Genomic DNA, 115343 nt, shown 5'->3' with positions numbered 1-115343 from the left:
GGATGTCTCCGCGATCAACCGCTGTTCGTCCGGGTGCGCGCTCCACACGTGCAGGCGGTTCTCCGCCCCGGACGCGGCGAGGGATTCGACGAGCCGCTTCGGATCGTGCGAGTGCTCGGTCATCGCCGTGAACACCGACTCGGCCACTTCGGCGAAGAACGCATCCTGCACGAGACGATCCGGATACCGGGCGTAGGCATCGCTCAGGAGGGCCTGTGCGGCGTTCTCGCTCGTCAGCTGAGTGCCGTCGGTGACCGTGATCGGCCCGGTCATGTCGAGGAGGTGCGCGAGCACATGCGGGTCGATGGCGACGACCCCGTCGATGGGCGTCCCGTAGACCTGCTCGCCCATGGCGGCCGCCAGCTCACCCGTGCGACTGAAGTCGACCGTGAGGTTGGTGTCCTGGATGTAGGTGCCGAGGTTGTCGGTGTACACGTTCTGCTCGAACGGCGTGAGGGGCAGGATGGGCGTCTTCGGGAGGTGCATGAACTCGTCGCTCGACGCAGTGCGGACGAGGCTCATCGTGCCGTTCTCGGTGTGGACGAGTGCCGTCGCGCCCGCGATGCCGCCGGTTGTCCGCACCTCGGCGTTGTTCTGGATGAGGACCAGGTAGTTGCGGGGGCCGGCGGCACCGAGCATGTCGGGGAGGAGCGCCGTGGCGCGGGACGCGGTGGCGAGCATCTCCGCCGCCTGCCCGACCGTGCGCTGCAGCTTCTGGACGGCGCCGGCGACGAGCGGGATCGTGCCGTCGGCGTTGATGGCCTGCACGTCGTCGTCGACCGCTGTCGCCGCAGCACTCGCTTTCGCGACCCCTGGCGCAGCGGCCTGCAGGGGCGCGATGTCGATGGACCCGTTCCCGGGGACGAGCGAGGCGACATTCACCTGCTCCGCCACATCGATAACCAGCGGGACGACGTCGGTGGCCAGACGGTCGGTCGCCGCTGCTGCTTCGCGCACGGCGGTGAGATTCTGGCCGAGGAACGGGACGAATTCCACGACCCGCCAGACGGGGTCGCTCGTGAGGGAGACGGCTTTCGCCGTGTGGGCGACGAGGTCCGACTGGCGATCCTTCGCAGCGGCGGCATCCCCCGCGAGGACGGAGCGCTGCACGACTGAGGCATCGGTCTGCGCCGCTTCGAGCGCGTTCTTCGCCAGGACGGCCCGAACGCCGATCCACGCCCCGGCAGCGACGACGACGACAAGCACCGCGATGACGATCCACACGATGCGGCGACGTCGCCCGCTCCGCACACGGGCAGCATCGGGGCTCGGAATGGGGTCAGACACGGGCTCACCGGAGACCGGATTCGTTGCGGTCACTGGGCCTCTTTCGTCGACGGTAGGCACAGCCTAACCGTCACCTGTGCGGCAGCCCAGCCATCTGAGACACCCCTTTCGGGGGCGATCCGACGCGGCCGGCACACAGCCCGAGTGCCGTAGTCTGACCGAGACGCCCCGGTCGGAGCGATGATCAGGAGGGCGACGGATGACCCGGAAGTGGCGCATCATCACGTGGTCCGTCCTCGTCGCGTGCTTCATCGTGATGCTGCTGATCGCGTTCTGGCCGACGCCGGTCGACGCTGAGGGCGGCCCGGGGCTGCGCGAATGGCTCGCGTGGGCGCACCACTACGGCCTTCCGCGCTGGTTCGACTACGCGTTTGTGGAATCGGCGGCGAACGTCGTCTTCTTCATCCCGCTCGGTGCCCTCATCACCGTGGAACTCCCCCGACGGCTCTGGTGGGTCGGACCGGCGACGGGGGCGGTGTTCTCGATGATCATCGAAACCGTGCAGATCTGGATGCCTGACCGGGTCTCCAGCATCGCCGACGTCATCGCGAACACGAGCGGGGCGATCCTGGGTTCACTTGCGGTCGTGCTCGTGCGTCGTGGTGTTGATCGTCGGTCGGCGGTGGCGTCGGCAGCGGCCGTTGGAGCTGCCTCAGGCGCGGCGGCCGACACCTCGACGACCGCGGACTACGGACGCCCGAGACCCCGGTAGGTCCAGCCGGCCTCACGCCACGCGGTGGCGTCGAGGCAGTTGCGGCCATCGACGATGACCTTCGCTGCGACGAGCGGGGCGAGCTGCTCCGGCGTGAGCGCACGGAACTCCTTCCACTCCGTCACCACAACGACGAGGTCTGCGTCGGCCACGGCCTCCTCCGCGGACGCCGCGAAGTGCAGCTGCGGGTGCAGGCGCTTCGCGTTCGCGTTCGCCTCCGGGTCGTACGCGAGCACCCGGGCGCCCAGGCCGTTGAGCAGCACGGCGACGTCGAGGGCCGGCGAGTCTCGGACGTCGTCGCTGTCCGGCTTGAATGCGAGGCCGAGGACCGCGACGCGCTTCTGGTACGCACTCCCGCCGAGCTCCTCGACGGCGATGTCGACCACGCGCTGACGACGACGCAGGTTGATCGAGTCGACCTCCTTGAGGAAGGCGACCGATTCACCGCGGCCGAGCTCCTCGGCCCTGGCTGCGAACGCCCGGATGTCCTTCGGGAGGCAACCGCCGCCGAAGCCGACGCCCGCGTTCAGGAACCGACGGCCGATGCGGGCGTCGTAGCCGATCGCATCGGCGAGTTCCGTGACGTCTGCGCCGGTGACCTCGGAGATCTCCGCCATCGCGTTGATGAACGAGATCTTCGTGGCGAGGAAGGCGTTCGCAGCGACCTTGACGAGCTCGGCGGTCGCGAACCCGGTCGCGACGAGCGGGGTGCCTGTGGTGAGCGCAGCCGCGTAGACCTCATCGAGCGCGGTGCGCACGGCCTCTGCATCCGCTGCTGCCGGGGGCAGGCCGTAGACCAGACGATCAGGTGCAACGGTGTCCTGCACGGCGAAGCCCTCCCGGAGGAACTCCGGGTTCCAGGCGAGGATGGCGCCGGTCGGGGCGACGATCTCGGCAAGGCGTTCTGCGGTGCCCACCGGCACAGTCGACTTGCCGACGACGATGTCGCCGACCGACAGGTACGGGAGCAGTCCGTCGACGGCGGCATCCACGTAGCGCAGGTCTGCTGCGGTCGAACCGGCCTTCTGCGGCGTCCCGACGGCGATGAAGTGCACGGCTGCCCCAGCGGCATCGGCGGTGTCCGTGCTGAAGCGCAAGCGACCCGACTCCACACCGGCCAGCAGCAGCTCGGGCAGGCCCGGCTCGAAGAACGGGGCACGACCGGCGGACAGCGCCTCGATCTTCGCCTGGTCGACATCGATTCCGACGACGTCGTGGCCGAGCGAGGCCATCGCAGCCGCGTGAACAGCACCCAGGTAACCACAGCCGATGACAGAGAGCTTCATAGTTGCGATCTTATCGAGTGCAGGTTACGGCCTCATACACGGTGAATAACACGTAGAGGACGAACGCGGGCCCGCTGATCGAGACGCCGACACCTCGCTGCGTCAGGTCAGAGCGAACCGAGCCGGCCACCCGATTCCTGCAGGTAGCAGACCCCGCACAGCGACTCGTAGGTCACCTCGACGCCATCGATGGCGACCTGGTCGCCGTCGAACACGAACTCGTCCCCGAACCGGCGGCCGTTGAAGATGGCCTTGCGCCCGCATCGGCAAATCGTCTTGAGCTCCTCGAGGCTGTGCGCCAGTTCGAGCAGGCGCCGACTGCCGGGGAAGGCCGCCGTCTGGAAGTCCGTCCGAATGCCGTATGCCAGAACCGGAATACCTTCCAGGAGGGCGATGCGCAGCAGGTCGTCGACCTGGAACCGGGACAGGAACTGGGCCTCGTCCAACAGCAGGCAGCTGATGTCCTCACCGGTCTCGGCGACCGTGCGCGAACGATGCGTCGCGAACACCTCGTACGCACTGTCGTCCGGCCCGAGCAGGAAGTCTGCGTCACGGGTGACCCCGAGACGACTCACGATGGCGCTGTCGCCCTTCGTGTCGACGGCAGGCTTCGCGAGCAGCACACGATGACCGCGCTCCTCATAGTTGAACGCCGCCTGCAGGAGTGCGGTGCTCTTGCCCGAGTTCATCGCGCCGTATCGGAAGTACAGTTTTGCCACCCGTGCAGTCTATTCCCACTGCCGCATCCGGCTGTCGTCCGGCTGCCGCCGCACAAACGGGAACGAGCCCACCCGGCAACCGGATGGGCTCGTCCACAACGTGTGAACCGTGCGACTAGAGGGAGATGTCGAGCGTCCCCGCCGTGCGCTCGAGGACCTCGTTGGCCTTCGACGGCGTCTCATTGAGCGTCGAACCGTACGTCGGGATCATCTCGCGCAGTTTCGGCTCCCAACCGGCGATGCGGTCGGGGAAGCACTTCCGGAGGATGCCCAGCATGATCGGAACGGCGGTGGACGCACCGGGCGACGCACCGAGGAGACCCGCGATCGACCCGTCCGCTGCACTGATGACCTCCGTGCCGAACTGGAGGATGCCGCCCTTGTCCTTGTCCTTCTTCATGACCTGAGCGCGCTGACCGGCCTCGATGAGGTACCAGTCCTTGTCCTTCGCCGTCGGCATGAACTCGCGCAGCGCATCGAGCTTCTGCTTCCGCGACTGCATGAGCTGACCGACGAGGTAGCTGATGAGGCTCGGGTTGTCCTTCGCGACCGACAGCATCGGGATGAGGTTCCCCGGGCGGACCTGCGTGACGATGTCGCCGAGCGAGCCCTTCTTCATGAACTTGGGGCTGAACGTCGCGTACGGGCCGAAGAGGAGACTCGCCTGACCGTCGACCACACGCGTGTCGAGGTGCGGGACCGACATGGGCGGTGCGCCGACGGACGCCTGGCTGTAGACCTTCGCGCGGTGCTTCGCAACGACCTCCGGGTTGTCAGTACGGAGGAACTGACCGCCGATGGGGAAGACGCCGTAGCCCTTGATCTCGGGGATCCCGGACTTCTGCAGGAGCTTGAGCGCCCAACCGCCTGCACCGACGAACACGAACTTCGCCTTGACCTCGAACGGCGTGCGTCCGAGAGTGTGGCGTCCGCGGAGGCGCCACGTGCCATCGCTCAGCTGCTTGAGGTGACGGATCTCCCGGTTGAGGTTGAGCGTCGCCTGCGGTGCGGCTTCCTTGAACAGTTTGTGGGTCAGCGACCCGAAGTCGACGTCCGTGCCTGCCGTGATGCGGGTGGCGGCGATGCGCTCCCCCACCTCGCGACGGTTGATGAGCAGCGGGGCCCACTCGGCGATGACCGCCGGGTCCTCCGTGAACTCGATGCCGGCGAACAACGGCTGATCCTTGAGCGCCTCATACCGCTTCCGCAAGTACTCGACGTCCTTCTCGCCGCGCACGAACGTCATGTGCGGGGTGGAGTTGATGAACGTGGCCGGCTCGCCGAGCACGCCTTCGTCGACGAGATAGGACCAGAACTGACGCGACAACTGGAACTGCTCGTTGATGCTGATCGCCTTGGCCGGATCGACCGATCCGTCCTTGCTCTGCGGCATGTAGTTGAGCTCGCAGAGGGCGGCGTGGCCGGTGCCGGCGTTGTTCCAGGGGTTCGAGCTCTCGAGCGCCACATCGCTCAGTCGCTCGTACACCTCGACCTTCCAATCGGGTTGCACCTGGTGGATCAGGGCGGCGAGCGTGGCGCTCATGATGCCGCCACCGATCAGGGCTACGTCGACAGTTTCAGTCACCCACCGAGTCTATCCCTCCCGTATTCGGGAATTATTCGCCGCCGGCCGCATAGCGCACCCCACCAGCACAATTTCCGGAAAAGAGATACGCTCTGGCGTGCTCAATCTGCAGAATGTCACCTATCTCGTCCGCGACATCGACCATGCGCTGCGATTCTTCACGGATGCACTCGGATTCGTCGTTCGCCAAGACGAAACGTTCGAATCCGGATGGCGCCGGGTCGTTGTCGGACCCGACGGCGGCGGTACCGGATTTGTCCTCGCACTGGCCGTCGATGACGATGCCCCAGTCGGACGACAGGCCGCAGGCGACGTCGCGTTCTTCCTGGAAACCGACGATTTCGCAGGTCAACATCGTCGGATGGTCGAAGCTGGTGTGCATTTCCGCGAAGATCCGAGGCACGAGGCGTACGGAACAGTCGCGGTCTTCGAGGATCTGTACGGCATGCCTTGGGACCTCATCGAACCGCCGAAGCGCTGAGGCGACCACCTCGGCGCCAATCCGAGATGAGAACGGCGGCGCAGCCCCGAAGGGACTGCGCCGCCGAATCAGTCGTGCTGGGCGGGCCTGATCAGGCCTGGGCCGCGACGAGGTCCGCTGCGACGAGCTCCGCGATCTGCACCGCGTTGAGCGCTGCACCCTTGCGGAGGTTGTCGTTCGAGATGAACAGCGCGAGGCCCTTGCCTGCCGGAGCGCTCTGGTCGGCACGGATGCGACCGACGAACGACGGGTCCTTGCCAGCCGCCTGCAGCGGCGTCGGGACGTCGGACAGTTCCACGCCCGGAGCATCGCGAAGGATCTCGATGGCACGCTCAGGCGTGATGTCGTGCGAGAACTCCGCGTTGATCGCGAGCGAGTGACCGGTCAGGACCGGGACGCGTACACACGTGCCGGACACGAGCAGCTCGGGCAGTTCGAGGATCTTGCGGCTCTCATTGCGGAGCTTCTTCTCCTCATCGGTCTCACCCAGACCGTCTTCGACGATCGAACCGGCGAGCGGGATGACATCGAACGCGATGGGGGCGACGTACTTCACCGGAGCGGGGAACTCGATCGCGGAACCGTCGTGCACCAGCCGAGTGAGGTCGCCCTGCGCGACGGCAGCCTCGACCTGGCCGATGAGTTCCTCCGCGCCGGCCAGACCGGAACCGGAGACGGCCTGGTACGTGTTCACGATGAGGCGGCTGAGGCCGGCCTCTGCATCGAGGACCTTGAGCACCGGCATCGCAGCCATCGTGGTGCAGTTCGGGTTCGCGATGATGCCCTTCACGGCCTCCTTGATCGCGTGCGGGTTGACCTCGCTCACCACGAGCGGGACCTCGGGGTCCATGCGCCAAGCACTCGAGTTGTCGATGACGAGCGCGCCGGCTGCGGCGAAGCGAGGAGCCTGGGCGCGCGATCCGGTCGCACCGGCAGAGAACAGGGCGATGTCGAGGCCGGTCGGATCCGCCGTCTCGACGTCCTCGACGACGATGTCCTCACCGCGGAACGGCAGCGTCGTGCCTGCGGAGCGGGCCGTCGCGAAGAACCGGATCTCGCTGATCGGGAACTGACGCTCCTCCAGCAGCTTGCGCATGACCTTGCCGACCTGGCCGGTCGCGCCAACAACACCTACACGTACACCGTTGCTCATTCGATTCCTCTGTTCGGGGATGCTACGAACCATCTTGCATCATGACTTGGCGCGCTCTCCCCTTCGGAGAGGCGACTCGACACGGTTGGCGCTTTTCCGTCGTTCCTCGGCTGGACCCCGAGCTTGCGCCATCGGTCGCGCCCTCGCTCGTGCGCCAGCCGGACGCCGTTCGAGCGTAACTCCTTCAATCTGAAGCCGGCCAGCCGAAGAGCCCTGGAATTCCAGGGTTCTTCAGAAACCGATGTCCGTATCGAAGGAGTTATGCTCGATGCCGCTTCCGCTGAAGCCGGGAACGGGACTGGCCGAGCGAGGCGGGACCGACCCGGCGAAGCGGGACATGCCCTGCGAGGCAGGGCTGCCCTGCGAGGCTGGACGGACCCGGCGCCCCAGGACGGACCCGGCGAAGCGGGACTAGCGGCCGGTGCCGCCGTGCACGACCGCCTCGTCGTCGCCGTCGAGACCGAACGCCGTGTGCACGACGTTCGCGGCCTTCGTCAGCGTGTCCGCGCGGGTCACGACCGAGATGCGGATCTCACTCGTGGAAATCATCTCGATGTTGATGCCGGCGACGCTGAGCGCCTCGAACAGCTTCGCGGAGACGCCCGTGTTGGTGCGCATGCCGGCGCCGACGAGCGCGAGCTTGCCGATCTGGTCGTCGTGCTGGATCGCCGAGAAGCCGACACGCTCCTGCTCGGCCGCGAGGGCGCGCAGGACCTGCTGCGCCTCCGACTTCGGGAGGGTGAAGGAGATGTCGGTGACGCCATCGACCGCCGTCGACACGTTCTGCACGATCATGTCGACGTTGCCGCCGGACTTCGCGACGATCGTGAAGATCTCCGCAGCCTTGCCCGGGACGTCCGGGACGCCGACGACGGTGATCTTGGCTTCGCTGAGGTCGGTTGCGACACCTGCGACGATGGGCTGCTCCATGGCTGCGTCACCCTCTCCTGGGTTGTTGAGAACGAGGGTTCCCTCGTTGTTGTTGAACGATGAACGCACGTGCAGGGTCACACCGTGACGGCGTGCGTACTCCACGGCACGGATGTAGAGGACCTTCGCGCCGGAGGCTGCGAGTTCCAGCATCTCCTCACTGGAGATCCGGTCGATCTTCTTCGCCTTGGGGACCTGGCGGGGATCACTCGTGAAGATGCCGTCGACATCGGTGAAGATCTCGCAGACGTCGGCGCCGAGCGCTGCGGCGAGCGCGACGGCGGTCGTGTCGGAGCCGCCGCGGCCGAGGGTCGTGATGTCGCGGGTATCGCGGTTGAAGCCCTGGAAGCCGGCGACGATGACGATGGCACCGTCATCGAGCGCCTCACGCAGGCGGACGGGCGTGACATCGACGATGCGCGCCGCGCCGTGCTGCGCATCGGTGATCATGCCGGCCTGGCTGCCCGTGAACGAGCGGGCCACGTAGCCCATGCTGCTGATCGCCATCGCGAGGAGCGCCATCGAGATCCGCTCGCCACTGGAGAGCAGCATGTCGAGCTCACGCGGGGCGGGGATGGGGGTGACCTCGTGGGCGAGGTCGAGCAGTTCATCCGTGGTGTCGCCCATCGCCGACACGGCGACGACAACTTCGTTGCCGGCCTTCCGCGTCTCCACGATGCGTTTGGCGACACGCTTGATACTCTCGGCGTCTGCGACGGAGGACCCGCCGAACTTCTGCACGATCAAAGCCATCGTCGTACTCCTGGGGTTGTGCGGGCACGATCGGCCCGACTCCACATCCTACCCATCCCGTATGCCGCCCCCGGAATCCGAACGATCTCCTCACGCTGCGGCCTCCTCCGCCTCCCGTTGCGGCCTCCTGTGCCTCCCGTTGCGGCCTCCTCCGCCTCACGCCGCGGCCTCCTCCCCTCTCCCCGTGCCGCACTCCGCCCCCCACCGCACGTGCACTGCGCTTCCACAATTCAGGAACTCTTGCCGAATTCAGGACGATTCGGCGGTGAATTGGGCGAAATCGTCCTGAATTCCGTGAGAGTTCCTGAATTGTGAAAACCGTTCTGCGGGGAGGTGCGGAGGTGAATGTGGGAGAGTTGCGGGATGCAGCAGGATGACGCCAGGGTGCTCGCGAACGTCCGACGCCTGTGGCAGGGACTCGCGTCGCCCACGGCCCGATTCGCGGCCGGACGCGTCGCCGTCGTGGTCAATGCCGGATCGATGGCCTGCCCTCCCGGGTGGATCGGCGTGGTCGAGATCGACGGCAGTGCACTCGCGATCGTGCCGGACGACGACACCGCGAAACGCCTCGCCATCGACGAGGAGTCCCCACGGACCGTCGGCACGATCGAGTTCCTGCGCTCGCGCATCGCGATCGCCGAGGTGCTCGGACCGGCGACGCTCGACTATCTCCTGCCTGGGCGGTTCCGGCCGGCGGAGGACGTCGATGTCGTCGTCAGCAAGGCGAACGACCCGGCGATCGAGGCGCTCCTGTCCAAGGTGGAGGACGACGAAGCCTCGGAGAGCGGGATCTTCGGCATCACCTCGCCGCTGTTCTCGATCCGCGAGCGCGGGCGGGTCCTCGCAGTGGCCGGGTACCGTTCGTGGCCGTTGGGCGTCGCCCACATGACGGCGCTGACCGCTCCCGATGCGCGCGGCACCGGTCTCGCCACGGCGCTCGCATCGACCGCGGTGGAACACGCACTCGATGCCGGCCTCCTGCCGCAATGGCGCGCCGGCGACAACAACCCCGGGTCGCGCGCGATCGCGAGGAAGCTCGGCTTCTCGGCGGTCGGCCGCCAGCTGAGCGCGCGCCCGGCCGTCGCGGAATGGCCGGCGCCCTCCGCGGAGTGAGCGGGGCGTTCACAACTCAGGAGCGCCCCGGCGCGTCGCGGCCGGGATGCGGCGAGCGCGGGTCGACACTCCGGGGCGCTCCTGAATTGCGTACAGACCTGCCGGTGCAGGGACGCTAGCGGGATGCGGGCCAGCGGTCTGGGAGCAGACCCCGCGGGCCGGGCACGCAGCGGTAGAGCAGGCCGGCGGGGTCGGACGATGCGGATGACGCCGGCACAGGAGCGGACGATGCGGACGACGAAGCCGACGTGACAGGCTCGGGATCCGGACGGGCCGTTGTGATGTAGAGGGTCGCGAGATCGGGGCCGCCGAACGCGACACTCGTCACGAGCGGCGTCGGCAGCTCGATCGTCGCGAGCACCGTGCCGTCCAGCGCGAACCGACGCACCACACCGCCACCCCAGAACGCGACCCACAGCGCGCCGTCGGCGTCGAGCGTCATGCCGTCGGGCACACCCTCGAACGCGGAGACGTCGATGCCGCCGGTCCGTTCGAGCAACTCCCCGGTCTCCGGATCGACCGACCACAGCGCGATGCTCCGCGTCATCGAATCGATGTACGCCAACAGATCCGGACGCGGCCAGACGAGCCCGTTCGGACAGCCGATGCCCGTCATCACCGGAACGGCCGGCACAGGACCGTCGAACCGGTACAGCACGCCGTCGTGCGGCTGGGCGCCGGCGTCATGCCAGCGCATCGTCCCGGCGAACACCCGACCGGACGGGTCGACCGAGGCGTCGTTCATTCGCCGGCCGGGCTCATCGGCCTCGATCGGGCACACCACAACGCCACCGATCACCTGGGGTGCAGAACTGTGCGCGCCGCCATCGGCTGCGACAGCAGCGGCATCGGCATCAGCCGCCGCCGCAATCTCAGGAGCCGCAAGATCGAGCACCTCAAGACCCGCGGTCGTCGCGAGGAGGAGGCGCCCGTCGTCGGCGAGCATCACCGTGCCGGCGTGACGTGCGAGGAGCCGGGAGACGGTCTCTCCATCCGTCCGGAGCTCGTGCAGCACGGAGCCGGTGATGTCGACCCACCAGAGCGAGCGGCGCTCGGCATCCCACCGCGGGGACTCCCCCAGCTGCGATGCGACGGCCGAAGCCGGCTCCACCGAAACGTCCGGTGCACCATCCACCGAGATGCCGGGTGCAGCTTCGACCGCACCCTCGCCCCCGGAAACCGTCTCTGGCACTCCTGCCGATGCGACCTCGTCCACCACCACTCGCCTCACTTCCACGACAGCGCTGCTGCGCGCATCGATTCTGGCAGGTCCTGATAGGTCACGGGGCGCAGGAACCGATCGATCGCATGCGCTCCGACCGAGGTCGTCCCCGGCGCGCTCGTCGCCGGGAACGGACCGCCGTGGGTCGTCGCCCGCCCGACTCTGACACCGGTCGGGAAGCCGCCGAACAGCACCCGTCCGGCTCGCAACCGCAGCCGACGCAGGAGGGCGTGCAATGCGTCCTCGTCGCCGGCCGCAGCGTGGATCGTGGCGGTCAGGCCGCCGGGGATCACACCCGTGAGGTCGATGAGGTCCTCGATGCTGTCGCAGTACACAACAACGACCGCCGGCCCGAACAGCTCGTCCGTGATGGACGGATCGGCGCGGAGGTCGGCGCTCGTGACGGTCGCGAGGGCCGCCGGCACTGCTGCTGCGACGTCGGTCTCGTCGGTCGGCCCGTCGAGCAGGACGTCGACCCCTGGAAGTCGGCGGAGGCGATCGATGCCGGTCACGAGCGCGTGCAGGATGCCCGGTGTCAGCAGCGGCGCGCTGTCGGCCGCGGCGAGCACTGAGGCGAGCGATGCGACGGTGAGACGGGAGGCTGCATCGTCGACGAGGACGAGCAGGCCGGGCTTGGTGCAGAACTGCCCGCTGCCGCCCGTGACCGACTGCGCCAGCCCGGTGACAAACGGGGAGGCGCCGGACGCAGCACCGCCCCCGGCCTCCCCCGCCGCTCCCGGCAGCAGGTACAGCGCGTTGATGCCGCCGAGCTCTGCGAACACCGGGATCGGCACGGCGCGGGCCGCTGCTGCCTCGACGAGCGCCAGCCCACCACGAGTCGATCCGGTGAATGCGACTGCAGCGATGCCGTCGGCGGCGACGAGCGCCTGCCCGATCTCGCTCCCACGGCCGTGCAGGAGCGAGAACCAGCCCGCCGGCCATCCGCCGTCCGCGAGGACCCGGGCGAGGATCTCGGCGAGCAGATCGCTCGTCTCCGGATACGCCGGGTGCCCCTTCGCCACGACCGGGCAGCCCGCGGCCAGCGCAGCAGCGGTGTCACCGCCGAGCACGCCGAACGCGAACGGGAAGTTGCTCGCCCCGAAGACGGCGACGGGCCCGAGCGGGACGTGGCCGAGCGCGAGGGCCGGTGCGAACGCCGCACCGCCCGGCTCTCCTGCCGGGTCTTCCTCCACCGCGCGGCCGGAGCGGGCGGTGGCCTCCGCAGCGAGGAGCTCCAGCTGACCGGTCATCCGCCCCAGCTCGGAGTTGAGCCGAGCCGGCGGAAGCCCGGTCTCGATGCCGGCGATGGCGACGAGCTCGGCCCGTCGCCCCTCCAGCGCCACCGCGAGTGCGCGGACGAGGACGACCGGGTCGAGCTCCCCCGGTTCGGTCTGCAGCGCGAAGAACGCATCGGCCGCAGCCGAAGCGGCAGCGTCGGCTTCACTCGCGAGCGCGTCGGCGAAGACAGCCGGACGCTCCGTTCCGAGGGCGACGTCCCGGCTGTGGAACTCGGTCCCAGGGGCAGCGAGCGCCACCCGGCCCGCAACGATCCCGGCGGATGCGTCGCCCGCTCCGATCCCACCCGTCACGAGCCGGCCCGCACGGCGAGTGCGGCATCGGCACGCTCGAGCATCGCCAGCCCGAGCGCGGCACGCCGGACCCGCTCACGCGCGGTCGCGTCGAGGACCCCGGCGAGGTGTCCGCCGCTCGGGTACAGCCCCGGCGAGTTGCGCACGGCGAACTTCAGGTGGACGGGCGCGGCGACGCGCACGATCTCGGGGATCTCGTAGTACCGCATCACGCCGCCGAAGTCGTCCGAGGACTCGATGTAGAGATCCAGCGGGATCGACACCGCGGCACGGATGGCTGCGAGCGTCGGGAGGCTGAGGTCCACGGCCACGTTGAGGCTCGACGCCCCGAGCTGCTCCAGGAGTTGCGCGCCGGCCGGGTTCGACACCGGGAGCGATGCCGACACCTTGAGCACGAGGTCGCTCGGCAGGTCGCCGTTCGCCTTGAGCTTGCCGAGGACCGCGAGCTGGCCGAGGTCGGAGACGAGGACGGACCGGAGCCCGAGCTCGCAGCCGCGCACGACCTCTTCGACGCCGTACGCTAGCTGGTCCGCGCCGCGCAACGATCCCGAGACGACGGCGCCCCCGGGGCTCGACGCCTGAGCGCCCGTGTCCCAGCCGGCACGCGGACCGACGAAGAGGCAGACCTCGATGTCGTGGGCGCGGCCCAATTCGACCATGCGCTCGATCTCGGCGTCCGTGAGCATCCAGATGCCGCTGCCCTGGCTGACCCGGTGCACGGCGACGCCCCGTGCAGCCGCCTCCTCGATGACGGCTTCCATCGCATCAGGCCCCTCGACGGAGGGGATCTCGACGTGGAAGGAGCTGCCGTCCGCGAACCGGAGCGCGCTCGTGGGGAGCGAGTAGTCGTCTCCCCCGGGCAGTCCGAGGGACTCCAGATAGTGTTGTGCCTTCATCGGGTTGACTCCTCGTCGGTTGTCGTGCGCGCGTTCGGCACGTGGATGTCGTCAGGTGCTGATGTCTCGGGTGTTGTCGGTGACGGTGTCGTCGGTGTCGTCGGTGCCGGTGTCGCCTGCTCGGGTGTTGCCGGCTCTGCTGCGGCCGATGTCGCGGCCACGGGTGTCGGATCGGGTCTGGTGGGTCCTCCATCCGGCGGCACTCTGGCGTGCTGCGGATCGTCGTCCACCCGATCTTGGAACGGCTGCATGAACTGCAACCTGGGAACCTGGTTCGCGAGCACTCCGCCATCGACCACGATCGAGGTTCCCGTGACGTATGAACCGGCGGCCGATGCGAGGAACACGACCGGCCCGACCATCTCCTCCGGCCGCGCGAAGCGGTTCTGTAGCGGGATGTGCTCACGGTAGGACCGCTCGAACGCGGGCCAGTCCAGCGGGAAGTCCGCGGCGAGGCCGGTGTCGACCATCCCGGGGCAGACAGTGTTCACGGTGATCCCGTGCACCCCGAGTTCGACGGCGAGGCTGCGCGCCATGAGTTCGAGGCCGCCCTTCGCCGCGTTGTAGTGGGCGAGGCCGGGTTCCGCCTGGAGGCCGTTCTTCGAGGAGATCATGATGATCCTCCCCTGCACGCCGCTGTGGATCATCCGCTCCGCAACCCGCTGGCTGAGCAGGAAGGGGGCGTCCAGATCGACCGTCATCGTGGCTCGCCATGCGGCGTAATCGATGCGGTTGAAGTGATCCATCGTGGCGTGGCCGGCGTTGTTGACGAGGATGTCGATCCCTCCGGCGTCGTCCCAGATGCGGTCGATGAAGCCGGGCAGCGATGCAGCGTCCGTCAGGTCCTGCGCGTACCAGCGCACCCGCCGGCCGGTTGCGGCGAGCGCCGCTTCCAGCTCAGGCGTCGGATGCACGCCGGGCCGCTCGGCCAGGGCGAGGTCCGCTCCGGCTCTCGCCAGACCGAGCGCGAGCGCACGACCGATGCCGCCTGCCGCACCCGTGATGAGCGCCGTCCGGCCGCGGAGGTCGAAGGCTTGCAGACCGTCACTCGGGAACGCCGTGGCCTCGCCGGTCTCGGCGGATCGTTCCGTACTCATTTCGGTGCTCCCATCCGCTGTGAGATCGCCTCGGCCGCCGCGATGACGGCCTCGCCGACCCGGAACACCCGCTCGACGGACAGGCTCACCTTGAGCCCCGTCACGCTGATGCCGCCGGCGCACGCCCCCGTGTGGTCGATGAGCGGTGCCCCGATGCACAGCACGCCTTCCGCGTCCTCCTCGTCATCGACGGAGAAGCCGCGTTCGCGGACCTTCGCGACATCGACGAGGAGGGCGTCGATCGAGGTGATCGTGTACGCCGTGCGCTTCGGGAGGCCCGTCTGCTCGGCGAGGTCGACGACCTCCTCGTCCGTGTACCGGCCGAGGATCGCCTTCCCGATGCCGGTGCAGTGCAGTCGTTCCCGCCCGCCCATGTTGAGGTCGAAGCGGATCGAGTTCGGTCCGTCGACCTGCCCGAGAACCACCGCGATGCCCTGCGACATCGTGGCGACGCGCGAGGACAGCTTGGTGATCTTCGTGAGGCGTTCGAGGTGCGGCATCGCCGCGTCGAGCATCGATACCCGGCTGACGGCACGGTGGCCGAGGCGCGCGAGCCCGAGTCCGAGGGTGTACCGGCGTTGGAACCCTTCGCCGGCCGAGCTCACGAGGTTGCGCTCCTCGAGCGTCTGCAGGATCGCGAACGCCGTGCTCTTGGAGGCGCCGAGCGCGCGGGCGACATCGCTCACGCTCATCGAGGCGTCCGCCGAAGCGAGCACGTCGAGGGCGTCGATCGCCCGCGAGATGCTGCGCAGCGTGTAGCGCCCGCCCTGATCCGGGGCGGCTGCCCCCACGCTTGCGGCGACGGCTGCGCCCCTGGAATCGTCCGTGGTGGTCACGGGACCTACTTTCCCGTGCCGGCGGTCAGACCTACAGCGATCTGTCGTTGGAAGATCAGGTACACGATGATGCAGGGGATCGCGCTCAGCAACGAGCCCGCCATCACCTGGCTGACATCGAACACCCTGGTGTCCTGCGCCCCCGCCATCACGACGCTGAGAGTACGCGCTCCCGGCGTCGGAAGGAACAGGAGTGCGATGAGCAGGTCGTTCCACACACCGATGAACGCGAGCACACCGACCGTCACCATCGCGGGACGCGCGAGCGGCAGGAAGATGCTCCAGAACGCCCTGGGGTAGGACGCGCCGTCGATGATCGCTGCCTCCACGAGCTCGTCCGGGATGGCCCGGAAGAAGTTCGTGAGGATGAACGTCGCGAACGGGATCTGCGTCGCCCCGTAGAGGATGCCGACCGCGGGGATGTTCCCGATGAGGCCCCGGTTGGAGAAGTTGAAGTACTCCGTGATGATGAACGTCTGCCCCGGCACGAGCATCAGGACGATGATCGTCGCCATGATCGGCTGCGATCCCTTGAACCGCAGCTTCGCGAATCCGAAGGCCGCGAGCGTCCCGACGCCGAGGATCACGACGATCGCGATGACGCTGACCTGCAGGGAGATGAGGCCGGCCTGCGGCAGTTTGCCGTTGAGGACGGCCGCCCAGGACTCGAAGGTCAGCGCGTTGGTGCCGTCCTGCTTGGTGAGCGATTTGAACACCATAAAGCCGACGGGAGCGATCGTGCTCGCGGCGAGCGCCACGAGGACGATGCGCACGAGTCCGGTGGACAGGATCGCCTTGAGGCGGTCGCCGAAGCGTCTGGTGCGCTTGCGCGGGGTGCCTGCCGGCCCGGCCGACCCGGCCGACCTGCTGGACCGTGATCCAGCGGACGGTGTCGCCTGGGCGGAGCCCGATCGGGCTGGCGGTGCTGCGAGGGTGCTCTGGTGATCAGTCATCATCGGCTTTCACTCCGGCGCGCAGGCGCATCACGGCGAATACGAGGGACACGAGGAACAGCAGGATGCCGAACGCGGCGCCCTGCGAGAAGTGCCCCAGGCTGAAGGACCTCGTGTAGAGGGCGTACTCGAGCGTCGTCGTCGCGACGCCGGGCCCGCCGGAGGTCATCGTGTAGATGAGGGCGAAGATCTGTGTGATCGCCGCAGCCATCGTCATGATGAGGGCGAGTTCGATGTACCGGCGCACCTGCGGGATGACGATGTTGGTGAACATCTTGATCCCGTGGGCGCCGTCGAGCCGCGCCGCCTCCGTGACCGACTGGTCGGCCGTCGTCATGCCGGTGAAGAGCAGGACGACGTTGATGCCGAAGTACGACCAGTTGAAGACGAGGATGATGCTGACGAGCGCCGAGGTCTCACCGCCCAGCCAGTCCTGGCTGAAGAGGCCGAGCCCGACCGCAGAGAGCAGCGCATTGATCGGTCCTCGGCCGGACAGCAGGTAGGCAAAGGTGATGCCGATGACCACCCAGGAAAGCGCGATCGGGAGGAAGTAGATCCCCCGGAACCACGCCCTGCCCCACGTGCTGTTCGCCAGCAGGTTCGCCACGATGACGGACAGCGCGACGCCGAACGGCACCGAGATCACCACGCACAGGCTGTTGAACGCGATGCGCCCGAAGTCCGGCGAGAGGAAGATCCCGTTGATGTAGTTGTCGAGTCCGACCCAGTTGGCGCTGCGGCCGTTCCAGTCGGTGAAGCTGTAGTACAGGCCCTGGATGCTGGGCAGGACGATGAGCAGCGCCACGAGCACCACGGCGGGGAGGACGAAGAGTCGTCCCCACAGCTGCCGTTGGCGGATCATGGCCTGCGGGCGAATCTTCCCGGAGCCGCGGCCGGAGGGCCAACGGCCGCCCGGGGCGCCGACTGGCGACCGCCGCCGTGCCACGGAGGGCCCGGCCGTCGCACGGCGGAGGTCGGTCGTCATGTCCCGTCGCCTACTTTCCGGAGAGGTTGTAGGTGACCCGGTCGCTCTTGCTGACCGCGGCCGTCGCCTGGTCGACCTTCTTCAGGGCCTCCGATGCGGTCAGCTGGCCGGCCATCACCTGATTGAGCGATGAGCGGAGCGCGGTCGTGACGGATGCGTCCAGGAAGTTGTCCATCATCGGGACGACCTTCCACTTCTCGGTCACCGAGTTCGCGAGGACCTCCTGGTTGACCGGGCTGTCGGACTCGATGCCCGTGCGGGCAGGGACACCGCCGGCCGCTGCGATGATCTTCTGGCCGGCCTCAGAGATGGAGTAGGCGGTGAAGGCGGCCGCGGTGGTGGCGTTCTTGGAATCCTTGGAGACGGACAGGCCGGAGTCCTGCAGACGCACGAGGACGTCCATCGGCTTGTCGCTGAACGGGGTCGGCGCCGCGTGGACCTTGTCGCCCAGGCCGTCGGACGCCCAGCTCGCGTCCCAGCTGCCGGTCATGTACATGGCCGTCTTGCCGCCGAGGAAGTCGGTGCGGACGTCACGCCAGGTCAGGACGTCCGGGTTCGTGAAGCCCTTCGTCTGCAGCTCGCCCCACTTCGTCACCTGGTCGACGAGCTTCGGGGAGTCGTACTTCTGCGTGCCGTCGATGAGGCCGTCCCAACCGGACAGGCCGATCGTCGCACCCGACATGTAACTGAAGTCCTGGTACGCGTCGAAACCGCCGGCACCAGTGTCGCTGCCGTAGCCGATGCAGAGGAAACCGGCCGCCGTGATCTTCTTGCAGGCGTCGTCCACCTCGGCCCAGTCGGTCGGGAACTTCGTCACGCCCGCCTTGTCGAGGATCTCCTGGTTGTACAGCGTGTAGTACATGTTGGAGACGAGTGGGACGCCGTACACGGGGTTGTCGAGATTCGACTTCTCGGCGAAGAACTGGCCCTGGACCGCTTCGAACTCCGAGCGGTCGATGTACGTGCTGAGGTCCAGCGAGTAGTCCGAGAACTGGTGCTGGTAGCCGCCGGGGAACATCTGGAAGATGTCCGGGCCCTGACCGGAGGTGAGGGCTGCGCGGAGGAGGGCGAAGTACTGGTCGCCCGGCTCCTCGATGACCTTGACGGTCGCGCCGGCGTTCTCCTTCTCGAAGCCCTCGATGAGCTTCGTCATGCTGAGCTGGACCTTGCCATAGCTCCAGAGGGTGACCTCTCCGGCGACCTTGCCGGAGTCGGTGGATGCGGGCTCCGAGGAGGAGCAGCCTGCGAGCAGCAGACCGGAAACGGCGACGACTGCGAGTGCAGCACCGATTCTGAACGTCATTGTGGTTCCTCTCGTTGGTGTGGCGCCCTTCGACAAGCTCAGGGACCGGGCGGGGTGGAGATCCGGTCACTGAGCGGGGATCCGGTCACTGAGCGGGAGGACCGGTCACTGAGCTTGTCGAAGTGCGATGGGGTCGTGCGGGGGTGCCCTTCGACAAGCTCAGGGACCGGGTTGGGGGGTGCGGGTCACTGAGCTTGTCGAAGTGCGGTTGCGGGTACTGCTGACTCGTTCCGTGGGGTCGGTTCAGGCCAGTGGTGCTTCCCGGGAGGGATCGACGCCGATCCCCCCGGTGAAGAATCGGGGGTTGGGGACGTGGACCCAGGCGCCGTTCTGGGCGATCGACAGCTCGGAGAGCATCCCGGGCAGGGTCATGTCGAGTGCGGCGTAGACATCGATCTCCGGCGTGGTGCCCGCGAGGATCGATTCGATGAAGTCGCGCACCGGCCAGGCATCGGATCCCCAGTGGGTGTCCTTGGATCCCGGCTGGTTGTAGCGGCTCGGCAGGTAGAGGTCCGCGAACTTCTCGAGCGGCTCCCACACGCCGTTCGGGGATGTTCCGTTGAGGTAGACGACGGCTTCGGAGTTGGGCGTCCTGGCTGCTTCGTAGGCGCCGCCCGTCCCCTGCACGGCGTAGTACGCGTAGAGCTCCGGCCGGTTGGAGAGCAGGTCAAAGCGGAGCCGGAGCAGTCGTCCCTTGAGGGTGCGGGCGAGCAGGATCGTGGTGTCCTGGAGTTCGTGCTCCGGGTCCGTGTGGCGGCCCGTGCCGACGCAGCTGACCGAGACGACCCGGTCGTCGAACCACTGAAGGAGCGGGCCGAGGCTGTGGGTGGGGTAGGTGATCCCGTCGCGGCCGACCTGCCAGTAGTATCGCCAGGTCTTCTCGCCGGTGGGGGTCGTGTGCCACGTCTTCATCTCGTGGAGGTACTCGCCCTCCCCGTAGTACAGGTCGCCGAGCGCGCCCTCCCTGACCATTTCGCGGACGATGAGGTTCTCGCGGATGTAGCCGTAGTTCTCGGACATCATGTACTGCGCCTTCGAGCCGCGGACGGCTGCGACGAGCGCGTTGGCCTGCTCCATGCTGACGGCGGCCGGGACCTCGCTCAGCACGTGGATGTCGCGGGCGAGCGCTGCGACGGCCTGCGGCGTGTGGTGCTGCTGCGGCGAGGCGAGGATCACCAGGTCGACCCGGTCGAGCAGTTCTTCGAAGCTCTCGCAGATGAACTCGACCTCGTTGGCGGCCGCGAACGCCTCACGGGCGGACGGGATCGGGTCGTACACGGCGACGAGTTCGGCGCGGTGGGCCTCCTCACGGAGACCGGCGATGAAGCCGCCTCCACGGACGGCTCCGGCGATGCCGACTCTGAGCTTGGGGTGCTCGGTCACGGTGGGGTCCTTTCGGGTGGGCGTGGTGCGGGGGTTGGTGCGGGGCGGTCGAGCGGTGGATCAGCGCTTGGGGGCGAAGAGCGTGGGGAACAACGCGGACCAGGCGCTGCGCTCCTCGTCGGAACGGTAGGTGGGGACGAACCCGAGGCGGAGGTAGGTGACGACGGCCGGGGCTCGGAAGTCGTCCGTTTCTAGGACGGTGGTCGAGAGTCCCCGGTCGCCGAACCCCTGCATGCACCGGACGGTGAGCGCTGCGCCGACCCGGCGTCCGCGCGCCCGGTTGAGGACGCCGACGTAGTGCACGTATCCGGCGTCCGGGTAAGTGTCCGGCATGATCCGCTCGGAGGCGACGCCCAGCACACCCTGCTCGTCCTCGACGACCCAGGTGACCGGGACGTCCGATGCGTCGGAGAATTCGGCGCGCACCCGAGCCGTGTCCCATTCCTCTTCGAAGCTCTCGGCGAGCACCGCGGCGATGGCTGCCTCATCGGCCTCAGTCGCCGCACGCAGCACCAGGCCGTCGGCGAGCGGCGCCTGGACCACCGCGGAAAGCGGCCCTGGGTGGGTCATGAACAGCTGCGTCACTGGTGCCTCCTTTGGCTCGACCGGATGTGTTCGGTCGGTTGAGTGTATGGAGGGTTTCGGAAAAAGAAAACGGTGTTCTGCCTTCACGAACAGTTCTGGCATCGTGTGCAGCATCGTTCGGCCTACGCGAACACATTTCGTCGATTCGGAACTGCTGTTTAGTCTCTGACTGTGCCGACGACGTCTCCCCAGCAACCCGCATCCCCGCCCCGCTACGCACTCCCCGGTTGGACCGGGCGCCTCGGCGTGGCCAGAAGCGACATAACCGCGCCCGTCGGGATCCGCATGCGCAACTGGGGCTACGGCGACGCCGACCTCAGCACGGGCGTGCACGATGCGCTCACGCTGACCGTGCTGGCGCTGGATGCAGCGGGGGCACGTGAGTCCGCAGGGACAAGCGATTCCGCGGGGGCAAGCGATTCCGCGGGGGCAAGCGATTCCGCGGGGTCGGGCGATGCTGTGCCGGATGTCTCCCTCGTCATCACGGCCGATCTCGGCTGGTGGCGCACGATGGAGGACGAGCGGCAGGTGCGCGGGGCCGTCCTCGCGGCGACGGGCCTCGCATCGGATCGGGTCCTGCTGCACCTCACCCACACCCACGCAGGGCCCTCGATCTGCCGCGAGGACGCGGACCTGCCGGGCGGCGGATTCGTCCCCGGCTACCTCGACGCCCTCGCGGACGCCGCAGCCGACGCGGCCGTCCGGGCCATCGCCGATCTGCAGGACGCCGACCTCGTGTGGAGCACCGGCACCCACACCCTCGCGGCCGTGCGTGATCTGCTCCACGACGGCCAGGCGCTCCTCGGCTTCGACCCGGAACAGGCGCCTGACCAGACCCTCGTGGTCGGCCGGGCGAGCCGCGCCGACGGCACCGTGCTGGCCACCATCGTGAACTACGCGTGCCACCCCACCACCCTCGGGTACGCCAACAGCCACCTCTCCCCCGATTACGTCGGTCCGATGCGAGCCGTCGTCGAGGCCGCGACCGATGCACCGTGCCTGTTCCTGCAGGGAGCCAGCGGCGAACTCGGGCCCCGCCAGCAGTACAGCGGCGAGCTCGATCTCGCGGACCGGCACGGCGCATCGCTCGGCCACGCGGTGCTCGGGGTCCTGCTCACGATGCCGCAGCCCGGCACGGCGCTCGTCCTCGACGACGTCATCCAGTCCGGCGCCCCGCTCGCGATCTGGGATCCGACGCCGACCACCTGGGACCGCACGAGCGGACTGATCCACCGCGAGGTGCCGGTCGCCGTGAAATCGCTTCCACCGATCGAGGAGCTGGAACGCGAGTGGGCGGACATCGATCCGCGGAGTCGGGCCGAACGGCTGCGGCGCGCGACGAGGCTGCGCCGCACCTACACCGACATGGATCGGCCGGTGCATCCGCTGTGGGCCTGGCGTTTCGGCGATGCCGTCTTCGTGGCGCACCCCGGTGAGGCGTACTCGGCGCTGCAGTCGAGTCTGCGGGCGCGCTTCCCATCCGCCACCATTGTGGTGATGAACCTCACGAACGGGCCGGGCTGGGTCTACCTGCCGCCGGAGCACGCCTACCGAGAAGACCGGTATCAGGCGTGGCAGACGGTGCTGGAAGCCGGCTCCCTGGAGCGACTCATCGCGGCGGCCGGCGAGGCCGTCATCGACCTCGGGTTCGTCCCGGCCGGAGAGGATTCCCTGTGACCGACGTGGACGATGCGAACGGAGCCGCGGCGTCCACCGGGCTGCGATCGAGCGCCTGGTTCGACGGCGACGACGAGGTCGCGCTCGCGCACCGCGTCGCCGTGCGGATGGGCGGCGGTGAGATCGAGCAGGGTCAGCGGCGTCCCATCGTCGCCGTCATCGACACGTCCAGCGATGCGAACCCGTGCAACCTGCCGCTCCGCGAGCTCGCGGAGCACGTCCGCCGCGGCGTTTCGGAAGCCGGCGGGACAGCGATGGTCATGCCGGCGATGTCGCTCGGCGAAGACCTCATGAAGCCGAGCGCGATGCTCTACCGCAATCTCCTCTCGATGGAGGTCGAGGAGTTGCTGCGCGCCAATCCGATCGACGGAGTCGTCCTCCTCACCAACTGCGACAAGACGACTCCCGGTGCGCTGATGGGTGCGATCAGCTCCGATCTGCCGACCATCCAGATCGTCGGCGGCAACCGGCCTGCACCGATCTTCGACGGGCGGGAACTCGGCACGGGGACCGACCTCTGGCGCGAGATGGACCGCTATCGCAGCGGCGAGATCGACAACGCAGAATGGCGCCGGTTCGAGGCGTGCTACGCCTGCGGAACCGGCTCCTGCAACACCGCAGGCACCGCATCGTCGATGGCGATGGTGGTCGAAGCGCTCGGCTTCACCCTGCCTGGCGCGTCGACCGTGCAGGCCGGGCAGGGCCCCAGCCGGGACCTCTCCTACGAGACGGGCAAGCGCATCGTCGGGATGATCGATGAGGGCCTCACACCGTCTCGGATCCTGTCGCCGGCGTCGTTCCGGAACGCGGCACGCATCCTGCAGTCGGTCGGCGGATCCACCAACGCGGTCATCCACCTGGCGGCGATCGCCGGGCGGGCCGGGATCGAGTTCGGGCCGGCCGAGGTCCAGGCTGCCGGAGCCGAGGTGCCGGTCATCGCCGATGTGCAGCCGTGCGGCAGCGGGCTCATGCGCGAGCTCGATCGGGCCGGCGGCGTCCCATCGCTCGTGTTCGAGCTGGGCGAGGTCATCGAAGGCGAACCGCTCACCTGCACCGGGCGTCCGCTGTCGGCTGCCGCCCGCGCCCCGCTCGCGGACAACGAACGCACGAGGGCGATCCGTGAGGTCTCCGACCCCGTCGTCGCGGGGCCGGCGATCCGCGCAGTGTCGGGAACGCTCGCTCCGGGGACCGCCGTGTTGAAAGCTGCGGCGTCCGATCCTCGGTTGTGGAAGCATCGTGGCCCCGCGCTCGTGTTCCACGGCTACGAGGAGATGCGGGAGCGCACGCAGGACCTCGACCTCGACGTCACGGCCGACCACATCCTGGTGCTGAGCGGGTGCGGGCCGGTCGGTGTGCCCGGCATGCCGGAGTGGGGCATGATCCCGATCCCGCGCCGACTCCTGGAGCAGGGCGTGACCGACATGGTGCGGATCAGCGATGCGCGGATGAGCGGGACGAGCTTCGGGACCGTGTTCCTGCACGTCTCACCGGAGGGCGCCGTCGGCGGGCCGATCGCGCTCGTGCGTGATGGCGACATGATCAGCGTCGACGTGGAGGCCGGGATCCTGGACCTGGAGGTGTCGCCGGAAGAGCTCGAACGACGCCGCGCCGAGTGGACGCCGCCCGTGTCAGAGCACGTGCGCGGGTGGCCGATGCTCTACCAGCGTCATGTGGAGCAGGCCGACCGGGGCGCCGACCTCGACTTCCTGACGGCGCCGACCCCGGCACATCGGCGTCGCATCGATCCCGTCGTCGGTCGTTCCTGACCCGTCCGTCCCTGACCCGTCCATCCCCGACCCGTTCGTCCCTGACCCGTTCGTCCCTGACCCGTTCGTCCCCGACTCGTTCGTCCCTGACCCGTTCGCAATTCAGGAGAGCCCTCGGCGTGTCGCCCCAAGACGCGTCGAAGGGTCGCAACACGCCGGGGCCCGTCCTGAGTTGTGAACGAGTGCAGAGTGCGGACGCACCCGACCGTGGGGTCAGCCGTGGACGACGGTGCGGCCCTCGAAGGCGCGACCGAGGGTGACCTCGTCGGCGTACTCGAGGTCGCCACCGACGGGCAGCCCGGATGCGAGACGGGTCACGCGGATCTCGAGGGTGATGAGCAGGCGGCTGAGGTACGTCGCCGTCGCCTCGCCCTCCAGGTTCGGGTCGGTCGCGATGATGACCTCCTGCACCGTCCCGTCGGCGAGCCGCTGCATCAGCTGGCGGATGCGGAGATCGTCAGGACCGACGCCGTCGATCGGGCTGATCGCGCCACCGAGGACGTGGTACAGCCCCCGGAATTCGCGGGTCCGCTCGATCGCGACGACGTCCTTCGGCTCCTCGACGACACAGATCAGCGTCGCGTTCCGGCGCGGATCGCGGCACACCACGCAGAGGTTCTCCTCGGTGATGTTGCCGCAGATCTCACAGAACCGGACCTTCTCGCGAACCACGCTCAACAGCTCCGCGAGCTTGGACACGTCGAACGTCTCCGTCTGCAGGATATGGAACGCAATTCGTTGCGCGGACTTCGGTCCGATGCCGGGGAGCCGGCCGAATTCGTCGATCAGGTCTTGGACGATGCCTTCGTACATGGTGGTGTCTACCGCTCAGTTGGTCGGGTGCGCGGCTGGTGCGGCTGCTCCTCGATGAAGGTGGCCCCGAGGAGTTCCCGGACGACGCTCTCGCCGTACCGGTTGTCGCCCGCGGGGTGAGATGCCGATGGCGCGACCGGCGCGCGGCGCGGCGGCTGGGTTGGCGCTGGGGCTGGGGCTGCCGACGACTGCGCCGCATCCGCCTGCTGGGTGGTCCCTGCCGCTGCAGCCGAGGACGATGCGAGCTGCGGCTCTGCCGGGCCGGAGGGAGCCCATCCGTCGTTCGTCGGTGCGGTGGCTGGCGCCTGCGCTGCTCCCTGGGGCGCGCGCTGGGCGGGGCCTGCGGATGGTTCGAACACGGGGTCCGGGTACGGCGGCTCGTCGTCCGGGGGTGGCGCGTCGTCGTCCGACGGCTCAGAGGCCGGGATCGGGACGACGTCCCAGGTGACCGTGCGGGAACCGAGCGCGTCGGCGTTGCTCGGTCCTCGCGCCGGCGCGGGGGCCGATGCCGGAGCGGTGCGTGTGGGAGCCGCATTGCGCTGCGGAGCTTGGGCCGCCGGTGCCGATGCGGCCGGACGGGTCGACGCAGCGGACGGAGCAGTGGCGGGAGCAACGACCGGAGCCGATGCGGGAGCCTGGGCCACCGGCGGCGCCTGAACGGACGATTGCGTCGGCGCGGATTCGGAGGCGTTCGGCGTCGCGGCCGGCGCGGTAGCGATGGCTGAAGCAGGTGCCTCGGCGACCGGAGCGACGGGCGCGACCGGAGCCGACGCCTGCGGGACAGCCGGAGCCGGGGCGACGGGCGCGGAGGACCCGCCGGGACCGGACGGCCCGGATGGTCCGGATGGTCCGGAGGAGCCGCTCGGGCCGGAGGGGCCGTCATCGCCGCCCGCGACCTTGGCGATGTACTTCACCCGCACGCCGAGGACATCGAAGACCGCGGTGCGCAGCACCTCCGCGACACCGGTGCCCGGCGCGTGACGGGCCTTGAAGTCGTTGACGTCGCGGGTGCTCGCGAACGTGAGGGTCAGCACCTCGTCCTCGGTGAACCCGACGGGCTGTGTGTTGATGACGACCATCCACGCCTTGCGATCGGCCTTCTCGACCTTCGCGACGACCTCAGGCCACGCATCCTTCACGAGCTGGAGCGTGACGGGGCCGACGCGCGGGGCGCGGACCGGCTCCGAGGCAGGTGGGGTTGTGGGGGCGTGCCCTTCGACACGCTCAGGGACCGGAGCGGCGGCGGCCGATGCTTGCGCTGCTTGCCCTTCGACAGGCTCAGGGACCGGGGGTGATACGGCAGGCGACGAAGTCGGCGCGGATGACGCAGCAGCAGGCGCAGAAGCAGCAGGTGCGTGTGCGACCGGCACTCCCCCATCGACACCGATGCGACGCTCCAGCCGCTCGACCCTGACCAACGCGCCCCGCGCGGAGTCGTCTGCGCCCGGCACGAGGATCCGCGCCATCATGAGCTCCAGGTGCAGACGCGGGGACGTCGCACCCGTCATCTGCGTGAGTGCCGCGTTGACGACATCGGCGGTCCTGGAGAGCTCCGCGATGCCGAACGCGCGCGCCTGGCCGAGCATCTTGTCCAGCTCGTCCTGCGGGAGCCCGCGCAGCACGGCAGCGGCGTTCTCCCCGGTGGCGGCGACGACGATGAGGTCACGGAGGCGTTCGAGGAGGTCGTCGACGAAGCGGCGCGGGTCCTGGCCGGTCTGGATGACGCGATCGACCGTGCCGAAGGCCGCCGAGGAATCGCGGGCCGCGAGGGCGTCGATCACCTCGTCGAGCAGTGCCGTGTGGGTGTAGCCGAGGAGTGCGACGGCCCGCTCGTAGTCGACGGAGTCGCCCTCCGAACCCGCCATCAGCTGATCGAGCAGCGACAGCGTGTCACGCGCCGAACCGCCGCCTGCGCGCACAACGAGCGGCAGGACGCCAGCCTCGACCGTGACGCTCTCGCTCGTGCAGAGCTGCTGGACGTAGTCGAGCATCTGTGCCGGCGGGATGAGGCGGAAGGGATAGTGGTGCGTCCGTGACCGGATGGTGCCGATGACCTTGTCCGGCTCCGTGGTCGCGAAGATGAACTTCACGTGCTCCGGCGGCTCCTCCACGATCTTCAGCAGCGCGTTGAAGCCCTGCGGCGTGACCATGTGCGCCTCGTCGAGGATGAAGATCTTGTAGCGGTCGCGGGCTGGCGCGAAGATGGCGCGTTCCCGGAGGTCGCGGGCGTCATCGACACCGTTGTGGCTGGCGGCGTCGATCTCGACGACGTCGAGCGATCCGGCGCCGTCGCGGGACAGGTCTACACAGCTGTCGCACACACCGCATGGCGTGTCCGTCGGGCCCTCAGCACAGTTGAGGCAGCGCGCCAGGATGCGTGCGGACGTCGTCTTGCCGCAGCCGCGAGGGCCGCTGAAGAGGTACGCGTGATTGACGCGATTGGTGCGCAGCGCCGTCATGAGGGGATCGGTCACCTGCGACTGACCGATCATCTCGGCGAACGTCTCGGGCCGATACCGGCGATACAGAGCTGTGACCACGACTCAATGGTAGCCGTCCCCTCCGACACGCACCTCCGGCCCCTGGATTCTCCGCGAGGGGAGGCACTTCGTCACTCCGACGCGCGCGGAACGACGATACGCCTCGCCTCGCGGGAAATCGGTGAGCGGATGCGGGGCGCCCGCGAGCGCGACGACGCGACTGTGCCGCGACTAGGGCGCGAGCGACGGGACCGGCAACCGGAAGGTGTGCTCGAGCGCCGACCGGGCGGCGTGGAAGCCCGGCATGCCGTGGACGCCCATGCCGGGGGCCGCGGAGCTCGAGCACAGGTAGATGCCGGCGGCCGGTGTGCGCCAGGGGTCCGGGCCGATGACGGGACGCCGCAGCATCTGCGCCAGGGACGGCTCGCCACCCGAGATGTCGCCGCCGATGTCGTTCGGGTTCTCGCGTTCCACCTCCGCCGCCGACCGACTGGCGGACGCGATGATCGTGTCCCGGAATCCGGGAGCGAACCGCTCGATCTGCGCGATGATCGCCTCCGACATGTCGACGGTCGACCCCTTCGGCACGTGGCAGTACGCCCACACGGTGTGCTTGCCGGCCGGCGCGCGCGACGCATCGAACACCGACGGCTGCGCGAGCAGCACGTACGGCCGCTCGGCATGACGCCCCGCGACGACCTCGTTCTCGGCGAAGGCGACCTCCGCAGCCGTGCCGCCGAGATGCACGGTCGGCGCCTGGAGCAGTTCGTCGTTCGTCCACGGCACGGGTGCCGAGACCGCGAAATCGACCTTGAACACGGCGTTCCCGTATCGGAACCGACGCAGCGTCTCCGCGTACCGATCAGGCAATCGGGTCCCGACCGCGCGCACCAGATCCCGGGGAGACGTGTCGAACAGCACGGCGGCCGCGATGGGGAGCTCCCCGAGCGATTCGACCCGATGCCCCGTCACCACACGTCCGCCGTGCGCTTCGAGATCACGGACCATCGCATCGGCCAACGATTGCGCCCCGCCGACCGGCATCGGCCACCCGCCGGCGTGTGCAGTGGTGGCGAGGACGAGGCCGGCCGCCGCAGCGGGGAGCCCGGGAAGACGCGTGATCGTGTGCGCCATCACGCCGGCGAGCATGCCCGGCGCGACCGTTCCGGAGAAGCGTGAGACCCAGGCCGGCGATGCGGTCAGGAGGGAACGCAGGCCGAACGGGATCGCTTCGAAGAGTCGCTTCGGGACCGGGAGCATGGGGGTGAACGTGAAGTCTGAGATCGCGTCGATGCTGTCGACGAGCGGCCGGAACAGACGGTCCCAGTGGGCGCCGTCGACCCCGAGCGATGCCACGGTGCGATCGAGGTCGCGATACGCAATGCCGGCCCGACCTCGATCCTGCGGGTGCGCGTACGAGGCGACGGGGGTGACGTAGTCGACGCGTTCGAGGGCGTGCCAAGCGCGGAAGAACGGTGAGGTGAGCACCATCGGATGGATGGCGGAACACACGTCGTGCAGGAACCCCGGCTCCGTGAGTTCCAGGGTCCGGATGCCGCCGCCGATCGTGTCTGCGGCCTCGTGCACCTCGACGTCGAGTCCGGCTCGCGCCAGTGTCACGGCAGCAGCAAGGCCGTTCGGACCACTTCCCACGACCACGGCATCGACCACGTCCCCACCCTATCCGCACGCTCGCATCCGCCCCGCCCGACCCGCCAGCCCGCTGCCCGCGAACTGTCAGTCGTGGCTGCTCTGACGGCCTGAAAACCGCCACAACTGACAGCTCGCGAGCTGTCAGTAGTGGCTGCTCTGACGAGCTGGAAACCGCCACAAGTGACAGCTCGCGAGCTGTCGGTCGTGGCTGGTCTGGCGGGCTGGGAACCGCCACGAGTGACAGTTCGCGGGCAGAGACGGGGCGGATGGGCGACACGACAAAGCGGCCCCGACCGCGAGGTCGGGGCCGCTTCGAACGAGCAGCTGATCAGGGAATGATCAGGCGATCGTCGATCCACGCTGGCGGCGGACCAGCAGCAGGACGGCGACGAGCGCGATACCGAGTGCAACAGCACCGACGGCAGCCCAGATCACAATGACGGGGGTAGCGAAACCGGTGTCGGCGAGGCCGCTGCCGGAACCGGCTGCACCACCGGCGCTGCCGGATCCGCCCGAGCCGTTGCCGGAACCACCGTCGGCCGGGGTGACCGAGAGGCTCGCCGTTCCGACGTTGCCGGAGGTCTGACCGGTTGCGGTGAGCGTGTAGGTGCCGGTCGCGTCAGCGGGGAGCGTCACGCTCACCGAGACGGAGCCGCCACCTGTAGCGCTCTTCGTGATGGAGACGGAGGCTGCCTTGAAGACGGCCAGCGTGGCGGTTCCTGAACCGGTGACAGTGAAGGACACCGTCTCGCCCGGGGTGAAGGAGCCGTCCGCGAAGCCGACCGACGTGGTGCCACCGGGAACCGGTGCACCGCCGACGGAGACGTTTCCGGCCGGCACGTAGCCGGCGGCGTTCGCGGTGAGTGGAGCGATGAAGAGGCCGGCGACGACAAGCGCCAAGACAGCCAGAATTTTTTTCAACATAAGAGGATCCCCAAAAGCTGTAGTAATGCATGGGCCGTTCGGAGCCCGCCGTTCCGCCTGAGGTGAGCGGATGTGTCACTCACTTTAGGGGGTAGTCACAGCGAATTTCCACCGGTTTTGTTTCGCTCGTGTGAACTCCTGGTGTTGAATCGACGCCGAGAACCTCTGATCCATGCGGATTTCCAAGGGTTGCGATGTCGATCTGCGTAGTTTGCCCTGGTTTAATCTCCACCTCGAAATGGGTGACGGGGTACCCCCCATCCGATGCCGTCTGCGGGGCGAGAGGCGCGCCATCTCGCGTCGCGCTCTGGTAGATCGACCCCTGCGGCGCGTACACGCTGACGGTCACGCGGATGTCTCCGGGGGTGACTCCGTAGGTGCCGCCTCCCGTGACGTATGTGCTCAAGGACTGCGCCGCATCGGCCGGGGCTGTATTGCGCAATGTGACGTTCAGACCGATGAGCGGACGGCCGTCCTCGCGGCATTGCTGCTGCCCGATCGAGTAGTCAGCGTGGAGGTAGTAACCCATCTTGCTGCCGGTCGCGTCGTTGACGTAGACGCCGAATCGGGTGGCGTCCGCGTTGCTCGCGGGGAGGTCGCCTGTGAGGGTCGTGCCGCCCAGCAAGCCTTGTTCGGCGATGTCGGCGCTCCACACCAGGACGCGATGCTCCGAGCCGGCCTTCGTCAGCGCCGCGAGCAGCGCCTCCGGCTTGAAATCACCGGACGCCACCCGGTTGAACACGGCTTCGGCGGCCGCGGCGAAGTAGACGTTCTGCGCTGCGGGGTCGGGGAATCGCGCGTAGACGTCGCTCAGGAGCGTGGATACGGCGTTGTCGGCGTTCAGCACCGTGCCGTCCTCGAGTGTGACCGGTCCGGTCGCGCCGAGGAGGTACCCGAGTGCGACGGGGTCGATCGACAGGACGCCGTTGACCTCGGTGCCGAAGCGCTGGTGCCACATCTCGCGGGCGAGCTCTGCACTCAGCGGGAACCGGGGCGTGAGGTTGACGTCCTGCAGGTATTTCCCGGTGATGTCGCCGTAGATGCCGCGCGTCTCGAGCGGCAGCGGCAGCACCGGTTCGGGGAATTCCTTGAAGTCCGATGTCGACGCCTGCTGCAGCATCGAGACCTTGCCCTTGTCGGTCCCGATGAGCGCGACGGCGCCCGGGTTGCCGCCGGTGGCACGGGGTTCGGCGTTGTTCTGGAAGAGCACGAGGTAGTTCCGGGGACCATCGGCGCCGAGCATGATCGGCAGGAGGTCCGCCGCGCGACGGGCAGCATCCACGGTCGCCGATGCCTCGGCGACCACGGGCCGCATCTGCTCGACCGCGTGCGCGACCACACCGAGGGTCTGCGCCGTGTCGAGCTCTTTGAGGCGACTGTTGGCGCTTTCGAGCACGTCGTCCGCGACGCGGATCTCCGGCTGCGCGTCGATGAGGGGCTGGACGTCGATGACGCCGCCGACGGGCTTGAACTGCGCCGGCGTCAGCTTCCCGGCGAGATGCACGAGCGGGGTGACCGCACCGGTCGCGATCTGGTCGGTCGATGCGGCGATGCCGCGCACGGCCACGAGATTGGGGCGGACGAACGGGACCAGCTCGAACACACGCCAGACCGGGTCGCCCGTGAGCGATGCGGCGGCTGCGGCGTGGGTGCGGAGGCCGGCTGCAGAGCGGTCCGCTGCGGCGAGATCACCGCCGACCACCTGGGTCTTGACGGCCTTGGCCAGTGGCACGGCCTGCTCCAGCTCGCCCTTGGCGAGGACCGCGCGGATGCCGACCCAGGCCGTCGCGGCCACCAGGATCGCGAGCACACCGACGACGCTCCACACGATGATCCGCTTGCGACGCCTCGCGCGGCGGCCGCGACGCGACTTCGACGAGGACGAGCGAGACGACGAGGACGAACGCGACGACGACGAGCGAGAGGACGACGAACGCGACGACGAAACACGGGAGGCGGGCGAGTCTGAAGACGACTCGTCACCGGTCGACGACGGAGCGCCTGTCGACGGTTCGACGGGGGGCTCGTCGGTTGCTGGGGTCGGCATGGGCGCTATTCAACCACGGCGACCGGGCCGCCTCCCGCGCGCGCACCGATCGACCGATGCCAACCGACAGCGGTCAGCCGACCGGTTTCAGCGCGGAGATCCAGACCACGACGAACACGGATCCGTTGAACACGATGTGCGCGATGATCGCTCCGCCGAGTCGTCCGGTGGCCGCGGCGAGCGCACCGACACCGAGCCCGAGCACCAGCGTGGAGCAGCCGACCGTGATCGCTTCGGCCGGCGAACCGGCCCCGATCAGGTGCACCAGCGCGAACGCGAGGCCAGCGACGCCGACGGCGGCGATCCGCACGGTGCGTGCCGACACGCCTCGCACCACAAGCACACCGGCGGTCCCCCGCAGCACCACGCCGCGGAAGAACAGCTCTTCGATCACCGGCGCGATGGCGACACTCGCGATCGTCGTCCACACGAGCGGCGCGAGCATCGTCCACACGCCGCTCGGCCCGCCGTCGGACACGACGACCGGACCGCCGACACTCAGCACGCGCCCGTTCACGATCACTTCGATGAGCACGGCGACGCAGCGCGCGAGCAGCCCAACGACCAATCCCCAGAACAGGTCGAGGGGCCGGAAACCGAATCCGAGATCCCGCCGAAGCGACCCGGAACCGAAGCGCCAGACCGCCAGGACGATGACGGCGAGCAGCGGAATCCAGACCGCGAGATACCCGACGACGGGCAGCAACGGCACGGCGCCTCGCGCGGCGCCGGCATCGACGAGCCCAACGAGCACAGCGGCGAGGACGACCCCGACGGCCGCAGCCAGGAGCCAGATCACTGGTCGTTTCGTCTGCGGATCGCTCGCCTCGTTCACGGGAGCAAAGCTACGGCATCGGTTTCGTCCGTGTACTCCACCGATGAACCACTTTCACGATGCTGTGGCACCATGTTCCACAGTGCCTCATCTGGGGCACACCAAAACACTTCGATGGGAAGCCGCCACGTGGAGCTTCGTGACTACCTCCGAGTCCTTCGGAAATACTGGATCCTGATCGTTGCGCTGACGCTTGTCGGCGTCGGTGCGGCTGCAACATACTCGCTGCTGTCGACGCCCGTCTACAGCTCATCAGCCAAGGTGTTCGTCTCGATCCAATCGAGCGACAACGTACAGGAGCTGGCGCAGGGCAGCACGTTCACGCAGCAACGGGTGAAGACCTACGCAGACCTCGTGAACACGCCCATCGTGCTGTTGCCCGTCGCGGCCAAGCTCGGACTGAATCTCACAACGGACCAACTGTCAAAGCAGGTCACGGCTTCGGCTCCCCTCGACACGACTCTGATCGAGATCATCGCAACGGATCCCGACCCCGTGCGCGCCGCCGACATCGCAAACGCGACGGCCGAGAGCCTGACCGGCGTTGTATCCAACATCGAGACCCCGGAAAAGGGCGATGCCAGCCCGGTCAAACTCACACGCGTGCAAGAGGCGAGCGTCCCGGTCAAGCCGGTGAGCCCGAACGTTCCCCTGAACCTCGCCCTCGGCTTGCTCGTCGGTCTCGTCATCGGCATCGCCTTCGCGGTGCTCCGTGAAACGCTCGACACCCGCATCCGCAACGAGCGCGACGTCGAGCAGGTCACGGGCCTGCCGATCATGGGCGGCATCGCCTTCGACCCGAAGGCGCAGCAGCGGCCGCTCATCGTGCAGGCCGACCCGCGCAGCCCCAGGTCGGAATCGTTCCGGAGCCTCCGCACGAACCTGCAGTTCCTCGATGTCACCGATCAGCCGCGCAGCTACGTCGTGACCTCGTCGATCCAGAGCGAGGGCAAGTCGACCACTGCGTCGAACCTCGCGATCGCGCTCACCGACGCCGGGCACCGGGTGCTCCTCATCGACGCGGACCTCCGCCGTCCGAAGCTCGCCTCGTACTTCGACATCGAGGGCGCGGTCGGCCTGAGCGATGTGCTCATCCGTCGGGCGACGCTCGAGGACACGATCCAGTCCTGGGGCCGCGGTCGCCTGTCGATCCTCCCGGCCGGCGCCGTGCCGCCGAACCCGAGCGAACTGCTCGGCTCCGCGATCATGCAGCAGCTCATCACGGGCCTCGAGCGCGAGTTCGACTACGTGCTGCTCGACGCTCCCCCGCTCCTGCCCGTCACGGACGCCGCGCTCCTAGCGCGACACACCGGCGGCGCGCTGCTCGTCGTGGCCGCAGGGCGTACGCACAAGAATCAGCTCAAGGGAGCGATCGAGAGCCTCGCCCACGTCAACGCCTCCGTCGCCGGTCTCGTGATGACGATGGTTCCGACCAAGGGACCTGACGCGTACGGCTATGCTCGCTACGGATATGGCGCCGGCTACGGCTACAGCTACGCCGAAGACAAAGCCTGACCGACACCCGACGTCGGTTTCCACGGACTGGCCCGGTCCGGAACCCCTGAACTCGTCACCGTGCTTTCGCGACGGTGATCATCCCGAACGAGTTGTTTTTCCGACCCCGAGGAGCTGGCCGTGCGCGAGCAGTCGCCGTTCACCATCGTTATCGTCTGCACCGGAAACGTGTGCCGTTCACCGCTCGCGGAGCAGCTCTTGCGCGCCCGCCTCGACGCCGCCGGCGTCCCGGCGGTTGTGACGAGCGCCGGCGTCGACCCTGGACAGGGGCTCGCGATGCCGCCCGAAGTCGTCGCCCAATCGATCCGGTACGGCGGTGATCCGGTTGGGCATCTGCCGCGGGCCCTCGACGCGTCGGTCCTGCGCGAGGCCGACCTCGTGCTGACGGCGACCAGAGGCCACCGCGGCGATGTCGCCCGAGCGCTCCCCCGCGCATCGAGGTACACGTTCACGATCGCGCAGTTCGCCAGGCTGCTCGACGGTGTGGCGGCGGATCTCGACACGGTTGCGAGCCCCTGGGATCTCGTCGACGAGGCTGCCGCCGAGCGAGGCGCCGCCGCACCGCCGGAGGATCCGACGGTCGATGACATCGAAGACCCCTACCGCCGAGAAGCCGAGGTGTACGACCGGGTGGGTGAACGGATCGCCGGGCTCGTCGACGTGATCGCGGCGCGCATCATCGCTTCGGCCAGGCCGGGTTCGACCGACCAGGCTGGAGCGGCACGGTGAGCACTCGTCGAGGACGGTCGAGGTCTCGGTCGCGCGCCCAGCAGTCGACCCGCGAGCGGTTCTTCGGTTCGCGCCAGCGGCAGATCCTCGCGATCGTCGGAATCGGTCTGTTCGTCGCGATCGACGTCGTGCTGATCGCCCTCGCGCTCCAATCGGTGAAGCCCACGCCGACGACCGAGACCCCCAGGACGCCGTCCGGGTTCGGCGCAGAATTCGACACGCCGTCGCCCACTCCGAGCCCCACGCCGTCGTCCACACCGCCCGCGGCGGCGGCACAGCCCAGCGCCGCCCGGTTCCTGGTCGCCGGTGACGCCTCGACACTGTGGCGGGCCACGGCGGGGAGCTGCACCGGAACGCGAGCGCTCATCGAACGCAGCGTCGATGCTGGAGCGACGTGGCAGCCGTTGACCACCGGCACCTTCGACGTTCGCGCCGTCTACGCGCTCACCGCCACGAACGCGACCGACGTCCGCATCGTCGGGGCCACCGACGCCGCGTGCACGCCGGGCGCCTTCGTGTCCTACACGAGTGGCGACTTCTGGGCGGTGGACGCGAACGCGCTCGCCGGCGCGAGCTATCTGCAAGCCGATGCGGCCGGCGCTTCGGTGTCCGCCCTCATCAACGGCGCCACCGTGCCACCTGCGTGCGACGCCATGCAGCAGCTCGTCACGACCTCGACCGGCCCGACCGTCGTGTGCGCCGACGGGCTGCACACGTGGAACTCATCGACGTCCACCTGGAGCACAACACCGCTGAGCGGTGTGCGTGCGGCGGCTGCGGGAGCCGCTGGCGCTGACGCCACCCGCCTCGCGATCATCGGCTCCCCCGGCTGCACGGGCGTGAGCGTGCAGGAGCTCGATGCAACGCCGACCGCCACGACGGTTCCGGCGACACTCGGTTGTGCCGCGACCGCGGGGGCCGATGGCGCAATCGCCCTTGCCGGTTCAGGAGCTTCCCTGTGGGTGTGGTCCGGGGACGCTGTAGTAAGGTCTCTGAATTCCGGAAATACCTGGATCTAAGCACTCATCATCAAGTCACCTTCATAAGGTGCGTAAGATTTACCCATTTTGGGCGTCACACGCCGCCTACTGGGAAATTACCGCCATATGGAGGACATCCCTTGACAGATCGTGGGGCTATATTGAGCAAACACCCCCATTCGCAGGTCACACGCTTCAGCAATGACTTGCGCTTTTCTCACGGAGACCGCATGCTGCAGCCATCCGTGCCGCCGTCAACGTCGTCAGCGAGCACTTCCCCAGCGTCATCGAAAGTGACCCCTAGCCGTGATTGGCGCGATGTCTATGCGATTCGCCTCGTCGTCACCGACGCACTCGTCTTGATCTGGGTCGTCTTCGGAGTCCAGCTCGTGTGGTTCGACTTCGATACAGAATCAGTCAGTGTCACGAACGCATTTCCAGTAGCAATCAACTACACGGTGATCACGGTCGCGATCATAGCGAGTTGGCTCCTCTTGCTCAGCATTTTTGGCACGCGCGAGTACCGCGTGATCGGCAATGGGAATGCTGAGTATCGACTTCTAACCGATGCAAGTATTCGACTGTTCGGACTCGTCGCGATCGTGGCGTTCTTGTTCAAGATCGACTTGGCCAGAGGCTACATCCTCGTTGCGTTCCCCCTCGGTATCGCCGTGTTGCTCTTCTCTCGTTGGATGTGGCGGCAGTGGCTGCACGTCCAGCGACTTCAAGGCAAATTCTCGTCCACTGTCCTACTCGTCGGTTCAGCAGAATCAGCCGCCCACATCGCTCTGGAATTGTCAAAACACGCAGATGCCGGCTACAAGGTGGTTGGCGCCTGCATTCCGAGAGGGCAGAGCGGAGCTTTCCTGCGGGAGACCGATGTCCCAGTCGTCGGATCGCTCGAGGACATTCTCTACGCGCTTGAACGGACCGACGCAGATACCCTTGTCGTGACGAGTTCGGACGACCTTTCACCAAATCGGGTTCGCGAACTCGGCTGGAGCCTCGAGGCCGGGCGCCAGCATTTGGTCGTTGCACCTAGCCTTACAGACATCGGTGGTCCGCGAATTCACACACGTCCAGTCGCAGGCCTTCCCCTCATCCATGTCGAGACGCCGCGGTACGACGGTCGAAAGCGATTCAGCAAACGATCTTTCGATGTCATCGGCTCGTCGGCCCTACTCCTTCTCTGCTCGCCGCTCTTCCTGGTCCTGGCCTTGCTCGTCAAGTTCACTAGCGCGGGGCCGATTCTCTATCGTCAGGAACGAATCGGGCAGAACGGCGAACCATTCAACATGCTGAAATTCAGATCGATGATCGTTGACGCGGATGCACAACTGCAAACGCTTCTCGCCGAGCAGGGAACAGACGGACGCCCACTATTTAAGGTGAGGAACGATCCTCGGCTCACGCGCGTCGGTGCGACTCTTCGCAAGTACTCGCTCGACGAGTTCCCCCAACTCCTGAACGTGTTCCGTGGTGACATGAGTTTGGTCGGGCCCCGGCCCCAGCGCGCCGGGGAAGTCGCACTCTACGATGCTGCTGCGCATCGCAGACTGATAGTACAGCCTGGGATGACGGGGCTCTGGCAGGTGAGCGGACGCTCAGCGCTGGGCTGGGAAGACGCCATTCGACTCGACCTCTACTATGTAGAAAACTGGTCACTGACCGGTGATTTCGTAATACTTTGGCGCACTTTGAAGGCTGTTATCGCGCCCGGAGTCGAGGCGCACTAGTGACGCAACTGCCCTGCTCGGATCCGATATCTCTACCCATCGACGGTCACCAGATCAGAACGAGCGATCTACATGAATAGCAAACCGTTCACCGGAATCAGATACCTCCTCCAGGATCAGATCTCGCCTCAGTCGGGCGCAGGGGAGACGCTTCGGGCTCTTCTGCGGGGACTCTTTGTAGTGCGGCATCTTTCGACGCTGTTGTTTCGCGCATCCCAGTCATGCGGCCGTCGGGTGCCAGCACTAGGGGCGTTGCTCAAACAGACGAACCACGTAATCACAGGCGCGGATTTGGCCTGGCAAGCAGAAGTCGGTCGTGGCCTAGTGCTTCATCACCCTACTGGTGTCGTCTGGGGACCAGGCGTATGCATAGGCAGAGCATGCCGGGTACAGCAGGGCGTGACGCTAGGTGGAAGCGGCTCGAAAACGGCGGACGGCTCTCCAACCATTGGAGATGAGGTCATCATTGGAGCTGGTGCAAAGGTAATTGGCCCGGTCTCAGTTGGAAGTAACTCAACCATTGGTGCCAACGCAGTTGTGCTGTCCGATGTGCCCGACCACTCAATTGCAGTCGGAGTGCCTGCACGAACACGCAAAGCTAATGCTGATAGAAGCGAAGGCGTTCAGGAGTGAACGTATCCAGTGATATGGCACGGCTGTGACAGACAATCAGATCGTCGAGGACTCAGGGCGACATTCCTTAGCGGACCAACCGTCGACCAAGAAGCTCAGTCGCCTAATGATTGCCGGCGCTACTGGTCCCCTACTTAGCTTTGCCGTCCTTTTCGCGTTGCCGCTGATAGGCGCTTGGCTGCTTCCTGCTCGAGAATTCGCCCTGTGGAGCATTCTCAGCTCAATCTCCACAATCTCGCTCTCGCTGGACTTCGGAGGGGTTGCGCTCACCATGGCGCGTCTCGGTTTCGAGCGACGGCTTCCGCTGCTCCTGCGATCAAGCGCACTGTCAGCAAGTGGGTCAGCGCTCATAGGCATTGTTGCAATGGCGGCCTGGATTCCGTATTCGACTACAGAGGCCGCGGCAGGTTTCACCTTGAGCGAAGGGCTGTGGGCAATCGGCCTCACCTCACTCGCGTCGTGCCTACGAAGCGGGCTGATGGTGCTGGCCCAAGCTGCGCTGAATGATGAGAAGTTCTTGCTTCGCAACTTCATCACGGCAGGCCAGTCGATCCTGGCTTTCACGATCACAGTCGGATACATCCTGCATAGCGGCACCGCTTGGGCTCTTCCGCTCGGCTGGGCCCTCTCGAGCGCCATTGTCCTCGTTGTAGCTATTCCATGGGCCGCGCGCACTGGCATCTTCACTCGATCACCGCAGGATACCTGCGATATGCCAGTGTCTGCTAGGACGAGGACATTCATCTGGTCTAGAACCGTCGCGACAATCATCGGCGCATTGCTCCTGCAATCCGATCGGTGGATCGTAGGCGCCATAGCAGGCCCTCAATATCTCGCTGCCTACGAAGTCGCGTGGCGCCTTGCTTCTATGCCAAAGTTCCTCATCCAGAACCTCAGCGTCGTAACGGGCTCAAGCGCTGCGACGATGCGTGCGAGTGGCGCAAGAAGAGTGGCTGCACTCATCCGGCATTCGACCCTCATTTCTGCCGCAGCCGGCGGAGTAGCGATCTTACTTTTCACTTTCGGCTATTGGGCTGCGACAAGCTTCCTAGGAAAGACACCTCTATGGCCTGTCTTCGTAGCAATGATTGTTGTATTTACGTTGCACGGACTGACTGCTCCGTTGTCCTTTGTGGGAATTGGGATCGGGCTCCCAGCAATCGATATTCCATACCTTCTGGCGACGGCAGTTCTGTCGCTTGCCGCTGTTGCAGTGGGGTTTGGGACTGCAAATGTGGAGCTATACGTCTACGGCAATCTCGCCGCGTTATTCTTTGGCGTCATATGGTTCTTTGGATACGGGAGCAAGCGAATCCAACGAGATCTCAATCGCGAATACCCGTTGACGCTTACCTCCTAAGCTCAGCCCACTCTTCCGAGATAGTTCTGACGAGCTGAGCAGCCAAAACAGGTGACGAGCTGAGCGGTGATCACGATCTTGCGGCTCTCGGAGACAAGCGCTCCATCTTTGCTCGTTGGAAGTACGCGGAGCATTCCATTCGGCGCAGGCGTCCCAACTTATTCGGGACGTTTGCGCCAGAGCAAGGCCGCGAACCTATTTTCAACCGCAGGACTGGTGTCGGCGAGTGACTAGGTCGCCGAATACCGAACCTGCATCCCTTCCGCACAGGTCGGTCCGCTCCCGCGCGGCCTTCGATGCAACGGGGAAGGACGCAACCGCGCGGTGCACCAGCTCTCCGCCACCAAACATTCGATCCAAGATACTTGGCACTGGTTGAGAACGGCGTCAGCGCAATCGAGTCGGTCCGATCAAACCCAGGGCATTCTCGCCACGACTCTACGACCACAACTACGCCTCACCGCCCGCCTGAACGCCGGACATGCGGCGAGCGTCGACTCGAGAGTCAGATAGACGCTAGATCCTTGATCCGTCTTGCGGGAACCCCGGCATACATTCCATCCGGGAGACAGACCGAGATGACAACCGCTCCGGCCGCTATAACACAACCATCGCCGATGACCACCCCGGGCATGACAATGGCACGCGCACCAATCCAGACTCCTTCTCCGATGCTCACTGGTGCAACTTGAGTATCGCCAGCCCGTTGTGAATGTGCACCCAATCGATGAGTACCGGTGATGATCATCGCCTGCATTCCGATTTGCGTACGAGCACCTATCGAAACGGACTCAGCGCCGTCGAGAAACACCCCGTGATTGAGAAATACGTCACGTCCGATCGTGATTCTCCTACTTCCGTAGAATCCACCGGAACAGATCACCGACTTCTCCACGTTCATTCCACAAGCTCGGAGAAGCCGCCATCGAATCGGGCGAGGGATGAGGTTGGACGTTGCCACCGTATTGAGACTCAAGTCTCGAATATGCCGGATGATCGCTGCTTTCGCTCCCATTTCAAAGCCCCCGGACCATAGGGAGCACGCGCGACGAAGCCATCGCTCGCAAATCAACCCCGTCGTGAGCCCCGTAGACACACTTAACGACAACTGCCCAGACCAAAATGCCTCCCACCGTCCCTTCGAAGAAGGGGTCGGTCATAGAGATTGCGATAGCGGACAATGCCGCCGCGGAAAGAAGTCGGTCCGATCGGCATGCGCGAAACACAAAAACGACGATCAGGGTAACGACGGGAAGACCGAACACAAGACCTCCTATCTGGAGAAAGGAGAGTACCAGGTTGTGTGCGAAGGACTGTGTTTCAATCTCGGCGCCCGAGACGCCACGAAACGAAAGCCATCCCGTCCCTATGAATGGCGAGCTAGCGAATTCTTCGGCGGCGAGCCGAAACAGTTCGAATCGACTATCCACGTTGACCAGTACTCGAGAATTCACGGCAAGCCGCTGCGAGGTCGCCGAGTCGATGAGGAACAGCGCCACAAACGGGATCACCAATGCGATTGCCCGGAGGAAGAATTTCGGCAGCGGCCTCTCTGCCATATTCCAGACAAACACAACAGCACCCACACACAGTGCAATAACGGCGCCGCGCGACAGAGTCAACAACGCAACTGCGGTAGCCATGAGCGCCGGCAAATAGGCGAATATAGATGGCCGTCTGCTAGACGACCGGATTCGCGCAAGCAGAGCAATTGAGCCGACGACCAACGCGCCCGCGACATAGTTCGAGTTGCCCCATGGGGTCTGTGAACTCTGGTGAAGTCCTGCGACGTCAGAGCTTCCCGAGAACGAGATCACGAGCTGCGTCGCGCCGCCCACGAGAAATATTCCCAGTCCTGCGTCTACCCAGCCGAGCTGCGCTCGCGACGTTTGTGCCCAGACAGCCCCGACCAGGATTCCGCCGACGATTCCAAACGAGAAGTTCAGATAGGCGCTCGCAGCAGCTCCGAGAACCTGCGCCGTGAAGGTTGGCACAATCATCAGACCGAGCAGAACTAGAATGAGGCCAGAGTGCACCTCGATTTGCTTTCGTCCCAAGTTATGCGCTAGCAGGCTTGAGAAAAACAGCTGAACTGCGAGAAACACAATTGCGATCTGGCTCGCGCTCAACGACGCCGTGCTACCTTGCGCGCTAAACGTTAGAACCGGACCCCAAGGAATCAAGGCGAGGACCGCAGCCGCGAGAAATGAAGTTAGAAGGGGTGGCTTCGCGCGCGATAAATCAGAGTTGACGATGTCAGATACGGTCAACTCTCCGTCCTTCCGGTCTGGTTCCGGTGCCACGCATCTCCAACCCAGAGGCAACCAATTGAAAGCCTACGATGTTTGTTAGTCAAGGCTTGGGCGAACTTGCATTCGAGAGCGCAGATCTGACACCTTCTACAAAAAGCTCCCAGTCAAACTGATCTGCTCGATGTCGTCGCAAATCAGGCGAAGGGACGCGTATTGAGCGAAGCTGCGTGGATATTTCGGCCGGGGTCCCGAATTTCACGAGCACCGCTGCTTCGTCGAGAAGCTCGCGAGTCAATGGCTGGTCGACCGCGATTACGGTACACCCAGCGCTCAGCGCTTCTATGTATGGCAGGCCGAATCCCTCATCCCGGCCAAGCAGCATGAAGTACTCCGCCTCGCGGTACAGGTCGATCAATGCTTCATCGGAGATCCTCTCAAACCACCGGCAATTTTCAGCGCCGAGACTGCTTTCTGTGACCGTCCTCACCTCTTGCGATACTCCAACCCCAATAACGCTCTTGCACCAGCGAGGTACATCGACAGCGATGGCCGCAGCAGCGAGCTCGTTGTTCTTGTGCTTCGCTCCGCCCACGAGGAGAAGGACTCCGTTCGACTGTTCGTCAAACGAGTCCTTCGGCATCATCCCCGGGCCCAGCCAGCTCACCGTCGCTTTCCTCGCCGCCGCCGCGGAGAAGCCGACGAGGTCTGCGCGGGTGCGTTCGCTGATGCAGAGAAGCACATCAGAACGGGCTATCGACCTCCGCAGGTCCCACGCACGATATGCGCGAGCCAGTCGTCCACGGGTGCGAAGCCATCTCAGGTCATGAATGATCGTGACAATTGGAGCCCGTACGCCGAAAGGAATCGGAGGAATCATCGAAAGATAGCAGTCAAACTTTCCGCGAGCTGGCGTCAACCCCCTCAACATTCCGCGGACGGTGTTCACTACGCCAGGGCCCAGATCGCGGGTGTGCGAGAGTGTGAGACGTGACCCAGACGCTTCAAGGCGTGGATACAACCTCCGCTGAAGTACTCCAATCCCGGTAGTGGGTCGGGCGAGGCCACTTGCGCCAATTTTCATGAAATTACACGCTTTCGAACGGTGGAAGGTCAGGTTTGCTGTTGAACGCGATCGCTCGAATAGCGGCCCACACACCCCTCAGATGAGCCCTATTCGGGGCACTAGCCATTGGCACCAGACAAACGCGCACCACCAGCGCACTTACGCATATCAATTGCGAGAGACGCGGATGTCTATACCATTTTCGCAAGTACTGGTACGCCGACCACGTAGAGACCGGCAAGACATACTCAATCCATGCAGATGTGGTCGCAGAATGTTCGTGAAACACTCCGGAATTCGAGACTGCGAGCGAACGTATCTGCGCATCGTTTGACCGTCGAGCGAAGTCCGCATCCTCATAGGTGAACGGCAATTCAAGGTCAAGACCATCAAGAAGCGTCCATGTTCGCCGAGATACAGCGACGGCGCTGAAGGACTTGTACGTTCCACTTTCCACAACGTCCACAGCGTTGTGGGCGGAACGCTTACGCTGCCGTGCCAGAAGTCTTCCGACCAATGAGATGTTGAGGAACGCACCCAACCGGCCCGGTACAGGCCTAGCGTTCTCAGCATCGAGGTAGACAACGCCGACATCATTGCGGAGATGCTCCGCGAGGACATCCCTCAAGATGGACTTATCAAGGGTCACATCATCGTTTAGAATCATGAGCCAATCCCAAGAATCGTTCGAATCTGCGCCTAGCTTCATGCTCGCCGCGAAACCATCGTTGGAATGGCTAGTCACGTGCCGAACCTCAGCCGCCTTGACCAGCGTCAGGAGACGCTTACTGTTGGCAATGACTACAACTGAAGCCCCGATCGACTCAAGTATCTCGACGAGCGCTCGCAAATGGTCGAACCGCGCAGGAGAGATCGATGGTATGACCACCATTATCTTCAACCGTTCCAGATCGCTCACTTCGCGTCAGCCTTCGGAGAGGATTTCCGCGTGGCGTTGGTGTCCACGCCTGCAAATTGGAGCACCTGTCCCAGCACCGCTTCAAGCGAAAATTCAGCCTGAGCTTTGGCCCGAGCCTCACGCGCCATGTTAACGCGAAGCTCTGGGGAGTCGATGAGGCGTTCAACCATAAGAGCGAAGGACCCCACACTCACCTCATCCACCACGAAGCCAGTCTTCTGATCATCTACGACGGCGCGGCATCCCGCTTGACCGGAAACCACCGCGGGGACGCCACAGGAAGAAGCTTCAATGACGACCTTCGGTGTTCCTTCAGGATGGGTGGACGGAAAGACGAAAATATCTGACGCCTGGAAGACAGAGATCATGTCGTTCCGGCGGCCCCAAAGCTCAATGATGCCTTCGCTCACTGCCTCGTCGAGTTCAAATTGGCTAACGCTTGAACTGACGCCTGTGTCCGGTTCGCCCACGACAACAAAACTGCGTCCCGGCCCTTTAAGACGACGAGCGATTTCGAGAAACTCGTAGATCCCCTTCTCTCTATAGAGCCTCGACGCAAAAAGGGTGACAACTGGCATTGTCGACGCCTCTGATTTGTTGCCCGGCCTCCATACTTGCGTGTCTACGCCAGTACCCGGAATCACCATGGACCGGACTGCGCTTGCCAACCGACCTTCGATGAAAAGATCGCGATCACTGTCGATTTGAAAGAGGGTAAACACATTGTGAAGGCGTGCCGCGACGTTCAACAACCCACGAACCATAAACGTTGCTCCGCTTCGAGAGTGCTGGCCGGCTAACACACGGCCCGCGCCTCCCGCAACGCGAATAAACCGAGAGCTTCTCAAGAAAACAGCAGCCGGCCACCCCAACGAATAGGCCGCGGTTGCGATAAGGAATACCAGCTCAGGTCGAAGTCGCATCAACAGAAAAAAGATCCTGATCGCTGCGCGAACAGACTGCATGCCGGAAATTGATTCCCGCCCCAGATCCACTGCCTCAAACTGGAAACCCAGTTTTCGAATCGCATCGCCGTATCCGGTCTCCTTGGCAAGGACTGTGACCGAGGCACCAGCCGATTGAAGGGCACCGGCCCACACTGCACGATGGGTGAGGAATGAAATGTCGTTATTCACGACAAAGACCACTCGTTTCTTGGCCGAGTAGTTGGCGCCTAGTTGGCGGGCCGCTTCGAACCCGGGAACGTCATAGGTATTCATTTCGCCAACTGCTCGAACGAGGCGTCCAGCCTTCGGCTCAGGTTGAGCTCTCGCATCCAGCGGTATTCGCTCTCCAGCCCGTCCCGCAAATCGACCGCTGGAGCCCAACCAAGAAGTTCGCTCGCGCGCGCGGTGCTTCCGCCTGTACGCCGAACATCACCAGGTACCGGAGAGCCGTAGTTGACTCGAGGCGCAGAACCGTGGATCTCTTCAAGCAGCGCGAACACCTCGTTTACCGTCACCGATGCGCCGCCCGACAGGTTGACGACAGTGCCTGTTTCGACGTCCGCTTGTGACGCCAGAACGTTCGCTCTCACGATGTCCTGAACATGCGTAAATTCACGAATCTGCTCGCCATCTCCGAAGACCGAGATCTCGCCATCACGCAACATCTTGCTAATGAAGATGTTGAACGCCATGTCTGGTCGCTGCCGTGGACCATAAACCGTGAAATAGCGGAGTGAGACGGTCGGCACCCCAAAGTTTTTGGCGTACAACGAACACAAATGTTCAGCCGCGAGTTTGGTGACGCCGTAAGGGCTTCGTGGCTGCGGCCTATCTAGCTCCGTAGTTGGGTAGCGCTCGGCGTCGCCATACACCGAAGATGACGACGCGTATACAAACCTCTTGAGTGTTCCAACGGCTTTTGCCGCTTCAAGCAAAGCCTGGGTGACCTCAATGTTGCTCCGGGCGTAGACGCCAAAGTCAGATCCCCAGGACTTACGAACACCAGGCTGACCGGCCTGGTGGAAAACGACGTCCACATCACCAAGAAGCGCTTCGAGGGGCTGTTCCAAAATGTCGCCCTCAACGAGCTCGTATCGATCGTTCTGGGATGCGGAAACGATATTGAGACGCTTCAACCCAACGTCGTAGTAGTCGGCGAAGGAGTCAATCCCGATCACCGAGTTCTGCGGATCCTCAAGCAACTTGTCGCTGAGAGTACTGCCGACGAAGCCGGCGGCTCCAGTAACCAATGCGCGCACTTGTCCCCCATAGTCAGGTTAGGTAAGGGGAGACTATCGCAACAGGAGAGGGCCACTCGACGTCCCCTGATCAGGGGGGGTCGTTGCGGCAAAGGTAACTCGCCGCAATACATCCACGGGGGACTCCGCAAGGAGATTTTTGTCGGACAGTTTGTTCGAAGTCATACCTCTTATATGCTTCCTCGCGACTCAGACGATTCCAGTGAGCGCAACTGGTGTTTGTTACTTAGCGCGCCGCGCGAGACGAAGACTCCCAGGGGCACTCAGAATTCAACAGATTGTTACAAAGGAGATGGCGGCCGGCGCACCCGAGGCGCCGACCGCCTGACCACTCGTCGCCCGAACGCGAGGAGTGGAACTGGTCACACCGTGTCATCCCCCGACGACTTGGCGTGAACGAACCTGCGACTGCCGGGACGCGGCTCCGCCGATCCCCCACGCGCTGATGGACCAGCACCTGCACCAACCACCTCGGGCTCGGCCGTCGTGGCCTCGCCCGTGATGTCGGAATCTTCCGTGAGCGCGGAGCCGACCGTGACCGGCTCGGCCTGCGGCGCATCGGCACCGGCACCGGCACCAGCGCCGGCAACGTCAGCAACACCAACACCCGAGGTGCCAGCAACACCGCCAGGAACACCGCCACCGGCCCCAGCCCCAGCCGCCACCGACCGCCGCAGCGCGCCGATCGCCGCCAACCAACGCCTCCCCCACGCGAACCCGGCCAACCAGGTCCGGTCACGGATGAAGAGGAAGTCGAGTGCGATCATCGCGAGCGAGAACGGCCACAGTCCAAGGAGCAACGCGACGCTCAGGTGCATCCCCGTGATGGCGACGAGTGCGAAGATCCGCGACGGCCGCCACAGCAGCAGCAACGGGAACAGCAGTTGCGTGAACAGCGCGATGTACCCGGCGACGTGCACGAAGAAGGCGACCTGGAACGTCAGATCGCTGAGCAGCGGGAACGGCCGGAAGTTGTCGAGCACAACCGAGTAGTACGGCGCGGTGCCGTTCAACCACTCCGGCCCCTGCAGCTTGAGCGACGCCGACCGAACGTAGACGAGCGTGATCTGGTACGCGCACAACACGAGCGCCGTGTTGTGCAGCAGGCTCGTCAACCACGACGGCCACCACGAGAACACCAGCCGACGAGCCGGCTTCAGCCCACGAGCCGCACGTCGATCACGCAACCAGGCGTCAACCGAGAACCGCTGCGACAGATCCGCGAACACTGCGAACAACAGCGTGATCCGCATGACCGTGTCGCCACCGTTGTTCACCAGGTTGCTGTTCGTCGACAGGCTCACCCAGAACAGCAGCAGGAACGGCGTCACGATGCGCGTCCGCCAACCGATCGTGAACAGCACCGCCAGGATCGCGAGCGCCCCGTACGACAGATCGAACAGGAACGGGTTGTCCTTCGGGAACAAGATTCCGAAGAACCACGGATACGGGTTCACCCCGAGCTCCAGATCCAACCACTTCGACCCGACACCCCACACGTACGCGCGATCCGCCGCGTTCGTCACCAGCACCATCAGGACGATGAGCCCGTACACGATGCGGAACGCCGCGAAACTGTACGTCGCGTGCTTCTCCCCGATCGCCCACCCCGTCAACCGCGGCAACCACGTCCGCGGATCCCACGGAGACGATGCGACGGCAACGCCGTCGTGCAACAGGTCCGACTCTGCGGCGCGCTCTCGGCGCGCAGTCCGTGCACTCATCGTGAACCGTACCTCTCCGTCACGTCGCGGAACGCCGCGAGCGCCTTCGGGTCGACCTTGTCGGTCACCTGACGCCACCCGAACGTCGTCGTCTGCGGCTTGAACTGCTCCTTCGCATCCAACCGGTGGTCGAAGTCGTTCGGCCTCGACTGGTAGAGGCGCCACCGCATCCGCTCGATGTCCTGGTCGTAGTACGCGGTGGTGAAGTACGTCAGGTACTCCTTCACGATGCCGTCCGACCGCAGGACCCGGTTCACGTTGAGGATGCTGTCGCCCTGCTGCAGCAGCTTGTCGGCGAGGACCGCGTTGGGGATGGCGCCGAAGCCGCCGTCGACCCGCTTGATGAACGTGTCCTTCACCGTCGCCCGCTGCTCAGGCGTGAGCTGCAGATATCGCGTGTAATACGTCTTGATGAGGTTCCAGGACACCTTGCTGATCCGCGACGGCAACGGATTCCCGGGGATGCTCGACTCCTCGATCCCCGTCACATCCAACCACTCGCTCTTGACCGGCTTGCCAGCGGCATCACGCCACATGACCTGGACCTGCAACTTCTGATTGTTCTTCAGAACAGTGGGAGCGAACACATCCCACTTCTGAGCGAAATACGGGCTCGCCACCTGCAACACGGGGCTCACCGCCGCTTTCGCCGCACTGGCCGGCAGCACCATGAACACACTCAACGCCACATAGAGCGCCACGAGTGCGGCTGCGATGCCAGCGCCGATCTTGGCGCCGACGGGAATCGTCTGGGACAACTGGATCTCCGATCTCGGGGTCGGTTCACATCCACCTGCCAGCGTTGATCGACAACCGGGGTTCGGACCGGGCCGCACTGGCGGAGGGCGACCCCGGAATTCGGTCCGGGGTCGGGGTCCGATGTGGCCGCCCCGGGAACGGGGCGGCCACATCGGCCCAGGGTGTTACGAGTGGTCGACGCCGTGACGCCGACGCCGGCCGAGGAAGACGGCTACACCGCCGAGCAGGACCACGAGGATCCCGGCCAGTCCGAGGGACCCGCCCTCGAAACCGGTCGACGCGAGGCCGGTCTTGCCACCGGTCGTCGTGCCGCCGGTCGTGCCGCCACCAGGGTTGCTCGGATCGATGACCGTGAACTGCGTCAGCTGACGCGGAGCGGTCACCGGCCCAGACTCGGCTCCGACGAGCGCCACCGAGTGAGCACCGAGTTCGAAGTCGGCACCGATCGGGAAGCTGAACGTCACCACACCGGATGCGTTCGCGACCTGAGCCGGCAGCACAATCGGCGTCGAGTTGACGGTCGCGTTGACCGTTTCACCCGACTTGAAGCCGGTACCCGTGACCACCTGGGTCACGTTGGTGCCGCGGACGATCGTCGCGAACTTCACCGTTGCATCGAGGCCCACCTCGGGCGAATCGGTGCCGTCGGTTGCTTCAGTCGCTTCCGTAGCTTCGGTCGCTTCCGTAGCTTCAGTTGCCTCGGTCGCTTCCGTCGCCTCTGTAGCCTCGGTTGCTTCCGTGGCTTCAGTTGCCTCGGTCGCTTCCGTCGCTTCAGTTGCCTCGGTCGCTTCCGTGGCCTCAGTAGCCTCGGTCGCTTCCGTGGCTTCAGTAGCCTCCGTTGCTTCCGTCGCCTCAGTTGCTTCCGTCGCCTCAGTTGCTTCGGTAGCTTCGGTAGCTTCCGTAGCCTCGGTTGCCTCAGTGGCTTCAGTTGCTTCCGTAGCCTCAGTGGCTTCGGTCGCTTCCGTCGCCTCAGTTGCTTCGGTAGCTTCCGTAGCTTCAGTGGCCTCGGTCGCTTCAGTGGCCTCGGTCGCTTCAGTGGCCTCGGTCGCTTCCGTAGCCTCGGTGGCTTCGGTCGCTTCCGTAGCTTCGGTTGCCTCAGTGGCTTCCGTAGCCTCCGTCGCCTCAGTGGCTTCAGTGGCTTCAGTGGCTTCAGTGGCTTCAGTTGCTTCCGTTGCCTCAGTGGCCTCGGTAGCTTCCGTAGCCTCAGTGGCCTCGGTTGCTTCCGTAGCCTCAGTGGCTTCGGTCGCTTCCGTCGCTTCGGTTGCCTCAGTGGCTTCCGTAGCTTCCGTCGCTTCCGTCGCCTCAGTGGCCTCGGTCGCTTCCGTGGCCTCGGTCGCTTCCGTAGCCTCGGTCGCTTCCGTAGCCTCAGTGGCTTCGGTTGCTTCCGTCGCCTCCGTGGCTTCCGTAGCTTCCGTAGCTTCAGTTGCTTCCGTCGCTTCCGTAGCCTCAGTGGCTTCCGTAGCCTCCGTTGCTTCGGTTGCTTCAGTCGCCTCAGTGGCTTCCGTAGCCTCCGTAGCTTCAGTTGCTTCCGTTGCCTCGGTCGCTTCCGTAGCCTCGGTCGCTTCCGTAGCTTCCGTTGCCTCCGTGGCCTCAGTTGCCTCCGTGGCTTCCGTCGCCTCAGTGGCCTCGGTCGCTTCCGTTGCCTCCGTCGCCTCCGTGGCTTCCGTAGCCTCAGTTGCCTCGGTCGCTTCCGTTGCCTCAGTTGCTTCCGTCGCCTCAGTAGCTTCGGTCGCTTCCGTAGCCTCAGTTGCCTCGGTCGCTTCCGTTGCCTCCGTGGCTTCCGTAGCCTCAGTTGCCTCGGTCGCTTCGGTGGCTTCCGTCGCACCGGTCTCGACCGTCAGCGAGGTGGTGGCCGGGGTCGCGGAAACCGCACCCGTCGCCGTCACCGTCACGTTGCCATCCGCGTACCCGACCGGGATCGGCAGGTTGACCGAGATCGTTCCCGTGCCCGTCGCCGTGGTGGTGGCGGCCGGTGCACCGGGGATCGACACCGTGACGGTCTCGTTCGGTGCGAAGCCGGTGCCGGTCACCGTGGTGGAGCCTCCCGGCTCGACGGTGGTGGGGCTTGCGGAGATGGCGGTGATGAAGAGCGCCGACTGGACCGTCAGACCCGCCGTGGCGGGCATGGCCGAGACCGGACCCGTCGCGGTGATCGTTACGACACCCGTCGGGTAGTCGTCCGGGACAGCCAGCGAGACGCTGATCGCACCCGATCCATCGGCCACAGTGGTCACCGGGGTGACGTTCGGGATGGAGACCGAGACGGTCTCACCCGGAGCGAAGCCCGTACCGGAGATCTGCGTCGTGCCGCCGGGGTTCAGCGAACTCGGCGTCGGGACGATGACCGTCGTGTAGGAGACCGTCACGCTCGACGTCGCCGCAGTGTCGGAGATCGATCCGACAGCCGTGACCGTCACCGCACCAGCCGGGTAGTCGGCTGGAATCGGCAGGTTGATCGCGAAGCCGCCCGTCTCACCGGCCGTCACCGTGACAGCCGGTGCGTTCGGAATCGACACGGTGACCGTCTCACCCGGTGCGAAGCCGGAGCCGCTCACCTGGGTGAACGAGCCGGCCGTGACCGTCACCGGGCTCGCCGTGATCGCGGTTGTGTACGTGACCTCGATCCCGGTCTCAGCCGGAGTGTCGGACACGTTGCCGACGGCCGTCACCGTGGTGGGGCCAGGCACGTAGTCGGCCGGGATCGGCAGCACGACGGTGAATCCGCCGTCGCCGTCCGTGACGACCGTGACCGACGGAGCACCGGGGATCGAGACCGTGACGGTCTCACCAGGGGCGTAACCGGTACCGGTGACCGTGGTGGAACCACCGGCGGTGACCGTGGTCGGGTCGACCGAGATCGCCGTCGTGTAGACGATCTCGACGATCAGGTTCGTCGTCGCCGGGGTCTCGGACACGTCGCCAACGGCCGTGACGACCGCGGAGGTCGACGCGTAGTCGGCCGGGATGGGCAGCGAGACGCTGATGGTGCCGGTGCCGCTCGCCGTGGTCGTCACGGGATCAGCGCCCGGGATCGAGACGGTGACCGTCTCCCCGTTCGCGAAGCCCGTGCCGGTGATGAGCGTCGATGCGCCGGCTGCGACCGTCGACGGGTCGGCCGAGATGGCCGTCACGTACGTGGTCTGCTCAACCGTGATGCCCGTGGTCGCCGGCGTGTTGGACACGGCGCCGAGCGCCGTCACCGTGACGGCTCCAGGCGCTTCACCGGCCGGGATCGGCAGCGAGGCGGTGATGCCACCCTGCGCGGTCGCGGTGACGACGACCGGTGTACCACCGGGGATCGACACGGCCACGGACTCGTTCGGCTCGAAACCGGTGCCCGTGATCGTCGTCGAACCGCCAGGAGCGACCGTCGCAGGCGATGCGGTGATCTCCGTCGTGTAGACCTTCTCCTCGACCGTGAGCGCCGTCGTGGCCGGCGTCGCGGACACAGCACCTTCGGCCGTGACCGTGAGCGAGCCGATGGCCGCTCCGGCCGGGATCGGCAGCTGCACCGAGATGGTGCCGGTGCCGGATGCCTGCGTCGAGACCGGCGTACCGCCCGGGACGCTGACCGTCACCGTCTCGTTCGGGGCGAACCCGGTACCCGAGATCGTGGTGGTGCCACCCGGATTGACCGTCGCAGGCGTCGCGGAGATGGCCGTGTCGTAGACGACCACGAGCGTCCCGCGGACGGTGGACGATGCCAGCGCGATGTTCGCGAGCGACAACGCGGGAACCAGGCTCACTTGGACGGCGCGAACCGTCTTCGATCCTGCCCCGAAGTCACCGACCGCCGGCTGTACGTTGGCCGTCACATCCGCGACGAGTCGCACGATGTTGAGGATCGGCCCGACGACGTTGACCGCAAGGCCGCTCGTCACACCGTTCAGTGTGGTGTTGAGGGTCGTGACGGCGGTGAAGACGCTGCCGACGACGCCGAGCACCGCGTTCAGGAGTGTGGTGATGATGCCGTCGAGGCTGAGCCCCAGGACGGAGAGGACCGTGTTCAGCAGGTTGCCGACGACGCCGGATGCGACGAACGTCGCCGTACCGTTCTTGATCGCCGAGAACGGGGCATCGAGCGTCAACGTGACCGCGTTCGCACCGAGCACCTTGACCTGCACGACCGACTTGAGGTGAGCAGCGCTCACGGCCGCTTCGACACCGGTCGCGACGGCGTTCACCTGAGCGGTGATCGCCTGCGTGATGCCGTCGGCGATCGCAGCCCCGATGGCACCGGACAACAGCGAGGTGTTCGGCGGGAGGTCGTCCAGGTCCGGCAGGTTCGGGTTCGTCGCCAAGAGCGTCTTGAGGTCGACCGTGACATCACCGGTCGTGAGGTCGACCGTCACACCAGTCGCCGAGCCGACCGGACCGGTCGGCAGCAACAGGCTGAGGTTCGGGAGCGTCACCGTGTTGGTGGCCGAGGTGGTGACCACGCCGATGTTGAGGGCCGGAATCTGGAGCGCCGTGTTGAGGAGCCCCTGCACACCGTTCAGCACCGTCTGGACCTGGTTGACCGAGGTCTGCAGCGTCGTGTACACGTTGCCGACGAGCGCGCTCTTGATCTTCAGGTTCGCCCCGGCGATCTGGTACGCGGTCTCAGGCGTCGCCCCACCCGTCTGCGTGGCGTTCGTGGACAGCGCGCCGAGGCTGAGCGAGAGGTCGTCGACGATGCCCGTGGTCGGGACGCCGACCTTGCCGAGCAGCTTCGCGAGGTTGAGTTGTGCATCGGCAGGGGCGTTCGGGCTGCCACCGATGGCGATGGCGCCCTGATCGGTGACGGCGCCGGACGCGCCGAGCGCGTCACCGTTGTCAGCCGCATTCGCGTACTGGGCGACGGCGCCGAGTGCGATGACCCCGTTGGGGCCGAAGAGTTGGAGACCGTCGCCGAGGTCGATGGCGATGGCGTTCAGAACGCTCGCAGCCAGCGGGCTGCTCTGCGTCGGGTGGACGCCGCTCGGGTTCTCGGCCTTCGCACCGGCGAGCGCTGCGATGGTGTCCAGGTTGATGCCGACGGCGTTCCCCGAGAGGAATCGGCCGGCGGCCTCTGATCGGTCGCTCGGAGCGGCGGTCGCGGTCGTTGCTGCTCCGACGGCGACGAGGGCGCCGATGGCGATTGCAGCTGTGACCTTCCACACCCCACCCCGCGTGAACGGCCCGTTGGGCCTGCGTTGGTGCTGTCGTTCCCCCACGATGTGAACCTTTCCTCGACGTGCACGGGTCCGGAGCACGCGCAAGGCGGTCCCCAGTCCGGGCCACACTATTGGCGAGCCGGGGATCCCCCGAGTGGGGGTGGGCGAATCGAGTAGTTTCAGCCCGGAAAAACCCGTTTCACGAGCCGGCAACCATGGCACCCGAACGGGGTACGTAATTACTACTGAGAACTTTCAGCCGGGATGCTGCAATCACTCAGTGAGTACTGATAATGGTTCAAGCGCACAACTGGTTTTCGTGGAGGGACTTGCGTGCGGGACACATAACTGGGGGCAGCGCAATGAACGACATCAGAACACGATCGGCGCACCACGCGCCGCTCAGACCGACCATCCCGAACAACCCGAACGTTTCAACCGCGTGACGACGATGCGACAGGCACACTCAACCGTGTCGGGCGCAACCGACGGCTTCGCTGCAGGCGGTCCAATGACGGACGCACCGACAGCGGATCGATTCGCCACGGGCGGACCGATCACCGAGCTGCGGAGCGTTCGCGCCGCCGCCCCGCGTCTCAGCGCGCGGCAGACCGCCATCGCCAGAGCCGGCGAACTGGTCGAGCACCACACGAGTCTCCTGCTCGTCGGCCAGAACGGGTTCGGGAAGTCCTTCGCCGCCAAACGGATCCAGGGACGGCTCGAACTCCAGGGCCGCAACGCGGTCGTCCTCGGCGGCGGCGATGCCGACACGACCGAGATCCTCGAATCCTGGCGGAGCACACCATCCGGCACCGTCTTCATCGTCGACGACGGCGACCGGCTCGACCTCGCGTCGATCCCCTCGGTCATCGAGATCGCCCGCGCGAGCACCCATGCGATCCTCATCACCATCGAACCGCTGCAAGCCGATGTCGACGGCACCCGCAGCGACGACGGCACCTCACGCCTGCTCAGCATCTGGCGCGGCGGCGAACTCACCCGCGTGGACCTGCCGGTGATGAACGGCACTGAGGCGGCGGAACTCATCGACATCGCCTCGCAGGGCGAGATGCTCGACGACATGTCCCGCTCCACGATCATCCGGCTGGCCCACGGTTCGCCGAGACTCGTGTACGAACTCACGAAGGACGCGCTCGAGACCGGCGGCTCCTTCTACGTGCCCCGCAGCATCCTGTCGCTCGGGGACTCCGCGATGTCGCCGAGGCTCCACGACCTGACGCTCCCGCTGCTCGAACGCACGGACGACCTCGGCCGCTACTCGCTCGTGATGCTCGCGAAGCTGGGACCGACCCCGTACGCCCGCGCCACCAGGCTGCTCGGCGAAGCGCCGCTGCACGACCTGCTTCGCCTCGGCCTCGCCCGCAACGACGGGACCTCGCTCGACCGGATCGTCGCCGAGGAACTGCACGCGTGGTCCGCCCTGTCCGACTGGCGTCGCTCCTGGCGCTCCCGGCAGTTCGACGTCGTCCAACGCAAGCTCATCACCGACCTCGTCAAGGGATTCCGTCTCACACCGAACGAGAACTTCATCATCGGACGCTTCTGGATGAACGAGTCCGACGAGGAGGTCCTGGAGGACGTCACCGCCGAGGTCGCGGCGAAGGTGCTGCTGACCGCCGCGCACGTCGCGAACGTCGCCGGCCTCGCGAGCGACGCCCACCTGCTCGCGACCCGTTCCTCCGGATTCCAGCGGAGCCTGGCTGCAGCGCTGCAGGAGTCGCGTGCCCTCGCGATGCTCGGCGACATCAGCGGTGCACGTGCCGCCATCGACCTCCCGGAGGACGTCGAAGCTGCCGCAGACGACCACCGCGAACGGCTCAGCTGGGAGATCACCCTCGGCCGTTGGGAACGCCACGGGCCGGTCGGGCGCATCAGTGCGCTCAGCATCGACTCCGTCGACGCCCCGGCACGGAGCCTCACCGATCACGCGTTGCTCGTCGACAACTGGCGAGAGGGCCTGTCCGGCAGCGAGACCGCCATCGCCGCCTTCACGGCGATGCTCGACGATGAGAGCGCCGCCCAATCCACCAGGCTCTACGCTGCAGCATCGATCCTCGCCCAGGCCAGCCCGTTCGCCACCGCAGAAGAGGCGCAGAACACCCTCGAACGCGGCTACGCCGTCTACCGGCAGATCAGCTACCACGAGCTCCGACCGTTGTCCCACTCCACGAGGGACGCGAGCGCCATGTTCTTCCTCGTCGCCGGACTCGTCCGCCTCGAAGCAGGGTTCCCCTGGGCGGAGCTGGAGCAGGACATCACCGTGTTCAGCGAACGCGCCGGAACCTCCAGCGGACAGATGTCGACCATCGATCAGTGCGTCGTCGGCATCCTGCGCGGAGCCATCGCGATCGTCGACGGTGAGATGGAACGCGCCGTCGCAGACCTGTCAGTGGTCGAACGCCTCCTGGACAGCACGCTCCCGCCGGAGGTGCACGCGTTCACGAGCGTCACGCTCGCCCTCGCGTACACCAACCTGGGGCAGTTCGACGAGGCCGGATACCGACGCAACGCCTTCGACCGGGAGATCATCGCGAGCTCCGAAGTGCTCGTGATGTTCACCAACATGCTCGACTTCGCGATGCTCACACACCTGCAGGGTGCGGCCGCCGGTGCGACGTTCCTCGCCGGCATCGCGACCGATGAACGCCGGTCTGCGTCCGCACGCATCTACGCAGCGCACCTCAGCCGTCTCGCCGGCTGCAAGGCGACCATCGCGGGCGGCTGGATCCGCGACATCCGGTTCACCGACCTCACCCCACTGCCGCACGCCCTCGTCTCGCTGCTGTACGCGGAGGCGAACCAGGATGCGGCGCTGGCCGAGCAGGCCGCGAAGGGGCTGGAAGTGGTGGGCGCGACGCATCGTGCCTCGCGTGCGTATGCACTCGCGGAGCAGCTGCACCTGGCGCAGGGGCGGCCGTCGCAGGCGCAACGAGCCGGGCTGCACGCAGCACGGCTGGCCGACACCGGACGGCCGTCGTCGTTCCGTCGGTTGCCGGCGTCGGAGCGCATGACGGTCGCGCCGATGCCGTCACGGGCGGAGGCGCCCATCCGTCCCGTCGTCGACCTCGACGACCTCACGAAGCGGGAGCTGGAGATCGCACAGCTGGTGGCGGAGGGACTCAGCAATCAGGAGATCGCGAACCGCCTGTTCCTGAGCGTGCGGACCGTGGAGTCGCATGTGCTGCAGGCGCGCACGAAGCTGGGAGCGCCCAGGCGGCGCGATCTCGGCCGGCTCGTGGCCGGTTCGCCGTTCACGCGCTGAGCGGCCGCGGTCCCTGGACCGGTCGAAGGGCTCGCGGACCTCGGTCCCTGAGCCTGTCGAAGGGCCCGCGGACCTCGGTCCCTGAGCCTGTCGAAGGGCGCGCTTCGACAAGCTCAGCGACCGGGCTCCACCGCCCCGGTACATCCGCTTCGACAAGCTCAGCGACCGAGGGCACCGGTCCCTGAGCCTGTCGAAGGGCGCGGGGTCACCGGTCCCTGAGCTTGTCGAAGGGCCCGACCACGCAGCACCCCTACCCCGCTCTCGGGAACTGCACCCCGACGACCAGCCCGCCCTGCTCCTGCGACCGCAGGTCCAACGTCGCAGCGTGCGCGTCGACGATCCGCGCAACCAGAGCGAGCCCCAGCCCGCTCCCCTCCGACCCTGCCCTGCCCCCTGCGACCCGTCCGACCCCGCGCACGAACGGCTCCGTCAACGTCTGCAGCACCTCCGGCGGCACGACCGGGCCGGTGTTCACCACAACGAGCTCGACCGTCCCGTCCGCACGCGTGCCGGTCCGGACGTCGACGGTCCCTCCCGGCCCCGTATTGTGACGGATGCCGTTCAGCACGAGGTTCGAGACGAGCTGCCGGACGAGCGCGCTGTTCGCATCGAGATAGCCCTCGTCCAGCGTCGCGGTGAGCGTGATCCCGGCCGTCTCGGCCTCCGGACGCAGCGCCTCGATGACATCCGCGGCGACTTCGTCGAGATCCACCGGCCCCCGTTGCACGCTCTGACCGTCCTCGAGCGAGGCAAGGGAGAGGAGCGCCTCGACGATCTCGATGCCGCGCCGGTTGGTCGCGTCCAGTCTGCCGACGAGCCGTTCGACGTCGACGCCCTGCGGATTCGCGACGGCGACGTCCAGGAGCATCCGTTCGATCGCGTAGGGGGTGCGGAGTTCGTGGGAGGCGTTCGCGGCGAACCGCCGCTGCTCGTCGAAGGAGCGTTGCAGGCGGTCGAGCATCGAGTCGAAGGTGTCGGCGAGTTCGCGGAACTCGTCGTGCGGGCCGGTGAGGCGCACCCGTTCGTCGAACGTGCCGGCCGCGACCCGCCTCGCGACGCCGTGGATCCGCTTGAGCGGGCGGAGCATACGCCCGGCGAGGAACCATCCGCCGACGAGCCCCACAACGGCGAGCGCCACGATCATCTGCCAGAACCTCGGCCAGAGGGCGTTGAGGAGGTCGCCGCGGTTCGGGACGAAGCCGATGTCGGTCTGGAAGCTCTCCGCCGGGATGAACCGGACGATGTAGAACAGCAGGGCGAACAGCGCGATGCCGGCGACGAGGAGGAACCCGGCGTAGCTGAGCGTCAGTCGCCATCTGGCGCTCATCGGGGACCCGGCGTTTCACTCATGCGTCCACCGTAGACGCACGCTCGTTTAGCGGACATATGATGCACCGCCGGTCCCTGGGTCTGTCGACGGGACGCTTCGACAAGCTCAGCGACCGGGCTCGCCCACCCGCCGGTCCCTGAGCCTGTCGAAGGGCCCACGGACCTCGGTCCCTGAGCTTGTCGAAGGGCCACTACGCGGAACGCCGACGGCGCACACCCACAACAACGATCCCGAACCCGGCCAACACCAGTCCGGCGACGAACGCCGAAACCGAATCGACGCCCGTCTTCCCCAACCCGACCGGCCCGGCGCCCGCCCCTGACCCGGTGCCAGGCTGGGTCGGCTGCGACGGCACCACCACGTCGGTCCCAGCCACCGTGATCACGAACTCGAACTGCACCTCGTCCTCCTGGAACGCGTTCGGCGCACCGGCCGCGAGCCCGACCGCGATCTGGAGCCGCACATCGCCTGGCGGGATCGCATCGATGACCCGAATGACGCCGTCATCGCGCAGCAGCTGTGTCAGGGGCATCGTCGTCGCGGGTCCGCCCGGCGTGGACAGCGTCACCGACAGCAGCCCCTCGAACGTCGACGGCGCGCTCAACGCCCGCGCGCGCACGTCCAACGGCCCGTTGACCCCCGCGCCGTGCCGGATCCGGTAGGCGTCGGTGATCTGCCCGCTGGGCACCACCTGTTGCCCGACGAAGAGGTGCCCGGTCGACGCCGGGGTGACACCGTCATCGAGGGTGATCGTCCAGCTGCGATCGTCGGCAGCCGCCGCAGGAACCGCCACAGGAGCCGCCACCGCCGCACCACCGCTGATCCCCGCCCACATCGCCCCGAGCACCAGCACGGCCACGGTCACCGCCACACCGCCACGCGCCACCCGTCGTGCGGCCCCCACCCGCCCGCTCATCGACGTCCCCTGCCCATCACTGCAGCACGATCTCGACGGACAGGTCGGCCGGCGGCGCGACGGTCCCGGTCCACGCCACCACCACCCAGATCATCTGGTTCCCGGACAGGTTCCCGTAGAGCGTTGCCGGGGTCGCCGCCGTCGCCGTCATCGTCACGTTCGACGGCACCGGGTTGCAGACGAGGAGCGCGAGCACCCCGCACTCCTGGGCCAGCCAGGATCCGACGGAACCCCATCCGCTCGTCGCCATGGTGCGCGCCGTGTAGGTGACCGGCGCGGTCGTCGAACCGGCCCACGGGTTGGGTGAGAACGCCGAGGCGAATCCGACCGGGGTCGTCGCGACGGTGCATCCGGCGAGGAGCAGGCTCGTCGCCCAGGTGCACTGCGGCGCTGGATCGACCGCTGTCGCCGCCGACGAGCGGTTCCCACCGACCATCCAGGCGTAACGTCGAAGGTCTCCGCCGGGCCCGAGCACCACGACCGAAGCGCTGACCGACGCCGCAGTGGACAGGCTCGCCAGCTGTGCGCCGAGGGTGCCTGCCGCGTTCGGGTTCAGTCTGGACGTCGGTCCGAGCGTCGTGTCGCTGCCCGTGCTCCACGACCGCCCCACCGCGGTTGACGGATTCGACCAGCCCATCACGCGGAGCGAGTCGCCGACCATCGCCGCAGCCGTGGGGTCCTGGCAGCTCCACACGCGGGCGGTGAGCGTCTTGTCGCCACCGGCAGCGTTCCACGCCGTGGTGTTGGCGACGGGGATGATCGCCATCTGCGTCGTCGGCGAGGACGTGAGCGGTGTGAGGGTGCCCAGGCTGACGACGGCGCTGTTCGCCGCCGGATCGGGCGAGATGCACCAGGCGCCGGCCCCACCGGTGCTCGCGGCGGGCGCGAGGGACGCCTGGAAGTATGCCCCGGTCGATGCGGTGGGCAGGAACAGCAGCACCACGAGCATCGCGAGGGCCGTTGTGATGGCGGCCGTTTTGGACCGTCCGAATCGCGACGTCGGCCGTCCGGCCGTCGTTTCATCCCGCTGCGCCCCGCTCACGCCTGGGACCTCGGCAATTGTGTGAGGTTCACCGTGGGCGTGAAGCTGAAGATGGGGGACACGTCGGTCGTGGAACTCCGGATCGAGTTGAGCGGCGCGAGCCCGGCGGCCGACAGCTGGAACGTGACGAGGACGACCGCCGACTCGCCCGGCAGCAAAGTCACCGCCGTGGACAGCGGAGGCGAGCACACGATCCCCGATGCGGTGACGCAGCCGGTAGTCGTCACCCCGCGCGACACCGAGCCCTTCGTGACGGTCGAGGACACCGACAAGTACGGCAGAGCCGCAGCGTAGGCCGCCGCATCCGTGACCGTACTCGCGAATGTGAGCGTCACATCGGCCAGGAACGATGCGGGCGCCGTCGCCCCCGTCGCCTGGGAGGTGTTGGTCACGGTATAGCTGAACGACTGCGCCTTGACGCCGGGGATCATCCCGGACGACCCGGGCCGGATGACGATGTTCGCCGGCGGCGCGCCGCCGATCGTCGGATACGCAACCGTTGCCGCGGAGATCGTCCCGAGGAGCGAACCACTCGTGACGAGTGTCGCCTGGCCGTTCTGCGAGCCGCCCCACGAGGCCTGCGTCATCGCACCGCTGAAGAGGAGCACACCGACCGTCGCAGCGGCCGCGGCAACGACCAACGGCCGCTTCGCGAGCGGCACGGTCCGTGCCCGACGGCCCGGCCGCGGTTCATCCCGCAACCGTTCCCTCTGCGACCCTCGTGTCATCGGAACCCCCGTTCCACACGTCCGCGGCACCAGCCGAGAGGCCGCCGCCGCGGACGTGCTGTGCGGCCCGTTCCGGACCGCCTGCAGCAACTGTTACGGGACCGCCGGAGTGATCGGGATCTGCGTCAGTGTGTAGCTTCCGGTGAAGTTCGTCGTGAGCGCCTTCGTCGTGTTGTCGACCGACGCACCCCACGGGAACGTGACTGTGATGACCACGGGGATCGAGGTCGTCCCTGTCGTCACCGTGATCGGGTTGCCCGGCGTGTAGGCGACGCCGTTGACCGTGTATCCGACGGTGAGTGCCGAGCTCAGCGCGTTGGTCGGCGGTGCGACCCTGGTGAGGGCGAAGGTGGCCTTGTTGTTCGTTCCGGTGATCGTCACTGGGACGCTGATCGTGTTCGTGAGCACGTCGCCGGGCACAACGAGCTGGTTCGTGTAGGTGACCCCGGTCAGCTGCGCCGTGCCGACTGGCAGATCCGCGGCCTTCTGCTGGAGGCTCCAGCCGGTGCCATCGGTGATGGTGCCGAAGTGCAGATCACCGGAGGCGATGGTCGTCACCGCTCCGGTCTTGGTGTCGTTCCAGTACGCCAGCGTGCCGGCGCCGCCGAGCAACAACGCCACCCCCGCGGTGCCTGCGACCGCAGCTTTGGTGATCTTTTTCATGCTGTCCCCCATTCATGGGCCAAGTTCTTGCGCTCACCGTACGGAGCGGTCGGAAGGGGGACCACAGTAGTTTCCGCTGAGGTTCTACTCAGCCGATCAGCCGACTACCGAGGCAGGTCGATGGGCTGGGTGTCGGGGAGGTCTGGTTCCGGGTCCGGGTCGTCCGCGTCCGGGTCGTCCGCGTCCGAGTCTCCTGCATCCGCGTCGGGTTCGGGTGCCTGCTCGACGCCAGCGGCCCCGCTCCCCCGACCCTTGCGGTCCACGACCGCCCGCACCACGAGGTATCCGGCGTAGGCCAACAGCGCGACCCCGAGTGCCTGCGCGATCCACGTCCGCTGCTGCGCCGATCCCAGCTCCGTCACATACCCGACGTAGGGGATGCCGAACCAGACGACGCCGCGCACCTGCTCCTTGCGGACGGGAGCTGCGTCTTCCGAGGTGTTGGCGTCGCCTTTGGTGCGGAGTGTGACTCCCTTGTCGCCGACGTCGATGCCCACCACACGATGCGTGACGACGGTCGGCTCACCGGACTTCAGCTGGAAGGTGATGACATCGCCCTGCTTGATCTGGTCGAACGGGGTCGGCCGGACGACGACCACGGCGCCGGGCGGGTAGGTCGGCGTCATCGAGCCGGTTGCGACGGTGTACGGCGTCGCCCCCGTCACACGCGGCAGCACCACGAGCAGGAGGACGAGTCCGATCGTGATGATCGCGACGGTCCAGGCCACGACGGTCCCGACGACGCGGAGCCAGCGAGGCGTCCGTTCGCCGGGGCGAGGTCGTGCCGCATGGCGAGCCGGTTGCGGCGGCGGCGCCTCTGCCGACACCTGTGTCCGTGTCGGTTCCGGTGCCGCGACCGCGCCGACATCGCTGCTGGTCTCGATGAGCGACGCTGACATGCGCCGATCCTATGCGCACCCCGCTCCGGCGTCGCCGATCCCGACTACTGATTTTCGCCAGCGCCCTCCTGCCCGCGAGGGGAAGGACGGGGCACGGCTAGGCCGAGACCGCCTCGACGGTCTGCCGTGCGATCTCGAGCTCCTCGTTCGTGGGGACGACGAGGATCGTGACCTTCGAGTCGTCACGCGAAATCACCCGGATGCCGCGGTCATCTGATTCGTTCCGTTCCGGATCGAGACGGATACCCAAGAACTCCAGCCCGCCGACGGCCCCGGCACGGACGGCCGGCGCGTTCTCGCCGACACCGGCGGTGAACACGATGACGTCGAGCCCGCCGAGCAGCGCCAGGTACGCCCCGAGGTAGTGCTTCAGCCGATGCAGGTAGACGTCGAGCGCCACCCGCGCAGCAGCATCGCCGGCATCCGCGGCATCGCGCACGTCTCGCATGTCACCGCGGCCGGACAGGCCGAGCAGCCCGCTGCGGCGGTTGAGCAACGAATCCAGCTCGTCGAAATCGAGGCCGGCCTTGCGGTGCAGGTGGAACAGCACCGCCGGGTCGATGTCGCCTGAGCGGGTGCCCATCACGAGCCCTTCGAGCGGCGTCATGCCCATGGACGTGTCGACGGAACGACCACCGTCGACCGCGCACACCGACGCCCCGTTGCCGAGGTGGAAGACGATCTGCTTGAGGTCGTCGAGCGGGCGGTCGAGGAACGCCGCCGCGGCCTCGGACACGAACTTGTGCGAGGTGCCGTGGAACCCGTACCGCCGCACCCGATGCTTGTCGGCGAGTTCCGCATCGATCGCGTAGGTGTATGCGGCGGCCGGAAGCGTCTGATGGAACGCCGTGTCGAACACGGCGACGTGCGGCACACCGGGGAACGCCTGCTGCGCCGCCTCGATGCCCTGCAGGTTCGCCGGGTTGTGCAGCGGGGCGAGCTCCGAGAGGTCCTCGATGTTGATCTTCACGAGATCCGTGATGATCGTCGGCTCGAAGAAGCGCTTGCCGCCGTGGACCACCCGGTGGCCGACCGCGATGGGCGGGTGCTCGACGAGCGACGGACCGTGATCCTCGAACGCCTGCAGCATCACCGCGAACCCGGAGGTGTGGTCCTCGATGTCCGCGTGGATGTCCCAGCGGACGTCCGGACCCGGGTTGCCGTCGCTCTCGTACCGGTGCGTGGCGAATGAGCCGGCGTCGCCGATCCGCTCGACGAGCCCGCTCGCGAGGGTCTCCTCCGTTGCGACATCGATGAGCTGGTACTTGAACGAGGAGGAACCGGAGTTCACCACGAGGACTGTCGACATCTGCGCTGTTCCTTACTGCTGTTCGGCGGCGGGTGCGGCCTGAGCGGGAGCGGGCGCCGGAGCGGGCGCCGCCTGCCCCTGCGCCTGGATGGCCGTGATCGCGACCGTGTTGACGATGTCCTGGACGAGGGCCCCGCGCGACAGGTCGTTGATCGGCTTGTTGAGCCCCTGCAGGACCGGGCCGATCGCCACGGCGCCGGCCGACCGCTGCACGGCCTTGTAGGTGTTGTTGCCCGTGTTGAGGTCGGGGAAGATGAAGACCGTCGCGCGGCCGGCGACCTGCGAGTCCGGCATCTTCGTCGCAGCGACCGCCGCATCAGCTGCAGCGTCGTACTGGATGGGGCCCTCGACGAGGAGGTCAGGGCGGCGCTCCCGCACCTGTTCGGTCGCCGACCGCACCTTCTCCACATCCGCACCGGAACCGGACGTGCCGGTGGAGTAGGAGAGCATCGCGATGCGCGGGTCGATCCCGAACTGCACAGCCGTCTGCGCGGAGGAGATGGCGATGTCCGCCAGCTGCGCATCGGTCGGGTCCGGGTTCACGGCGCAGTCGCCGTAGACCAGGACGCGATCGGCGAGCGCCATGAGGAACACGCTCGACACGACGGAGACGCCCGGCTTCGTCTTGATGATCTCGAACGACGGGCGGATGGTGTGCGCCGTGGTGTGGCTGGCGCCGGACACCATGCCGTCGACGAGGCCGAGGTGCACCATCATGGTGCCGAAGTAGGAGACGTCGGTGACGACATCGGCCCCCATCTCGAGCGTCACGCCCTTGTGCGCGCGGAGGCGCGTGTACTCCTCCGCGAACCGCTGCCGCAGCACGGCGTCGAACGGGCTGACGATCTTCGCCTTGCTGAGGTCGATGCCGAGGCCGATGGCGCGCGAACGCACCTCGATCTCCTCACCAAGGATGGTCAGATCGACCACCTCACGGGCGAGGAGGGTTCCGGCGGCGCGGAGGATGCGGTCGTCATCGCCCTCGGGGAGGACGATGTGCTTGCGGTCCGAGCGTGCGCGCTCCAGCAGGCCGTACTCGAACATGAGCGGGGTGACGACGTCCGCACGGGCGACGTCGAGGAGTTCGAGGAGCTGCGCGGAGTCGACGCTCTGCTCGAACAACGCCAACGCGGTGTCGTACTTGCGCTGCGAGTCCGCGGCGAGGCGGCCCCGCGTGTGCATGACCCGCACGGCCGTGTCGTACGTGCCGAGCTCGGTGCTGACGATCGGGAGCGACATCCCGAGGCCCTCGACCAGCCGGACGACGGGCTCCGGCAGGTCGAAACCGCCGTTCAGCACAACCCCGGCGATGGACGGGAAGTTGCCGGACGCGTTGGCCATGAGTGCCGCGAGGAGCACCTCGGAGCGGTCACCCGGGATCACGAGGACGGCGCCCTCGGTGAGGCGCGGGAGGACGTTGACCATCGACATGCCCGCCACGACGACGCCGAGCGCCTCACGGCTGAGGAGCGCTTCGCTGCCCATCAGGAGGGTGCCGTCGACGGCGTCGAGGATGCTGCCCATCGTCGGGGCGATGAGGAAGGTGTCCTCTGGGACGGCCCACACGGGGATGTCGGTGCGGGCCGCGCGGCCCTCCGGCTGGGCGTCGACGTCTTCACCCGCGAGGCGGCGGCGCACCCTGGCGCGCACCCGCTGGCGGAGGCTGGTCTGCGCGACGGGCGGCAGCGCATCCTCGATCGCCTCTTCGATCTCGTCGAGACGGTCCGGATCCGCCCGATTGGCGACCACCGCGAGCAGCTGCGCGTGCGCATCGGTCAGCTCGATGATGGCGAGCTCTGCGATGTGCCGCATGTCCGCCGGGGTGCGGGACTCGGACTGGCCGAGCTGCTCGCCGGAGCCCTGACCCGCGCGGCCGCCGAGGACGAGGAGCACGGGGGCGCCGAGGTTCGTGGCGATGCGGGCGTTGTAGCCGAGCTCCGTCGGGCTGCCGACGTCGGTGTAGTCGGAGCCGAGGATCACGACGGCGTCGCACTGGGCCTCGATGCGCTTGTAGCGCTCCACGATGCGGGACAGTGCCGCCTCGGGGTCCGCGTGGACGTCGTCGTAGCTGACGCCGATGCAGTCGTCGTAGCTGAGGTCGACGCCGTCGTGTTCGAGCAGCATCTGCAGCACGTAGTCGGGGTCCGTGGTGGACCTCGCGATGGGGCGGAACACCCCCACACGCTCGATCTGATGGCTCAGGGTGTCGAGCACCCCGAGCGCGATGGTCGACTTGCCGGAGTGCCCCTCGGCGGAGATGATGTAGATGCTTCGCGCCACGGGTCAAGCCTATTGCGGCAGGGTGTGCGCTCGCTGGGCGTCTGCTGATCGGTCGGCGCGTCGTGACGTCGGCGTGTGCCGGCTCGCTCGGATGCCGCCGGAGACGATGCGGGGACGAAGCGGGGAACCGACCCGGGGAACGAAAAGACTCCCCGCGCACCCGCCAGAGCCCGGTTACCCTTGCTACGTTTCCGTCCTGGGGGAGTTGGCCTGGATGGCGCCACGCGGGGAGCCGTCAACCAGTGTACCCGAGCGACCGGCCCCATCGCACACGCCCTCCGAATGCCCTGCGAACCGGTTGCACCCCGACAGCCGTCGGGCTTGACTGGAGCGTGCTGATCACACGCCAACTCAGGGAGGCACGGATGTCGAGAGTCGTTGTTGCAGGCGGACACGGAGCGATCGCGATGCATCTGCAGGGGATGCTCGTCGACGCGGGACACGAGGCGGTGGGGATCATCCGCAACGCCGATCACGTCGCCGACCTGGTCGACGTCGGGTCGAGCCCGGTGGTCCTCGACCTGGAGTCGATCAGCGCCGACCAGCTGGCGATCGAGCTGCGCGGGGCGGACGTCGTCGTGTTCGCTGCCGGCGCCGGTGCCGGCAGCTCGGCCGAGCGCAAGCAGACGGTCGACCGTGACGGCGCGATCCTGCTGGCCGATGCCGCCGAGCTCGCGGGAGTGCCGCGGTACCTGCTCGTCTCCTCGATGGGCGCCGACCGATTCGATCCGGCCTCCGACGACATCTTCCAGGTGTACCTGCGCGCGAAGGCGGAGGCTGATGCGGACATCCGCGCCCGCGCCATCGACTGGACGATCGTCCGACCCGGAGGGCTGACCGACGACGCCGGGACCGGTCTGGTGCACGTCGAGGCCGATGGCCCGCGTGGCAGCATTCCGCGGGAGGACGTCGCCAGGGTGCTGCTCGCGATCATCGAGTCCGGCGCCGCGTCCCGTCGGCAGTTCACGGTGACCTCCGGTCCCGACCCGCGTCCCGTCCCGGAGGCGCTCGCCGCCCTCTAGTCCTCGTCGTCTCGTCCTCGTCGCCAGCTCGCGAACTGTCACTCGTGGCGGTTTCCAGCCCGCCACACCGACCACAACTGCCAGCTCGCGAGCTGACGGTTGTGGCTGGATACAGCCCGGCAGAACCGCCACGAGTGACAGTTCGCGGGCTGTGGGACGGCTAGGGGGCCGTTGCGGGAGGGGACTGGCTAGGATCGGAGCACGTGGAACAGTCGCGATGTTGCGGCTGCGGACCAATGAAGCGAGGCCAGACATGGACGAACGCTACGATCCCGCGTTCCAACGCGGCTCAGGGGGTGAGCCGGGCGAACAGCCCGGACGCACGATCAACACGCCCGCGAACGGAACCCCTCGCCGGCATCCGATCCACGACGACAACCACCGCAGATCCCTCGGATCCTCCCGCGTCCACGGCGAGACGGCCGGCTCGATGCGGCGCGGCGCGGCTGCCGAGCGGGTCGACGCAACAGCCCAACGTGCAGCCCAGCGTCCGGAGCATCTGCCGGCAGATCACCGGGCGACTCCCCCGCTCGATGCGGATGCCGAAGCCGCAGACGCGCCGGTCGGCATCGACATCTTCCGCAGCGTCGGCGCCGTCCCCACGTCCAGCGCCGACGCCGACGCGACCCTGAGCCAAGACGGCACCGCTGCGAACGCCGTCACCGATGCAGGAGCCGACGAGGCGGGCGAGCCGAACGAACCGCTGCTGCTCGACGGCTACGGCGACTCCCTCGACGCTCCCCGGCCCCGCGGTCGCCGCAACCCGTGGGAGGGCGCGCTGTGGTTCATCGGCGCCGCCTTGACCGTCATCGGCGGCAGCGCCCTGTGGCAGTCCTTCCAGATGCTCAACCGCTCATACAGCTGGGAGGACGGCCCCCCGGCGGACTACGCGGTGTACCAATTCGCGAGCGCGATCGCACCCGGATTCCTGACGCTGGGCATCGCGACCCTCATCGGGCTCCTGTTCGCCAGAATGCTCAGCACCGAACGAAAGGCCAGGGCATGACTGACCGCATCGTCGACCCCGACCGCACCGTCGAGACCGACACGACGTTCGCGCCAGGCGGCCCTGCCGATCCGACACCGCCGGCGACGCCCCTCGACGCAGAGCGGTTCCGGGTGCTCTCTGAGCGCATCCTGTCGAACATCGAACAGGTCCTCGACGGCAAACCGTACGCCGGTCGTATGGCACTCATCGTGCTCCTGGCAGAGGGTCATCTGCTGATCGAGGACGTCCCCGGCGTCGGCAAGACCGTCCTCGCGAAAGCCCTCGCCGCATCGGTCAGCTGCACCGTGCGTCGCATCCAGTTCACCCCGGACCTCCTGCCGTCCGACGTGACGGGCGTCTCGGTCTTCAACCAGGTCGACCGCGAGTTCGAGTTCAAACCGGGCGCCGTGTTCGCGAACATCGTCATCGCCGACGAGATCAACCGATCCTCCCCGAAGACCCAGTCGGCACTCCTGGAGTCGATGGAGGAGCGCCAGGTCACGGTCGACGGCGCGACCCATCACCTGCCGACGCCGTTCTCCGTCGTCGCCACGCAGAACCCGCTCGAGATGGAGGGCACCTACGCGCTCCCCGAGGCGCAGCGCGACCGGTTCATGGCACGCATCTCGATGGGGTACCCGGATGCTGCGGCCGAGGCGGCGATGCTGCGCCAACGCGACACCGTCAACCCGCTCGAGACGATGCAGGCGGTCGTCACGCGGGCGGAGGTCGAGCAGTTGATCGACTGGGCGCGCGGTGTGTACGTGTCCCCCATCGTCGAGCAGTACACGGTGTCGCTCGTGCAGGCCACCCGCCATCACACGGAGCTGCGCCTCGGCGCGAGCCCGCGCGCGACCCTGCAACTCGTGCGGGCCGCGAAGGTGCTCGCGGCACTCGAAGGCCGCGAATTCGTGCTGCCGGACGACATCAGCCACCTGCTGGGTCCCGTGCTCACCCATCGCCTCATCCCCACCAGGCGAGCGGTCAGCGCCCACGACCGCTCCGGGACGCAGGCGGTCACCGACGTCCTGCAGGAGATCCTCGGATCGACGCCCGTTCCCCGGTCAGGACGAGCGGACTGACGGCCGCGGACCGAGGCGCACGATGACATCGGCTGGGCGAGCAGGAACGGGCGGCGCGGACGCACGACGCGGCGCGACCGCACGGCGCAGCGATGCGCGCACACCCGAGCGGCGCACACCCGACCGGCGAGCGCCCGGATCCCGCCGGAACCCGCTCACCCGGCGGGCGGCGGCCGTGCTCATCGCCGCAGCCCTGTGCCTGTTCTTCGCGCATCAGCTCGGTTCGCAGGAGTTGTTGGCCATGTCCGGGCTGCTCGTCGGCCTCGTCGCCGCCGGGTTCGGGTCCGTGTATCTCGGACGCGGATCGCTCCGCGTCGAGCGGACGACGGAACCGGATGTCGTGACCGTCGGCCAGCAGACGAGGGTCCGCGTGGACATCACGGAGACGAGCGCACTCCCCCACAGCCACACGGAATGGCGCGACCGCATCCCGCCCGGCCTCCGCGGCGCGGCCAGCGGGATCCTGCCGAGTGCCGGGGCGACCGTCGGCATCCGGGCGCGGACGAGGACGGCCGTGTATCCGGTCGTCGCGCTCCGTCGGGGTGAGCACGTCGTCGGCCCGCTCGCCCTGGCCGTGCGCGACCCGTTCGGGCTCGTCGTGCGCAAGCAGAGCGTCGGCGCGACCCACGTCGTCACCGTTCTGCCGGAGGTGTTCCCACTACCGGAGATCCCGGCGCTCACCGCGAGCAGGGATGGTTCGTCGAAGCCTGCGCCGCTGCACGTGGGTGTCGGCGAGGACGACCTCATCGCCAGGCCGTACCTGCCCGGGGACGCGATCCGACGCCTGCACTGGCGTGCCAGCGCGCACCGCGGCGAGCTGATGGTGCGGCAGGAGGAGCATCGCAACAATCCGGAGGCGACACTCGTGATCGACGCGTCCGTGCGGAACTGGGCGCAGCTGGGCGACCGGGCGGCGCAGTACGACCGGTCGGCGTTCCTGCCGGGGTTCGAGCGCGCCGTGTCGTTGACGGCCTCGATCGCCGCACACCTGGTCGATGCCGGATATCGGCTCTCCCTGCTGGGCGCCGGTGTGGACGAGCTGTCGCGTGAGATCGGCGGGGCCGATGCGGACGACGCGATCGAGGCGGCGATGCTCGACCTCGCCGTCCTGACGCCGACGCAGGGCGACAGCCGCTTCCTCGACCTCTCCCCCGTGCTCTCCAGCGCACGTCCGCAACCGCTCGTGGTCGTCGCCGGCGATCTCAATGAAGCCGATGCGGCGGAGCTCGCCTCGCTCTCGCGGTTCTCCCCGCTCCCGGTCGCCCTCCTGCCGTCCGGGGCGTCGCCGCGATCCATCGACATCCTGCAGCTCGCGGGCTGGCGTTGCCACATCGGCAACCGGACCGATGACTTTGCGTCGCTGTGGCTCGGGACGCTGATCCCCGCTGCGAGGGCCGGACGATGAGCCGCACGACGAACGACCGGCCCGACGCGCGGGAGGTCCCCCGACGTCCGTCCTTCGCCGAGATCGAGACCGGTGCCGATGGCGCCCCGCTGGATCCGAGGGTCGCCCGCCGCACCGAGCAGCGCGCCGCCCGCAGCCGCGCCCGCGACACCGCGACGGAAGGCGACCTGCGTCTCGCCGTCGCATCGTTCCTCCTCCTCGCGCTCGGCGGGCTCGGCTTCGGCCGGGTCATCGAACGCCTCGACTGGTGGTTCGTCACGCTCCTCGTGATGGCCGTGATCCTCGGCGTCGCGGTCACCCTCAGGCACACGGGCCTGAACCGGGTGTTCGTGTGGATCGGCGTGGTCGTCGGCGCCGTCGCCATCGTCACGCTCCTGTTCGCGCCGGGAACCGCCATCGCCGGCGTCATCCCGACCTCCGGCACCCTCCGCGCCTTCGCAGCGCTCAGGGACGCCGGTTTCACGGCGTTCCGCGAGGGCGCCGCTCCTCTCGACTCCTCCAGCGGCCTCATCTTCATCATGGCCGCGGGCGGAGCCATCGTGACCGTCGTCGTCACGGCGCTCGTTCTCGGCCTGCACGCGCCGGTGTGGGCCGGAGTGCTCGTCGCGGCCGTCTACGCGGCTCCCGCGATCGCCGTCTCCGTCGACGTGAACCCCGTCCTGTTCGCGATGCTCGCAGCCGCGTTCCTCTGGCTCCTCCGGGAGGACGTCAAACGGCGCGACCGCATCGCATCGACCATCACCCGCCGTCAATCCGGTGGCGCGGCGCCGGCGTTCATCGTGAGCGCCATCGCCATCGTCGTCGCCCTCCTCACCCCCGTGCTGCTGCCAGGCATCGCCTCCACAGACACCCCGGCCGGTGCGCGAGGGACCGGGCCGTTCGCCGGCGGCATCAATCCGCTCATCTCCCTGGGGCAGAACCTCAGGCAGCCGCAGAACACGACCGCCCTCGAATACACCACAACGGCGATCTCCGCCCCCTACCTCAAGGTGACCGACCTGCACGAGTTCAGCGGGGCGGTGTGGGCGCCGGACAACGCCGGATACGAGGTCGGCAACACGATCGACGCGTTCCCGACCCCGCAGGGCCTCAGCCCCGACATCACCACGGACGACTTCACCACGAACATCACGATCGAGTCCCTCGCGAGCCCCTGGCTGCCCATCCCCTACCCGACCACGAAGGTGAAGGGCCTCGAGGGCGACTGGCGATGGGAGGGCGCCGGGCTCACCGCGATGGGACAGGGCGCCTCCACGAACCGGCAGACCTACGCGGCGACGAGCCTCGCCGTGATGCCGACCGCGCAGCAGATGCGGAACGCGCCGCCGCTCGCCGACCAGTCCGCGTTCGCACCGTACCTGGCGCTGCCGGATGCGATGCCGCCCATCATCGAACAGACCACACTCGACGTCACCGCGACCGCATCGACCGCCTACGACCGGGCGATCGCCCTGCAACGGTACTTCCGCGGCAACTTCGAATACTCCGAGACCGCGCCCGTCGAGCAGGGATTCGACGGGAGCGGCGCCGGCGTCATCGCGATCTTCCTCGAACGCAAATCCGGCTACTGCGTGCACTTCTCCTCCGCGATGGCCGTGATGGCCAGGCAACTCGGCATCCCGTCGCGCATCGCCATCGGCTACCTGCCAGGCAACGCGGCGTCCGATGCGACCGCGACCGGCAAGGAGAAGGTGTACGTCGTCACCTCCAACCAGCTGCACGCCTGGCCAGAGCTGTACTTCGAGGGCATCGGCTGGGTGCCGTTCGAGCCGACGGCGAGCCGCGGCACCGCGACCTCCTTCGCCGACGCGAGCACCACGACCCCCGGCCAGACCGGGCCGATCACGGCGCCGACGACCGGCCCGACCCGCGACCCGTCCATCCCCGCCGACCGCGGCAACACGGGCACGGCGCAGTCCGCGCAGCAGAGCGCGCTGCCGCAGGCGCTGCTGCCAGGGGCGATCGTCCTCGGCGTGCTCGTGCTGCTGGCCGTGCCGGTTGCTGCGCGGGGCATCGTGCGCGTGCTCCGGCGCCGGCGAGGCGAACGCGACGGCGCTGGTGGGCCTGCTGGGGCCGCCTGGAGCGAATTCCTCGCGAACGCCGTGGACCTCGGGTTCCCGGTGACGCTGTCCGAGTCGCCGAGGTCGTTCGTCCAGCGGTTGCAGACGCAGTTCCAGGTGGAGGCGCCGGAGATCGATGCGCTGCTCGCGCTCGTCGAGCGGGAGAGCTACGCCGGGCCCGGTGGGGTCGGGAGGGCGCGCGGTGCCGGCGCTCCGATGCCTGCTGGAACCGCTCGCACGTGGGCCGGTGAGGTGTCGCGCGCACTGGACGACGCGACCGGTGCGCTCCGGGCCACCTGCACGCCGATGGAGCGGTTCCTCGGCACGTTCTTCCCGCGGTCGCTCATCGTCCGCTCCACGGACCGCCCCGTCCCCGGTGCCGGCCCCGTGCTCTAGTCCTGTTCGCAATTCCGGAATTCATGGGGCTGAAGTGACGAAATTGCAGGAATTCGGCCAAAATCGGCTGATTCTCGCCGATAGTTCCGGAATTCTGGACGGGACCAGGGGCGGAAGGCGGCTAAACGGTGCCGATGCAGTGCGACGCTGGGAGGATGCGGGGACGATGCGGAGAGCCGGGTGGCGCGAGCACCCCGCGCGGTCCGGTAGTATGCTCTGAGGCCGTTCTGCGGAACAGCCGGCCAGGAGAATTCGCCTAGTGGCCTATGGCGCACGCTTGGAAAGCGTGTTGGGTTAACGCCCTCGGGGGTTCGAATCCCCCATTCTCCGCCACCCACGAAAGCCCCAGACCACACCGGTCCGGGGCTTTCGTCATGCACGCGGGTGACGCGAGAGGCGGCAGATTGTCGTTGCGAGCGCGATTCGACGACGAGATGCCTCCCCTCGCGGGAACCGGGGTGCGCGTCGGCGCTCAGTTCACTGGCAGTGCTCCTCGAAGCGCGTCGAGCTGCGTCTGGTCATCCGGCGCGAACACGAACGGTCCGTGCAGCACGAGCTGCCCCTCGACGATCCCGAACCCGCTCACCGCATCCAGGAAGGATGCGTAATCGTCAGACGACGCGAAGTGGTACGCGCGCACGTTGCCACCGGCGAATGTGCAGGTACCCCACTCGGTCACGTACGGCGCGACCTCACTGGCCCGCGCGTAGCCGTCGCAACCGGCCGCGGCGGCAGTCTCGCCGAGCGTGAGCTCGACCGGCACGGCCTTCGCAGGTTCCGGCTCCTGCGTCGGCGTCGATTCCGGCGTCTTCTCCGCAATAGCCGTCGGCTGACCGGTTGTCTCCGAGGCGTCGGTCGCCGCGCATCCGGCGAGGCCCAGCATCGCGATGCCGACGATGCCGGCAATGCCGACGATCAGCAGCGGGGAACGTGAACGTGACATCGGTGGCGCCTCCAGCTGTTGGGTGTTCACCCGATTGTTGCAGGCGGGTTGAGCCGCGCGCGGCCGACCTGCCGGGTCCCCTGAGGGCCCAACATCAACGCGAGGGGAGGCAGATTGTCATTCCGGACGGGATCGGGCGGCGAAATGCCTCCCCTCGCGGACTTGCGGCGGTGCGCAAGTGCGGAGGTGCGGAGGTGCGGACTCGCGGACCTCTGGCGTCAGGCGACGGCGGCGTCCACTGCGCGCCCGGCGAGCACATCCGCGTAGGCGCCGGCCTCACGTGCGAGGTCGTCGTCGGTCAGCCCGCGGACGTCGTGCACAACGAATGGCGTCACCCACACCAGCCCGAGACGCCTCGCGGTCGCGCGCATCGGGATGAGGACGTCGTCCATCGGCCAGCCGTGGAATCCATCCGAGGCGTACATCTCCGCGGTGCCGCCGGTCGTCGTCGCGATGCGCACCGTCTTCCCGGCGAGCACACCCGGCTTCCCCGTCCCGTACGCCCAACCGCGGCTCATGACCTCGTCCAGCCAACGCTTGAGCAGCGCGGGCGGCGCGTACCAGTGCGTCGGATATTGGAGCACGATGTGATCGGCCGCTTCGAGCGCCGCGTGTTCGGCATCGAGGTCGATCGTCCCGTCCGGATACAGCGCGTAGAGGTCGCGGACCTCGACCCCGGTGACGCCGACGAGCGATGCGGCGAGCGCCGCGTTCACCCGGGAGGTGCCGAGATCGGGGTGTCCGAGGATAACGACGGTGCGTCCTTCGGTCATGGGTGTTCCTGCTTTCTGGGAGGGGTCGTGATGGGAGGGGTCGGCTTGTGATGGCCCACTCACGCCGAGCTGCAGCATCCGGCTCAGTCAGCGCACGCCGCACGCACGGCGTCCCGAGCTGCGTCCTTCGCGGCTTCGACGATGGAGCGCTCCTGTTCGAGGCGCCCGCCGGCGAGTGCGCCGTCGATGAGGAGGCCGATGTGGCGGGCGAGTCGCTCAGGGACCGCCGCGCCCGCAGCGGTCGCGAGCCCGAGGAGCCAGGCGTGCCTGGATGCGACGTGGGCACGTGTGATCGCCCGCGCATCGGAATCGAGGGTGGTCTCGACGGCTGCACTGATGAACGGGCACCCGAAGAACCCGTGGCGGTCGAAGGCGCCGAGCAGCGCATCGAACAGGCCGACGAGCTGCTCCCGCGGGTCATCGCCCGCGCGGGCGGCGTGCTCGTGCAGCTGTGCCGTCCACGAGACATCGGTCACGCGGAGATAGGCGGAGACGAGGTCCTCCTTCGAGCGGAAGTGCGCGTAGAGCGTGGACTTCGAGACGCCGGATTCCGCGATCACCTGATCGACGCCGACGCCGCGGAGCCCGTTCTCGTAGAACAGCTCGGACGCACTCGCGAGGATGCGCGCTTCCGACTGCGTCTTCCGTACCGTGGTCGCCATCGTGACCTCCTTATTCGAACAGACTAGTTCGTTCGATTAGTGACGTCAAGTGGCGACGGCGATGTGCGCGCGCGCGAGCGCGGGTCCCTGCCGCGAGCGCTATGCACCCGCGGGGCGCGCTCACGAACGCGACCCGCGGGTGCGCGAGCGCATCGCGCTGCGAAATATGGGTCATTCGTCCCACTTGTCCCCCGTATGTCGGGTTGTGCGCAACCGAAGTGCGCGCCACGATAAGAGTGGGGAGGCCGACACATGCACGAAACTGACGACGCACACGTCGTTATTCGACCGCACCTGCGCGTCTTCTGGAGTGCCGTCATCAGCACACTCATCCTCGTGATCCCGGTGTGGGGCGTCGCCTTCTGGCTCACCGGGCCGGGCGACACCGATGGCCGCGCCTGGGTCATCGTGACGGGTGCGCTCGGAACGGCCGTCCTCATCACCGCCGCCGTCCTCGGCCGGCGCCGCCAGATCGTCGTCGGGCACGACGGCTTCGTCGAACGGCCATTCATCGGCCCGACCACGACCATCCGCCGCCAGGACATCGGCCGCACCTTCTTCGTCGAGCTCAGCCACCGCGGCTCAGAAGCGACAACCGCTCAGGTGTTCGTCTGCGACGCCCAGAACCGTCCGGTGCTGCGCATGCGGAGCGATGTCTGGAGCCGCGACGCGATCGTCGCCCTGCTCGCCGCCTACGACGGACCGATCGAACGCCTCAAACGCCCCATCACGATCGACGAACTGCGCTCAGACCACCCGAGCCTGCTCAACTGGGTGGAACGGCTGCCGTGGGCGCGACCGGAGACGTTCTGAACCGCTGATGCGATGCGGGATCCGCGGCCCGTCAGATGGCTGCGGCTCTCGCGACGCAAGGCTTCGCGCAACCCGCGTCTCCCGGGCCTACAGCGACCGCCCGCTCCTACAGTTCCTTGGCGTACAGCATCGGCCCGTCCGGATCGCCGACCCGGGTGAACCCCGTGCGCTCGTAGAAGCGGTGCGCGCCCACGTTGCGCTTGTCGACCCCGAGGTGCACACCTCGCACCCCGCGCGCTGCGAGGAGCTCCGTGAACGTCTCGATGAGCCGGCGGCCGAGCCCCTGCCCCTGCGTCACCGGCAACAGGTCGATGTGCAGGTGCGCCGGATATCGCTCCAGGATCTCGGCCGGCAGCTGCTCACGCGCGGCGGCGGAGGCGATGATGGACGCCTCACGCTCCCCCGCGCCCTCCAGCGGGTGCTCATCGGCGACCGACGGCCACCAGGTGTCGACGAACCACCGGTCGAAGGCGACGGAATCCGTCGTCCCGAGCACGTATCCGATCGCACCGTCGCCGGCATCGACGAGCCGTACGAGCTCCGGATCGTGCACCAGATACGGTCCGGCGTAGATGTCCGGGAGGAGGTCGTCACTGCGGAAGTGACCCGTCGCATCGTTCCCGGAATCACCCGTGAGCGTGCAGATGCGGTAGACGTCGTCTCGGTCGGTCGGTCGATACTGGCGGATCTCGGTCACTCGGCGAGTCTAATCCCGAGAGTACGCTGGGACCGTGACATGGGTGGCCGGAACGGCACAGGATGCGATCGAACGATGGGCTCTCGTCGAGGACGGGCCCGCACTCCGCACGCCGTCGAGCGTCGTGCAACCCGTCATCGATGGCGGTCGGCCGGCGATCCTGAAGGTCGCAGCGGTCAGCGAAGAGGCCGCAGGGGCATTCGTCCTCGCGGCCTGGGACGGCGTCGGCGCGGCCGAGGTGTACCGGCTCGATGAGCACGCCGTGGTGCTCGAACGTGCGACGGGCCGCGCCGATCTGACCATCATGAGCGGCGACGGCCACGACCTCGAAGCCGTCGACGTCCTGTGCCGGACCGCCCGCTCTCTGCACGCGGCGTCACCGGATGCGGTGCGTCGCCTCACGGCCGCGGGGCACCAGCCGACCGGGCTCCGCGAGTGGTTCGGGGCGCTCGAACGCCGGGTGGTCGGGAGCGGCGGCGCCGAGCACGGTACGCCGGTCCGCAGCACGCACGCCCACAGCGCACACGACGAATTCCTGCAGCGCGCCTGGACCGTCGCCGAGACGCTGCTCACCGAGAGCGACCCCGACGACGAACGGCTCCTCCACGGCGATCTGCACCACGGCAACGTCCTCGAATTCGCGCCGGGCGACTGGCGGGCCATCGACCCGAAGTCCGTGGTCGGCGATCGCGCGTTCGACTACGCGGCGATGTTCGGGAACCCGGATGCGCGGATCGCGGCCGACCCGGAGCTGTTCCTCGATCGAGTGACCCTCGTGAGCATCCGCTCCGGTGTGCCGCGGCGGACGCTGCTGCAGTGGATCATCGCGTGGGCTGGGTTGTCTGCGGCGTGGAGTCTTGAGGACGACTCCGTGCTCGACGCCGATGCGGTGATCGGGATCGGTCGTCTCGCGGACGTCGCGCTGTGGGCCAGTCCGTCACTGGACGATCACGCCCGCGTCTCCGCGAGCACCGCCCCCTGCGGTCCCTGAGCCTGTCGAAGCGCCCGCTCCGCAACCTCAACCCCGGTCCCTGAGCTTGTCGAAGGGCCCCTGGTCCCAGCCCCTGTCAGAAGGCCCGGTCCCTGAGCTCGTCGAAGGGCCCCGCTCCGCAACCTCAACCCCGGTCCCTGAGCCTGTCGAAGGGCCCGCTCCGCGCTTACTTCCGCCTCCGCGTCCCGAAGATCCCCTCGACAACCCCCGTCAAGATCGACTGCGTCGCCTTGGAGTTGAAGATCTCCTCCAGCGGGCTCTTCGGTTGACGCGATGACGAGCGGGTCGTCGTGCCGGCCGTTTTCCGGAGCAGTCGCTCGTATTCGGCATCGGCCTTCTTCTGAGCTGCGGCCTGCTGCTTGTCGGCTGCGGCCTGCTGCTTCGCGAGTTCCGCAGCGATCTTCTGCCGTTCGGCCTCCGCCTCTGCGGCGGCCGTCGCCTGGTTCGCCGCTTCGAGCTTCGCGGTGAGGATCTCACGCGCGGACTCCCGGTCGATCGGCGTTCCGTACTTCACGAGCAACGGCGATGCGGCGACGGCGGCGTCGATCACGGCGTCCGGTGTCGGGGACATCAGTCCCTGCGGTGCACGCAACCGCGTCCAGGCGACCGGTGACGGCGCACCCTTCTCGTTCATGACCGTGACGACGGCTTCACCGGTTCCGAGCGACTGCAGGACCTCGCCGAGGTCGTAACCGGACTTCGGGTAGGTGGAGACGGTCGCCTTGAGGGCCTTCGCGTCGTCGGGTGTGAACGCCCGCAGCGCGTGCTGCACGCGTGAACCGAGCTGGGCGAGCACCTCGCTCGGGACGTCCTTCGGCGTCTGCGTCACGAAGAAGATGCCGACGCCCTTGGACCGGATCAACCGGACGGTCTGCGTGATCTGCGCGAGGAAGTCCTTCGAAGCGTCCTTGAACAGCAGGTGCGCCTCGTCAAAGAAGAACACGAGCTTGGGCTTGTCGAGGTCCCCCACCTCGGGGAGCGTGTTGAAGAGGTCGGCGAGCAACCACATGAGGAAGGTCGAATAGAGCTCCGGCTTGTCCTGCACGCCCGGCACTTCGAGCAGGCTCACGATGCCGCGGCCGGACGGATCCAGGCGGATGAACTCGGCCGTGTCGATCTCCGGTTCGCCGAAGAACGCGTCGGCGCCCTGGTCGGCGAAGGTGATGAGTTCGCGGAGGATGACGCCGACGGTCGCGCTCGACAGCCCGCCGAGGTCGGTGAGCTCCGCTTTGCCCTCGTCGCTCGCCAGGAAGGTGAGGACGGCGCGGAGGTCGCTCAGGTCGAGCAGCGGGAGCGCGGCTTTGTCCGCGTAGTGGAAGACGAGGCCGAGGCTCGACTCCTGCGTCGCGTTCAGGCCGAGGACCTTGCTGAGCAGCAGCGGCCCGAACCCCGCGATCGTCGCCCGGATCGGGACGCCCTTGCCGATGCCGCCGAGCGCGAAGTACTCCGTCGTGGTCGCGGCGGGGGTCCAGTGCTGGCCGATGCCCTCCGTGCGTTCGATGAGCTTCTCGTTGCCCTCACCGGGGGTCGCGATGCCGGACAGGTCGCCCTTGATGTCGGCGGCGAACACCGGGACGCCATTGGCCGACAACTGCTCGACGAGGCCCTGCAGGGTGCGGGTCTTGCCTGTGCCGGTCGCGCCGGCGACGAGACCGTGACGGTTCATCATGCCGAGCGGGATGCGGATCTGGACGCCGGGGATCGGGTCCGTGTTGACGAGGGCGCCCATCTCGAGCGCCGGTCCCTTGACCACGTAGCCGTCGCGGATCTTCACCACGTCGTCGAGGCCGAGCGGGCCGGCGCCGATCGTCGTGGCGGTGAGGGTGTCGGAGGGGCCGGCGGTGGCCGCGGGTGCAGCCGCTGGCGCTGGTGTCGCTGTCGGTTCGCTCGCCGTGACCGTCGCCTCTGGCGCTGTCGGCGCAGCATCGGCGGGCGCCGCTGCGGGAGCCGCCTCGGGAGCTGCCGGTTCGCTCGCCGTGACGGTCACCTCGGGCGCTGTCGGCGCAGCATCGGCAGGTCCGGTCGCGGGTGTCTCCCCGCTTCCCGCGTTGGCGATCGCGGCCGCGGCAGCCGCCGCCTTGACCCGCGCCGCTGCGAGCGCTGCCTGCGCCTCAGCGGCTTCGAGTTCTGCCTGGGCCTGCGCGGCAGCAGCCTGCAACGCAGCGATGTCGGGACTCTCCGGTGGCGTCATGCCCAGAGCCTACCGGCCACGCCCCCGCCCCGCGAGGGGTCAGCCCCAGTCCCACCCCTTGCCCGCGAACTGTCACTCGTGGTGACTTCCAGCATCGCGAAACCGACCACAAGTGCCAGATCGCGAGCTGTCAGTCGTGGCTGGACTGGGCGCGCCACACCCCCACAAGTGACAGTTCGCGGGCGGAGACGGGACGGCTGGGACGGCCGATCAGATGGGACGTTCCTCGATGTGCCAGGGCTGGGCGTAACCGCCATCGGCGGCGGAGGCGGCCATCAGCGTGAGGAACGGGACCGCGTCGAAGGCCTCCGGACCGAGGACGCCCTGGCCGGACCAGGCGCCGGACGCCAGCAGCTCGAGCGCGATCACCGGGTTCAGCGCCGTCTGCCACACGACGCACTGCGCGTTGTACTCGCGCATCGTCCACTCGTTGTCGCTCACGTGGTAGATGTACACCTCGCGCGGGGCGCCATCGATGCCGCGACCCGTCACCCACACACCGGCACACGTCTTGCCCGTCATCCGTGGTCCGATCGACGCCGGGTCCGGGAGCGATGCCGCCACCACATCGCGGGGCGCGACCTCCACCGGACCGCCCTCCGAGCGCACGCGCACGGGCGCCGTCGAGTCGAGCCCCAACTGGTGGAGCGTCTGCAGGATGCCGATGAACTCCGCGCCCAGCCCGTACTTGAACGTCACGCGTTTCGCATCGAGCCACCGCGGCATCAGCAGCACTTCCTCATGCTCCACGTTCACGCACTCGACATCGCCGATGCCCTCCGGGAACGTGAACACCTCCGGCTCGCTGAAAGGCGGGGTCGTGAACCAACCGGTCCCCCGCTCCCACACGACCGGCGGGTTCAGGCACTCCTCGATCGTCGTCCAGATGCTGAACGACGGCGCGAAGATCTCGTTGCCCGCGTCGTCGCGCACGACCAGGTTGGCTCCGTCGCGGACGCCGAGCTCCTCGATCTCCGAGAACAGGTGATCCGCCGCGTACCTGGCGAAGACGTCGGACAGACCGGGCTCCACACCGATGCCGACGAGCGCGAGCCGACCGGCAGCCTCCCAGTCGCCGGCCTGCGCGAACTGGTCGTCTCCGAGCTTGACCCCCGTCTGCGCGTGCGGATCCGTCGGGTGCGGCTCAGACAGGCTCATCGCCATGTCGAGGTAGTCCGCGTCGGCCGCGATGGCGCCGGCGAAGATCGTGGGGACGAACTTCGGCTCGACCGCGTTCATCACATGTGTGGCGCCGTGCTCCCTCGCGAGCGCCGCGACACTGTCCGGATCCGAGGCGTCGACACTCGCCGCGACGAAACGCGCGGCCGTCTCCTGGCCGTGCTTCTCGGCGATCCAGGCGATCGTCCGCTCAGCCCTGCTGCGGTCGTAGTCGCTCACGACGATGAGCTCGTAGAAGGAACGGCGTGCGGCGATCTTCGCGATCGCGTCACCGACGCCGCCGGCGCCGACCAGGAGGATTCTCATGGCGTCACGCTACCGCTGCGCCCCCGGTCGCGCCAGGACTCCGCCGAACTCGGTCTGCGTCAACGCCGCGCAGGCTGTTCACAACTCAGGAGCCCCCTCGGTGTGTCGCCCGAAAAACAGCTCAGGAGCGCGACACGCCGGGGGCGTACCTGAATTGCGAACAGACCGGATGGCGTCAGCCCGCGGGGGTCGACGGCAGGGCCGGGCCGGCCTCTGGCGCCGGTTGCGATCTTCGAGGGCGGGGTTCGCGGGACAGCCGCGACAGCAGCGGGGCCGCCACGATCAGGGCCACGCCCACACCGAGCAGCAACCCGCCGATGGTGTCGCTCAACCAGTGCGCGCCGAGATACGTCCGCGACAGCATCATGAGCAGCGTGTACGCGGCGCCGGCCGCCCACACCCACACCCGCGGGAAGATGATCGCGAGCGTGACCGCCATCGTCGCAGCATTCGCACTGTGGCCGGACGGGAACGAACCGAAATCAGCATTCACCAGGATGTCCTCCGGCCGCGACCGCCCGACGATGTTCTTCAGCACCTGCACGAGTCCGGCGCTCAACGCCGTCGCGATCGCGAAATACAGCGCACCCCACGGCCTTCGGACGATGACCAGGACGGCGATGATCAACAGCGGCACGATGAACGTCGCGATGATCCCGCCGCCGAGCGCGTTCATCACGAACGCGGCCTGTTCGAGCGCCGGGCCGCGCGCCTCGAGCATCTCCGACATCCACTTCTCGTCGAATCCGAACGGCGCATTCGGGCCCCGCATGAAGATCAGCAGGCCGAGCAGGAGGACCAGGACGACCGCCGCGCCGCCGCTGTAGAGCGGCCACCAACGCGTGACCCGCGATGCGACGACCGGATCCGGATGCGCGAGCCGCTCCTCGAACGGCACGAGATCCTGCTGCTGGCCGTCGGTCGAATCGTTACCCGTCATGTGTTCATCATGCCCCGTTCATCCCGCGGCCACCTGAACGCGGGCCCGGTGGCGACGGTGGACCATCGGATAATGGAGCGTGCCCATCCTCGACGACGCCCGCTGCCCGTGCCTCAGCGGCGAGACCTACGGCGCCTGCTGCGGCCGCTTCCACCGCGGGGACGCCGTCGCGCCCACGGCAGAGCGGCTGATGCGCTCGCGCTACTCGGCGTTCGTCACCGGCGACGTCGACTACCTCGTGCGGACCTGGCACCCTCGGACCAGACCGGCGGAGCTGACGCTCGACGCCGACATCCGATGGTTCCGCCTCGACATCCTCGGCACCACACGCGGCGGGATGCTCGACACGGAGGGCATCGTCGAATTCGACGCGCGCTACCGGGACGCGACAGGCGCCGGCTCCCAACACGAAACCAGTCGTTTCGTGAAGGAGCGCGGCGCCTGGTACTACGTCGACGCGGTGTAGCACGCTCGGAGGCGGCCGGCCGCGCGGCGCCCCTACGCGGCCAGCGCCGGAACCTTCCTCGGCTGCACGATGAGCCACAACGCGAGCACCGAGATGACCGCCGTCGCCGCCATCACCCCACCCATCGGAATGGCCGTGCCGATGCCGAGCACACCCACGATCGGCGAGATCACACCGGCCAGACCGAAGTTCAACGCACCGAGGAGCGACGCAGCCGTCCCCGCCTCGTGCCCGTGGTTCACGAGCGCGAGGACCTGCACGGCCGGGAAGCCGAACCCGGCCGCCATGATGAAGAAGAACAACGGCACGAGCACGCCCACGATGCCGGCGCCCGCCATCGTGAGCACCACGATCGTGATGGCCGAGACGAGTTGCACGATGGTCGTGAACGCGAGGATCCACTGCGGCCCGTACCAGCGCATCAGACGCGAGGAGATCTGCACACCGATGACGATGCCGATCGAGTTCACCGCGAACAGCAGGCCGTACTCCTGGGCGTCGAACCCGTACACCTCCTGGAACAGGAACGACGACGACGACAGGTACGCGAACAACCCGGAGAAGCTCATCCCGCCGATGAGGGCGACACCGACGAACACGCGGTCACTGAAGACGGAGCGGTACCGATCGCGCGCGGTGCTGTGCCCGGCGTCCTGACGGCGGGCGGGCGGCAGCGTCTCCACGATCCACAACGACACGGCGACGACGACGAGCAGCCCGTACACGGCGAGGAAGATGAACAGCCCGCGCCAGTCGAGGAACTGCAGCAACTGCGAACCGATGACCGGCGCCAGGATGGGCGCGAGGCCGTTCACGAGCGCAAGCCGCGACAGCATCCGCACGAGCGGCTTGCCGCCGAAGAGGTCGCGGACCATCGCCATCGCGACGACACCGCCGGCCGCAGCACCCGCACCCTGCAGGACGCGGAAGACCGCGAGCCACGCGATGTCGGGAGCGAACGCGGCACCGACCGACGCGGCGATGTGCACCGTCGTCGCGAGGATGAGCGGCAGACGCCGCCCCACCTTGTCACTCCACGGGCCCATGAACAACTGGCCGACGGCGAACCCGACGGTCGTCCCGGTGAGCGTCAACTGGATGAGACTGGCCGGGACGTCGAGATCCTGTTGCAGGACCGGGAACGCCGGCAGATAGAGGTCGATCGTGAACGGACCGAGTGCGGTGAGGGCACCGAGCACGAGGATGTAGACGAGTCTTTGGCGGCCGGAGAGGGAGTCTCCCGGGTGGACGACGGTGATGCCGGCGGTGGTCACGGTGTTCTTGTTCCTTGCGAGCGTTTGGGGGTGGGTTCTGGTCGCTGGCGCCGCATCCTCGATTGGGGTCGAATCGATTCGAGCGGACGTATAACCGTAGCAGTTCTGGAGTGCAGAACGTTCGTTTTCGGGTGAGGTGGTTGGGGCCCTTCGACAGGCTCAGGGACCGGGGTGGGAAGGGCCGGTCACTGAGCTTGTCGAAGTGCGCGACGGGGTGGACCCTTCGACAGGCTCAGGGACCGGGAAGGACCGTGCCGGCGTCACCGCATCAGCTCAGAACTGCGCGTCGATCTCCCGGATGACGTCCCACGCGCCGTCCTCGGAATTCGAGAGGACCACGACATCGGTATCGGCGGCGAAGTAGTGACGGACGATGCCGCTCGCCCCCGCGTTGACGCCGTCGAGGTACATGGACCGCACGGCGCCGTCCTCGTCGAAGTCGAACTCGAAGCCGAACCCGAACGACACCTCTTCATCGACGTCGACCTGCGGCGAGGTGAACTCCTCCGTCGTCTCCTGCGTCAGCAGCTTCGCGCCGCGGGCGGCACGGAGGAACGTCACGAGATCCGCCGCGGTCGACTGCGCACCGGCGTCCGGCGAACCGAGGGGCGGGTAGGCGTCCACATTCGAGTGCCACTCGCCATCCTCATCGACGTCGCCGCCGTCCGCGAGCCCCGGGACATCGGTGCGGCGGTCGAAGAACCCGGAGTCCGTCATCCCGGCGATGCGGAACACCTGCTGCTCGACGTACTCGCGGTAGCTGATCCCGGTGACCGATTCGACGGCCATGCCAAGGAGCACGTAGCCGGCGTCGCTGTACTCGACATCACTGCCCGGGGCGAAGAGCGGCTCCTTGTCGGCGAACAGCGGCAGCAGATCCGCCGTGTCGACGATGGACGATGCCGGGCGGTCGGCCCACAGCTCCGAGTAGTCCTCACCGGCCGCCTCGTCGACGGCGTCGGCGACACCCGAGGTGTGCGTCAGCAGGTGGACGAGTTGGACCTTGCGGCCGATCGTGGTGTCGTCGAGTTCGACGTACTCGTGGATCGACGCGTCGAGATCGAGCGCACCGACCTCCACCTGCTGCAGCACGGCGGCAGCGGTGAAGAGCTTCGTGATGGACGCCGTGTCGAACCGCGTCTCCAGCGTGATGGGGGTGCCGTCCGCACGCTTCGCGACACCGGTCGCCGCCTGGAACAGCGTGTCGTCACCCCTGCGGATGAGGACCACCCCGGTGAATTCTGATGCCTCGATGGCGCGGGTGATCGCTTCGGTGTCCATACGTCAACGCTAGCGCGTTCCGGGCGGCGTGTGGCCGCCCTGATCAGTCGGCGTTCGATGCCTCGAACGATGCCGCGAGCGCCGCCCCGGCGGACCGCAGGTGCACAAGCGGCTCGGCCATCGCACCCTCGACGCCTCCGGCCAGTTCGGTGAGCGATGCGGCCGCCGTGAAGAGGCCCTCTGTCGATGCCTGGATGGCTCCGGCGACGAGCATGGACCGGCCGGGTGCGAGCCCGGCGACGTACGCCGCGACCTTGCCTCCTGAGGTCTGCGCGTCGTATCGGCCCTCCCCCGTGACGACGGCCGCGGCGTTGTGTGCAGCATCCGGCAGCCCGATGGCTTCGCCGACGCCGGCGGCGCCCGAGGCGATGGTCGCACCCCAGACGAGCAGGCCGAATCCCGCACCGCCTGCTGCACCGGCGCCCGGTGTCGACGCATCGATGTCGAACAGGCTCGCGAAGGCGCGGAGGTTGTCGTCCATCGCCGCGACGTCCTCCGCGTGCGCGCCCTTCTGCGGGCCGAAGACGGCTGCGGCCCCTGCCGTTCCGAGCAGCGGGTTGGTGACGTCGCTCAGGATGACCGCGCCTCCTGCCGGCAGTGCGCGAGCCGCGCTGAGGTCCGCGGATCGGACCGTTGAGAGGGGTGCGTTCCCCAGGCCGATGCATGCGCCGTCCGCGTCGAGCAGCCTCGCACCGAGTGCCGTGAGCATGCCGGCGCCGCCGTCGGTCGATGCGCTGCCGCCGATGGCGAGGAGGAGGCGCTCGGCACCGTGATCGAGCGCGGCGACGATCGCCTCGCCGAAGCCGAGGGTGTGGGCGGCGTAGGGCTGCAGCGGGTCGAGCAGGGTGATGCCGCTCGTCTCGGCGAGTTCGACCACGGCCGTGCCGTCCGGCAGTTCCAGCCAGGAGGCGTCGACGGGGTGGCCGACCGGACCGGTGACCGTCACCCGATGCCTGATCGCGCCTGGCACCGCGATCTCGAACGCGTCCAACGTGCCCTCGCCGCCGTCGGCCATCGGGAGCAGTCGCAGCTCATCGTCCGGTCTGACGGTGCGCCAGCCGTCGGCGATCGCCTGCGCGACCTCCCCGGCCGTGGCGGTGCCCTTGAAGGAGTCTGGTGCAACAACGATGGTGCGAGCGGTCATGCCATTAGCATTCCATGTCCAGCGGCCCGTGTTGCGCACGAGGCGTTGTGTGGTCTGGTCGGTGTACACATCGCGAGGGGAGGCATGTCGTCGCTCACGCGCATCGGGAACGACAACATGCCTCCCCTCGCGTGCGCCAAGGCGGCGTCAGGCGAGCGCGCGCTCCAGCGCATCGGACATGTGTTTGCGACCGACGACCTCGTACCCGACGATCACCACAACGGGCGAGAGCATCACCACGATGAGACTCCACCCGATCGACACCCCGTTCGCCGCGAGGAGCACCGCGCCGACGAGCATCGCGAGCGAACCGACGAGCAACCACACGTGCAGCGGATCGAAGGTGCGGAGCATGTAGCTGCTCAGACCGAACACCGCCAGCATAAACACCGCGACCGGGATCGCCGTCGAGAGCAGCGCTCCGACCGGCCCGATCGTCGCCTCGTCCTCGATCACATACGCCGCGACGTGCAACCCCGCGCCGACGGCCGCGATCGCGGCGAAGACGATGATGTGCCCGTACCCGAACGCGAACCCCCGCCTCCTGAACCGATGCAGCACATCGGCGAACGGCGTCACGAAGTACACCCACCACAGCCCGAACGTGATACCCGTCCCGGCGAGCGCCAGCAACACCGCCTCGATGCTCCAGCCCTGATTCTGCAGCACTGCCGACACCGAGGCGATCGTCCCGATGAGGCCCTCGCCGAGCGCGATGATCGCGAGCAGGCTATACCGCTCAGCGATGTGATGCGCGTGCCAGGGTGTCCCGCCCGCCCGGCGCTCCGCGATGATCGGCCCGCCGAACTCGAGCACGAACAACAGCGTGGACACGATCACAATGACACCGAGCGACGGATCCGTGAAGATGAGCGTCACCCAGCCGATCTGGGCCAGGGTGATGTACGCGGCGTTGGTGAGCGACGCCCGACGCCGGTCAGGATCCTGCCGGGCGGCGCGCAGCCACTGGAACACCATCGCGACCCGCATCACGACGTACCCGGCGACCATCACCCCGTTGTCGAGACCGTGGCCGGTGTCGATGGAGTGGAACATCGCGGGCAGGCCGAGCGCGAGGATGAGGACGCCCACCATCTGGACCATCGTCGTCACCCGGAACACCCAGTCGTCGGTGTCGAACGCGGATGCGAACCAGGTGAAGTTGATCCAGGCGAGGATGATCGCGAACATCGCGTAGGTGAACCCGCCGAGGGCGGCGATGGTGTGCCCTTCGGCGAGCAGGTGGGCGAGCTGGTCGCCGGCTTGACCGAACGCGATGGCGAATGTCAGGTCGAAGAGGAGTTCGAGCGGGGTCGCGACCCGGCCGCGCTGCTCCGGATCACGGCCGCGCATCCGACGCAGGCCCGCTGTTGATGCGCTCATGTGCTCTGCTCCCCACCTCGTCCTGCCGGCGTGCGGCCCGTCTTGCGGCCCGTTCTGCGGCCTCTGCGCGACCCAGGTACAGCCCACGTGCGGCCCATGTGCGACCATTCTGCTCGCCATCGGCCGGCGGGCTCGTATTGTGGGTCAGCCCGCGGGTCAGCCCACGGGTCGGCCCGTGGGTCAGCGTGCACGTCGGCCTGCGGCTCGGCTTGCGGCTCAGGCTGCCGCCGGGCGCGTCTCGGTCCAGTCGACGACGAGGTTGCGCTCCGCAAAATACCAGGCCCCGTCGATTTTCGTGAAGGTGTCGAGGTATCGGAGCGATGCGATCATGATCGTGCGCACCCCATCGGCCTGGAACAGGTGGTGGGCGAGCGTGTAGCTCTCCCCCGTCGCGGTGTCGCCGTCGATCACGACGGTGCTCTGCCCGTTGAAATGGGTGGTCGCGTCGTACTGGTTGAGGGCGTCGAAGACGGGGGTCAGCGCCTCGCGTCCGTCGAGGGCGTAGCTGGGCTCGCTGCCCGGGCCCTCCATGAACACGACGAAGCGGGTGTCCTCGGTGAAGAGCGCTTTCTGCCCTTCGGCGTCGCGGCGGTCCGCGCAGTGGGCGTACGCGTCGAAGAGCTCGCGCAGGGCGAGTCGGTCGGCTGCTTCTGTCGGGGTGATCTGGGTGTGGACGGACATGGTGCTCCTGGGATTCATTGAGTCGGATGATGCGGCGATGCTAGAGTGGGGAATTGTCCACTTCGGCAGGATCAGCGTAAGTGGAAAGTTCCCCACTTGCAAGTCTGGAGTCCGTCATTCCCAGAAATCCCTCACCGTTGCGCGCTGATGCGCAACAGAACCGTGACGCGATCCTCGAGGCGGCAGGCGCGGCCCTCCTCGAATCCGCCGATGTCTCGATGAACCAGATCGCGCAGCGCGCCGGGGTCGGGAACGCCACCCTGCATCGCAATTTCCCGACGAAGGACGCGCTCATCCTCGCCGTCTACCATCGCGAGGTCGAGCAGGTCGCGGCGAGCGCCGCGGAGCTGCTGGCCGCACATCCGGCCAAGGAGGCGCTGCAGCTGTGGGTCGAGCGACTGGCGCAGTACGCGATGACGAAGCAGGGACTCGCGGGAGCGCTGCAGGCGGCCGCGTACTCGACGGAGGAACACTTCACCGACGTCTACGACCAGATCGCCGGTGCGTTGACGCTGCTGCTCACCGCAGCGGAGGAGCAGCGCGTCATCCGGTCGGACACGGATCCGCACGACGTCCTGCTCGCACTGGCGGGTCTCTGGCAGATGAATCCGGCCGGCGACTGGCGTGCCCAGTCCAGCCGGCTCTTCGCCATCGTCCTCCGCGGCCTGCGCCCGGCCCCGGCCTCCCCACCCACCTAACCCCTCTGCCCGCGAACTGTCAGTCGTGGCTGCTCTGACCCCCGTCAGACCAGCCACTACTGCCAGCTCGCGAGCTGGCAGTAGTGGCCGGTTTGGCCGGCTGAGAGCAGCCACAAGTGACAGTTCGCGGGTAGAGGATGGGATGGACGGATGAAGGCGGATGGGATGGCGATGGGACGAGACGGCGAGCGGATCGGCAGCGGGGACGACGGCGGGGAATTGCTGCTGCGCGGGGGCGTGATGCTTGGGGCTGACGGACGGTTCGTCGAGGGACAGGACGTGCTCGTCCGGGACGGACGGATCAGCGAGATCGGCCGAGGGCTCGCGCGCAGCGAGGCGAGCGGCGGGACGAGCAGCAGCGGCAGCCGCAGCACGAGCACCAGCGGCGGCCACACCACGAACAGCTCCACCCGGGTCATCGATCTCGACGGACGCTGGCTCGTCCCCGGCCTGGTCGACGCGCACGCCCACATCGCGTGGACCGCGTTCGACGAGTCCGACCGGGAGACGACCGACCCGCACGAGGTCGACCGGCTCGTGACCGACGCGCTGCTCACCACCCTGCGGTCCGGCGTCACCTCGGTGCGCGATGCCGGCGGTGCTGACTCGCAGCTCCGCGCACGCCTCCGCTCAGGCGCCGTCGCGGGTCCACGCCTCGCGATCAGCGAGCGCATCGTCGGCCGGGACGATGCGTCGACCCCCGATGCGATGCGCAACGTCGTCCGCGAGCTCGCCTCCCACGGCGTGGACTGGATCAAGCTCGCGGCCACCGGCGGCCTGGCCGACCCCGGCAGCATCGAACTCGAACCCCACCTCGACGAGGATACGATCCACGCCGCTGTCACGGAAGCGTCGGCTCACGGCCTGCGCGTCCTGGTCCACGCGTGGGGCGGTCCGGCGATCGATCATGCGATCGCGGCCGGCGTCGCCTCGATCGAGCACGGCATCTTCCTGACCGAGGCGCAGGCCGCAGCCGCTGCGAGCGCTGGAACGGTCCTCGTCCCGACGCTGCGCATCTACCAGGACGTCGCTGAGCTCGCGAGCACCGGCGTCCTGCCGGCCGCGCTCGAAGCCAGGGCGCGCGCCGTCGTCGCAGCCCATCCGGAGGCCGTCCGCATCGCGCGTGATGCCGGCGTCCGCATCGCGCTCGGCACCGACTTCGGCTCTCCGGCGCAGCACGGCCGCGTCCTCGAAGAGTTGTCGGCGCTCGTCGCGGCCGGTCTCGGCCCCGAGGAGGCGCTGGTGGCGGCGACCCGCGTCGGCGCCGAGCTGGTGGAGGGCCCTGACACCGATGGCGGCGTGTTCGCCCCCGGCCGGCGGTTCGATGCGATCGTGCTCGGGCAGGAGCCCTCAGCCACCGCGTTCGATGCTCCTGGTCTCGTCACCGCGGTGTTCCAGGGCGGCCGACTGGTGTCCGGCTCTCTCGATCCGTTCGCGGATGCCGACAGCCATCGCAACGTCCGCGATCGACACTGACATACCGGCACTGGCCACGCTGTCCGCTCGGACCGCGTCGCACCGCCGAGGGCTCAGCTGGCGATCCGGTGTCGTTCGAGGAGGAGATGCACGCCTTCGCGGACCAACTCCGCTTGCGTCTTGCCCGTTGCCTGTTCGAGCCGTTGGAACGCCACGAAATCTGCGTCGGAGATGCGCGCACGCACCACCGGCGAGCCGCCCTTCTTCGCCTCCCCAACCCTCGGACGCCCGCGCCGGATCGCACGCTCGACTGCTTCAGCGCTCCCGTACTGGCTCACCAGGAAGTCACGCCCCAGAGCGGCGGCTTCACTGCCGGTAACGGCGGGCCCGATGGGTTGGACCTGCTGACCCGGATCGGCGTAGTCGTCGCTCATCCGCTCGTACTCTCGCTCAGTGCTCATTCGGGTACTCCTCTCGCATTCTTCGGAACTTCGGGCCCAGCTGCATCACGTGGAACACAACCGCCTCCCGAGCAGAACCATCCATCCAGATCTGCACGATCACTTCCACTTCACGCTCAGTCTGCGAATGCTCAGGCCCGATGAACAACCGATCCACCGAGCCATCGCCACGATCCTTCAGGTCCCGTACGTAGTTCGCATGAGCAATCGCCCACCCCGCACTGGAACGCGCGACGCCATGTTTCCCGCTTGATTCCGTCCACCGTGGCGTCATCCAGTCACATTACCGAATCCGGCCCCGTAATGCGAGCCGGATTATTGACATGTCAGCGCGGCGCGCCGCCCGGCGCCTCGCCTCGCCTCGCATCGAGCTGGGGCACGGCAGCGAGGAGCTCCCGCGTGTACTCGCTCTTCGGGTCGCGCAGGACGTCGGGCGTCGACCCGCTCTCCTCGACCCTTCCGTCACGCAGCACCACGATCTCCGACGTCAGCCGTTCGACGACCCGCAGATCATGGGAGATGAGCACGATGGCGAGCCCACGATCCGTGGCGAGCGACGCGAAGAGCGTCAGGATCTCGGCCTGCACCGCGACATCGAGTGCCGAGGTCGGCTCATCCGCGATGAGGACCTCCGGCCCCGTCGCAAGCGCCCTCGCGATCGCCGCCCGCTGACGCTGCCCGCCGGACAGGTGCGACGGCCGCCGCTTCGCGAGCTCCGGCGTGAGCGCCACCATGTCGAGCATCTCCCGGTACCGCCGTTCGCGCTCACGCACCGTGTCCGTCCGCCCCTCCCCGGCCCGGAGGAGTTCGAGCAGCATGTCCTCGATGCGCAGGCCGGGATTGAGCGACAGCGCCGGGTCCTGGAACACCAATTGGATGCGCCGCCGCTCGGCACGTGGACGCCTCGCGGGAAGCGCCTGGCCGTTCAACAGGATCCGGCCGCCCGAAGCCGGATGGAACCCTGCGATGGCACGCCCGATGGTCGTCTTGCCCGAACCGCTCTCCCCGATGAGTCCCAGGATGCGGCCGCCGTCCACCCGCGCGTCGACACCGTGCACGACTTCGGTGCTCCCGAAACGGACGCGCAGATCCTCCACGCGCAGTTCGGTGGTCGATTCAGCGATCACGATCGCCTCCGTTCGCGAGCGCCCGCGCCTCGGCCACGAGCTCCTGCAGATAGTCGGACTCCGGTGCGTCCACGAGCCGTCCGGTCGGTCCGGACTCCACCACCCGCCCGTGCCGCATCACGATCATGTCGTCGCTGATCTCGGCGATGACGGGGAGGTCATGGCTCACGAACACGATGCCGAGGCCCTCCTCGACGCTCAAGGTGTGCAGGAGTTCGAGCACACGTCGCTGCACGGTCACGTCGAGCGCCGTCGTCGGCTCGTCGCAGAGCAGGAACCGCGGCCCGGCCGCGAGGGCGAGCGCGATGGACGCCCGCTGCCGCATCCCGCCGGAGAGCTCGTGCGGGTACTGCCCCGCGACTCGCCCCGGTTCCCGCAGGCGCACCCGGTCGAGCAACTCGACGGCTTCCTCAGCAGCAGCCCGTTTGCCCGAGCCGACGAGCACCCGCCGGACCTGCGACAGCTGTGCGCCGATCGTCATGATCGGATCGAGTGCTGCGCCCGGATCCTGCAGGACGAGTCCGATGGCGCGCCTGGGGTCTGCCGCAGAGCCGCTGCGCCGCCCGAGCGCTGCGCCGTCGAGCGACACCTCGCCGGAGCGCAACCGCAGCCCGTCGGGCAGCAGCCCGATCACCGAACGCAGCAGGACGCTCTTGCCGGACCCCGACTCCCCCACGATGCCGACGCACCGGCCGGCGCGAACTGAGAACCCGACATCGTCCACGAGGACGCGGCGCCCTCGTTCGGTCGTGACGGTGATCCCGCTCGCGCGGAGTTGCGCAGCCTCGGTGCCGGTACCACCCACGTCGATCCCGCTCACAGCGCGCTCCTCTGGTAGTCGGCGTAGCCATCGGCGACGAAGGAGAACCCCAGGCCGGTGACGAGCACCGCGAGCCCAGGGAACACCGACACCCACCAGTTGGTGGCGAGGAATGCGCGCCCGTCGGAGATCATCCGCCCCCATTCCGCGGTCGGCGGCTGAACCCCGAGGCCCAGATAACTGAGCGTCACGACGGCGAGGATCACGAACACGATCTCCGCGAGCGCGAGCGTCAACACCTGGATGGAGAGGTTCGGCAGCACGTGCCGGCCGATGATCCGCAGGTGGCTGAGTCCACCGCCGCGGGCGGCCGCGACCCAGTTCCGCTCCCGGAAGGAGATCGTCAGCCCGCGCACGAGCCTGGCGTAGTGCACCCAGGCGACGGCAGCGAGGGCGATGTAGATCGACCACTCACCCGGCCCGAGGAACACCACGAGCGCGAGGGCGATGATGTAGAAGGGGAACGTCAGGACGACATCCACGAGGTAGCTCACGATGACGTCGAGCACCCCGCCGAAGTACCCGGCGAGCAGCCCGAGCGTCGACCCGATGACGGCCGGCGCGATCACCCCGAACACCCCGACGCGCACATCCGTCCGTGCACCGAACGCGATCCGCGCCCAGACGTCGCGCCCCAACTGGTCGGTGCCGAGCGGATGCGCGGCCGACGGCGGCAGGAACCCTGCGGCGAGGTCCTGGACGTCGGGGTCGTACGGCGTCAGGAGCGGCGCGGCGGCTGCCACCGCGAGGACGACGACCACGATCGCCAACCCGACGACGAGGGTCGGGTGATCGAGGATGCGCCGCCCGGAGCGGGTGAAGTCGCGCAACCGCGGCTGGATCGAGGCGGTCATGCCCGGTTCCTCTCGTGTCGGAGCCTGGGATCGACGATGCTCGCGAGGAGGTCCGTGAGCGTCGTGATCACCACGACGCACAGGCCCGTGATGAGCACGATGCCCTGGATGAGCGGGGCGTCGCGCGCCGAGATCGCATCGAACAGGAGCGACCCGACCCCGTTGATCGAGAAGACGCGTTCGACGATGAAGGTGCCGCCGAGGAGCACGGCGAAGTTCGTGCCGGCGAGCGCGAGCATCGGCAGCAGTGAGTTGGGGACGAGCCGCCGCCACAGCACGAAGCGCCGGGAGAACCCGGAGGCCCTGGCCGCGACGATGAAGTCGGCGTCCTGCAGGTCGATCATCTGCGAGCGCAGGCTGCGGCTGAGGACCGGCACGATCGCCACGGCCGCGACAATGCTCGGGAGCACGAGCGAGGCGATGAACGACCCCGGGTCCTCGCCGACCCCGCCGGCCGGCAGCCAGCGCAGGTTGACGGAGAAGACGAGGATGAGGAGCATCCCGAGCCAGAAGCCGGGGATCGCCATGCCGGTCGTCGTGAGGAGGCGCACCAGGTGGTCGATGGGGCCGTTGCGCCACCGCACGGCCGCGACGGCGAGCGCCAGGCTCGTCACGATTGCGAGGACCATCGCGCAGAGGACGAGCAGGAGGGTCGGCCAGACACGGCCGGCGATGAGCGATGCGACCGGGGACCCGAACGACAGCGATGTGCCGAGGTCGCCCGTGACGACGTGGCCGAGGTAGTCGCCGAGACGCACCCACCACGGGTGATCGAGGCCGAGCTGTTCACGCAGCGCGGCGGCGGTCGCCGGCGTCACGTGCGAGCCGAGGAGCGCGCTCACCGGATCGCCCGGGATCACGAGGATGAGCGCGAAGGACGCCACGACGACGCCGAAGGCCACGGCGACGCCGCGGAGCGCGACGAGCCCGAAGCGGATGAGCACGGGTTCCCTCCCGGGAGGGTGATGGGGGTGGTGGGGGTGAGGGCGCGGCGCAACGGCGCCGCTGAGGCGGGCGTGATGGGGCGCCGGCATCGCCGACGCCCCACGACTCACTTGGACAGCCAGACCCCGTCGAGCAGCGACGTGCCGTTCGGGACGACGGTGAGCCCGTGCACGGCCGTCGAGGTCGCGGTGCTCTGCGCCGTGTAGTCGAGAGAGAGGTTCGGGACGTCCTGCGCCACGATCTCCTGCAGCTGCGCGTAGATCTTTTGGCGGGCGTCACCGTTCGGGGTGATGCGTCCCTGCGCCGCCAGCTCGTTCACCTGCGGGTTGTTGTACCCGGTGTGGAACGCCTTCGACGGTCCGGCGCCGTCGACCTGCCAGGTCGTGACGTTGTCCGGGTCCGAGGTGTCCGCGATGACCGTGGTGAGGGCGAACTGGTAGTTCCCGGCCGGGAACTCCGTCCAGAAGGTCGCGTTGTCGACGGACTTGATGTCGACCGTGATCCCGATCTTGCCGAGCTGCGACTGGATGACCTGCGCCTGCTGGTCGCGCGACTGCGATCCGCTCTCCACGAGCAGCGTGACCTTGCCGGTGTCGGACGTCGCCGCTGCGAGATCCTTCTTCGCGTCGTCGATGCTGTACCCGAGGACGGTGGCTTTCTGGTCGGAGTACTGCACGGTGCTCGGGATGTACGTGGTGCCGGCGGTCGCGGTGCCGAACGTCGTGTTCTTCGCGAGGGCGGCACGATCGATCGCCTGCGCGACCGCGCGACGGGCGGAGCGGTCGGCGAACGGACCGGTCGTGGTGTTGAAAAAGATCTCGTCCTGATTCCAGCTCGGGGTGCTCAGCAGGTGCACGTTCTGAGCGGACTGCAGGTCGGAGACGCTCGCCGGCGCGATGCCCTCGGCGATCTGCGCCTGCCCGGACTTGACCAGCTGGGCGAGCTGGTTGTCATCGCCGGCGACGATGTAGGTCACGGAATCGACGTACGGCTTGCCGTGCTGCCAGTAGTCCGCGTTCTTCTTGAGCGTGATCTTGCCGCCGGCCTTGTCCCAGTTGCCGACCGTGAACGGGCCGCTCGCGACGGGGGCTGCGAAGAACGCGGCCTCGCTCTCACCCTTCAGGTCCTTGGGGACGATGCCGGAGGAGAACGTGGAGAGCTCTGCGAGCAGCGGCGAGTACGGCTGCGACAGGGTGATCGTCACGGTCTGCGGGTCGGTGGCCGTGACCGCCGTGATGGGCGCGGACAGCGGGAGCGCACCTCCCTTGTCGAGGTGGCGCTGGATCGAGTAGGCGACGTCGGCCGATGTCAGGGCGGAGCCGTCGGAGAACGTGAGGTCCTTGCGGAGCGTGAACGTCCAGGTCAGGCCGTCGGCGGACGTCGTGTAGGCGGAGGCCAGCCTCGGTTCGATCTCGCCCTTGCCGTTCTGGACGACGAGCGTGTCGAAGACCTTGTCGAGCGTGTACGCGTTGTTGCTCGTGAGTGTGTCCGGCACCGGGTCGAGGCTCGTGACCTCTGCTCCGAGGCGCGCGATCGTGATCGATCCGCCCGACCGGGGCTTCGCGTCATCGCTGCTGGAGGCCGCGGTGCCGGAGGCGCACCCGGTCAAGACGAGCGCTGCGATGGCGCCGGCTGCGAAGATCCCCCCGAATCGTCCGACTCTGATGTTCATTCCTGTTCCCTTCGTGAGTGCATGTCGGTTCGGGCGGGGTTGATCGTCCGGTCATGCTGCGTAACTCTGGGGAGCCTAATGTGCACACGCGTATACATTAAAAGCGCGAGCAACAGTTCGTCATCGACCGCCCGGCGCTCCCCCCTGGCGCCGGCGCGGTCGTGTGGCTGGCTGGCTCGCTCCATCCAGCACCCCACCGCGTACCGCACCGCCCCGCTCCCACCCGCCGATGGAGCCCCGTCCTCGACGCGCCGTCGTTCCCCGCGAGCCGGCTCGACGCCCTCGCCACTCGGATCGGCCGTCTGGTCGGAGCCGACGACCAGGACACCGTCATCGTGCCCGGCGAGGCGATCGTCGCCCTGGAGGCCGTGGCACTCGAACTCGGCCACAAGAGGCAGCGTGTGCTCAACCTCGCGACGAGCCACTACGGGCTGCTGTTCGACGAATGGCTGCGTCGGAACGGCGCGTCGGTCACCACGATCGAGCCCACCCGCCGGGGCGGCGCCATCGACCCTGCCGTTGTGGAGGCCGCGCTTCGCGACGGCACCTTCACCGCGCTGAGCCTCGTCCACGGCGAGGGCGCGACGGGCATCGTGAACCCGTTGAAGCGTCTGCTCGCCATCGCATCGGCCAGTGGCGTCGTGACGCTCGTGGATGCAGTGGCCTCCGTCGGAGCCGAACCGATCGATGTCACGGCGCTCGGCGCCGACATCGTCGTCGTCGGTCCGCAGAAGGGCTGGGCGGGGCCGTCAGGCGTGTCCGCCGTCGTCATCGGCGAACGCGGTTGGGCGGCACTGGAACGCCCGGCCGGCGCGACCTCGTTGTCGTCGGTGTCCCTCCTCGACCTCCGCCGCGACTGGATCGACACCGATCGCACCGTCATCCCCGGCACTCCCCTGACCCTCGAACTCTGGGCGCTGGACGAGGCCGTCTCACGCGTCGAGGCAGAGGGATCCGATGCGCTCGTCGCGCGGCACCGCACGGCCGCCGGCGCCACCTGGCAGGCCATCCGCGCCCTCGGCCTGGAGCCCTGGGCCGCCGATGTCGCAAGCGCCTCCGGACTCGTCACCGGCCTCCTCCTCCCGGACGGCGTCGACCGCGCCGCGATCCTCACGGCGACCGCCAGGTACGGCGCAGCGCTGACGGCCGGCGTCGGACCGGTGCCGGCGAACCACGTCCGGCTGAACCACACGGGCGCCCGCGCGGCGTTCGGCCCGATCGTCGCGGACCTCGCCGCCCTCGCGAGCGCGCTCACCGCAGCGGGCGTGCGGGTCGACATCGCCGCATCGATCGCCGCACTGTCCGAGGCCGACTGGTCGCGCTGAGCTGCGGAACGCAGCCGGCGCACATCAACACCACCCAGCACACCGGAACCAGGACACGGACATGACCGACGGACACCTGCACCTCAACGCCTTCGAGAACTTCTCCCCAGGCAACATCGCGTCCGGGCTGTGGCGCCACCCCCAGGACGACTCACGCGCCTACAGCTCGCTGCGGTACTGGACACGGCTCGCCCGCGACCTCGAGGCGGCCGGGTTCGACGCGATCTTCCTCGCCGACATCCTGGGTGTCCTCGACGTCTACCAGGGCGGCCCGGACGAAGCGCTCCGCACCGCCAGCCAGGTCCCCATCAACGACCCGATCACCCTCGTCTCCGCGATGGCGGCGGTGACCGAACGCCTCGGCTTCGCCGTCACCTCCTCCCTGAGCTACACACATCCGTATTCCTTCGCGCGGACGCTCACGAGCCTCGACCACCTGAGCGACGGGCGGGTGGGATGGAACATCGTCACCTCCTTCCTCGACAGCGCGGCGCGCAACCTCGGCACCGGACGGCAACTCGACCACGACGCCAGGTACGACCGCGGGGACGAGTTCCTCGAGGTCACGCACAAGCTCTGGGAGCTGTCCTGGGATGCCGATGCCGCCGTGGTCGACAAGGAGGCCGGCGTCTACGTCGACCCGACGCGCGTCCGGCCAATCCGCCACACCGGGGAGCACTTCACCGTTCCGGACGTCTTCATCGCCGAGCCGTCACCGCAGCGCACCCCCGTGCTCTTCCAGGCCGGATCGTCCTCCCGCGGGCAGCGGTTCGCGGCGGAGCACGCAGAGGGCGTGTTCGTCCACGGCATCCGTCCGGAGATCGTGGCCCCCATCGTCGCCGATGTCAGAGCCGAGGCGGAGCGGGCTGGGCGCGGCCGCTCGTCGATCCGCGCGTTCGCCGTCGCGACGATCGTGACGGGCGAGACCGACGAGATCGCGCAGGCGAAGTTCGCCGACCTCCAGCGGTACGCGGACTACGGCGGCGCCATGGTCCAGCTGGCCGGCCCCATCGGCATCGACGTCTCCGATCTCGACCCCGACGTCGCCATCAGCGACATCGAGACGAACGGCGCCCAGTACGCCGCGAAATTCTTCGCCTCGGCGGACCCGGAACGACGCTGGACGCTCAGAGAGGCCGCTGAGTACATGGCCGTCGGCGGAATGGGACCCACGATCGTCGGCTCCGGCGCGAAGGTTGCCGACGAGCTGGAACGCTGGGCAGAGGTCGCGGACCTCGACGGGTTCAACCTCGCCTACGCCGTACGCCCTGGCACCTTCGACGACATCATCCGGTACGTCGTGCCAGAGCTTCGGCGGCGCGGACGCCTCCCCCGGCCGGAGTCCGGCAGACGCACGTTCCGCGAGGCGCTGTTCGGATCGGGCCGGTCGGCGCTCTCCGCTGACCACCCGCACTGGCGCGTGCAGATCTGAGCGACGCCGTGGGCACAGAACGCAATGGTCGGGAGCACATCCGACCACGCTGGTAGCATCCGGCGTACGGAACCATTCGAGGGGCGAGGACAATTCCTTGGGACGCACAGCGGCGCACGACCACTACCAGACCCTGCGGAAGCGTATTCTCGGCGGCGAGATCGGCGTCGACACGCGCCTGTACGAGAGCACGCTGACCGGCGAGCTCGGCACATCGCGAACCCCCATCCGAGAAGCCCTGGCGATGCTGGAGCAGGACGGCATCGTCGAGCGGGAGCCGCGCGGATATCGGGTGCGCCGCCGGAGCACGCAGGAGGTGCTCGACTACTTCGACATCCGGACCGCGCTCGAATCGGCGGCGGCTGCGAGCGCCGCGATCAGGGCGACCGAGCTGGAACGCGCCCAGATGATCGAGATCCTCAGACGGGCCGGTGAGTCGGAGCCGGTCGCTGCGGCCCATCTGCACCGGGACTGGCACAAGGCGCTCATCGCCTCGTCGCACAACGAGGCGCTGGGCGAGTTCGTGGAGCGTGCCGAGGTGATGATCCTGCTGCACGAGAAGCCGTGGCCGGTGTCCATCGCCGGCACCGCCCAGTCGCAGCGCGAGCACCTGCAGATCCTCGACGCCGTGCTGGCGCGGGACGCCATCGCAGCGCAGTCGCTGATGTCCGAGCACATGGCGCGGGCCCGCGACTACCAGCTGCAGTCCCTGGTCGACCGTCACTAGCCCGGTCTGACCGTTCGCAATTCAGGAGCGGCCCCGGCGTGTCGGGCCGGAATGCGGATGCCGGGGCGACACGCCGAGGGTGCTCCTGAGTTGCGAACAGGAGCCGGTTACGGGACGGGGACTGCGGAGGGCGTGGAGGCGGCGGGGACCGCGGACGCCCAGAGGGCGTGGAGCTCTGCCGCGACGGCGGGGGCAGCGACGAGGATGCCACCGTCTGCGGGGAACAGCGACGTCTCACCGGACTCGGCCAGGACGGCGCCGCCGGCCTCATGCACGATCAACGTCGCCGCGAGGTGGTCGACGGCGCTGAACGAGCCGATGACCGCCCCTGCCCCGCGCCCCGCGGCGACCCCGACGAGGCTCAGGGTGCCGGATCCCATCACCCGGACCGTGCAGTACCGATCGGCCAACTCGTCGCACAGCGCCCGCATCCCCGCCCACGGCCGATGCCCGGCGAGCTCCGTGCTCACGATGCTGCCGGACAGCGAGAGCGCGCCGGGCACCGGCAGCTGACGCCCGTCCAACCGGGCGCCCCGACCGACGCGAGCATCGAACACCTCGCGCAACCACGGATCCGCGACCACCGCGAGCACCGGCTCGTCATCGATCGCGAGCGCGAGCGAGAACGCGCTCCACGGCATCCCGTTCGCGACGTTGGTGGTTCCGTCGACCGGGTCGAGGTACCAGGTGGGGACGCCCTGGCGCGCGACGCCGCCGTACTCCTCGCCGACGAACGCGTGCGAGGGGAACCGCTCCCCGATGACGGCGCGCACGTGCCGCTCGATGCCGGTGTCGACATCGGTCACGAGGTCGGCCGGGTTGCTCTTCGTCGCGATCTCGCCGAGCGCGATGGTCGCCGTGGTGTCGACCGCCCACTGCGCCAGTTCGATCGCGGTGGTGTGGGCTGAGGTGAGTTCGTCGTCGTTCATCGTGCGGCTTCCTGGTTGAGCTGGAGGTGCGGTTCTGCGAGGTGGGGCTCTGCAATCTGGGGCTCTGCGAGCGGGGCTTGTGCGAGCTGGGCTTCTGCGAGCACCTCGTGCAGCAGGTCCAGTCGGTTCGAGGTGATCGTGTCCGCGCCCATCGCGATCACGGCGCGCATGACCTCCGGGTCGTCGACCGTCCACACGGTCACGCTGGATCCGGCGTTGTGCACGGCCGCCGCGATCTCGGCGGTCATCGCGTGGTACGGCGCGTTCACCGTCACGGGCCGGATCGCGGCCAGCTCATCGTCGGTCGGCGGCCGGAGCTCTCGCCACGGCAGCCAGACGCGGGCGTCGGCGTCGATCTCGCGGAGCAGCCGCATGGCCGTGATGTCGCCGCACCAGTCCACCGCGACGCCGGTCCCGCCCAGGACCTCGGCGACGACCCGATGCGACGGGGCCGCGAACGCGACATCGTCCATGTCGATCACGAGCAGGCTCGACACCCCGATGAACAGCGGCAGGACGTCCGCCAGCAGCGGCGGCCGCTCCTCGAGCCCGCCGAACGCGAGCAGGTCAGCAGTCGGGGTGTCGGCGATCGCCCGCTCGTCGCCCCACAACCGGGTGAGCGTCGGGTCGTGCAGGACGACGACGTCGCCGTCGGCCGTCAGCCGCACGTCGATCTCGACGTACCCGGCGCCCTTCTCGATCGCTGACCGGACCGCCGGCATCGTGTTCTCGCGGTGCACACTCGAATCGCCGCGGTGGGCGGAGGCGATGGGCGTCATGCCGCCACCTCTGCCCGCGCGTCGACGAGGCGGCCGTCGCGGAACGCGAGCGCCTTCGTGATGCCGGCGAACCCGATCTCGCCGACGAACGGCGCCGTCCCGGACAGGTACGCGCGCAGCGTCACGTCCTCCCGCCGCAGGAGGACCTCGTGGAAGTGGCCGTGCGGGACCACCCGTTCGACTGTCGCACGCAGACCGCCGGCGAACGCCGCCTGCGAGAACGTGACGTCTTCCGGGCGCACACCGACCACATCGGAGGCGGCAGCAGCAGCACCGCCGGCTCCACCCGCACCGCCACCGCCGACCAGCACCCGCACCCCGTCGAACGTCCCCTCGAACCGGTTGAGCGAACCGATGAACGTCGCCACGAACTCCGTCGCCGGCCGCGCGTACAGGTCGGCCGGGGTGGTGAACTGCTCGATCCGTCCGCCATTCATGACCGCGACGCGGTCCGACATCGACAGCGCCTCCTCCTGGTCGTGCGTGACGATGATGGTCGTGATGCCGAGGCGCTGCTGGATCTCACGGATGTCCTCCCGCACCTTCACCCGCAGCTTGGCGTCGAGGTTGCTGAGCGGCTCGTCGAGCAGTAGCACAGAGGGCTCCTGCACCAGTGCCCGCGCCAGGGCGACCCGTTGCTGCTCGCCGCCGGAGATCTGCGACGGCCGGGAATCCCGGTGGTGACGCAGGTTCACGAGCCCGAGGACCCGATCGACCCGCTCCTCGATCTCCGCCTTCGGACGGCGACGGAGCTTCAGCGGGTATGCGACGTTCTTGAAGACCGTCATGTGCGGCCAGAGCGCGTAGTTCTGGAACACCATCGCGCTCGGTCGGCGGTCAGGACCGAGGGAGGTGACCTCATCGCCCGCCATGAGGATGTCGCCGCCGTCCGGTTCCAGGAAGCCGGCGATCATCCGTAGCGTCGTCGTCTTGCCGCAGCCGGAGGGGCCGAGGAGGGAGACGAGTTCGCCCGGCTCGACCGTGAGATCGAGGGCGTCGATGATCGTCCGCCCGCCGAGCTCCTTGTGCAGGGAGCGCAGCTGGAGTCCGCCTGGTGCGACGGGGATGCGTGTGTCGTTCGTCACGTGTGTGCCGTTCATTTGATCTGGAACCCTTCCGCGAGCTGTCCGCCCATCACGTGCTTGCGCACGAGCAGCAACAGGACGATGGAGGGGATGGAGAGGAGGATGGAGAAGACCGCCGCGACCTGCTTGGGGTAGTTGAGGACGAGCGTGTACATCTCGGTCGGCATCGTGAGGATGTTCGGCGCACCGACCAGATAGGTGCCCTGCGCCTCGTCGAACGCGGCGAGGAACGCCATCACCACACCGACGAGGATGCCGGGCAGCGCCAACCGCATCGTCACGGTGAAGAAGACCCGGATCCGCGATGCGCCGGCGTCCCGCGCGGCCTCTTCGAGCGCGCGGGGCACGGCGGCGAAGGCCGCAGCCGGGATCCACGTCATAAAAACGACCGTCCCGAGCAGCTGCACGATCACGATGCCGGCGACCGTGTTCATGAGGTCGAGCGCGTAGTAGACGGAGGCGAGGGTCGCGAACAGGCCCATCTTGGGGAACGCGTTGGTCGCGAACAGGCCGATGAGGAAGGTGCGACGACCGAAGAAGTCGAACCGGGCGAACGCGTACGCGGCCGGCAGGCAGATGACCGCTGAGCACAGCACCACGATGGGCGAGATGAGGAGCGAGTTCTGGATCGCGGTGCCGAGGCCGGCGTCGGAGAACACGGTGTTCCACCAGCGCAGCGTCCACGAGTCGGGCAGCAGGTTGGGGTACGTCCAGTTGCCGGCGAACGCGTGCACCCCGAGCCAGACGAGCGGGCCGAGGATGAAGACGAGCAGCAGGATCGTGAACGCGACGATGCCGATGCGGCGCGCGATGGAGCCCGCGGTGATCGGGCGGCGGCGCGCACGACGGGCGGGGGCGCGATGCACGATGGACGCACTGGACGCAGCAGGTGCCGCGGACGCGGCGGGTGCCGCGGCCAGGACCGGGCCGGCGGAACCGGCGGCGGCAGCGGCGGCGGCAGCGGCGGCAGCCGCACCGGTGGTGGTTGCAGTCATCAGACCCGTCCTTCCTTGCGAGCGCTGCGGAAGTTCGCCCACACGTAGAGGGCGCCGATCCCGGAGGCGGCGAGGAACACCACGAACGCCATCACGATGGACTGTTGCGGCTGGTTGTAAGCGGTGAAGTAGCTCGTGAGCGCCACCCCGAGCATCGTCGGCGAGTTCGGGCCGGTGAAGTAGGGCACGGTGTACGACCCGATGACGCCGATCGCGGTGAACGTCGCGGCGATCACCACCGGAACCGTCGACATCGGCAGCAGGATGGTCCGCACGATGCGTGCCGTCCCTGCGCCGGCGTCGCGTGCTGCATCGATCAGGGCGTCCGGGACGGACTGCAGCCCCGAGGTGATCATCAGCACGGCGAACGGCAGCGAGGTCCACGCGGAGCCGATGATCACGGCGACGATCGTGTACCCCCAGGTCGGACCCTCGATCCCGAACTGCGCGAACAGGCTCCGCAGGAACCCGTCACCCGCGTAGAAGGTGAGGATGGCCCACGATGCGATGACCACGGGGATGAACAGCGGGACGATCGCGACGGCCGAGAGCATCCGCGCGACCCACCCGCCCGTCAGGCGCAGGTAGAGGCCGATGCCGCCGGCGAGGACGAGGACGAGCGCGGTGCTCGCGATCGTGACGAGGAGCGTCACGCCGAGGTCCTGCCAGAAGACCTCGGTCGTGAAGACGTCCTGATAGGCGCCGGCGTTCGGGACGAGCCCCGACGCCTGGTGCACGTTCTGCCCGACCGCCGCGACGACCGAATTCAGGCCGCCGGTGAAGCCGACGCTGAACCCGAGCGCGAGGACCACCGGGACACCGATGAACAGTGCGATGACGACGACGGGCGGCAGCGCGAGGAAGAAGCCGGGGAGGGAGAGCCGCGATGCACGTGCACCGCGGCTCCCCGTTCCCACCCGGCGGGCGGGGATGGTCGACATTACTTGCCGGGGACCTTCTGAGCCCAGGCCTTATTGAGGTCGGCGGCCATCGAGGCGAAGTAGGTCGGGCGCAGGTGCGCGATGTCGGCGTCCTTGAACAGGTCCTGGACCTGCGACGGGAGCTTGTCGAGCGCGATCACCGGGTACCCGGAGATGCTGTCGGACACGAGCGCCTGGCCGTCGGATGACAGCAACCAGGAGACGAGCTTCTCAGCGCCGGCCTGGCGGGGAGATGCCGAGGGGATGCCGAGGTAGCTGGCGCCACCGGTGAAGGATGGGTCCGAGATCTGCGTGTAGGAGATGTTCGCCGGGATCTGGCCGTTCTTCTTGCCGGTGACGAACTGGTCGCTCCACACGGGCGCCATCGAGATCTGCCCGCTCGACAGGAGGTCGAGCACCTGGTTGTTGCCGTTCGGGTAGACGCCGCTCTGGTACACGTACGGGTTCAGGCCGGCGAGGGTCGCGAAGCCGTCGTTCCACGCCGTCTCGGTCTCCGGGGCGTAGCCCGTCGCCATCTTCGTGCGGGTGTCGGCCGGGATCGTCTTGTCGAGGACGGTCGTGACGAACGCCTGGCCGCTGCCGCCGGAGTCTGGCGAGTTGTAGGTGAACTTGCCCGGGTTCGCCTTGATCCAGGCGAGGAGGTCGTCGAGGGTCTTCGGCGGCGTCGGAACGGCCTTGGTGTCGTACGCGAGGACAACGCTCGAACCGCGGTAGGGGATGCCGCCGTTGCCGCCGGCCTTGAGGACGTCGGCCGGGACGTCCTTGACGCCTGGGACCTCGTCGGCGGTGACCTTGGTGAGCAGGCCGCTCGCGGCGATCTGCGAGACGAACCCGGCGTCGACGAGGTCGTAGCCCGGGTCCTTCTTCTGGACCGTCGCCGCGGTGAGCTTCGCGACCGTCTGCTGGTCGTGCAGACCGTGGAGGTCGAAGTCGACCGCGACCGTGTAACCGGGGTTGGCCTTCTCGAACGCGGGGATGAGGGTCTTCTGCCAGAGGTCCTGGATGTTCGTGTCCGCGCTGAGGAACACGGTCAGTTTTTTGCTGTCCGCGCCGGAGGCGTCGGTTGCAGAGCTTGTCGCGCAGCCGGTCAGAGCCAGGCCGGCTGCGGCCACGACCGCGAGGGACGTGAGCAAGCGGGGGAGTTTCACGGGAGGTCTCCTGTTGACGTGAGGTTGGTCGTCGGCCGGGGGTGGGCCGAGCGAGATCACGATAACAACGCTGCGCATTTCTGACGATCTCTGCGCAAATGGTTTCAGATAGACGATCCACACTGTTCACCGCGCATTCATATGAGCACAATTGCGCACCGTTTTTGCGGTCTTCCCGTCATCTCGGTGTTCATTTGTGCGGATATGATCTCGGCCATGATGACCCACCAACGCGAAGCTGCGATCCTCGAACGCCTCCGCGCGGTCGGGAGTGTGACGGTCGACGAACTCTCCGGACTGCTCGATGTGAGCGGCTCCACGATCCGCCGCGACCTCGAACGCCTCGAACTCTCCCGCCGGTTGCGACGCGTCCACGGAGGCGCCCACGTGCTCGCCGTCGACGACGGGCCGGAGGTCCTCATCGACGTCGACGAGGACACGAAGGAGAAGGAGGCGATCGCCAGGGAGGCAGCGTCCCTCGTCGCCGACGGAGACGTCGTCCTCCTCGACATCGGCATCACCACGATGCGCCTCGCCCGCCACCTGCGCGGCCGCGAGATCACCGTCATCACCAACAGCCTCGCCGTCCTCGACGCCCTCCGCGACGACGACGCCGTCTCCCTCGTCCTCCTCGGCGGAATGGTCGGGCAGAAGCCGCGCACCCTCGTCGGACCGCTCACGGAGGAGACCCTCGGGATGGTGCGGGCGGACATCGCGTTCGTCAGCAGCACGGGGATCCGGCCGGACGGGTCGATCGTGGTGGACCTGTCCCAGGAGGCGACCATCAAACGTCGCCTCCTGCAGGCCGCCGATCGGGTCGTGCTGACCGCCACGACCGCGAAGTTCCCGGGGACCGGGTCGATGCGGATCGGCCACCTCGCCGATGTCGCCGTGCTCGTGACGACGACGGGCGCCGATGAGGCGACCATCGCACACTGTCGGCAGGCGGGTGGACGCGTGATCGTCGCGGATGCGCTGCGCGTGGAGGCGTAGGCGCTGCATGGCAGAAGGACAACCGCGCGAGGGAAGGACGTCTTCTCGCGAAACGTCCTTCTCTCGCGCGGTTCGCCTGTTCTCGTGCAGTGGCCGCTCGCGCGCGGACGCCGCTCCGGCTCCCGGAGCCGCCCCCGGCCAGCCGACTCCGGGCTAGCCTGCGGCCGTGCGCCGCGCCATCACGAGCAGGCCGACGACCGCGATGCCCGCGAAGATCGCCGGGATGATGAACACGTGCGGAAGACCGATGGCTGCGACGCCCAGCCCGCCGGCCAGGCCGCCGATCGCCGAGCTGATCGCCGTCGAACTCAGGAAGATGGCCGAGGCCGTCGCCACCGCCGTTGGCAGCAGTCGTTGGGCGACGATGATCCCGAGCGCCGCGAACACGCCCCACACCGCCCCCATCAGGATCTGGCCGGCGAACAGCCCCGCCGCCGTTCCCGTCCACGCGAAGCACAGGTTCGCGATGACGCCGCACGCGGCCGCGATCGCCATGAGCTTCGTCATCCCGATGCGACGCCCGAGCAGCACCGCGACCGGGATGAGCGGGAGCTCCACCAGCGGCTGGACCCCGATGATCGCGCCGCTGAGCGCCGGCGGGAACCCGAGCTGCTCGTTCATGTAGAGCGGGAGGTAGGCGTACTTGACCGACTCCCCCGCGTACACGCACACGTAGAGCGCGGTGAACGCGAGCAGCGGGAGCATCGGGAGCATCGTGCGGAAGGTGGGGGCGCCCGTCGTGGTGGCCGGGGTGACGGCGACGGCTCCGGTGGTCGCAGCCGCATCGCCCGGGATCGGCGATGACAGGGCCGCCGTCGCCGCATCGCTGGCCGTCGCTGCATCGGCCGGCGGCATCGCATCGTCCACGACCGTGCGCGGCGGGGTGCCGCGGAGCGTCCCGAGCGGAATGATCTGTGCGAGCGTCGCGACGGCGACCACGAGGAACATCGCCCGGAACCCTGAGGCCGCGGCGAGGAAGGAGCCGAGGACGGGGCCGATGACCCACCCGGCCGTGAGCGCCATGCGCACGATGGCGACGACGCCGTCGTCTGCGCGTGTCGGGTGGGCGGCGAGTTCGTCGTGGATCGCGGCGAAGAGCTGCGAGGTCGCTGCGCCGGCGAACCCGAGCACCACCGCGCTGATCACGAACGGCATCCACAGCTCGGTGGAGAACGCGATGCCGACCCAGCCGAGGAAGCCGAGCGCCGCGCAGATCCGGAAGAGTCCGAGTCGCCTGCCGGTGCGGTCCGACCGCGCGCCGATGAGGTAGCCGGCGATCGGCGCGGTGAGGTTGGTGAGGTAGTAGAGGCCGGCGACGGTGAGCGATGCGCCGAGCTCGGTGACGAGGTAGGACGCGATGAGCGGGGCCGCTGCCGAGATGCCGAGGCCGGAGAGGAACAGCGCGAGCGTCGATGCGCGGTAGAGCGGATGCTTGAGCACCAGCCGGATGGACGATGGCACCTCCGGAGTGGGCGCCGATCGGCCGCCCTGCTCGGTGCTGACGCCGATGACCGGCACGCCGACCGGTGGGGTTTCGGGCGCTGCGGTCGTCGCGTCGTTGAGGTCTGCCATGCCGAACAGCTTGTCACGATCAGACACTTTGTTCAATTGAACGGCAATCTTGCATTTTAAGGGGTACTGCGTGCCAGTTAATGCATCTATCATGTTCATATGAACATGCATCGTGATCGTTTGATTGCGGAGTTCGATGTGGATGACGGTCGATTCAGATGACGAAACACTTGCTTGTGGACTTCGGCGAAGTCATCAGCGAGGCGCAGCCGGCTGCGGCCGTGATCGGGATGGCGGCCGTCGTCGACATCCCGACCGAGGAATTCCGGGAGCGGTACTGGGCCGCCAGGCAGCCGTACGATGCGGGGCAGCCGGCTCACGAGTACTGGGAGCGGGTCGTCGGACGGCCGATGCGCGGCACTGAGCTCGTCGAACTGCGGCGTCTCGACATCGAGAGCTGGACGCACCTGAACTTCGCGACGATCACGGCGCTGCGGGACGCATCGAGGCGTGGCGCGCAGCTGACGCTGCTGTCGAACGCGCCACACGACCTGGCGCAGGAGGTCGGCCGGTCGGCGGCGTTCACCGAGCTGTTCTCCCTCCTGCTGTTCAGTGCGGAGTTGCGGTTGGTGAAGCCGTCGCTGGAGATCTTCGACGTCGCGCTCGCGCTGTCGGAGCAGGCGCCTGAGGACACGCTGTTCATCGACGACCGGGCGGAGAACCTGCGGGCGGCGGAGGTGCGCGGCATCAACACGCACCACTTCACGACGCCGGCCGTCCTCGATGCCGCACTTCGCGAGATCAACTTCCTGCCGACGCGCGAGGAGCGACGGCTGCGTCGTCGGCCGGCGTCGGCGCTGCGCGCCTGGAGTCGCTGAGCGCGCCCCGTCCTGCCCCGTCCCGCGCCCTGCGCCGCAAAAGGAGAACCGCACGGCAGAAGGACGTTGTGCGAGAAAACGTCCTTCTGCCGTGCGGTTCTCCTTCGCTCAGGCGGCGCGCGGTGTGCTCCTCTGCGGGCTACGGCGCTTCCCAGAGCTCGATCGGGAGCCCTTCCGGGTCGTGGATGCGCGCGAAACTGCCGTATTCGGTGGCCGTCCACTCCGGCCGACGTTCGACGGCGATGTCGGCTGCTTCGAGCGTCGCGACCAGCGCATCGAGTCCGGTGACGCGCAGGTTGAGCATCACGGACTGATCGGCAGCGAAGTAGTCGCTGTCGGCAGGGAACGGTGCGAAGACCGTCGGTCCCGCTTCCTGCTGCCAGATCGACGCCTGGCCGGCATCGATCCCGAGGTGTTCGCGATACCACTCCGCTCGCGCCTCCGGATCGCGACTGCGGAAGAACAACCCGCCGATTCCCGTCACACCCATGTCCAGCCCTCCGTGTCCTGCGCTCCTACGTTCCTGCACGCTCGCAGTCCTCCGCTTTCGCAGTCCTACGCTCTCGCAGTCCTACGCTCTCGCAGTCCTGCGTTCTCGCCCGACCGTACGCACCCACCCCGCCCCGGTCAACCACCTCCAGCCCGCGAACTGTCACTCGTGGCGACTTTCACCGGATCGTTTCCGGCCACGACTGCCAGCTCGCGAGCTGTCAGTTGTGGCTGGTCTGGTGACGTCAGAACCGCCACAACCGACAACTCGCGAGCTGAGGGCGGACGAGGGCGAGCGGCGGCGGGGACGGCGGGCGGGCCGTTAGCATCGACGTGCGTCGGGATGAACGCCGACCGAACCGGACCCGACCGGACCCGATCCGAACCGAACCGAACCGAACCGACGACCAGCATCTCGACAGGAGCGCCGCGTGACCACGAACTGGGCTGGCACCCACACCTTCTCGACCGACCGCATCGCGCGACCCGGCTCCGTCGAGGAGATCGCAGCGCTCGTCGCGGCGGAACCGCGGATCCGCGCCCTCGGCACCGCGCACTCGTTCAACGGGATCGCCGACACCGACGGGCTCCTCCTCTCGACGGCCGGACTCCCCCGCGACATCGTGATCGCGGACGACCGACGCTCGGCCCGTGTGCCGGCCTCGCTGCGATACGGCGATGTCGCCCGCCGGCTCGAACAGGCCGGCCTCGCCCTGCACAACATGGGTTCTCTTCCGCACATCTCGGTCGCCGGCGCCGTGGCGACCGGCACGCACGGCTCCGGCAACGGGAACGGGGTGCTGTCGACAGCGGTCACGGCACTCGAGATCGTGACGGCCGGCGGCACGGTGATCGACATCGACCGGACGGATCCTGACTTCGACGGATACGTCGTCGCACTCGGGGCGCTTGGGATCGTCACCGCGTTGACGCTCGAGGTCGAACCGTCCTACCTCGTGCGGCAGGATGCGGTGAAGCACGTGCCGTGGTCCGTGGTGCTGAGCCGGCTCGAGGCGATCACCGATGCCGGCCACAGTGTGAGCATCTTCACCGATTGGCTCGGAGACGAGGTCGCCGAGGTGCTCGTGAAGTCGAGAGTCGACCCGGCCGACCACGTCGCCGATGCGCCCCCGTTCTCCCTGCCCGCTCCGCTCGCGGAGTTCGCCGACCCGGCGGACGGCGTCTCCGCGTTCGCCGCGACCCTCAGCGGAGGCGTCGCAGGGCCGTGGTCCGAGCGGGTCCCCCATTTCCACCTCGACGCCCAGCCGAGCGCCGGCGGCGACGAGATCCAGACCGAGTACTTCGTCGACCGTCGCCGCGGCGCGGACGCACTCGAAGCTGTCCGTGCCCTCGGGCCGAGGCTCGCGCCGCACCTGCACATCACAGAACTGCGCACCACCGCCCCGGACGAGCTCTGGCTGAGCGGGTCGTACGGGCGGCCGACCCTCGGCATCCACTTCACTTGGCGGAAGCACCCGGCAGAGGTGGCGGCACTCATCCCGCTCGTCGAGGCGGCACTGGCGGACTTCGACGCCCGTCCGCACTGGGGCAAGGTCGCCAGTCCGGCAGCCGACGGTTACGCTCGCCCGCGATTGGCCGACTTCCGGGAGCTCGTCGCGAAACACGACCCTGAAGGCGTCTTCAGCAACGACTTCACCAGACGGGTGCTGGCGACGGCATGACCCGGCAATCGTGGGTCCTCGATTCGAAGCGACCCGCGCTCGGGCGCCATCCGGATCCGCGACGCCGTGCCACAGTATTCACTGGAATGAGGAGGTGGCTCGGATGCCCCAAACTGGATTGACCGATTCGGCCGCGCGGCTGCGGACCGCGCTCAGTGCGCCGGCGTCCTCGGCGCGACTGCAGGCCGCCCTCACGGCGGGGAGTACGCCGTCGCCGGACTACATCGACGTGCTGATCGAGCAGTGCGCGATCGAGCCGGACTTCTTCGTGCGGGACATGCTCACGTGGGCACTCATCCGCAACGACGCCGCCCTCGTGACCGAGCGGCTGCTCGCCGAGCTGCACTCGGAGGTTCCGCAGGCCAGAGCGCAGGCGCTGCACACACTGTCGAAGATCGGCGACCCCGCGGTCTGGCCGTCGATCACCACGGCGCTGTTGCAGGATGCCGACGATGCGGTGGCGCGCGCCGCGTGGCGCACGGCTTCCGGCCTGGTCCCGTCCGATGCCGCTGCCGAGCTCGCGGAGGTCCTCGGCACCCAGCTCGGCCGGGGCGATCGGGACACGCAGTTGAGCCTGAGCCGTGCGTTCGTCGCGCTCGGTGATGCCGCAGCCCCCGTGGTCGAGCGGGAGCAGGCATCGGCGCGACCCGGTGTCGGCGCGCACGCCATCGCGACCGAGCGAATCATGGCCGACCCGGAGGCGGGATTCGACGCAGCGGTCATGGAGGCGCACCGGGTCGTCGCACTGCGCGATGCGCCCATCGGGCCCGTGGAGCCGGCCGAGGCCACCGGTTCTGCCGAGACCGCAGAACTGGCCGCAACCACAGTGCCGGCCGAGACCCCAGAGCCCGCCGACGACGCCGAGCGCGCACTCCCCTAGCGGTTCGCGAACGCCGCCAGGTCGGTGTACGAGTCGCCGTTGCTCAGATAGAAGAGGACGCCGTCGTCGTAGATGACACCGCGGGCCGGGTACGACTCGTCATCTCCGTCCGGTCCGTTGAAGAACTCGACGGTGCCGAGCTGCTCCGGAACGAACCCGTCGGCGAGTAATGAGGTGCGCGTCGTCGTCCATGCTGCAGGGTCGAGCGGCGCCTTGCCGACCACGAGCATCACGTCGCCGGAGTTCCGCCAGGTGCACACGATCCCGGTCCGATCGATCGTGCCGAGCACGTCGTAGTCCCAGCTCTGCAGCTCGAACGGTTTCGGGCGGAGGTTCACCTGCGCGAGCGACGCCAGCGCATCGTCGGTGAGGAGCGAGTCGCACGTGTCCGCGGAGGTCGCCGTCCCGAAATTGCCCTGATGATCGTTGAGGCACAGCTGATACAGACGATCCGCGTCCGACAGCTTCGCCCACCGCGTCGCCTGATCCTGCGCCTGCTCGGGCGTCGCCATGTCCTGCGGCAGTGCGAGCGCGCTGTTCTCCGCCGAGATGTCCGTCGTGGCGAGGGCCGCCGCGAGACGCGAGGCGGTCGGGTCGATGCCGCACTGCTCGCGCTCGGCGGCCGAGATCGCGATGGGCGCCACGGGATCCGGTGACGCCATGACGGTCGGTGGCGCGGTGGCGCCCGTCTCCGCCTCTGCCAGGTCGGTGCATCCGGTCAGTAGCATCGCAGCCAGTGCGGCACCCGTCACAGCGAGCGCTCGCGCGCGTGTTCCCCATCGTCGACTCACGTCGCCCCCTTGATCACGCTCAGGCTAGTGGGTCGGTCGGTCGCTGCGCCAGGACGCGGCTGCGCGCCTACTCCGGGTGCTCTGGGTGCTCCGGCAGGTCCGGACGCTCCGGGCGCTCGTCTTCATCCGGTGTCGCGGGGCTCGAATGGCCGAGGTCCCAGGGCCAGGGCGAGTCGTCCCTCGGGGGCCGGCCATCGTCGACCCAGCGCTGATAGGCGATGTACGGGTCGTCGGTCGCCGCCGCGCGCGACTCCGCGGCGCGCTTCTGACGTCTCCACCACCACACGCCGACCACCTCCCCACTTCCGAGCATCCCGCAATCCGCCCGCTCGCGCCACACCAACCCGCTTCTGCCCGCGAACTGTCAGTTATGGCGGCTTTCAGCATCGCCGAACCGACCACGACTGCCAGCTCGCGAGCTGGCAGTCGTGGCGGGGACGGATGGGGTCAGAGCAGCCACGAGTGACAGCTCGCGGGATGAGGAGGATGGCGGGGATGCGCGGGAGAAGGAGAACCGCGCGTGGGAAGGACAGAATGTGCGGATTGGGCCTTCTGCGAGGCGGATTACCTTCTGCGGCGCAAGACGCGCGGGACGCGCATCCGCGAGCGGCGCAGGACGCGCGGGACGCGCATCCGCGAGCGGCGCAGGACGCGCGGGACGCGCATCCGCGAGCAGCGCAGGCCGCAGAGCGCGGACTACTCCGCGGCGAGGATGCTCGTGGGACGCTGCTCGATGACGGCGGTCACGATGGCCTCGATCGCGAACTCGCTCGCACGGCCCAGGTCCACGTCCTCCGGCGTCAGGAGCCACTGCACCTGCAGACCGTCCATCACGGCGAGGATGCTGACGGCGCCGTGACGGATCGTGTCAGGAGCCGTGATGCCGCGCTCGGCGCACATGACCTCGAACGCGTGGACGACCTCCCCGCGCAGGGTGCGATACCTGGACTCGAAGAACGAACGCGCCGGGTGGTCGTCGGTGACGGACTCGCTCGACAGGACCACGTACGCCTGCACGATGCCGGCACGCTGGGCGTTCGCGAACGCCGTGCGCACGAGGTGGCGGAACAGTTCGATGCCGTCGGGGATGTGCTTGTCGTCGAGGTCCTCGACATCGCTCGTGTCACGGTACTGGAGGACTTCGAGCAGCAGTTGGTCCTTCGAGCCGAAGTGGTGGAGGACGCCGGCGTGGGTCATGTTCACCTGGTCGGCGATCTCAGCGAGCGTTCCGTTGGCGTAGCCCTTGCTCCCGAAGGTTTCGGCCGCCGCCTTGAGGATCTCGGTCCTCTTCAGCAACGTCTCCGGGCGCGACCGGGGTTGGCGCTTCGTGAAGGTCATTGCGTCGTCGCATCTCTCTCGTGCTGGTGGACTCCTCGGGTGAGCTGCCGCGATGGGAGTCCCGTGCTGAGGGCGCGGCCAATTCGCTGGCGGTGTTGATTATAGGTCTGAACCCATCCGCAAAACCCGCTTGTACCTGACCATCATCGCTCTCTTGCATAGTTACTTACAAGCAGGTAATCTTTTTTTCGTTCGACCCAGACCCCCGGTTCTGCGGTGACAACG

General features: G+C 67.8%; 98 protein-coding genes, 1 tRNA gene and 1 other RNA gene (1 of these 100 running past the window's edge). 30 read left to right on the top strand and 70 right to left on the bottom strand.

What is annotated here, in order from left to right; all coding sequences use genetic code 11:
• On the bottom strand, positions 1-1287 hold the 5' portion of the coding sequence (locus tag ACL9RL_RS01525; RefSeq protein WP_422778447.1) for a DUF4012 domain-containing protein. The gene continues 516 nt to the left of window position 1, outside the view; 1287 of the gene's 1803 nt are visible here — the first part of the coding sequence; it begins with the start codon at positions 1285-1287; its stop codon lies off the left edge, out of view.
• A 199-nt stretch (positions 1288-1486) separates the two neighbouring features.
• On the opposite strand from ACL9RL_RS01525, the gene ACL9RL_RS01520 reads away from it, so the two are divergent.
• A complete protein-coding gene (locus ACL9RL_RS01520; protein WP_422778446.1) occupies positions 1487-1999 on the top strand; it encodes a VanZ family protein in 513 nt (170 codons plus the stop codon).
• On the opposite strand, the gene ACL9RL_RS01515 is transcribed toward ACL9RL_RS01520, so the two are convergent.
• The 3 genes from ACL9RL_RS01515 to ACL9RL_RS01505 form a co-directional block, all read right to left on the bottom strand.
• Entirely contained in the window at positions 1975-3285 is a 1311-nt protein-coding gene (locus tag ACL9RL_RS01515) for a UDP-glucose dehydrogenase family protein (protein ID WP_422778445.1), read from the bottom strand. The two genes, ACL9RL_RS01520 and ACL9RL_RS01515, sit on opposite strands and share 25 nt — an antisense overlap.
• Before the next feature lie 107 nt (positions 3286-3392).
• A complete protein-coding gene (locus ACL9RL_RS01510) occupies positions 3393-4004 on the bottom strand; it encodes a thymidine kinase (RefSeq protein ID WP_422778444.1) in 612 nt (203 codons plus the stop codon).
• A 115-nt stretch (positions 4005-4119) separates the two neighbouring features.
• Entirely contained in the window at positions 4120-5589 is a 1470-nt protein-coding gene (locus ACL9RL_RS01505) for a malate:quinone oxidoreductase (protein WP_422778443.1), read from the bottom strand.
• On the opposite strand from ACL9RL_RS01505, the gene ACL9RL_RS01500 reads away from it, so the two are divergent.
• Positions 5546-6070, top strand: a complete 525-nt coding sequence (locus ACL9RL_RS01500) for a VOC family protein (protein WP_422778442.1) — start codon at positions 5546-5548, stop codon at positions 6068-6070. The genes ACL9RL_RS01505 and ACL9RL_RS01500 overlap by 44 nt on opposite strands.
• Positions 6071-6161: 91 nt before the next feature.
• On the opposite strand, the gene ACL9RL_RS01495 is transcribed toward ACL9RL_RS01500, so the two are convergent.
• The gene (locus ACL9RL_RS01495; protein ID WP_422778441.1) at positions 6162-7223 is read right to left on the bottom strand and encodes an aspartate-semialdehyde dehydrogenase; all 1062 of its coding nucleotides are present in this window, start codon (positions 7221-7223) and stop codon (positions 6162-6164) included.
• Positions 7224-7634: 411 nt separating this feature from the next.
• A complete protein-coding gene (locus tag ACL9RL_RS01490; protein WP_422778440.1) occupies positions 7635-8906 on the bottom strand; it encodes an aspartate kinase in 1272 nt (423 codons plus the stop codon).
• 363 nt (positions 8907-9269) lie between these two features.
• Here ACL9RL_RS01490 and ACL9RL_RS01485 point away from each other — a divergent pair, with 363 nt between their 5' ends.
• Complete coding sequence (locus tag ACL9RL_RS01485) at positions 9270-10019, top strand: GNAT family N-acetyltransferase (RefSeq protein ID WP_422778439.1); 750 nt, start codon at positions 9270-9272, stop codon at positions 10017-10019.
• 115 nt (positions 10020-10134) lie between these two features.
• Here ACL9RL_RS01485 and ACL9RL_RS01480 read toward each other — a convergent pair whose 3' ends face one another.
• The 10 genes from ACL9RL_RS01480 to ACL9RL_RS01435 form a co-directional block, all read right to left on the bottom strand.
• Positions 10135-11256, bottom strand: a complete 1122-nt coding sequence (locus tag ACL9RL_RS01480; protein ID WP_422778438.1) for an SMP-30/gluconolactonase/LRE family protein — start codon at positions 11254-11256, stop codon at positions 10135-10137.
• Positions 11247-12830: an aldehyde dehydrogenase family protein gene (locus ACL9RL_RS01475; protein WP_422778437.1), complete on the bottom strand. Its 1584-nt coding sequence runs from the start codon at positions 12828-12830 to the stop codon at positions 11247-11249. Before ACL9RL_RS01475 ends, ACL9RL_RS01480 begins: the two co-directional genes overlap by 10 nt.
• A complete protein-coding gene (locus ACL9RL_RS01470; protein ID WP_422778436.1) occupies positions 12827-13726 on the bottom strand; it encodes a hypothetical protein in 900 nt (299 codons plus the stop codon). Before ACL9RL_RS01470 ends, ACL9RL_RS01475 begins: the two co-directional genes overlap by 4 nt.
• Entirely contained in the window at positions 13723-14823 is a 1101-nt protein-coding gene (locus ACL9RL_RS01465; RefSeq protein ID WP_422778435.1) for an SDR family NAD(P)-dependent oxidoreductase, read from the bottom strand. The genes ACL9RL_RS01470 and ACL9RL_RS01465 overlap by 4 nt, the downstream gene beginning before the upstream one ends.
• Positions 14820-15659 carry an IclR family transcriptional regulator gene (locus tag ACL9RL_RS01460; protein ID WP_422778434.1) on the bottom strand — a complete coding sequence of 280 codons (840 nt, stop codon included), beginning with the start codon at positions 15657-15659 and terminating at the stop codon, positions 14820-14822. Before ACL9RL_RS01460 ends, ACL9RL_RS01465 begins: the two co-directional genes overlap by 4 nt.
• A 5-nt stretch (positions 15660-15664) precedes the next feature.
• Positions 15665-16615 carry a carbohydrate ABC transporter permease gene (locus tag ACL9RL_RS01455; protein WP_422778433.1) on the bottom strand — a complete coding sequence of 317 codons (951 nt, stop codon included), beginning with the start codon at positions 16613-16615 and terminating at the stop codon, positions 15665-15667.
• On the bottom strand, positions 16605-17597 hold the full coding sequence (locus ACL9RL_RS01450; protein ID WP_422778432.1) for a carbohydrate ABC transporter permease: 993 nt from the start codon (positions 17595-17597) through the stop codon (positions 16605-16607). Before ACL9RL_RS01450 ends, ACL9RL_RS01455 begins: the two co-directional genes overlap by 11 nt.
• Before the next feature lie 10 nt (positions 17598-17607).
• A complete protein-coding gene (locus ACL9RL_RS01445) occupies positions 17608-18900 on the bottom strand; it encodes an ABC transporter substrate-binding protein (RefSeq protein ID WP_422778431.1) in 1293 nt (430 codons plus the stop codon).
• Positions 18901-19143: 243 nt separating this feature from the next.
• A complete protein-coding gene (locus tag ACL9RL_RS01440; protein ID WP_422778430.1) occupies positions 19144-20283 on the bottom strand; it encodes a Gfo/Idh/MocA family protein in 1140 nt (379 codons plus the stop codon).
• A gap of 60 nt (positions 20284-20343) precedes the next feature.
• Complete coding sequence (locus ACL9RL_RS01435) at positions 20344-20868, bottom strand: GNAT family N-acetyltransferase (RefSeq protein ID WP_422778429.1); 525 nt, start codon at positions 20866-20868, stop codon at positions 20344-20346.
• A gap of 285 nt (positions 20869-21153) precedes the next feature.
• Here ACL9RL_RS01435 and ACL9RL_RS01430 point away from each other — a divergent pair, with 285 nt between their 5' ends.
• Complete coding sequence (locus ACL9RL_RS01430; protein WP_422778428.1) at positions 21154-22545, top strand: hypothetical protein; 1392 nt, start codon at positions 21154-21156, stop codon at positions 22543-22545.
• Positions 22542-24311 (top strand): dihydroxy-acid dehydratase, encoded by a 1770-nt coding sequence (locus ACL9RL_RS01425; RefSeq protein WP_422778427.1) that lies wholly within the window; start codon positions 22542-22544, stop codon positions 24309-24311. The genes ACL9RL_RS01430 and ACL9RL_RS01425 overlap by 4 nt, the downstream gene beginning before the upstream one ends.
• Positions 24312-24524: 213 nt before the next feature.
• Here ACL9RL_RS01425 and recR read toward each other — a convergent pair whose 3' ends face one another.
• From recR to ACL9RL_RS01395, 6 genes are all read right to left on the bottom strand, one after another.
• The gene (recR, locus tag ACL9RL_RS01420) at positions 24525-25124 is read right to left on the bottom strand and encodes a recombination mediator RecR (protein WP_422778426.1); all 600 of its coding nucleotides are present in this window, start codon (positions 25122-25124) and stop codon (positions 24525-24527) included.
• Between the two features lie 8 nt (positions 25125-25132).
• The gene (locus ACL9RL_RS01415) at positions 25133-27664 is read right to left on the bottom strand and encodes a DNA polymerase III subunit gamma and tau (protein ID WP_422778425.1); all 2532 of its coding nucleotides are present in this window, start codon (positions 27662-27664) and stop codon (positions 25133-25135) included.
• A gap of 171 nt (positions 27665-27835) precedes the next feature.
• On the bottom strand, positions 27836-29275 hold the full coding sequence (locus tag ACL9RL_RS01410) for a phytoene desaturase family protein (RefSeq protein ID WP_422778424.1): 1440 nt from the start codon (positions 29273-29275) through the stop codon (positions 27836-27838).
• 321 nt (positions 29276-29596) lie between these two features.
• Positions 29597-30157, bottom strand: coding sequence for a sortase (locus ACL9RL_RS01405; protein ID WP_422778423.1), 561 nt, complete (start codon positions 30155-30157; stop codon positions 29597-29599).
• Between the two features lie 103 nt (positions 30158-30260).
• The gene (locus tag ACL9RL_RS01400; protein WP_422778422.1) at positions 30261-32009 is read right to left on the bottom strand and encodes a DUF4012 domain-containing protein; all 1749 of its coding nucleotides are present in this window, start codon (positions 32007-32009) and stop codon (positions 30261-30263) included.
• A gap of 292 nt (positions 32010-32301) precedes the next feature.
• The gene (locus tag ACL9RL_RS01395) at positions 32302-33063 is read right to left on the bottom strand and encodes a lysostaphin resistance A-like protein (RefSeq protein ID WP_422778421.1); all 762 of its coding nucleotides are present in this window, start codon (positions 33061-33063) and stop codon (positions 32302-32304) included.
• 129 nt (positions 33064-33192) lie between these two features.
• Here ACL9RL_RS01395 and ACL9RL_RS01390 point away from each other — a divergent pair, with 129 nt between their 5' ends.
• From ACL9RL_RS01390 to ACL9RL_RS01365, 6 genes are all read left to right on the top strand, one after another.
• On the top strand, positions 33193-34578 hold the full coding sequence (locus ACL9RL_RS01390; protein ID WP_422778420.1) for a polysaccharide biosynthesis tyrosine autokinase: 1386 nt from the start codon (positions 33193-33195) through the stop codon (positions 34576-34578).
• Between the two features lie 120 nt (positions 34579-34698).
• Positions 34699-35307 (top strand): low molecular weight phosphatase family protein, encoded by a 609-nt coding sequence (locus tag ACL9RL_RS01385; protein WP_422778419.1) that lies wholly within the window; start codon positions 34699-34701, stop codon positions 35305-35307.
• Entirely contained in the window at positions 35304-36326 is a 1023-nt protein-coding gene (locus tag ACL9RL_RS01380; protein ID WP_422778418.1) for a hypothetical protein, read from the top strand. Before ACL9RL_RS01385 ends, ACL9RL_RS01380 begins: the two co-directional genes overlap by 4 nt.
• A 191-nt stretch (positions 36327-36517) precedes the next feature.
• On the top strand, positions 36518-38023 hold the full coding sequence (locus ACL9RL_RS01375; protein WP_422778417.1) for a sugar transferase: 1506 nt from the start codon (positions 36518-36520) through the stop codon (positions 38021-38023).
• Positions 38024-38095: 72 nt separating this feature from the next.
• Positions 38096-38656, top strand: coding sequence for a serine O-acetyltransferase (locus ACL9RL_RS01370; protein WP_422778416.1), 561 nt, complete (start codon positions 38096-38098; stop codon positions 38654-38656).
• A 25-nt stretch (positions 38657-38681) separates the two neighbouring features.
• Positions 38682-40016, top strand: a complete 1335-nt coding sequence (locus ACL9RL_RS01365; RefSeq protein ID WP_422778415.1) for a lipopolysaccharide biosynthesis protein — start codon at positions 38682-38684, stop codon at positions 40014-40016.
• Positions 40017-40521: 505 nt separating this feature from the next.
• On the opposite strand, the gene ACL9RL_RS01360 is transcribed toward ACL9RL_RS01365, so the two are convergent.
• The 9 genes from ACL9RL_RS01360 to ACL9RL_RS01320 form a co-directional block, all read right to left on the bottom strand.
• The gene (locus ACL9RL_RS01360) at positions 40522-40764 is read right to left on the bottom strand and encodes an acyltransferase (RefSeq protein ID WP_422778689.1); all 243 of its coding nucleotides are present in this window, start codon (positions 40762-40764) and stop codon (positions 40522-40524) included.
• A gap of 268 nt (positions 40765-41032) precedes the next feature.
• The gene (locus tag ACL9RL_RS01355; RefSeq protein WP_422778414.1) at positions 41033-42286 is read right to left on the bottom strand and encodes an O-antigen ligase family protein; all 1254 of its coding nucleotides are present in this window, start codon (positions 42284-42286) and stop codon (positions 41033-41035) included.
• A gap of 82 nt (positions 42287-42368) precedes the next feature.
• Positions 42369-43007 carry a glycosyltransferase gene (locus tag ACL9RL_RS01350; protein WP_422778413.1) on the bottom strand — a complete coding sequence of 213 codons (639 nt, stop codon included), beginning with the start codon at positions 43005-43007 and terminating at the stop codon, positions 42369-42371.
• A 346-nt stretch (positions 43008-43353) separates the two neighbouring features.
• The gene (locus ACL9RL_RS01345; RefSeq protein ID WP_422778412.1) at positions 43354-44250 is read right to left on the bottom strand and encodes a glycosyltransferase family 2 protein; all 897 of its coding nucleotides are present in this window, start codon (positions 44248-44250) and stop codon (positions 43354-43356) included.
• Positions 44247-45470 (bottom strand): glycosyltransferase, encoded by a 1224-nt coding sequence (locus tag ACL9RL_RS01340; RefSeq protein ID WP_422778411.1) that lies wholly within the window; start codon positions 45468-45470, stop codon positions 44247-44249. The genes ACL9RL_RS01345 and ACL9RL_RS01340 overlap by 4 nt, the downstream gene beginning before the upstream one ends.
• A complete protein-coding gene (locus ACL9RL_RS01335) occupies positions 45467-46456 on the bottom strand; it encodes an NAD-dependent epimerase/dehydratase family protein (protein ID WP_422778410.1) in 990 nt (329 codons plus the stop codon). The genes ACL9RL_RS01340 and ACL9RL_RS01335 overlap by 4 nt, the downstream gene beginning before the upstream one ends.
• Before the next feature lie 362 nt (positions 46457-46818).
• Positions 46819-48180: an HTTM domain-containing protein gene (locus ACL9RL_RS01330; protein WP_422778409.1), complete on the bottom strand. Its 1362-nt coding sequence runs from the start codon at positions 48178-48180 to the stop codon at positions 46819-46821.
• Positions 48177-48938 carry a DUF5819 family protein gene (locus ACL9RL_RS01325; protein ID WP_422778408.1) on the bottom strand — a complete coding sequence of 254 codons (762 nt, stop codon included), beginning with the start codon at positions 48936-48938 and terminating at the stop codon, positions 48177-48179. The genes ACL9RL_RS01330 and ACL9RL_RS01325 overlap by 4 nt, the downstream gene beginning before the upstream one ends.
• 165 nt (positions 48939-49103) lie before the next feature.
• Positions 49104-54134 (bottom strand): choice-of-anchor G family protein, encoded by a 5031-nt coding sequence (locus tag ACL9RL_RS01320; protein WP_422778407.1) that lies wholly within the window; start codon positions 54132-54134, stop codon positions 49104-49106.
• Between the two features lie 451 nt (positions 54135-54585).
• Here ACL9RL_RS01320 and ACL9RL_RS01315 point away from each other — a divergent pair, with 451 nt between their 5' ends.
• A complete protein-coding gene (locus ACL9RL_RS01315; RefSeq protein WP_422778406.1) occupies positions 54586-57357 on the top strand; it encodes a helix-turn-helix transcriptional regulator in 2772 nt (923 codons plus the stop codon).
• A gap of 250 nt (positions 57358-57607) precedes the next feature.
• Here the strand turns inward: ACL9RL_RS01315 and ACL9RL_RS01310 are convergent, their stop codons facing one another.
• The 9 genes from ACL9RL_RS01310 to ffs all read right to left on the bottom strand — a co-directional run bounded on the left by ACL9RL_RS01310 (position 57608) and on the right by ffs (position 66761).
• Entirely contained in the window at positions 57608-58684 is a 1077-nt protein-coding gene (locus tag ACL9RL_RS01310; RefSeq protein ID WP_422778405.1) for a sensor histidine kinase, read from the bottom strand.
• A gap of 193 nt (positions 58685-58877) precedes the next feature.
• Positions 58878-59603: a hypothetical protein gene (locus tag ACL9RL_RS01305; protein WP_422778404.1), complete on the bottom strand. Its 726-nt coding sequence runs from the start codon at positions 59601-59603 to the stop codon at positions 58878-58880.
• 16 nt (positions 59604-59619) lie between these two features.
• Positions 59620-60645 (bottom strand): hypothetical protein, encoded by a 1026-nt coding sequence (locus tag ACL9RL_RS01300; RefSeq protein WP_422778403.1) that lies wholly within the window; start codon positions 60643-60645, stop codon positions 59620-59622.
• Positions 60642-61307 (bottom strand): hypothetical protein, encoded by a 666-nt coding sequence (locus ACL9RL_RS01295; protein WP_422778402.1) that lies wholly within the window; start codon positions 61305-61307, stop codon positions 60642-60644. The genes ACL9RL_RS01300 and ACL9RL_RS01295 overlap by 4 nt, the downstream gene beginning before the upstream one ends.
• A gap of 159 nt (positions 61308-61466) precedes the next feature.
• Positions 61467-62036 (bottom strand): alternate-type signal peptide domain-containing protein, encoded by a 570-nt coding sequence (locus ACL9RL_RS01290; RefSeq protein WP_422778401.1) that lies wholly within the window; start codon positions 62034-62036, stop codon positions 61467-61469.
• 104 nt (positions 62037-62140) lie between these two features.
• Complete coding sequence (locus ACL9RL_RS01285) at positions 62141-62935, bottom strand: signal peptidase I (RefSeq protein WP_422778400.1); 795 nt, start codon at positions 62933-62935, stop codon at positions 62141-62143.
• 97 nt (positions 62936-63032) lie between these two features.
• Complete coding sequence (locus tag ACL9RL_RS01280) at positions 63033-64244, bottom strand: acetate/propionate family kinase (protein ID WP_422778399.1); 1212 nt, start codon at positions 64242-64244, stop codon at positions 63033-63035.
• 12 nt (positions 64245-64256) lie between these two features.
• A complete protein-coding gene (gene pta / locus ACL9RL_RS01275; RefSeq protein WP_422778398.1) occupies positions 64257-66524 on the bottom strand; it encodes a phosphate acetyltransferase in 2268 nt (755 codons plus the stop codon).
• 140 nt (positions 66525-66664) lie between these two features.
• Positions 66665-66761, bottom strand: an RNA gene (gene ffs / locus ACL9RL_RS01270) — signal recognition particle sRNA small type.
• Between the two features lie 128 nt (positions 66762-66889).
• Between ffs and ACL9RL_RS01265 the strand changes: the two genes are divergently transcribed.
• The 6 genes from ACL9RL_RS01265 (at position 66890) to ACL9RL_RS01240 (ending at position 73810) form a co-directional block, all read left to right on the top strand.
• Positions 66890-67546 (top strand): SDR family oxidoreductase, encoded by a 657-nt coding sequence (locus ACL9RL_RS01265; protein ID WP_422778397.1) that lies wholly within the window; start codon positions 66890-66892, stop codon positions 67544-67546.
• A gap of 253 nt (positions 67547-67799) precedes the next feature.
• A complete protein-coding gene (locus ACL9RL_RS01260; RefSeq protein WP_422778396.1) occupies positions 67800-68552 on the top strand; it encodes a hypothetical protein in 753 nt (250 codons plus the stop codon).
• The gene (locus ACL9RL_RS01255; RefSeq protein WP_422778395.1) at positions 68549-69616 is read left to right on the top strand and encodes an AAA family ATPase; all 1068 of its coding nucleotides are present in this window, start codon (positions 68549-68551) and stop codon (positions 69614-69616) included. The genes ACL9RL_RS01260 and ACL9RL_RS01255 overlap by 4 nt, the downstream gene beginning before the upstream one ends.
• A gap of 22 nt (positions 69617-69638) precedes the next feature.
• Entirely contained in the window at positions 69639-71021 is a 1383-nt protein-coding gene (locus ACL9RL_RS01250) for a DUF58 domain-containing protein (RefSeq protein WP_422778394.1), read from the top strand.
• Positions 71018-73477 (top strand): transglutaminaseTgpA domain-containing protein, encoded by a 2460-nt coding sequence (locus ACL9RL_RS01245; protein ID WP_422778393.1) that lies wholly within the window; start codon positions 71018-71020, stop codon positions 73475-73477. The genes ACL9RL_RS01250 and ACL9RL_RS01245 overlap by 4 nt, the downstream gene beginning before the upstream one ends.
• A 245-nt stretch (positions 73478-73722) precedes the next feature.
• Positions 73723-73810, top strand: a tRNA-Ser gene (locus tag ACL9RL_RS01240).
• A gap of 139 nt (positions 73811-73949) precedes the next feature.
• Here the strand turns inward: ACL9RL_RS01240 and ACL9RL_RS01235 are convergent.
• The 3 genes from ACL9RL_RS01235 to ACL9RL_RS01225 all read right to left on the bottom strand — a co-directional run bounded on the left by ACL9RL_RS01235 (position 73950) and on the right by ACL9RL_RS01225 (position 75855).
• Positions 73950-74420, bottom strand: a complete 471-nt coding sequence (locus ACL9RL_RS01235) for a hypothetical protein (protein WP_422778392.1) — start codon at positions 74418-74420, stop codon at positions 73950-73952.
• A gap of 218 nt (positions 74421-74638) precedes the next feature.
• The gene (locus ACL9RL_RS01230; RefSeq protein ID WP_422778391.1) at positions 74639-75193 is read right to left on the bottom strand and encodes an NAD(P)H-dependent oxidoreductase; all 555 of its coding nucleotides are present in this window, start codon (positions 75191-75193) and stop codon (positions 74639-74641) included.
• 83 nt (positions 75194-75276) lie between these two features.
• Positions 75277-75855, bottom strand: coding sequence for a TetR/AcrR family transcriptional regulator (locus tag ACL9RL_RS01225; RefSeq protein ID WP_422778390.1), 579 nt, complete (start codon positions 75853-75855; stop codon positions 75277-75279).
• A gap of 252 nt (positions 75856-76107) precedes the next feature.
• On the opposite strand from ACL9RL_RS01225, the gene ACL9RL_RS01220 reads away from it, so the two are divergent.
• A complete protein-coding gene (locus ACL9RL_RS01220; protein WP_422778389.1) occupies positions 76108-76668 on the top strand; it encodes a hypothetical protein in 561 nt (186 codons plus the stop codon).
• Positions 76669-76774: 106 nt separating this feature from the next.
• On the opposite strand, the gene ACL9RL_RS01215 is transcribed toward ACL9RL_RS01220, so the two are convergent.
• Positions 76775-77365: a GNAT family N-acetyltransferase gene (locus tag ACL9RL_RS01215; protein ID WP_422778388.1), complete on the bottom strand. Its 591-nt coding sequence runs from the start codon at positions 77363-77365 to the stop codon at positions 76775-76777.
• A 34-nt stretch (positions 77366-77399) separates the two neighbouring features.
• On the opposite strand from ACL9RL_RS01215, the gene ACL9RL_RS01210 reads away from it, so the two are divergent.
• Positions 77400-78356, top strand: a complete 957-nt coding sequence (locus tag ACL9RL_RS01210; RefSeq protein WP_422778387.1) for an aminoglycoside phosphotransferase family protein — start codon at positions 77400-77402, stop codon at positions 78354-78356.
• A 166-nt stretch (positions 78357-78522) separates the two neighbouring features.
• Here the strand turns inward: ACL9RL_RS01210 and ACL9RL_RS01205 are convergent, their stop codons facing one another.
• From ACL9RL_RS01205 to ACL9RL_RS01195, 3 genes are all read right to left on the bottom strand, one after another.
• Positions 78523-80547 carry a helicase HerA-like domain-containing protein gene (locus ACL9RL_RS01205; protein ID WP_422778386.1) on the bottom strand — a complete coding sequence of 675 codons (2025 nt, stop codon included), beginning with the start codon at positions 80545-80547 and terminating at the stop codon, positions 78523-78525.
• Between the two features lie 210 nt (positions 80548-80757).
• Entirely contained in the window at positions 80758-82032 is a 1275-nt protein-coding gene (locus ACL9RL_RS01200) for a saccharopine dehydrogenase family protein (RefSeq protein ID WP_422778385.1), read from the bottom strand.
• A gap of 175 nt (positions 82033-82207) precedes the next feature.
• Entirely contained in the window at positions 82208-82972 is a 765-nt protein-coding gene (locus ACL9RL_RS01195) for a phosphatase PAP2 family protein (RefSeq protein WP_422778384.1), read from the bottom strand.
• Between the two features lie 79 nt (positions 82973-83051).
• On the opposite strand from ACL9RL_RS01195, the gene ACL9RL_RS01190 reads away from it, so the two are divergent.
• The gene (locus tag ACL9RL_RS01190; RefSeq protein ID WP_422778383.1) at positions 83052-83438 is read left to right on the top strand and encodes a YchJ family protein; all 387 of its coding nucleotides are present in this window, start codon (positions 83052-83054) and stop codon (positions 83436-83438) included.
• Between the two features lie 32 nt (positions 83439-83470).
• On the opposite strand, the gene ACL9RL_RS01185 is transcribed toward ACL9RL_RS01190, so the two are convergent.
• The 5 genes from ACL9RL_RS01185 to ACL9RL_RS01165 all read right to left on the bottom strand — a co-directional run bounded on the left by ACL9RL_RS01185 (position 83471) and on the right by ACL9RL_RS01165 (position 89201).
• Positions 83471-84697, bottom strand: coding sequence for a multidrug effflux MFS transporter (locus ACL9RL_RS01185; RefSeq protein ID WP_422778688.1), 1227 nt, complete (start codon positions 84695-84697; stop codon positions 83471-83473).
• 288 nt (positions 84698-84985) lie between these two features.
• Entirely contained in the window at positions 84986-85993 is a 1008-nt protein-coding gene (locus tag ACL9RL_RS01180) for a serine hydrolase domain-containing protein (RefSeq protein ID WP_422778382.1), read from the bottom strand.
• A gap of 43 nt (positions 85994-86036) precedes the next feature.
• Entirely contained in the window at positions 86037-87137 is a 1101-nt protein-coding gene (locus ACL9RL_RS01175; RefSeq protein ID WP_422778381.1) for a glycerate kinase, read from the bottom strand.
• 147 nt (positions 87138-87284) lie between these two features.
• Positions 87285-88520, bottom strand: a complete 1236-nt coding sequence (locus ACL9RL_RS01170) for a low temperature requirement protein A (protein WP_422778380.1) — start codon at positions 88518-88520, stop codon at positions 87285-87287.
• Positions 88521-88736: 216 nt separating this feature from the next.
• Positions 88737-89201 (bottom strand): nuclear transport factor 2 family protein, encoded by a 465-nt coding sequence (locus ACL9RL_RS01165; RefSeq protein ID WP_422778379.1) that lies wholly within the window; start codon positions 89199-89201, stop codon positions 88737-88739.
• A 137-nt stretch (positions 89202-89338) separates the two neighbouring features.
• Here ACL9RL_RS01165 and ACL9RL_RS01160 point away from each other — a divergent pair, with 137 nt between their 5' ends.
• Both ACL9RL_RS01160 and ACL9RL_RS01155 read left to right on the top strand, forming a co-directional pair.
• Complete coding sequence (locus tag ACL9RL_RS01160) at positions 89339-89899, top strand: TetR/AcrR family transcriptional regulator (RefSeq protein ID WP_422778378.1); 561 nt, start codon at positions 89339-89341, stop codon at positions 89897-89899.
• A 165-nt stretch (positions 89900-90064) separates the two neighbouring features.
• Positions 90065-91375: an amidohydrolase family protein gene (locus ACL9RL_RS01155; protein ID WP_422778377.1), complete on the top strand. Its 1311-nt coding sequence runs from the start codon at positions 90065-90067 to the stop codon at positions 91373-91375.
• A gap of 53 nt (positions 91376-91428) precedes the next feature.
• Here the strand turns inward: ACL9RL_RS01155 and ACL9RL_RS01150 are convergent, their stop codons facing one another.
• The 7 genes from ACL9RL_RS01150 to ACL9RL_RS01120 form a co-directional block, all read right to left on the bottom strand.
• On the bottom strand, positions 91429-91749 hold the full coding sequence (locus ACL9RL_RS01150) for a hypothetical protein (RefSeq protein ID WP_422778376.1): 321 nt from the start codon (positions 91747-91749) through the stop codon (positions 91429-91431).
• A 16-nt stretch (positions 91750-91765) separates the two neighbouring features.
• Positions 91766-92050: a hypothetical protein gene (locus ACL9RL_RS01145; RefSeq protein WP_422778375.1), complete on the bottom strand. Its 285-nt coding sequence runs from the start codon at positions 92048-92050 to the stop codon at positions 91766-91768.
• A 52-nt stretch (positions 92051-92102) separates the two neighbouring features.
• Positions 92103-92903 (bottom strand): ABC transporter ATP-binding protein, encoded by an 801-nt coding sequence (locus ACL9RL_RS01140; protein WP_422778374.1) that lies wholly within the window; start codon positions 92901-92903, stop codon positions 92103-92105.
• Entirely contained in the window at positions 92893-93723 is an 831-nt protein-coding gene (locus ACL9RL_RS01135; RefSeq protein ID WP_422778373.1) for an ABC transporter ATP-binding protein, read from the bottom strand. Before ACL9RL_RS01135 ends, ACL9RL_RS01140 begins: the two co-directional genes overlap by 11 nt.
• Entirely contained in the window at positions 93720-94577 is an 858-nt protein-coding gene (locus tag ACL9RL_RS01130) for an ABC transporter permease (RefSeq protein WP_422778372.1), read from the bottom strand. The genes ACL9RL_RS01135 and ACL9RL_RS01130 overlap by 4 nt, the downstream gene beginning before the upstream one ends.
• Positions 94574-95521 carry an ABC transporter permease gene (locus tag ACL9RL_RS01125; RefSeq protein WP_422778371.1) on the bottom strand — a complete coding sequence of 316 codons (948 nt, stop codon included), beginning with the start codon at positions 95519-95521 and terminating at the stop codon, positions 94574-94576. Before ACL9RL_RS01125 ends, ACL9RL_RS01130 begins: the two co-directional genes overlap by 4 nt.
• 107 nt (positions 95522-95628) lie before the next feature.
• Entirely contained in the window at positions 95629-97194 is a 1566-nt protein-coding gene (locus tag ACL9RL_RS01120) for an ABC transporter substrate-binding protein (RefSeq protein ID WP_422778370.1), read from the bottom strand.
• Between the two features lie 161 nt (positions 97195-97355).
• Between ACL9RL_RS01120 and ACL9RL_RS01115 the strand changes: the two genes are divergently transcribed.
• From ACL9RL_RS01115 to ACL9RL_RS01105, 3 genes are all read left to right on the top strand, one after another.
• Positions 97356-98519 carry an aminotransferase class V-fold PLP-dependent enzyme gene (locus ACL9RL_RS01115; protein ID WP_422778369.1) on the top strand — a complete coding sequence of 388 codons (1164 nt, stop codon included), beginning with the start codon at positions 97356-97358 and terminating at the stop codon, positions 98517-98519.
• Between the two features lie 61 nt (positions 98520-98580).
• The gene (locus tag ACL9RL_RS01110) at positions 98581-99951 is read left to right on the top strand and encodes an LLM class flavin-dependent oxidoreductase (RefSeq protein WP_422778368.1); all 1371 of its coding nucleotides are present in this window, start codon (positions 98581-98583) and stop codon (positions 99949-99951) included.
• Between the two features lie 97 nt (positions 99952-100048).
• Positions 100049-100678, top strand: a complete 630-nt coding sequence (locus ACL9RL_RS01105; RefSeq protein WP_422778367.1) for a GntR family transcriptional regulator — start codon at positions 100049-100051, stop codon at positions 100676-100678.
• A 107-nt stretch (positions 100679-100785) separates the two neighbouring features.
• On the opposite strand, the gene ACL9RL_RS01100 is transcribed toward ACL9RL_RS01105, so the two are convergent.
• From ACL9RL_RS01100 to ACL9RL_RS01075, 6 genes are read right to left on the bottom strand one after another with little or no spacing between them, the layout of a single operon-like run.
• Positions 100786-101607, bottom strand: coding sequence for an inositol monophosphatase family protein (locus tag ACL9RL_RS01100; protein ID WP_422778366.1), 822 nt, complete (start codon positions 101605-101607; stop codon positions 100786-100788).
• Complete coding sequence (locus ACL9RL_RS01095; protein WP_422778365.1) at positions 101604-102386, bottom strand: glycerophosphodiester phosphodiesterase; 783 nt, start codon at positions 102384-102386, stop codon at positions 101604-101606. Before ACL9RL_RS01095 ends, ACL9RL_RS01100 begins: the two co-directional genes overlap by 4 nt.
• Positions 102383-103486 carry an ABC transporter ATP-binding protein gene (locus ACL9RL_RS01090; protein WP_422778364.1) on the bottom strand — a complete coding sequence of 368 codons (1104 nt, stop codon included), beginning with the start codon at positions 103484-103486 and terminating at the stop codon, positions 102383-102385. Before ACL9RL_RS01090 ends, ACL9RL_RS01095 begins: the two co-directional genes overlap by 4 nt.
• Positions 103483-104466, bottom strand: a complete 984-nt coding sequence (locus tag ACL9RL_RS01085; RefSeq protein ID WP_422778363.1) for an ABC transporter permease — start codon at positions 104464-104466, stop codon at positions 103483-103485. Before ACL9RL_RS01085 ends, ACL9RL_RS01090 begins: the two co-directional genes overlap by 4 nt.
• Positions 104466-105407 (bottom strand): ABC transporter permease, encoded by a 942-nt coding sequence (locus ACL9RL_RS01080; RefSeq protein WP_422778362.1) that lies wholly within the window; start codon positions 105405-105407, stop codon positions 104466-104468. Before ACL9RL_RS01080 ends, ACL9RL_RS01085 begins: the two co-directional genes overlap by 1 nt.
• Positions 105407-106555 carry an extracellular solute-binding protein gene (locus ACL9RL_RS01075; protein WP_422778361.1) on the bottom strand — a complete coding sequence of 383 codons (1149 nt, stop codon included), beginning with the start codon at positions 106553-106555 and terminating at the stop codon, positions 105407-105409. The genes ACL9RL_RS01080 and ACL9RL_RS01075 overlap by 1 nt, the downstream gene beginning before the upstream one ends.
• 216 nt (positions 106556-106771) lie before the next feature.
• Between ACL9RL_RS01075 and ACL9RL_RS01070 the strand changes: the two genes are divergently transcribed.
• Positions 106772-107548 (top strand): DeoR/GlpR family DNA-binding transcription regulator, encoded by a 777-nt coding sequence (locus ACL9RL_RS01070; RefSeq protein WP_422778360.1) that lies wholly within the window; start codon positions 106772-106774, stop codon positions 107546-107548.
• Positions 107549-107701: 153 nt separating this feature from the next.
• Here ACL9RL_RS01070 and ACL9RL_RS01065 read toward each other — a convergent pair whose 3' ends face one another.
• Positions 107702-109147 carry an MFS transporter gene (locus ACL9RL_RS01065; protein WP_422778359.1) on the bottom strand — a complete coding sequence of 482 codons (1446 nt, stop codon included), beginning with the start codon at positions 109145-109147 and terminating at the stop codon, positions 107702-107704.
• A gap of 131 nt (positions 109148-109278) precedes the next feature.
• On the opposite strand from ACL9RL_RS01065, the gene ACL9RL_RS01060 reads away from it, so the two are divergent.
• Positions 109279-109938: an HAD-IA family hydrolase gene (locus ACL9RL_RS01060; RefSeq protein ID WP_422778358.1), complete on the top strand. Its 660-nt coding sequence runs from the start codon at positions 109279-109281 to the stop codon at positions 109936-109938.
• 139 nt (positions 109939-110077) lie between these two features.
• Here the strand turns inward: ACL9RL_RS01060 and ACL9RL_RS01055 are convergent, their stop codons facing one another.
• Entirely contained in the window at positions 110078-110428 is a 351-nt protein-coding gene (locus ACL9RL_RS01055; protein WP_422778357.1) for a VOC family protein, read from the bottom strand.
• Positions 110429-110858: 430 nt separating this feature from the next.
• Between ACL9RL_RS01055 and ACL9RL_RS01050 the strand changes: the two genes are divergently transcribed.
• Together ACL9RL_RS01050 and ACL9RL_RS01045 are read left to right on the top strand one after the other, a co-directional pair.
• Positions 110859-112109, top strand: a complete 1251-nt coding sequence (locus ACL9RL_RS01050) for an FAD-binding protein (RefSeq protein ID WP_422778356.1) — start codon at positions 110859-110861, stop codon at positions 112107-112109.
• Between the two features lie 103 nt (positions 112110-112212).
• The gene (locus ACL9RL_RS01045; RefSeq protein ID WP_422778355.1) at positions 112213-112989 is read left to right on the top strand and encodes a HEAT repeat domain-containing protein; all 777 of its coding nucleotides are present in this window, start codon (positions 112213-112215) and stop codon (positions 112987-112989) included.
• On the opposite strand, the gene ACL9RL_RS01040 is transcribed toward ACL9RL_RS01045, so the two are convergent.
• The 3 genes from ACL9RL_RS01040 to ACL9RL_RS01030 form a co-directional block, all read right to left on the bottom strand.
• Positions 112986-113780 (bottom strand): hypothetical protein, encoded by a 795-nt coding sequence (locus ACL9RL_RS01040; RefSeq protein ID WP_422778354.1) that lies wholly within the window; start codon positions 113778-113780, stop codon positions 112986-112988. The two genes, ACL9RL_RS01045 and ACL9RL_RS01040, sit on opposite strands and share 4 nt — an antisense overlap.
• A gap of 67 nt (positions 113781-113847) precedes the next feature.
• Positions 113848-114093: a hypothetical protein gene (locus tag ACL9RL_RS01035; protein WP_422778353.1), complete on the bottom strand. Its 246-nt coding sequence runs from the start codon at positions 114091-114093 to the stop codon at positions 113848-113850.
• 383 nt (positions 114094-114476) lie between these two features.
• Complete coding sequence (locus ACL9RL_RS01030; protein ID WP_422778352.1) at positions 114477-115118, bottom strand: TetR/AcrR family transcriptional regulator; 642 nt, start codon at positions 115116-115118, stop codon at positions 114477-114479.
• Between the last annotated feature and the right edge of the window lie 225 nt (positions 115119-115343).

Origin of the sequence: Plantibacter sp. Mn2098, from assembly GCF_049319745.1 — a bacterium.
GTDB lineage: Bacteria > Actinomycetota > Actinomycetes > Actinomycetales > Microbacteriaceae > Plantibacter.
This window is presented reverse-complemented; position numbering and strand designations above follow the sequence as displayed.

Excerpts from the sequence above, each read along its gene's own strand:
- ACL9RL_RS01520 (WP_422778446.1), top strand. The coding sequence starts at position 1,487 with ATGACCCGGAAGTGGCGCATCATCACGTGGTCCGTCCTCGTCGCGTGC.
- ACL9RL_RS01515 (WP_422778445.1), bottom strand. The coding sequence starts at position 3,285 with ATGAAGCTCTCTGTCATCGGCTGTGGTTACCTGGGTGCTGTTCACGCG.
- ACL9RL_RS01500 (WP_422778442.1), top strand. The coding sequence starts at position 5,546 with ATGATGCCGCCACCGATCAGGGCTACGTCGACAGTTTCAGTCACCCAC.
- ACL9RL_RS01495 (WP_422778441.1), bottom strand. The coding sequence starts at position 7,223 with ATGAGCAACGGTGTACGTGTAGGTGTTGTTGGCGCGACCGGCCAGGTC.
- ACL9RL_RS01490 (WP_422778440.1), bottom strand. The coding sequence starts at position 8,906 with ATGGCTTTGATCGTGCAGAAGTTCGGCGGGTCCTCCGTCGCAGACGCC.
- ACL9RL_RS01485 (WP_422778439.1), top strand. The coding sequence starts at position 9,270 with ATGCAGCAGGATGACGCCAGGGTGCTCGCGAACGTCCGACGCCTGTGG.
- ACL9RL_RS01470 (WP_422778436.1), bottom strand. The coding sequence starts at position 13,726 with ATGAAGGCACAACACTATCTGGAGTCCCTCGGACTGCCCGGGGGAGAC.
- ACL9RL_RS01465 (WP_422778435.1), bottom strand. The coding sequence starts at position 14,823 with ATGAGTACGGAACGATCCGCCGAGACCGGCGAGGCCACGGCGTTCCCG.
- ACL9RL_RS01455 (WP_422778433.1), bottom strand. The coding sequence starts at position 16,615 with ATGATGACTGATCACCAGAGCACCCTCGCAGCACCGCCAGCCCGATCG.
- ACL9RL_RS01450 (WP_422778432.1), bottom strand. The coding sequence starts at position 17,597 with ATGACGACCGACCTCCGCCGTGCGACGGCCGGGCCCTCCGTGGCACGG.
- ACL9RL_RS01445 (WP_422778431.1), bottom strand. The coding sequence starts at position 18,900 with ATGACGTTCAGAATCGGTGCTGCACTCGCAGTCGTCGCCGTTTCCGGT.
- ACL9RL_RS01430 (WP_422778428.1), top strand. The coding sequence starts at position 21,154 with ATGCGCAACTGGGGCTACGGCGACGCCGACCTCAGCACGGGCGTGCAC.
- recR (WP_422778426.1), bottom strand. The coding sequence starts at position 25,124 with ATGTACGAAGGCATCGTCCAAGACCTGATCGACGAATTCGGCCGGCTC.
- ACL9RL_RS01375 (WP_422778417.1), top strand. The coding sequence starts at position 36,518 with ATGCTGCAGCCATCCGTGCCGCCGTCAACGTCGTCAGCGAGCACTTCC.
- ACL9RL_RS01370 (WP_422778416.1), top strand. The coding sequence starts at position 38,096 with ATGAATAGCAAACCGTTCACCGGAATCAGATACCTCCTCCAGGATCAG.
- ACL9RL_RS01360 (WP_422778689.1), bottom strand. The coding sequence starts at position 40,764 with ATGATCATCACCGGTACTCATCGATTGGGTGCACATTCACAACGGGCT.
- ACL9RL_RS01340 (WP_422778411.1), bottom strand. The coding sequence starts at position 45,470 with ATGAATACCTATGACGTTCCCGGGTTCGAAGCGGCCCGCCAACTAGGC.
- ACL9RL_RS01330 (WP_422778409.1), bottom strand. The coding sequence starts at position 48,180 with ATGAGTGCACGGACTGCGCGCCGAGAGCGCGCCGCAGAGTCGGACCTG.
- ACL9RL_RS01315 (WP_422778406.1), top strand. The coding sequence starts at position 54,586 with ATGACGGACGCACCGACAGCGGATCGATTCGCCACGGGCGGACCGATC.
- ACL9RL_RS01310 (WP_422778405.1), bottom strand. The coding sequence starts at position 58,684 with ATGAGCGCCAGATGGCGACTGACGCTCAGCTACGCCGGGTTCCTCCTC.
- ACL9RL_RS01305 (WP_422778404.1), bottom strand. The coding sequence starts at position 59,603 with ATGAGCGGGCGGGTGGGGGCCGCACGACGGGTGGCGCGTGGCGGTGTG.
- ACL9RL_RS01290 (WP_422778401.1), bottom strand. The coding sequence starts at position 62,036 with ATGAAAAAGATCACCAAAGCTGCGGTCGCAGGCACCGCGGGGGTGGCG.
- ACL9RL_RS01285 (WP_422778400.1), bottom strand. The coding sequence starts at position 62,935 with ATGTCAGCGTCGCTCATCGAGACCAGCAGCGATGTCGGCGCGGTCGCG.
- ACL9RL_RS01280 (WP_422778399.1), bottom strand. The coding sequence starts at position 64,244 with ATGTCGACAGTCCTCGTGGTGAACTCCGGTTCCTCCTCGTTCAAGTAC.
- ACL9RL_RS01265 (WP_422778397.1), top strand. The coding sequence starts at position 66,890 with ATGTCGAGAGTCGTTGTTGCAGGCGGACACGGAGCGATCGCGATGCAT.
- ACL9RL_RS01260 (WP_422778396.1), top strand. The coding sequence starts at position 67,800 with ATGGACGAACGCTACGATCCCGCGTTCCAACGCGGCTCAGGGGGTGAG.
- ACL9RL_RS01255 (WP_422778395.1), top strand. The coding sequence starts at position 68,549 with ATGACTGACCGCATCGTCGACCCCGACCGCACCGTCGAGACCGACACG.
- ACL9RL_RS01250 (WP_422778394.1), top strand. The coding sequence starts at position 69,639 with ATGACATCGGCTGGGCGAGCAGGAACGGGCGGCGCGGACGCACGACGC.
- ACL9RL_RS01245 (WP_422778393.1), top strand. The coding sequence starts at position 71,018 with ATGAGCCGCACGACGAACGACCGGCCCGACGCGCGGGAGGTCCCCCGA.
- ACL9RL_RS01235 (WP_422778392.1), bottom strand. The coding sequence starts at position 74,420 with ATGTCACGTTCACGTTCCCCGCTGCTGATCGTCGGCATTGCCGGCATC.
- ACL9RL_RS01230 (WP_422778391.1), bottom strand. The coding sequence starts at position 75,193 with ATGACCGAAGGACGCACCGTCGTTATCCTCGGACACCCCGATCTCGGC.
- ACL9RL_RS01225 (WP_422778390.1), bottom strand. The coding sequence starts at position 75,855 with ATGGCGACCACGGTACGGAAGACGCAGTCGGAAGCGCGCATCCTCGCG.
- ACL9RL_RS01220 (WP_422778389.1), top strand. The coding sequence starts at position 76,108 with ATGCACGAAACTGACGACGCACACGTCGTTATTCGACCGCACCTGCGC.
- ACL9RL_RS01205 (WP_422778386.1), bottom strand. The coding sequence starts at position 80,547 with ATGACGCCACCGGAGAGTCCCGACATCGCTGCGTTGCAGGCTGCTGCC.
- ACL9RL_RS01200 (WP_422778385.1), bottom strand. The coding sequence starts at position 82,032 with ATGAGAATCCTCCTGGTCGGCGCCGGCGGCGTCGGTGACGCGATCGCG.
- ACL9RL_RS01195 (WP_422778384.1), bottom strand. The coding sequence starts at position 82,972 with ATGACGGGTAACGATTCGACCGACGGCCAGCAGCAGGATCTCGTGCCG.
- ACL9RL_RS01180 (WP_422778382.1), bottom strand. The coding sequence starts at position 85,993 with ATGGACACCGAAGCGATCACCCGCGCCATCGAGGCATCAGAATTCACC.
- ACL9RL_RS01175 (WP_422778381.1), bottom strand. The coding sequence starts at position 87,137 with ATGACCGCTCGCACCATCGTTGTTGCACCAGACTCCTTCAAGGGCACC.
- ACL9RL_RS01170 (WP_422778380.1), bottom strand. The coding sequence starts at position 88,520 with ATGAGCGCATCAACAGCGGGCCTGCGTCGGATGCGCGGCCGTGATCCG.
- ACL9RL_RS01165 (WP_422778379.1), bottom strand. The coding sequence starts at position 89,201 with ATGTCCGTCCACACCCAGATCACCCCGACAGAAGCAGCCGACCGACTC.
- ACL9RL_RS01155 (WP_422778377.1), top strand. The coding sequence starts at position 90,065 with ATGGCGATGGGACGAGACGGCGAGCGGATCGGCAGCGGGGACGACGGC.
- ACL9RL_RS01150 (WP_422778376.1), bottom strand. The coding sequence starts at position 91,749 with ATGAGCGACGACTACGCCGATCCGGGTCAGCAGGTCCAACCCATCGGG.
- ACL9RL_RS01145 (WP_422778375.1), bottom strand. The coding sequence starts at position 92,050 with ATGACGCCACGGTGGACGGAATCAAGCGGGAAACATGGCGTCGCGCGT.
- ACL9RL_RS01130 (WP_422778372.1), bottom strand. The coding sequence starts at position 94,577 with ATGACCGCCTCGATCCAGCCGCGGTTGCGCGACTTCACCCGCTCCGGG.
- ACL9RL_RS01120 (WP_422778370.1), bottom strand. The coding sequence starts at position 97,194 with ATGAACATCAGAGTCGGACGATTCGGGGGGATCTTCGCAGCCGGCGCC.
- ACL9RL_RS01110 (WP_422778368.1), top strand. The coding sequence starts at position 98,581 with ATGACCGACGGACACCTGCACCTCAACGCCTTCGAGAACTTCTCCCCA.
- ACL9RL_RS01100 (WP_422778366.1), bottom strand. The coding sequence starts at position 101,607 with ATGAACGACGACGAACTCACCTCAGCCCACACCACCGCGATCGAACTG.
- ACL9RL_RS01095 (WP_422778365.1), bottom strand. The coding sequence starts at position 102,386 with ATGACGCCCATCGCCTCCGCCCACCGCGGCGATTCGAGTGTGCACCGC.
- ACL9RL_RS01090 (WP_422778364.1), bottom strand. The coding sequence starts at position 103,486 with ATGAACGGCACACACGTGACGAACGACACACGCATCCCCGTCGCACCA.
- ACL9RL_RS01085 (WP_422778363.1), bottom strand. The coding sequence starts at position 104,466 with ATGACTGCAACCACCACCGGTGCGGCTGCCGCCGCTGCCGCCGCCGCT.
- ACL9RL_RS01080 (WP_422778362.1), bottom strand. The coding sequence starts at position 105,407 with ATGTCGACCATCCCCGCCCGCCGGGTGGGAACGGGGAGCCGCGGTGCA.
- ACL9RL_RS01070 (WP_422778360.1), top strand. The coding sequence starts at position 106,772 with ATGATGACCCACCAACGCGAAGCTGCGATCCTCGAACGCCTCCGCGCG.
- ACL9RL_RS01060 (WP_422778358.1), top strand. The coding sequence starts at position 109,279 with ATGACGAAACACTTGCTTGTGGACTTCGGCGAAGTCATCAGCGAGGCG.
- ACL9RL_RS01055 (WP_422778357.1), bottom strand. The coding sequence starts at position 110,428 with ATGGGTGTGACGGGAATCGGCGGGTTGTTCTTCCGCAGTCGCGATCCG.
- ACL9RL_RS01045 (WP_422778355.1), top strand. The coding sequence starts at position 112,213 with ATGCCCCAAACTGGATTGACCGATTCGGCCGCGCGGCTGCGGACCGCG.
- ACL9RL_RS01035 (WP_422778353.1), bottom strand. The coding sequence starts at position 114,093 with ATGCTCGGAAGTGGGGAGGTGGTCGGCGTGTGGTGGTGGAGACGTCAG.
- ACL9RL_RS01030 (WP_422778352.1), bottom strand. The coding sequence starts at position 115,118 with ATGACCTTCACGAAGCGCCAACCCCGGTCGCGCCCGGAGACGTTGCTG.